87 protein-coding genes and 1 tRNA gene (2 of these 88 running past the window's edge) are annotated in these 115343 nt (G+C 61.7%); 26 read left to right on the top strand and 62 right to left on the bottom strand.

Annotated elements, in window-relative coordinates:
• The 17 genes from O3298_RS25865 to O3298_RS25945 form a co-directional block, all read right to left on the bottom strand.
• Positions 1-225, bottom strand: partial view of a hypothetical protein gene (locus tag O3298_RS25865; protein ID WP_305056923.1) — the 5' portion only. It extends 240 nt beyond the left edge of the window; only the first 225 of its 465 coding nucleotides appear in the window; its start codon is at positions 223-225; the stop codon falls past the left edge of the window.
• Positions 225-1220 (bottom strand): tRNA dihydrouridine(20/20a) synthase DusA, encoded by a 996-nt coding sequence (gene dusA / locus O3298_RS25870; protein WP_305060888.1) that lies wholly within the window; start codon positions 1218-1220, stop codon positions 225-227. The genes O3298_RS25865 and dusA overlap by 1 nt, the downstream gene beginning before the upstream one ends.
• 117 nt (positions 1221-1337) lie before the next feature.
• Positions 1338-3170, bottom strand: a complete 1833-nt coding sequence (typA, locus tag O3298_RS25875) for a translational GTPase TypA (RefSeq protein WP_076569139.1) — start codon at positions 3168-3170, stop codon at positions 1338-1340.
• Between the two features lie 207 nt (positions 3171-3377).
• On the bottom strand, positions 3378-4313 hold the full coding sequence (truB, locus tag O3298_RS25880) for a tRNA pseudouridine(55) synthase TruB (RefSeq protein ID WP_305060889.1): 936 nt from the start codon (positions 4311-4313) through the stop codon (positions 3378-3380).
• Between the two features lie 2 nt (positions 4314-4315).
• Positions 4316-4732 (bottom strand): 30S ribosome-binding factor RbfA, encoded by a 417-nt coding sequence (rbfA, locus tag O3298_RS25885; protein WP_099665290.1) that lies wholly within the window; start codon positions 4730-4732, stop codon positions 4316-4318.
• A gap of 114 nt (positions 4733-4846) precedes the next feature.
• Positions 4847-7705 carry a translation initiation factor IF-2 gene (infB, locus tag O3298_RS25890; protein WP_099665291.1) on the bottom strand — a complete coding sequence of 953 codons (2859 nt, stop codon included), beginning with the start codon at positions 7703-7705 and terminating at the stop codon, positions 4847-4849.
• Positions 7706-7751: 46 nt separating this feature from the next.
• Positions 7752-9317: a transcription termination factor NusA gene (nusA, locus tag O3298_RS25895; protein WP_077400312.1), complete on the bottom strand. Its 1566-nt coding sequence runs from the start codon at positions 9315-9317 to the stop codon at positions 7752-7754.
• Complete coding sequence (gene rimP / locus O3298_RS25900) at positions 9314-9802, bottom strand: ribosome maturation factor RimP (protein WP_035828693.1); 489 nt, start codon at positions 9800-9802, stop codon at positions 9314-9316. Before rimP ends, nusA begins: the two co-directional genes overlap by 4 nt.
• A gap of 344 nt (positions 9803-10146) precedes the next feature.
• Positions 10147-12216, bottom strand: coding sequence for a 23S rRNA pseudouridine(2605) synthase RluB (rluB, locus tag O3298_RS25905; RefSeq protein ID WP_305060890.1), 2070 nt, complete (start codon positions 12214-12216; stop codon positions 10147-10149).
• Positions 12209-13003 carry an SMC-Scp complex subunit ScpB gene (gene scpB / locus O3298_RS25910; protein ID WP_077400306.1) on the bottom strand — a complete coding sequence of 265 codons (795 nt, stop codon included), beginning with the start codon at positions 13001-13003 and terminating at the stop codon, positions 12209-12211. The genes rluB and scpB overlap by 8 nt, the downstream gene beginning before the upstream one ends.
• A gap of 204 nt (positions 13004-13207) precedes the next feature.
• On the bottom strand, positions 13208-13405 hold the full coding sequence (locus O3298_RS25915; protein WP_305060891.1) for a hypothetical protein: 198 nt from the start codon (positions 13403-13405) through the stop codon (positions 13208-13210).
• A complete protein-coding gene (locus O3298_RS25920; RefSeq protein WP_077400303.1) occupies positions 13402-14421 on the bottom strand; it encodes a glucokinase in 1020 nt (339 codons plus the stop codon). The genes O3298_RS25915 and O3298_RS25920 overlap by 4 nt, the downstream gene beginning before the upstream one ends.
• Before the next feature lie 389 nt (positions 14422-14810).
• Positions 14811-15773 (bottom strand): VTT domain-containing protein, encoded by a 963-nt coding sequence (locus O3298_RS25925; protein ID WP_251349817.1) that lies wholly within the window; start codon positions 15771-15773, stop codon positions 14811-14813.
• Positions 15774-15923: 150 nt separating this feature from the next.
• Positions 15924-17615: an ABC transporter ATP-binding protein gene (locus tag O3298_RS25930; protein ID WP_305060892.1), complete on the bottom strand. Its 1692-nt coding sequence runs from the start codon at positions 17613-17615 to the stop codon at positions 15924-15926.
• 9 nt (positions 17616-17624) lie between these two features.
• Positions 17625-18734 carry an ABC transporter permease gene (locus O3298_RS25935; RefSeq protein WP_305060893.1) on the bottom strand — a complete coding sequence of 370 codons (1110 nt, stop codon included), beginning with the start codon at positions 18732-18734 and terminating at the stop codon, positions 17625-17627.
• A 9-nt stretch (positions 18735-18743) separates the two neighbouring features.
• Positions 18744-19682: an ABC transporter permease gene (locus tag O3298_RS25940; protein WP_034782513.1), complete on the bottom strand. Its 939-nt coding sequence runs from the start codon at positions 19680-19682 to the stop codon at positions 18744-18746.
• 28 nt (positions 19683-19710) lie between these two features.
• Positions 19711-21549 carry an ABC transporter substrate-binding protein gene (locus O3298_RS25945; RefSeq protein ID WP_081345921.1) on the bottom strand — a complete coding sequence of 613 codons (1839 nt, stop codon included), beginning with the start codon at positions 21547-21549 and terminating at the stop codon, positions 19711-19713.
• A gap of 621 nt (positions 21550-22170) precedes the next feature.
• On the opposite strand from O3298_RS25945, the gene O3298_RS25950 reads away from it, so the two are divergent.
• From O3298_RS25950 to O3298_RS25960, 3 genes are all read left to right on the top strand, one after another.
• The gene (locus O3298_RS25950) at positions 22171-24957 is read left to right on the top strand and encodes a TonB-dependent receptor (protein ID WP_305060894.1); all 2787 of its coding nucleotides are present in this window, start codon (positions 22171-22173) and stop codon (positions 24955-24957) included.
• A gap of 360 nt (positions 24958-25317) precedes the next feature.
• On the top strand, positions 25318-27987 hold the full coding sequence (locus tag O3298_RS25955; RefSeq protein WP_305060895.1) for a TonB-dependent receptor: 2670 nt from the start codon (positions 25318-25320) through the stop codon (positions 27985-27987).
• A gap of 357 nt (positions 27988-28344) precedes the next feature.
• The gene (locus tag O3298_RS25960) at positions 28345-31191 is read left to right on the top strand and encodes a TonB-dependent receptor (protein WP_305060896.1); all 2847 of its coding nucleotides are present in this window, start codon (positions 28345-28347) and stop codon (positions 31189-31191) included.
• A 77-nt stretch (positions 31192-31268) separates the two neighbouring features.
• Here the strand turns inward: O3298_RS25960 and aroG are convergent, their stop codons facing one another.
• On the bottom strand, positions 31269-32333 hold the full coding sequence (gene aroG, locus O3298_RS25965; RefSeq protein ID WP_099665300.1) for a 3-deoxy-7-phosphoheptulonate synthase AroG: 1065 nt from the start codon (positions 32331-32333) through the stop codon (positions 31269-31271).
• Positions 32334-32842: 509 nt separating this feature from the next.
• Between aroG and O3298_RS25970 the strand changes: the two genes are divergently transcribed.
• Positions 32843-35689, top strand: a complete 2847-nt coding sequence (locus tag O3298_RS25970; protein ID WP_305060897.1) for a TonB-dependent receptor — start codon at positions 32843-32845, stop codon at positions 35687-35689.
• A gap of 147 nt (positions 35690-35836) precedes the next feature.
• On the opposite strand, the gene tldD is transcribed toward O3298_RS25970, so the two are convergent.
• From tldD to O3298_RS25985, 3 genes are all read right to left on the bottom strand, one after another.
• Positions 35837-37297, bottom strand: coding sequence for a metalloprotease TldD (gene tldD / locus O3298_RS25975; protein ID WP_305060898.1), 1461 nt, complete (start codon positions 37295-37297; stop codon positions 35837-35839).
• Between the two features lie 157 nt (positions 37298-37454).
• On the bottom strand, positions 37455-38255 hold the full coding sequence (locus O3298_RS25980) for a carbon-nitrogen hydrolase family protein (protein ID WP_285817117.1): 801 nt from the start codon (positions 38253-38255) through the stop codon (positions 37455-37457).
• A gap of 30 nt (positions 38256-38285) precedes the next feature.
• Complete coding sequence (locus tag O3298_RS25985; protein ID WP_369811630.1) at positions 38286-42446, bottom strand: YhdP family protein; 4161 nt, start codon at positions 42444-42446, stop codon at positions 38286-38288.
• Positions 42447-42705: 259 nt separating this feature from the next.
• Here O3298_RS25985 and glnE point away from each other — a divergent pair, with 259 nt between their 5' ends.
• From glnE to O3298_RS26000, 3 genes are all read left to right on the top strand, one after another.
• Positions 42706-45459 carry a bifunctional [glutamate--ammonia ligase]-adenylyl-L-tyrosine phosphorylase/[glutamate--ammonia-ligase] adenylyltransferase gene (gene glnE / locus O3298_RS25990; RefSeq protein WP_305060900.1) on the top strand — a complete coding sequence of 918 codons (2754 nt, stop codon included), beginning with the start codon at positions 42706-42708 and terminating at the stop codon, positions 45457-45459.
• Positions 45460-45472: 13 nt separating this feature from the next.
• Positions 45473-46252 carry a YoaK family protein gene (locus O3298_RS25995; protein ID WP_305060901.1) on the top strand — a complete coding sequence of 260 codons (780 nt, stop codon included), beginning with the start codon at positions 45473-45475 and terminating at the stop codon, positions 46250-46252.
• A gap of 135 nt (positions 46253-46387) precedes the next feature.
• Complete coding sequence (locus O3298_RS26000) at positions 46388-46576, top strand: hypothetical protein (protein WP_152281604.1); 189 nt, start codon at positions 46388-46390, stop codon at positions 46574-46576.
• A 59-nt stretch (positions 46577-46635) separates the two neighbouring features.
• On the opposite strand, the gene gap is transcribed toward O3298_RS26000, so the two are convergent.
• The 3 genes from gap to O3298_RS26015 form a co-directional block, all read right to left on the bottom strand.
• On the bottom strand, positions 46636-47646 hold the full coding sequence (gene gap / locus O3298_RS26005) for a type I glyceraldehyde-3-phosphate dehydrogenase (RefSeq protein WP_046685413.1): 1011 nt from the start codon (positions 47644-47646) through the stop codon (positions 46636-46638).
• Between the two features lie 79 nt (positions 47647-47725).
• Positions 47726-49723 (bottom strand): transketolase, encoded by a 1998-nt coding sequence (gene tkt, locus O3298_RS26010; protein ID WP_289918071.1) that lies wholly within the window; start codon positions 49721-49723, stop codon positions 47726-47728.
• A 242-nt stretch (positions 49724-49965) separates the two neighbouring features.
• Positions 49966-52710: a TonB-dependent receptor gene (locus O3298_RS26015; protein ID WP_289913313.1), complete on the bottom strand. Its 2745-nt coding sequence runs from the start codon at positions 52708-52710 to the stop codon at positions 49966-49968.
• A 529-nt stretch (positions 52711-53239) separates the two neighbouring features.
• On the opposite strand from O3298_RS26015, the gene O3298_RS26020 reads away from it, so the two are divergent.
• The gene (locus O3298_RS26020) at positions 53240-53965 is read left to right on the top strand and encodes a 16S rRNA (uracil(1498)-N(3))-methyltransferase (RefSeq protein ID WP_305060902.1); all 726 of its coding nucleotides are present in this window, start codon (positions 53240-53242) and stop codon (positions 53963-53965) included.
• Between the two features lie 317 nt (positions 53966-54282).
• On the opposite strand, the gene O3298_RS26025 is transcribed toward O3298_RS26020, so the two are convergent.
• Positions 54283-54660 (bottom strand): hypothetical protein, encoded by a 378-nt coding sequence (locus O3298_RS26025; protein WP_305060903.1) that lies wholly within the window; start codon positions 54658-54660, stop codon positions 54283-54285.
• A 211-nt stretch (positions 54661-54871) separates the two neighbouring features.
• Here O3298_RS26025 and O3298_RS26030 point away from each other — a divergent pair, with 211 nt between their 5' ends.
• Together O3298_RS26030 and O3298_RS26035 are read left to right on the top strand one after the other, a co-directional pair.
• A complete protein-coding gene (locus O3298_RS26030; protein ID WP_289918066.1) occupies positions 54872-57514 on the top strand; it encodes a TonB-dependent receptor in 2643 nt (880 codons plus the stop codon).
• Between the two features lie 241 nt (positions 57515-57755).
• The gene (locus tag O3298_RS26035) at positions 57756-59387 is read left to right on the top strand and encodes an NAD(P)/FAD-dependent oxidoreductase (RefSeq protein WP_305060904.1); all 1632 of its coding nucleotides are present in this window, start codon (positions 57756-57758) and stop codon (positions 59385-59387) included.
• Positions 59388-59466: 79 nt separating this feature from the next.
• Here O3298_RS26035 and O3298_RS26040 read toward each other — a convergent pair whose 3' ends face one another.
• The 7 genes from O3298_RS26040 to glnA form a co-directional block, all read right to left on the bottom strand.
• The gene (locus tag O3298_RS26040) at positions 59467-62184 is read right to left on the bottom strand and encodes a TonB-dependent siderophore receptor (RefSeq protein ID WP_305060905.1); all 2718 of its coding nucleotides are present in this window, start codon (positions 62182-62184) and stop codon (positions 59467-59469) included.
• Between the two features lie 411 nt (positions 62185-62595).
• Positions 62596-63969 carry a GAF domain-containing sensor histidine kinase gene (locus tag O3298_RS26045; protein WP_099665309.1) on the bottom strand — a complete coding sequence of 458 codons (1374 nt, stop codon included), beginning with the start codon at positions 63967-63969 and terminating at the stop codon, positions 62596-62598.
• Positions 63970-64103: 134 nt separating this feature from the next.
• Positions 64104-65069 carry a magnesium/cobalt transporter CorA gene (gene corA, locus O3298_RS26050; RefSeq protein ID WP_034760218.1) on the bottom strand — a complete coding sequence of 322 codons (966 nt, stop codon included), beginning with the start codon at positions 65067-65069 and terminating at the stop codon, positions 64104-64106.
• Positions 65070-65208: 139 nt separating this feature from the next.
• Positions 65209-66696 carry a nitrogen regulation protein NR(I) gene (gene ntrC, locus O3298_RS26055; RefSeq protein WP_305060906.1) on the bottom strand — a complete coding sequence of 496 codons (1488 nt, stop codon included), beginning with the start codon at positions 66694-66696 and terminating at the stop codon, positions 65209-65211.
• A 48-nt stretch (positions 66697-66744) separates the two neighbouring features.
• Positions 66745-67833 carry a nitrogen regulation protein NR(II) gene (gene glnL, locus O3298_RS26060; protein WP_289918055.1) on the bottom strand — a complete coding sequence of 363 codons (1089 nt, stop codon included), beginning with the start codon at positions 67831-67833 and terminating at the stop codon, positions 66745-66747.
• A gap of 5 nt (positions 67834-67838) precedes the next feature.
• The gene (locus O3298_RS26065) at positions 67839-68321 is read right to left on the bottom strand and encodes a DUF4124 domain-containing protein (protein ID WP_305060959.1); all 483 of its coding nucleotides are present in this window, start codon (positions 68319-68321) and stop codon (positions 67839-67841) included.
• 183 nt (positions 68322-68504) lie between these two features.
• Positions 68505-69920, bottom strand: a complete 1416-nt coding sequence (gene glnA, locus O3298_RS26070) for a type I glutamate--ammonia ligase (protein WP_070219258.1) — start codon at positions 69918-69920, stop codon at positions 68505-68507.
• A gap of 386 nt (positions 69921-70306) precedes the next feature.
• Between glnA and O3298_RS26075 the strand changes: the two genes are divergently transcribed.
• Together O3298_RS26075 and O3298_RS26080 are read left to right on the top strand one after the other, a co-directional pair.
• The gene (locus O3298_RS26075; RefSeq protein ID WP_077400239.1) at positions 70307-70768 is read left to right on the top strand and encodes a rhodanese-like domain-containing protein; all 462 of its coding nucleotides are present in this window, start codon (positions 70307-70309) and stop codon (positions 70766-70768) included.
• 145 nt (positions 70769-70913) lie between these two features.
• Positions 70914-71198: a Fis family transcriptional regulator gene (locus O3298_RS26080; protein WP_305060907.1), complete on the top strand. Its 285-nt coding sequence runs from the start codon at positions 70914-70916 to the stop codon at positions 71196-71198.
• 13 nt (positions 71199-71211) lie between these two features.
• On the opposite strand, the gene O3298_RS26085 is transcribed toward O3298_RS26080, so the two are convergent.
• Positions 71212-72564, bottom strand: coding sequence for a TAXI family TRAP transporter solute-binding subunit (locus tag O3298_RS26085; RefSeq protein WP_289906351.1), 1353 nt, complete (start codon positions 72562-72564; stop codon positions 71212-71214).
• Between the two features lie 131 nt (positions 72565-72695).
• Here O3298_RS26085 and O3298_RS26090 point away from each other — a divergent pair, with 131 nt between their 5' ends.
• Positions 72696-73301, top strand: coding sequence for a glutathione S-transferase family protein (locus tag O3298_RS26090; protein ID WP_305060908.1), 606 nt, complete (start codon positions 72696-72698; stop codon positions 73299-73301).
• Here the strand turns inward: O3298_RS26090 and O3298_RS26095 are convergent.
• The 7 genes from O3298_RS26095 to O3298_RS26125 all read right to left on the bottom strand — a co-directional run bounded on the left by O3298_RS26095 (position 73298) and on the right by O3298_RS26125 (position 81752).
• The gene (locus O3298_RS26095) at positions 73298-73678 is read right to left on the bottom strand and encodes a hypothetical protein (RefSeq protein WP_305060909.1); all 381 of its coding nucleotides are present in this window, start codon (positions 73676-73678) and stop codon (positions 73298-73300) included. The two genes, O3298_RS26090 and O3298_RS26095, sit on opposite strands and share 4 nt — an antisense overlap.
• Before the next feature lie 63 nt (positions 73679-73741).
• Positions 73742-76858 carry a transglycosylase domain-containing protein gene (locus O3298_RS26100; protein ID WP_305060910.1) on the bottom strand — a complete coding sequence of 1039 codons (3117 nt, stop codon included), beginning with the start codon at positions 76856-76858 and terminating at the stop codon, positions 73742-73744.
• Between the two features lie 364 nt (positions 76859-77222).
• Positions 77223-78008, bottom strand: coding sequence for a molybdopterin-binding protein (locus O3298_RS26105; RefSeq protein ID WP_305060911.1), 786 nt, complete (start codon positions 78006-78008; stop codon positions 77223-77225).
• A 31-nt stretch (positions 78009-78039) separates the two neighbouring features.
• Positions 78040-78867, bottom strand: coding sequence for an EI24 domain-containing protein (locus O3298_RS26110; protein ID WP_305060912.1), 828 nt, complete (start codon positions 78865-78867; stop codon positions 78040-78042).
• A complete protein-coding gene (locus O3298_RS26115; RefSeq protein ID WP_305060913.1) occupies positions 78867-79907 on the bottom strand; it encodes a sterol desaturase family protein in 1041 nt (346 codons plus the stop codon). Before O3298_RS26115 ends, O3298_RS26110 begins: the two co-directional genes overlap by 1 nt.
• Positions 79904-80710, bottom strand: a complete 807-nt coding sequence (locus O3298_RS26120) for a polysaccharide deacetylase family protein (RefSeq protein ID WP_305060960.1) — start codon at positions 80708-80710, stop codon at positions 79904-79906. Before O3298_RS26120 ends, O3298_RS26115 begins: the two co-directional genes overlap by 4 nt.
• A 70-nt stretch (positions 80711-80780) precedes the next feature.
• Positions 80781-81752: a beta-propeller fold lactonase family protein gene (locus O3298_RS26125; RefSeq protein ID WP_034760259.1), complete on the bottom strand. Its 972-nt coding sequence runs from the start codon at positions 81750-81752 to the stop codon at positions 80781-80783.
• Positions 81753-81949: 197 nt separating this feature from the next.
• Here O3298_RS26125 and O3298_RS26130 point away from each other — a divergent pair, with 197 nt between their 5' ends.
• Positions 81950-82306, top strand: coding sequence for an FKBP-type peptidyl-prolyl cis-trans isomerase (locus tag O3298_RS26130; protein ID WP_034782471.1), 357 nt, complete (start codon positions 81950-81952; stop codon positions 82304-82306).
• A gap of 199 nt (positions 82307-82505) precedes the next feature.
• Positions 82506-82760, top strand: coding sequence for an acyl-CoA-binding protein (locus tag O3298_RS26135; protein WP_034782468.1), 255 nt, complete (start codon positions 82506-82508; stop codon positions 82758-82760).
• Positions 82761-82898: 138 nt separating this feature from the next.
• Here O3298_RS26135 and proX read toward each other — a convergent pair whose 3' ends face one another.
• The 4 genes from proX to O3298_RS26155 form a co-directional block, all read right to left on the bottom strand.
• Positions 82899-83957, bottom strand: a complete 1059-nt coding sequence (gene proX / locus O3298_RS26140) for a glycine betaine/L-proline ABC transporter substrate-binding protein ProX (protein ID WP_305060914.1) — start codon at positions 83955-83957, stop codon at positions 82899-82901.
• A 9-nt stretch (positions 83958-83966) separates the two neighbouring features.
• On the bottom strand, positions 83967-85070 hold the full coding sequence (proW, locus tag O3298_RS26145; protein ID WP_289906358.1) for a glycine betaine/L-proline ABC transporter permease ProW: 1104 nt from the start codon (positions 85068-85070) through the stop codon (positions 83967-83969).
• The gene (gene proV, locus O3298_RS26150) at positions 85067-86299 is read right to left on the bottom strand and encodes a glycine betaine/L-proline ABC transporter ATP-binding protein ProV (protein WP_099668215.1); all 1233 of its coding nucleotides are present in this window, start codon (positions 86297-86299) and stop codon (positions 85067-85069) included. The genes proW and proV overlap by 4 nt, the downstream gene beginning before the upstream one ends.
• Positions 86300-86871: 572 nt before the next feature.
• Positions 86872-87156, bottom strand: a complete 285-nt coding sequence (locus O3298_RS26155) for a polyhydroxyalkanoic acid system family protein (RefSeq protein WP_077400202.1) — start codon at positions 87154-87156, stop codon at positions 86872-86874.
• A 200-nt stretch (positions 87157-87356) separates the two neighbouring features.
• Between O3298_RS26155 and O3298_RS26160 the strand changes: the two genes are divergently transcribed.
• The 4 genes from O3298_RS26160 (at position 87357) to O3298_RS26175 (ending at position 91283) form a co-directional block, all read left to right on the top strand.
• On the top strand, positions 87357-88754 hold the full coding sequence (locus O3298_RS26160; protein ID WP_289899840.1) for a hypothetical protein: 1398 nt from the start codon (positions 87357-87359) through the stop codon (positions 88752-88754).
• An 89-nt stretch (positions 88755-88843) separates the two neighbouring features.
• The gene (locus O3298_RS26165; RefSeq protein ID WP_077400196.1) at positions 88844-89131 is read left to right on the top strand and encodes a protealysin inhibitor emfourin; all 288 of its coding nucleotides are present in this window, start codon (positions 88844-88846) and stop codon (positions 89129-89131) included.
• Between the two features lie 332 nt (positions 89132-89463).
• The gene (gene fdxA / locus O3298_RS26170; RefSeq protein WP_010395176.1) at positions 89464-89787 is read left to right on the top strand and encodes a ferredoxin FdxA; all 324 of its coding nucleotides are present in this window, start codon (positions 89464-89466) and stop codon (positions 89785-89787) included.
• A 275-nt stretch (positions 89788-90062) separates the two neighbouring features.
• The gene (locus O3298_RS26175; RefSeq protein WP_077400193.1) at positions 90063-91283 is read left to right on the top strand and encodes a polyhydroxyalkanoate depolymerase; all 1221 of its coding nucleotides are present in this window, start codon (positions 90063-90065) and stop codon (positions 91281-91283) included.
• Between the two features lie 65 nt (positions 91284-91348).
• Here O3298_RS26175 and O3298_RS26180 read toward each other — a convergent pair whose 3' ends face one another.
• The 3 genes from O3298_RS26180 to O3298_RS26190 form a co-directional block, all read right to left on the bottom strand.
• Positions 91349-92032, bottom strand: coding sequence for a DOPA 4,5-dioxygenase family protein (locus O3298_RS26180; protein ID WP_305060915.1), 684 nt, complete (start codon positions 92030-92032; stop codon positions 91349-91351).
• A gap of 42 nt (positions 92033-92074) precedes the next feature.
• Entirely contained in the window at positions 92075-94639 is a 2565-nt protein-coding gene (locus O3298_RS26185) for a TonB-dependent siderophore receptor (protein WP_305060916.1), read from the bottom strand.
• A gap of 129 nt (positions 94640-94768) precedes the next feature.
• Complete coding sequence (locus O3298_RS26190) at positions 94769-95509, bottom strand: ABC transporter substrate-binding protein (RefSeq protein ID WP_305060917.1); 741 nt, start codon at positions 95507-95509, stop codon at positions 94769-94771.
• 363 nt (positions 95510-95872) lie between these two features.
• Here O3298_RS26190 and rsxB point away from each other — a divergent pair, with 363 nt between their 5' ends.
• Together rsxB and nth are read left to right on the top strand one after the other, a co-directional pair.
• A complete protein-coding gene (rsxB, locus tag O3298_RS26195; protein ID WP_305060918.1) occupies positions 95873-96604 on the top strand; it encodes an electron transport complex subunit RsxB in 732 nt (243 codons plus the stop codon).
• Positions 96601-97248 carry an endonuclease III gene (gene nth / locus O3298_RS26200; RefSeq protein WP_034782448.1) on the top strand — a complete coding sequence of 216 codons (648 nt, stop codon included), beginning with the start codon at positions 96601-96603 and terminating at the stop codon, positions 97246-97248. Before rsxB ends, nth begins: the two co-directional genes overlap by 4 nt.
• 54 nt (positions 97249-97302) lie before the next feature.
• Here the strand turns inward: nth and proB are convergent, their stop codons facing one another.
• From proB to rplU, 5 genes are all read right to left on the bottom strand, one after another.
• Positions 97303-98421, bottom strand: a complete 1119-nt coding sequence (gene proB, locus O3298_RS26205) for a glutamate 5-kinase (RefSeq protein ID WP_251349774.1) — start codon at positions 98419-98421, stop codon at positions 97303-97305.
• Positions 98422-98448: 27 nt separating this feature from the next.
• On the bottom strand, positions 98449-98859 hold the full coding sequence (locus O3298_RS26210; protein ID WP_099379357.1) for a hypothetical protein: 411 nt from the start codon (positions 98857-98859) through the stop codon (positions 98449-98451).
• 12 nt (positions 98860-98871) lie between these two features.
• Positions 98872-99981, bottom strand: coding sequence for a GTPase ObgE (gene obgE / locus O3298_RS26215; RefSeq protein ID WP_077400162.1), 1110 nt, complete (start codon positions 99979-99981; stop codon positions 98872-98874).
• A 113-nt stretch (positions 99982-100094) separates the two neighbouring features.
• Complete coding sequence (rpmA, locus tag O3298_RS26220; RefSeq protein WP_070219281.1) at positions 100095-100367, bottom strand: 50S ribosomal protein L27; 273 nt, start codon at positions 100365-100367, stop codon at positions 100095-100097.
• A gap of 40 nt (positions 100368-100407) precedes the next feature.
• Positions 100408-100719, bottom strand: coding sequence for a 50S ribosomal protein L21 (gene rplU / locus O3298_RS26225; RefSeq protein WP_305060919.1), 312 nt, complete (start codon positions 100717-100719; stop codon positions 100408-100410).
• 304 nt (positions 100720-101023) lie between these two features.
• Here rplU and ispB point away from each other — a divergent pair, with 304 nt between their 5' ends.
• Positions 101024-102013: an octaprenyl diphosphate synthase gene (gene ispB / locus O3298_RS26230; protein ID WP_099395339.1), complete on the top strand. Its 990-nt coding sequence runs from the start codon at positions 101024-101026 to the stop codon at positions 102011-102013.
• A gap of 66 nt (positions 102014-102079) precedes the next feature.
• Here ispB and arsH read toward each other — a convergent pair whose 3' ends face one another.
• Genes arsH through O3298_RS26245 form a run of 3 tightly spaced genes read right to left on the bottom strand, consistent with a single transcriptional unit; the run spans position 102080 to position 103609 of the window.
• Positions 102080-102817 (bottom strand): arsenical resistance protein ArsH, encoded by a 738-nt coding sequence (gene arsH / locus O3298_RS26235; RefSeq protein ID WP_305056953.1) that lies wholly within the window; start codon positions 102815-102817, stop codon positions 102080-102082.
• Between the two features lies 1 nt (position 102818).
• Entirely contained in the window at positions 102819-103241 is a 423-nt protein-coding gene (gene arsC / locus O3298_RS26240) for an arsenate reductase (glutaredoxin) (RefSeq protein WP_289899830.1), read from the bottom strand.
• Entirely contained in the window at positions 103238-103609 is a 372-nt protein-coding gene (locus tag O3298_RS26245) for a helix-turn-helix transcriptional regulator (protein ID WP_305060920.1), read from the bottom strand. Before O3298_RS26245 ends, arsC begins: the two co-directional genes overlap by 4 nt.
• Before the next feature lie 132 nt (positions 103610-103741).
• Between O3298_RS26245 and O3298_RS26250 the strand changes: the two genes are divergently transcribed.
• The 3 genes from O3298_RS26250 (at position 103742) to O3298_RS26260 (ending at position 107490) form a co-directional block, all read left to right on the top strand.
• Positions 103742-105835, top strand: a complete 2094-nt coding sequence (locus tag O3298_RS26250; protein ID WP_305060921.1) for an AsmA family protein — start codon at positions 103742-103744, stop codon at positions 105833-105835.
• Between the two features lie 54 nt (positions 105836-105889).
• A tRNA-Pro gene (locus tag O3298_RS26255) sits at positions 105890-105966 on the top strand.
• Positions 105967-106095: 129 nt separating this feature from the next.
• The gene (locus O3298_RS26260; RefSeq protein WP_305060922.1) at positions 106096-107490 is read left to right on the top strand and encodes a GntP family permease; all 1395 of its coding nucleotides are present in this window, start codon (positions 106096-106098) and stop codon (positions 107488-107490) included.
• A gap of 1 nt (position 107491) precedes the next feature.
• Here the strand turns inward: O3298_RS26260 and O3298_RS26265 are convergent, their stop codons facing one another.
• The 4 genes from O3298_RS26265 to O3298_RS26280 form a co-directional block, all read right to left on the bottom strand.
• Positions 107492-108895 (bottom strand): sodium:solute symporter family protein, encoded by a 1404-nt coding sequence (locus O3298_RS26265; protein ID WP_251349768.1) that lies wholly within the window; start codon positions 108893-108895, stop codon positions 107492-107494.
• A 105-nt stretch (positions 108896-109000) separates the two neighbouring features.
• Positions 109001-109816, bottom strand: coding sequence for a 3-oxoadipate enol-lactonase (gene pcaD / locus O3298_RS26270; RefSeq protein ID WP_305060923.1), 816 nt, complete (start codon positions 109814-109816; stop codon positions 109001-109003).
• A 24-nt stretch (positions 109817-109840) separates the two neighbouring features.
• Positions 109841-110131, bottom strand: a complete 291-nt coding sequence (gene catC, locus O3298_RS26275) for a muconolactone Delta-isomerase (protein ID WP_251349767.1) — start codon at positions 110129-110131, stop codon at positions 109841-109843.
• A 153-nt stretch (positions 110132-110284) separates the two neighbouring features.
• Entirely contained in the window at positions 110285-111394 is a 1110-nt protein-coding gene (locus O3298_RS26280; RefSeq protein WP_289906374.1) for a muconate/chloromuconate family cycloisomerase, read from the bottom strand.
• 102 nt (positions 111395-111496) lie between these two features.
• On the opposite strand from O3298_RS26280, the gene O3298_RS26285 reads away from it, so the two are divergent.
• Positions 111497-112411 carry a LysR family transcriptional regulator gene (locus O3298_RS26285; RefSeq protein ID WP_289913288.1) on the top strand — a complete coding sequence of 305 codons (915 nt, stop codon included), beginning with the start codon at positions 111497-111499 and terminating at the stop codon, positions 112409-112411.
• Between the two features lie 3 nt (positions 112412-112414).
• Here O3298_RS26285 and O3298_RS26290 read toward each other — a convergent pair whose 3' ends face one another.
• The 3 genes in view from O3298_RS26290 to O3298_RS26300 are tightly spaced (at most 56 nt apart) and all read right to left on the bottom strand, a layout consistent with a single transcriptional unit that may run on beyond the window.
• Complete coding sequence (locus O3298_RS26290) at positions 112415-112807, bottom strand: hypothetical protein (protein ID WP_305060924.1); 393 nt, start codon at positions 112805-112807, stop codon at positions 112415-112417.
• 56 nt (positions 112808-112863) lie between these two features.
• Positions 112864-114213 carry a PepSY domain-containing protein gene (locus O3298_RS26295; RefSeq protein ID WP_305060925.1) on the bottom strand — a complete coding sequence of 450 codons (1350 nt, stop codon included), beginning with the start codon at positions 114211-114213 and terminating at the stop codon, positions 112864-112866.
• 8 nt (positions 114214-114221) lie between these two features.
• A protein-coding gene (locus O3298_RS26300) for a TonB-dependent receptor domain-containing protein (protein WP_305060926.1) crosses the window boundary here: on the bottom strand, positions 114222-115343 show its 3' portion. 993 nt of this gene lie beyond the right edge of the window; only the last 1122 of its 2115 coding nucleotides appear in the window; the start codon falls outside the window, past its right edge; the stop codon is at positions 114222-114224.

The following is a 115343-nucleotide window of genomic DNA, read 5'->3' on the forward strand; positions in this document are numbered from 1 at the left end:
GCGCGGCGTGCACAGGACGCCGCTGCACACCACGCTCTCGATCGGCTGCAGGCGCATGCCGTCCGGCGCGATCTCCAGCGCGCGGCACAGCGCGTCGAACGCCGCCTGCGGTGCGATGGGACCCAGACAGGAGCATGCGAAAAGGCTGCCATCGTCCTTCAGCGCGCTGACGGCTTGCAGGTAGCCGTCAATCTGGCGCGCAAGGCCTTGGCAATCGCCGCTCATCAGGCAGGCAACGACAGGCGCGCCGCCGCTTCCAGCAGCAAACGCGGGTCGCCCGAGGCCAGCTTCTTCGAATCGGACAAGGTCTGGCGGAAGCCGCGCGCGCCGGGCAGGTTTTGCATCAGGCCCAGCATGTGGCGCGTGACGCTGTTCAGTTTCAAGCGCCCCGCTTCTTTCTCCAGCTGCGCACTAATATAAGGAATCATCGCTTCGAGCACCTGTTCGCGCGTCTTGACGGGGGCGTCGTCGCCGTAATAGCGCTGGTCGAACTGCGCCATCACGTACGGATTGTGATACGCCTCGCGGCCCAGCATCACGCCGTCGAGGTGCTGCAGGTGCAGGTCGATTTCCTCGAGCGTCTTGATGCCGCCGTTGATAATGAACTCGAATTGCGGAAAATCACGCTTCAAACGGTAGGCATAGTCATACTTGAGGGGCGGCACTTCACGGTTTTCCTTCGGACTCAGCCCTTTCAGGATGGCGTTACGCGCATGCACGATAAACGTCTTGCAGCCGGCGTCGGCCACGGTGCCGACGAAATCGCGCACGAAGTCGTACGACTCGCTGTCGTCGATGCCGATGCGGTGTTTCACCGTGACGTCGATATCGACCACGTCGCGCATGGCTTTCACGCAATCGGCCACCAGTTGCGGCTCGGCCATCAGGCAGGCGCCAAACGCGCCCTTTTGCACGCGCTCGGACGGGCAGCCGCAGTTCAGGTTGACTTCATCGTAGCCCCACTGCTGGCCCAGCTTGGCGCTGGTGGCCAGGTCCTTCGGGTCGCTGCCGCCCAGCTGCAGCGCCACCGGATGCTCTTCCTCGTTGAAGCGCAGATGGCGCTCCACGTCGCCGTACACGAGCGCGCCCGTCGTCACCATCTCGGTGTACAGCCAGGTGTGGCGCGTGATTTCGCGGTGGAACTTGCGGCAATGGCGGTCGGTCCAGTCCATCATGGGGGCAACGGACAGGCGGCGGGAAGGCAAAGAAGAGGAAGTCATGGTGTCTACAAAAAACAGGAGCTGCAAATGACAAACCCGCTGCGCGCCTCACCAGTGACGGTGACGCGGCGCAGCGGGCCGGAGCGGCATGGCCCGCAGGCCATGCTCTACAACAGATTACGAATCACGCGACGCTTTTTTACGCTCGTGCTCTTTCAGGAAGCGCTTGCGCAGACGGATCGATTTAGGGGTGATTTCCACCAGTTCGTCGTCCTCGATGAATTCGACTGCGTATTCCAGCGACATCTGAATTGGCGGTACCAGGCGCACCGCTTCGTCGGTACCCGACGAACGCACGTTGGTCAGCTGCTTGCCCTTGATCGGGTTGACGACCAGATCGTTGTCGCGCGAGTGGATACCGATGACCATGCCTTCGTAGACCGGGTCATTGTGCGACACGAACATGCGGCCGCGGTCTTGCAGTTTCCAGATGGCGTAGGCAACAGCGGCGCCGTCGTCTTGCGAGATCAGCACGCCGTTGCGACGGCCAGCCATTTCGCCACGGGTGTTGTCGACTGGTGCGTATTCATGGAATACGTGGCTCATCAGGCCGGTGCCGCGGGTCAGGGTCATGAATTCGCCCTGGAAGCCGATCAGGCCACGTGCCGGGATCAGGTACTCGAGACGCACGCGGCCCTTGCCATCCGATTCCATGTTTTGCAGGTCGCCACGACGACGGCCCAGTTCTTCCATGACGCCGCCCTGGTTGGCTTCTTCCACGTCGACCGACAGGTTTTCAAACGGCTCGTGGCGCACGCCATCGACCATTTTGAAGACCACGCGTGGACGCGAAACGGCCAGCTCGAAGCCTTCGCGACGCATGTTTTCGATCAAAATCGTCAGGTGCAGCTCGCCGCGGCCCGATACTTCGAAGATCGTGTCGTCGTCGGTTGGTGCCACGCGCAGAGCAACGTTGGCTTTCAATTCTTTTTCCAGACGGTCACGCAGTTGACGCGAGGTAACGAACTTGCCTTCGCGGCCAGCCAGTGGCGAGTTGTTGACCATGAAGTTCATGGTCAGGGTCGGCTCGTCGACGGTCAGCATAGGCAGCGCTTCTGGCGTGTCCACTGCGCACAGGGTCGAACCGATGCCGATTTCGTCGATACCGTTGATCAGGCAGATGTCGCCGGCGACGGCTTCGTCCACCAGCACGCGCTCCAGGCCCTTGAAGTTCAGCACCTGGTTGATGCGGCCCTTGATCGGGGTCGCGCCTGGGCCATTGATGACCAACACGTCTTGACCGACCTTGACGGTACCGCGGTTGACGCGGCCAATGCCGATCTTGCCGACGTACGACGAGTAGTCCAGCGAGGTGATCTGCATTTGCAGCGGGCCTTCCGGATTGTCGTCACGTACTGGAACGTGTTCCAGGATGGCGTCGAACATCGGCTTCATGTCGCCGCCGCGCACGTCTTCGGTCAGGCCGGCATAGCCGTTCAAGCCCGAAGCGTAAACGATAGGGAAGTCCAGTTGTTCGTCGGTAGCGCCCAGCTTGTCGAACAGTTCGAACGTCTGGTTGATGGCCCAGTCCGGACGTGCGCCTGGACGGTCGATCTTGTTGACGATAACGATAGGCTTCAGACCCAGTGCCAGCGCCTTGCGCGTGACGAAACGGGTTTGCGGCATCGGGCCTTCTTGTGCATCGATCAGCAGCAGAACCGAGTCCACCATCGACAGAACACGTTCCACTTCGCCGCCGAAGTCGGCGTGGCCTGGGGTGTCGACGATGTTGATGTGGGTGCCTTCGTACTCAACGGCGCAGTTCTTCGACAGAATCGTAATGCCGCGCTCCTTTTCCAGGTCGTTCGAGTCCATGACTCGGGTGTCGACCGCTTGGTTTTCACGGAAGGTGCCGGACTGGCGCAGCAGCTGATCCACCAGCGTGGTTTTGCCGTGGTCAACGTGGGCGATAATGGCGATATTACGAATTGCGCGTTTTGTATTTGACATGGTCGTAGTAGTTACTGAAAAACTGCGGAGTGCGTACAAGATGTACGAGATACCCGAATGCTAATCTATTTCCGGAACCGCGTAGTATAGCATGTTGCGTTGCAACGCTATCTAAAAATGCTGGCGGCTCCCGCAGTCGGGGACGGTTTGTTTAAAAAAGCGACACTGTTTAACGAGTGTCGCTGGGTAATATGACGTTGCTGTGACTTATTGATGCGCCGTGGCAATGAGACGCTCCGGGGCCAGGATGCTGTATTCCTGCAACTGGCCCGTGCCCAGCAGCTTGCTGTCGTGATACACGCGCACCCTGCCCGGCTCGGCCGGCACGGTGACGTCTTCCTTGCCCAGCGCGATGCGCTGACCGTGCAGGAAACGCTTGGCCAATTCTTCCGTCAGCTGGACGGCGGGGAAACTCGACAATAATGCATCGACGGGCGCCAACAAGCTCAACGGCGCAGCGTGCGCCGTCAATTCATCGAGCGTGACGACGCCGTCAAGGGTCAGGTTGCCCACCTGCGTGCGGCGCAAGGCGTTCAAATGGCCGCCGCAACCCAAGGCATGGCCGATGTCTTCGCCCAGCACGCGGATATACGTGCCCTTGCTGCACATCACGGACAATTTCAGGAACGGGGCTTCGTAGCCGAGGAACTCGAGCTTGTGGATGGTCACCGGGCGCGCTTCGCGCTCCAGGGTGATGCCTGCCCTTGCATACTCATATAAGGGCTTGCCGTCTCTTTTCAAGGCCGAGTACATGGGCGGCGTCTGCAGGATAGGCCCGCGGAACTGCGCCAGCACGGCTTCGATCTGCTCTTCGGTGACGTTGACGTCGCGCGTTTCCAGCACTTCGCCCTCGGTATCGCCCGTATCCGTCGTCTGCCCAAGGTGCACCAGGGTTTCGTAGGTTTTATCGGCTTCCAGCAAGTCCTGCGAGAACTTCGTCGCCTCGCCAAAGCACAGCGGCAGCAAGCCCGTGGCGAACGGATCCAGCGTGCCCGTATGGCCCGCCTTCTTCGCGTTCAAGACGCGCTTGGCCTTGATCAGGGCATCGTTGCTGGACCAGCCGACAGGCTTATCCAACAGCAAGACGCCATCGACCAGGTCGCGCACCCGCTTGATGCCCGGTGGTTTCTTCGGACCCGCCACTGTTATTGCTCGTCCGTCTCGGGTTTCGCGTCCGGCTCGGCGTCAGCCGCGCGCGTGGCGTTGGCCTTGTCGATCAGCAAGGACATTTCCATGCCGCGCGAGGTCGAGCTGTCGTGCACGAAATGCAACATCGGCAAGGTGTGGATGTGCAGGCGCTTGCCCAGCAAGCCACGGATGAAGCCGGCCGCGGCCATCAAGCCTTCGGTGGTGTTCTTGATGGCTTCCTTGCTGTCTTTCAACATCGTGAAAAACACCTTGGCGTGCGCGTAATCGGGCGTGATCTGCACTTCGGTGATGGTGATCATCGTGCCGACGCGCGGGTCCTTCAATTCGTAGGCGACGATTTCTGCCAGATCGCGCTGGATCTGGTCGGCCACGCGCAAGCCGCGCGCTGGCATGGTTTTGCTATGTTTAGCCATGATTTTATGCTGTCCTAAGTGCCGCAGGGCGCATGGGTCAAACGGTTGCCCGTTGACCAATGCGCCCCACGTGTTTGCGCGGACAAAGATATGTCCGCGCCATTACTGCTGTGATTACAGGGTACGAGCGATTTCCTGGACTTCGAACACTTCCAGCGTGTCGCCAACCTGAATGTCGTTGTAGTTCTTCAGCGACAGGCCGCACTCCAGACCGGCGCGAACTTCTTTCGCATCGTCCTTGAAGCGTTTCAGGGAGTCGATCTCGCCGCTCCACACCACGATGTTGTTGCGCAACAGGCGGACGGAAGAAGCACGCTTGACCACACCATCGGTGACCAGGCAACCGGCAATCGCGCCCACTTTCGAGACCAGGATAACCTGGCGGATCTCGACCTGGCCGATGACCGTTTCGCGTTTCTCTGGTGCCAACATGCCCGACAACGCCGATTTGATCTCGTCGATCGCATCGTAAATGATGTTGTAGTAGCGAATGTCCACGCCATTCGACTCGGCCAGCTTGCGTGCCTGGGCATCAGCACGGGCGTTGAAGCCGATGATGACCGCTTTCGAGGCGACTGCCAGGTTGACGTCCGATTCCGTGATGCCGCCGACGGCAGCATGGACCACTTGTACGCGCACTTCGGAGGTCGACAGTTTCTGCAGCGAACCAACCAGCGCTTCTTGCGAACCTTGCACGTCGGTTTTGATGATCAGTGGCAAGTTTTTCACTTCGCCTTCGGCCATCTGGTCGAACATGTTTTCAAGTTTCGCAGCTTGCTGTTTCGCCAGTTTCACGTCGCGGAACTTACCTTGACGGAACAGACCGATTTCACGCGCCTTGCGCTCGTCAGCCATGACGACGACTTCTTCACCGGCAACCGGCACTTCCGTCAGGCCCTGGATTTCGACCGGAATCGAAGGACCCGCTTCAGCGATGGCTTTGCCGTTCTCGTCCAGCATGGCGCGAACACGGCCATACGAAGAGCCAGCCAGGATCACGTCGCCGCGGCGCAAGGTACCGGACTGCACCAGGATCGTCGCGACAGGACCACGGCCCTTGTCCAGACGCGCCTCGACTACCAGGCCGCGCGCAGGCGCTTCGACCGGTGCCGTCAGTTCCAACACTTCGGCTTGCAACAGCACTTGTTCCAGCAGGTCGTCGATACCTTGACCCGTTTTTGCCGACACCGGCACGAATGGCGATTCGCCACCGTATTCTTCCGGCACGACTTGTTCGGCGACCAGTTCCTGCGTCACGCGGTCAACGTTACCGCCTGGTTTGTCGACCTTGTTGATCGCCACCACCAGCGGTACGCCGGCTGCTTTCGCATGGGCAATCGCTTCTTTCGTTTGCGGCATCACGCCATCGTCGGCGGCAACCACCAGAATGACGATGTCGGTTGCCTTGGCGCCACGGGCACGCATCGCGGTAAACGCTTCGTGACCCGGGGTGTCGAGGAAGGTGATCATGCCGCGTGGCGTATCGACGTGGTAAGCGCCGATATGCTGCGTAATGCCACCCGCTTCGCCGGAAGCAACCTTGGCGCGACGAATATAGTCCAGCAGCGAGGTCTTGCCGTGGTCGACGTGACCCATGACGGTGACCACCGGTGCGCGTGGCTTGGTTTCGAAGTGCGCGTGTTCGCCCACATCGGCCAGCAGCGCTTCCGGATCGTCCAGTTCGGCGGCGAACGCCTTGTGGCCCATTTCTTCCACCAGAATCATGGCGGTTTCCTGGTCCAGCACCTGGTTGATCGTGCACATCTGGCCCAATTTCATCAAATGCTTGATGACTTCGGATGCCTTGACGGACATTTTGTGCGCCAGTTCGGCCACGGTGATCGTTTCCGGTACGTGCACGTCCTTGACGACGGCTTCCGTAGGGGCCTGGAAGTTCGATTCACGGTCGTCATGGTGCGTCGGGCGACGGCCCTTCGCGCCACCGCGCCAGCTGTCACGGCCGCCTGGGCCGCTGTTGCCGCGTGGCTTGGGACCACCGGTGGTGCCGCGTTTTTTCGCGTCATCGGACCAGGTGGACGACACATTCGCCGACTTGATGGATTTCTTGTCTGCAACAGCAGGCTTCTTGTCGCCCGGCTTGTCGCCAGGTTTTTTGTCCGCAGGCTTGTGCAGCGTGCCTTCCGGCGCCTTCGGCTTGACCGGTACCGGCGCAGGCTCGGGAGCCTTGATGGCGCGGCGTGGCGCGTTCATCATGGCCTTGATCTGGGCGACTTCGTCGGCCACGGCCTTGCGTGCACGCTCGGTGGCTTCCGCTTTGTCAGCGGCTTCCTTGGCGGCAACAGCAGCGGCGGCGGCTTTCTTCTTCGCTTCTTCAGCGGCAGCAGCTTTTTTCGCTTCGGCGGCGGCGTCGTCAACGACAGGCGCGGCGGCGCTGGCGGCAGGAGCGGCGGCAGCCTTGGCGGCCGCTTTCTTCGCTTCCGCTTCAGCTTCTTTCTTCGCAGCCAATTCAGCCTGTTGCGTGGCTTTCGCCTGGGCTTCTTTTTCCGCGTCGAGCTTGGCCAGACGTTCTTGCTTTTCGCGCAGATCGGCTTCCTGGCGGGCGATCAGTTCAGCCTGTTTACGGGCTTCTTCTTCACGGCGCGCCACGTCGGCGGGATCGATTACCGGTGCGGCAGGCGCGACCGGTTCTGCTGCGACCGGCGCAGCTTCGTCACGCTGGACGAAAGTGCGTTTCTTGCGCACTTCCACCTGGATGGTGCGCGATTTGCCGGTGGCGTCAGCTTGCTTGATTTCAGTCGTTTCCTTGCGGGTCACGGTGATTTTCTTCTTTTCTGTGTCAGCCGCTGCGCCGTGTGTGCGGCGCAGATGATCCAAAAGCTTGTCCTTATCATCTTTCGACAATGGATCTGACGTCGAACTTTTCTCGACGCCGGCAGAACGCAGCTGCGTCAGCAGCAAATCTGCAGGCATCTTCAGTTCGGTGGCAAATTGGGCTACGTTGTTACTCGCCATTCAGTCCTCTTTTCTATGTGTCGCGGAGATGATAAAGATACTCAAATTAAGCCTTTGCGGATTCGGCCAGACTCCATGCCTTGGCTTGCAACGCCTTGGCACGATCGTCGTATTTCGAGTCAACCAACTTCATCTCATCGTCGGTCACATCTTTAAATTCACTTGTAATCAGTTCACGCGCACGGTCCGCAGACAAGGCCAGGATTGCGCCAAATTCGTCGTATGCCAGTGCTGCAAATGCTTCAACGGTCTTGATACCAGCCAGACCCAGCTTGCCGGCGGTAATGCGGTCCATGCCTTCCAGACCGACCAACGCCTCGTCCATGCCTTCCAGACCCTCTTCCGAAGCAATCGCTTCGGTCACGAGCGCATCACGCGCACGGGTACGGAGTTCATTGACGGTATCTTCGTCAAACGATTCGATTTCCAGCATTTCGGAAATTGGCACGTAAGCGATTTCTTCCAGACTGGCGAAACCTTCTTCCACCAGAATATCGGCCACTTCCTGGTCGACATCGAGCTTTTCCATGAACAGGATGCGCACGGCAGCCGTTTCCTGGGCAGCTTTGTCAGCCGATTCTTCGGCCGTCATGATGTTGATCTTCCAGCCGGTCAGGTCCGAGGCCAGGCGCACGTTCTGGCCGGAACGGCCGATCGCGATTGCCAGGTTTTCTTCGTCCACGACGACATCCATCGCGTGTTTTTCTTCATCGACCATGATCGACGACACGTTCGCCGGCGCCAGGGCGCCGATGACGAACTGCGCCGGATCTTCCGACCACAGCACGATGTCGACACGTTCGCCGCCGAGTTCGCCGGTCACAGCCTGCACGCGCGAACCGCGCATGCCGACGCAAGTACCGATCGGGTCGATGCGCTTGTCGGCCGTGTAGACGGCGATCTTGGCGCGGACGCCGGCATCGCGGGCTGCGGATTTGATTTCCAGCATGCCTTGCTCGATTTCCGGCACTTCCAGTTCAAACAGCTTCATGATGAAGTCTGGCGCGGTACGCGACAAAATCACTTGCGGGCCGCGCATATTGCGGTCGATGCGCAAGATGAAAGCACGCACGCGGTCGCCGATACGCAGATTCTCTTTCGGGATCATCTGGTCGCGTGGCAGACGCGCTTCGATCTTGCCCGATTCGACGATGGCGTCGCCGCGTTCCATGCGCTTGATGGTGCCGGTGACGAGCGAGTCGCCGCGTTCCAGGAAGTCGACCAGGATCTGTTCGCGCTCGGCGTCACGCACGCGCTGCAGGACGACCTGTTTGGTATCCTGGGCGAAACGGCGGCCGAATTCGACGGATTCGATCGGTTCTTCGATGTGATCATCGACTTCGATATCCGGAATCTGTTCTTTTGCCTCGAAATGCAGAATCTCCTGATCCGGCAATTGCAGGCCCGCTTCATCGGGCACCACGTGCCAGCGGCGGAACGATTCGAATTCGCCCGTTTCGCGGTCGATCGAAACGCGGATGTCTACCTCACCCTCATACCGTTTCTTCGTGGCTTGCGCCAACGCGAATTCGAGGGCGCCGAAGACGACATCTTTATCGACGTTTTTTTCGCGCGCCAGCGCGTCAACCAATAATAAAACTTCGCGGCTCATGCTTTGCGTCCCTTAAAAACCACCTGCGGCACCAAGCGTGCCTTATCCACATCCGCGAGCGTAAACTCCAACATCGCCGGACCATCCTTACCTTCAAATTCCAACGACAATTTATCGCCCACGGGTTCTTGCAAGATCCCCTGGAACGATTTCCGGTTGTTCGTACCCGGCATCGCCACCATCAGCTTGACGATGATTTCCTGACCTGCGAAACGGACAAAGTCTTCCAGCTTGCGCACCGGACGATCCAGACCCGGGGAAGAAATCTCGAGGCGTTCGTAAGGAACGTTCTCTACCGTCAACACATGCGATAACTGGTGACTCACCGTGGCACAGTCTTCGACCGTGATCGGACCTTTTTCAGCGGCATCGGCGGCGCTGAAATCAATAAAGACGCGCAGCAGTCCGCGCTCGGCACGTTCGACATCAACGAGCTCATAGCCCAGACCTGTAACTGTCTTTTCAATTAATCCCAACTGCTGCAAGAAATTCTCCAGAAATAAGGCCCGTTTTCGGCATGACAGCGCCACATCGGGCGCCTACAACATGCAAAAACACGCATTCAAGTCATATATGGCCCCTTGCGGAGCCATTACAAACGGTTCAACAAAAAAAAAATGGGCATCTGCCCATCTTCTTGTATTTCCCCAACCAGATGAAAGCACTCCCCACCAAACAACCCTGCGGAGAACTTTTATTAGGCTGCAGATTATAACCTCTTATTAACTTCGCCGCAATGCCGCACACGCGGAGCGGCCCGGCTTACAACAGTTACAAGAGCGCGCACCCGCGGCAGATCGGCGGGCGCGCAAGAAGAAACTCTTCCCGATTAACCTTTGCTGCGGCGGCGCGGCATGCCATCCATGCCGCCACGATCCATGCCGCCACGCGGCTGGCCACCGGAACGTTGCCCACCAGCACCACCGCCACCCGTATTGCGGCGCGGACCCGTGTTGGCGAAACCGAAGGCCGTTTGCAGCGGATCGGGCTGGCGCGGACCGCGCTGCGGCGCGCGGCCTTCGCCACCCGGACGGCCTTGACCCTGGCCTGCCGCACGCGGCGGACGACCCTGGCCTTGCGGCGCGCCTTCGAACGATGCCGACGAGCGGGGCTGACCACCCTGGAACGGACCTTGCGGCTGGCCACGGCCAGGACCACGCGCGTCGCCTGGACGGCCGGCGCCGCCTGGGCGACCCTGGCCTTGCGGACGGGCAAACTGGCCTTGCGGCTGGCCACGGCGCGGCACGACCGGGAAAGGATCGGCGTTGCGGTTGCTCACATCGATGCGGTTGCCATTCGGCTCGTCATCGCGGCTGACCTTGCGCGCTTCGCGGCCCTTGGCGGCGCCAGCGGCACGGGGGTCGCCCGATGCCGGCATTTTCTTTTCGATGCCGTAGGCCGTCAGCAGGTCGCGCACGGTGTTTTCATCCATCTCTTCCCAGCGGCCGCGTTTCAGGCCGCTCGGCAGGGTCATGGCGCCGTAGCGGGTACGGATCAGGCGCGAAACGGTCAGGCCGATGGCTTCGAACATGCGGCGCACTTCGCGGTTACGGCCTTCGCCGATCACCACGCGGTACCACTTGTTGATGCCCTCGCCGCCGCCATCGGCGATCTTCGAGAACTGCGCCAGGCCGTCTTCCAGCTCGACGCCGGCCAGCAGCTTCTGGCGCATGCCCTCTTCCAGCTCGCCCAGGGTACGCACGGCGTACTCGCGGTCGATGCCGTAGCGCGGGTGCATCAGGCGGTTTGCCAGGTCACCGGAAGTGGTAAACAGCAGCAAGCCTTCCGTGTTGAAGTCGAGGCGGCCAACGGCCAGCCACTTGCCGGCTTTCATGGTCGGCAAGCGGTCGAATACGGATGGACGGCCGTCCGGGTCATTATGGCTGACGATTTCGCCGGCCGGCTTGTGGTAGACCAATACGCGTGGCGGCTTCTTGCTGACGCGGCGCTGGATCAACTTGCCATTGATGCGCACGTGATCGCTCGGCAGGATGCGCTGGCCGATGTGGGCTGGCTCGCCATTGACGGACACGCGGCCCGAAATGATCAGGTCTTCCATGTCGCGGCGCGAACCGAGACCGGCTTCGGCCAGCACCTTGTGCAGCTTCGGCGCATCGTCGTCGGACGTCAGGTCGCGGCGCACGACGGCTTTCTGTACGCGGCCCGTGCCGCCTTCTTCGCTGTCGAACGCGTCGGAGGTGACGAACGAGAAGACAGCATCAGCGTCGCTGAGCTTGCCCGGCGCAGCCTGGCGGCCCTTGCCCTTCTTGCGGCTCTTGCCGGCATTCTTGCCGGCGCCCGGCACGTCGTTGCGCGGACCGCGCGGCAGGCGCGGGCCGGAGACGAGGTTGCCTTCGGCATCGAACACATCGGCGACAGGCGCGGCAGCTTGCTCGGCGGCAGGGGCGGCCTCGGCTGCCTGCGGCGCTTCGGCGCGCGGCGGCTGGCGCAGGGCGCGCTCCGCCTGCACGCCACGCATCTGGCGCGGACCGCGCGTCGGACGCGCTTCGGCCGGCTTGTCGGCGACGGCTTCCGGCGCCGTTTCAGCGACGGCGGCAGCGGCCTTGGCGGCGGCGCGGGCGCGCGGCGGACGCGGTGCCGGAGCGGCAACCGCCTCGGCAGCCGCTTCGGCGGCGTCGGCCACGGCCTTCAGGGCTGGCTTGGCGCGGGTTTTCTTGGCGGCCGGCGCCGCTTCAGTCTCAGCAGCGGCGACGACGACGGGCGCATCGGCAGCCACGTCGGCTTTCGTGCGGCGCTTCGGCTTGGCAGCGGCGGTGTCGCCTGCAGCGGCGGCAGCGGCCGTATCGGCTTCGATCTGGGCCTTGGTGCGGCGCTTGGGCTTGGCAACGATGGCTTCGTCGCTGGCGGTTACTGTCTCGGGTGTGTTCGGATTATTCATTCTTCGTTTCTTGGCTGTGCTGACCTGGCGCAGCGTCAACCGTTAGTTCTGGCGCAGGGTCGTGAGTGTAGGCTTCGTCCGTGGGCGAAGCATCGGGGCCGGCATCAAGGCTTGCTGTCACATCTACATCTGTCACAGCCGTATTGCTACCTGCACCAAGCTGGGGGACAAGCTCATTGCTTGCCTTGTCAAAATTCTCTTGCAGGGCCGCTTCCAGGGCTTCCAGCCCATTGCCCTGCATTTCACTGATTTGCTGCAACGGCGGCAGCTGGGACAGCGAATGCAAACCCAGGTCATCCAAAAACTGCTTGGTGGTGGCCAGCAAGGCCGGCCGTCCCACCACGTCGCGGTAACCGATGGCATCGACCCAGCCACGGTCTTCCAGCATCTTGATCGTCTGCGAATTGACGGCAACGCCGCGAATCTCCTCGATATCGCCGCGCGTCACCGGCTGGCGATAGGCGATGATGGCCAGGGTTTCCAGGGTCGCCCGCGAATACTTGGGCGGCCGCTCGGGCGTCAGGCGGTCGAGATACATCTTCATTTCCGGGCGGCTTTGAAAGCGCCAACCCGAAGCGAGACTGACGATCTCGATGCCGCGCCCTTCCCACTCATCGCGCAACTCTTCCAGCAATTGCTTGATCGTGTCGGCACCGACGCCGACGCCACGCACGCGACCATTCTCGTCCGCATCGACGAACAGCTTCTTCAAGCTGTGGATCGTCAGCGATTCACGAGCGCACAGCAACGCGGTTTCGAGGACTTTTTTAGCCTCAATTGTATTCATAGCAATTCTGTGCGGATGTGTGTTGCAATTCGTATGCAGAGAAAGAAATCAAAAACGTTCATTTCAACGTAACAGAGGGCAGACATCGATGATGACGCCGTGCTGGGTTACTAGTTGAGGCTGTTTTTCCGACGCCTTGGCCGATGCGCGCAAAGCGGGACTAAAGCGGATGCAGTGAAAGTCCTGCCATCCATGGTGCTGGCCTTAAATAACCAGCAATGAAACGAACTCCGGAGCAGCTGCTTTTCCCGTGGCGACGATGCAGCCAGACGGGAAAGCGACAGTCGTCGTTTCATCCAACGATGCCAATTGTACCTGATAAAAAGCGGAAAAGCGCAAAACCGGGTAAAACACGCGTTTTACCCGGCTCTGGCGCGACATCCCGCCCGCTGCCAACATCACAGGGAGGCGAGTTTCTCCGAGAGAATGGCCGATGCGCCCAGGAAAGCTGGGTACTGCGCCGTGATGACGAAGGTCGGCACTTGCGAGACATAATTGGCGAAGCGGCCCTTGCGCTCGAAGCGGGCGCGGAAGCCGGAGCGGTCGAAACGCGCGCCCAGGCGCGGCACGATGCCGCCGCCGATATAGATGCCGCCCAGCGCACCCAGGGTGACGGCGACGTTGCCCGCCACGGTGCCCAGCATGCAGCAGAACGCTTCGATGACGTCGTCGCACAGCTGGGATTCGCCAGCCAGCGCGCGGCGCGTGATTTCCGCCGCCGGCAAGTCTTCCGCCGGCACGCCCGCGCGGTCGGCCAGGGCGCGGTAGATCAATTCCAGGCCATCGCCGGAAATCAGGCGCTCGGCCGAGACATGCTCGTATTCGCGCCAGGCGAATTGCAGAATGCTCACTTCCGTTTCATTGAACGGCGCGAAGCTGACGTGGCCGCCTTCGCTTTGCAGGGCGATCCAGCCGCCATGCGAAGGAATCAGGCCCGATACGCCCAGGCCCGTGCCGGCGCCGATCAGGCCGATGGCCGTGTTCGGACGGGCCGTGCCCGCGCCCACCTGGTGCTTTTGCTCGTTGGACAACTGCGGCAAGGCGCGCGCCAGGGCCGTGAAATCGTTGACCACGTCCAGGGTCGTGAAACCGCACTCTTCGCGCATGGCGCGGATCGAGAACGACCAGTGGTGGTTCGTCATGCTGAGGAAATCGCCGTCGACCGGATTGGCGATGGCGATCACGGCATGGCGCACGGCTTGCCCGCCGGCCGCGGCAATGTGCGGCAGGGCCAGGTAGGCTTGCAGGGCGGCGGACAGGCTCGGGTAATCGGCACAGGGCAACACTTCCACCAGGGTGATGTGGCCGGCGGCCACTTCCAGGGCGAAACGGGCATTGGTGCCGCCCACGTCGGCCAGCAGGCGCGGTCCATCGGCGAAGGCGGAAGTCGGCAGTACGGGAGAAGACGAAGCGCTCATGATTTTAAATGATGAAGTGGGACGCATGGGACGCCAAGCTTAAAGGATGAATGCGCCCGGAGGCAAGCAAAGTTTGTAGTTTAAGTACATCAAAACAAGCCTTTATTGGTAGTTCCACTCCAAATGCAACAGGCAGCGCCAAAATTGCTTAGAAACAATGATTTATAGTAAGTACTTGCACTCGTCAGGCACGCGAAAAGCATGCTGCACAGCAGCAGGAATCGGCTTGAAAACAGAGTATGCCGGAGTTTGCGCAAAGCCGCTTGGTACGCGACGCCGCTGGTGCGGCGCTACCGTCCTGGCCGCGCCGCAAAGGTGTTTTCGTATTATTACTACCGGTTTTTACTGCGGGCTTTATTGCCAGCCTGGCGTGCCGGCGGCAACCCGGATCAGGAGGGCAAGCCTTCGCCCAGCAGGCTGGCGGGCGCCGGCTGGTCCGAGCGGTAGGCGGCATTCCACGCATCGAGGCCGCCATGCAGGGGCTTGGCCCGGTGGAAGCCGTGCTGGTGCAGCAGCTTGGCCACTTGCGCGGCCGTCACGTCGTTGGGGCAGCTGCAATACACGATGATGTGGCGGTCCTTGTCCATGGCGATCATGGCGGGCACCGGTTCCTTGCCATTGAAGAACAAGGCGCCCGGCACGGCCGGTTCCAGCGCCTGCGCCGTGGCGCTGCGCGCGTCGACCATCAGCGGCTCTTCGCCCTGCTCTATGAGTTCAAGCAATTCATCGATGCCGATGCGCTCGATCTGCAAGGCCTGGCGGAAACGCCGGCGTTCGAGGAATTTGTACAGCAGGAACAAGCCCAGCAAGGTGGCCAGCATCAGCAAGGCCGTGCTGCCCATGGTGCTGAGCAAGTCGAGCACCTGCTGCACGCTGGCATGGAAAATCACGCCGACGACGATGCCCGTGCCGGTCCACAGCAAGGCGCCCAGGCCCGCGTACAGGAAAAACAGGCCCGGCGGCGTGCCCAGCGCGCCCGACATGGGCGCGGCCACGGTATTGAATCCCGGCACGAACTTGGAGACGATCAGGGCCTTCGGGCCCCAGCGCTTGAATTTGTCTTCCGTCTGGCTCACGCAGTAATCGGGCGACAGCGAGATGCGGCACAGCAACCGCAGGATGCGCTTGCCGAAATGGCGGCCCGCGCGGAACCACGTGAAGTCGCTGATCAGGCAAGCGCTGAGCGCGGCGGCCAGCACTAGTCCCCCATTCATGTCGCCATCGACGGCCAGCGCCCCCGCCACCACGAGGATGGGAAAGGCGGGAATCGGCAGGCCGAGCTGCTCCACCAGCACGATGCCAAAGACAATCAGGACACCGTAATGTTCGAGCAGGTAAATGAGGTTGGGCATGGCCGCTATCTTACCGTAAAAAGCCCGACCTAAACGTCGGACATAACCGTAGCGAGCGGCAGTGATTTGTGGCTAAGAAGCGCAACCGTGCTTGAGCACGGCGAGCATCGCAGGCCGCAAAGCGCGACGCGCAGCAGGTTTTGACAGACGTTATATTTGCACGCCCTTCGGTATGGCGCTTAGTAACGTGCGCGTGTACGGATGCACGGGATTGCGGTACAGCTCATCCGAATCGGCCAGTTCCACCACTTGCCCCTTGTGCATCACCATCACCTGGTCGGCGATGTATTTGACGACGGACAAATCGTGCGAGATGAAGATGTACGACAATCCGAATTCATCCTGCAAATCCTGCAGCAAGTTCAATACCTGCGCCTGCACCGACACGTCCAGCGCCGACACGGATTCGTCGCAGACGAGAATTTCCGGCTGCATCGTCAGGCAGCGGGCAATGGCGATGCGCTGGCGTTGTCCACCGGAAAACTCGTGCGGATAGCGGTGGAAAGCCTGCTCCGGCAAGCCGACTTTATCGAGCAGCCAGTAGGCCTTGGCGATGCGTTCCTGGTCCGTCGCGCCGATCTTGTGGATGCGCATGGGTTCCAGCAGGATCTGTCCCACCGTGAAGCGGGGGTTCAGGGAGGCATATGGATTCTGGAAGATGATCTGGATGCGGCGTTTATACGGCAAATACTCCTTGTTCGGCATGGCGATCAGGTCCTTGCCGTGGAACATGGCCGTGCCGCCCGTCGCCTGGTGCAGGCGCAGCAAGGTCAAGCCCACCGTCGTCTTGCCGGAACCGGACTCGCCCACCACGCCCAGCGTTTTTCCGCGTGGCAAGGTGAACGACACGTCCTTGACGGCCTGGAATTCGCGCTTGCCGAACAAGCCCTCGCGCGTATAAAAGCTTTTGCTCAGATTATTTACCACCAGCACGGGTTCGTCGCCCGGCGTGTAGCCGCGCGTGCGCTGCTTCACCTCGATGCCGGGACCCGCCTTGCCATCCATATAATCGGCGATGACGGGCAGGCGCCAAGGGCGCTCGTCCAGGGACGGACGGCAATGCAGCAGCGCTTTCGTATAACTGTCTTGCGGCGCTTCAAACACTTGCCGCACGTCCCCCGTCTCGCGCACTTCGCCGTGGCGCATGACGATCACCTGGTCGGCAATCTCTCCCACCAGGCCCAGGTCATGGGTAATGAAGAGCACGGACATCTGGTGTTTCTTTTGCAACGCCGCGATGAGGTCCATGATCTGCTTCTGGATCGTCACGTCCAGCGCCGTCGTCGGTTCATCCGCGATCAAGAGCTTCGGTTCGCAGGCGATGGCCATGGCGATCATCACGCGCTGCTGCTGGCCGCCCGACATCTGGCTCGGGTAGGCGTCGATTTTCGTGGCAGGGTCGGGTATGCCCACTTCCTCGAGCAGCGCCAGGGTGCGCGCCCGCGCCTGCTTGCGGTTCATGCCCATGTGCTGGCGCAACACTTCGGCGATCTGGAAACCCACAGTAAACACGGGGTTCAGGGACGACATCGGCTCCTGGAAGATCATCGAGATATCCTTGCCGCACATAGTGCGCCGCTCGGCGATCGACAGTTGCAGCAAGTCGAGCCCGCCGAAGTGGATGCTGGATCCGGGGTCGATGATGGTGTTATCCGGCGGCAACAAGCCCATCACGGCCAGGGAGCTGACGGACTTGCCGCTGCCCGATTCGCCCACCAGCGCGACGGTGCTGTTGCGCGGCACGTTGAACGAGATGCCCTTGACGGCTTCGAACGTGGTCTTCTTGTCCAGGCGGAAGGTGACGCGCAGGTCGCGCACTTCCAACAGGTTATTCTGGTCCATGAGCAACTCCTATTTCACTTTGGGGTCGAGCGCATCGCGCAAGGCATCGGTAAACAGCGAGAACGCCGTCACCAGCACGGCCATCGCCGTGGCGGCGGCGGTCAGCTGCCACCATTTGCCCAGGATCAGTTCATTTTGTGCCTCGTTGAGCATGCTGCCCCACGAGACGGTGCCCACCGGCACGCCAAAGCCGAGGAAACTCAGGATCACTTCCGCCTTGATGAAGCCCACCACGAGGATGGACATTTGCACCAAGGCAACGTGGCTGACGTTCGGGAAGATGTGGGAAAACATCTTGCGCCAGTGCGAGGCGCCGATGGCGTCGGCCGCCATCACGTATTCGCGCGCCTTGTGCTTGATGTATTCGGCGCGGATCAAGCGGTACGGCCCCGTCCAGCCCGTCAAGCCCAGGATCAGCACGATGGTCAGCACGCCCTTCTGTTGCAGCACCGCCGCCACCGTCAAAATCATCAGGATGGAAGGAATCGACGTGAAGATGCTGTAGAACCAGTTGAAGAAGTCATCGACGATGCCGCCGAAGTAGCCGGACACGGCGCCAAAGAGCGTGCCCAGCACGACGGCCAGCAAGGCCGCCACCAGGCCCACGACGATCGACGTCTCGCCGCCCTTGACGGTTTTCTGCAGGATATCGTGGCCCCACTTGTCGGCGCCGAACGGCAAGGTTGCCGCCTTGTGCGTGACGAGTTTCTTGGCCTTGCCCATGCCGGCACGCAAGGCCGTCAAGTCGTCGGCCAGCGGGTCCGCGACGCCGTACATTTCCACGCCAGCCGATGGGTTGCTGCCCATCTGGGCACGCAGTTCGGCGATATCGTCGGCCAGCGGGTCGAGCACGTTGACGGGTGTCGGCGCGCTGCGCTCGTCCGTCACGGGCATGGCGCCATCGGCGGCGACGTCCTTGTCGGCGCCGACAAACGTGGGCGGCGCGTAGCTGACGGCCACTTCGTCTTCCCAGTTCGAAGCCACCAAGCCGCTGGCGGAAGCCAGCACCAGCAGGAAAAAGGCGCCGACCACGGCCAGCGATACCATTGCAATCTTGTCGCCGCGCAAACGGCGCCACGCCAGGGCCCACAGGCCGGGCGATGTATGAGGTTTCGACATCGTCTCTTTCTACTTCAGTTGTACGCGAGGATCGACCGCCTGGTACAGCAGGTCGGTGAGCAGGTTGAAGAGCATGGTGGCGGCGGCGACATACACGGTGATCGCCTTGATCACCGGAAAGTCGCTGCGCTCGACAGCCAAAATCACTTCACGCCCGATGCCGGGGATGCCGAAGAAGCGCTCGAGCAGGAAAGCGCCGATCAGCAGGGCCGGCAAGTTCGACATCACATAGGTAATGATGGGGATGCCGGCGTTGCGCAGCACGTGGACCCACATGATGCGGCCTTCCTTCAAGCCCTTGGCGCGCGCCGTGCGCACGTAATCCTGGTTGGCCTCGTCCAGCACGAAAGTGCGGAACAGGCGCAGGGTCGGCGCAATCGATACGGCCAGGCCGATCAGGATAGGCAAGGTCGAATAGCGCAGCAGGTTTTCCCAGAAGCTGTCGCCCCAGCCCTGCACGGGGAACAGGCCCAGCTTGTAGGCAAAGCCGTACTGGAAGACGATGATGTAGACGAGGATGGAAATCGACATGCCCACCGTGCAGGCGATCATGACGGCGCGGTCCGTCAGCGAACCGCGCACAAACGCGATGGCCAGCGCCAGCGCCACGCCAAAAAACGTTTCCAGCACGGTCAGCGGGATCAGCACCATCATCGACGGCCCCAGGCGCGAGGTGATGATGTGCGACACGGATTCCCCCGTCGCCCAGCTCTGGCCGAAGTCGAACGTGACGATCTGCTTGATGAAGATCCACAGTTGCACGTAGTACGGCTGGTCGACGCCCAGCTGGCGGCGGATGTTGGCGATGCTTTCCGCACTCGACATCTTGCCGGCCAGGATGTAGGCGGGGTCGCCGCCCACCCAGTTGAACAGGATAAACACCAGCAGGACGACGCCCAGCATGGTGGGCAGCATCTGCCACAAGCGGCGCAGGATATAAGCAAACATAATGATTCCTTGTTGTTATAAGCTGCGCTTATTTTTTAGCGGAATCGGCAACGGGCGCCACCGGCGTGCCCGTGCTGTCGATATCCATGTACGCCCATTCCTGGAACAGGATCGGGTGCTTCTTGTAGCCCTGCACCGACTTTTGCGCCAGCATGTTGCGGTAGCGCGCGTAGCCGATCAGGGCGCCCGCATTGACTTCCAGGCGGCGCGCCATCTTGTGGAACAGCTCGTCGCGCTCGGGGCTGGCCGGCATGGCCTGGCTGGCGGCGTACCATTTATCGTACTCGGGGTCCTGGTAGCAGCCATTGTTGTTCTGGTGGGTGTTCGGGCCATAGAACAGCTGCATGAAGTTGTCGCCGTCCGGATAATCGGCCAACCAGGGCGCCGTGCGCGTCTGCATCTTGCACTGCTTTTCCGTCTTCAAAATGTCGGAAAAGATCATGCGGTCGTTTTCCATGCGGATGCCCAGCGAGTTGTAGGTCTTGCGCCACATTTCCGCCTGCAGCACGCCATTGGCTTCGTTGCGCGAAGCATAGCGGATCAGGAGCGGCTTGCCGTCCGGTAAAGTGCGCCAGCCGTCGGCGCCCTTCTTGTAGCCAAATTTATCCAGCAATTTATTGGCCAGCACGGGATCGTATTGCAGCAGGCTCTTGTAGTGGGGATCGTAGCCGACGACGCCAGGCGGAATCGGATAGTCGAGGCGCTTGGCCTGGCCATTCCAGATGATGCGGATTTCTTCATCGATATTGTGCGCCATGGCAATGGCACGGCGCAGCGCGATCTTTTCCTTGCTGAAGCCGCCGAGGGTGGGGTCTTCCATGTTCCAGTAGTAATAGCTGATCTCCGGGTCCAGCAAGCGCGACAGTTGCACGCCCTTCTCAGCCAGTTCGGGACGCAGCTTGCCGTTCAGCAATGCTTTCGGCGCCAGCGGGCCGTCGAGCCAAAACACGTCCGTGCCGCCGCTCTGGAAGGACAGCCAGCGCGACTGGTCTTCGATCATCACGGAAATTTCGATGCGGTCGATAGCGGGAATGCGTTTCCCCTGCATCTGGCGCACGATGCGCTGGTCGTCCGGATCGTCGCCAGCCATGAAATTCCACGTTTCCGGCAAGTGCTGCGGGTTGCGGTTGAGGACGATGCGGTTGCCGCGCGTCCATTCACCGAGCGTGTAGTAACCGGTGCCGACGGGATTCGAACCCACTTCGCCCTTCACGTCGCCGTACTTGTCCACCACTTCGCGCGCCACGGCGGCCGTCGGCACGTAGGCGAGGATCATGGGGAAGTTGAAATCCGTCTTGGTCAGCGTGATGCGCAAGGTGTACGGATCGAGAATTTCCAGGCCGGCCACCTTCTTGTTGAAGTCCAGCTTGTTCGCCTTGGCCGCTTCCTTGGCCAGGTCGTCCAGCCCCACTACCTTGCCTTCGAACAGCCAGCTGTGCGGCGAAGCGAGGCGCGGGTCGAACAAGCGTTTCCACGAATACACGTAATCGGCCATCGTCAGTTCGCGGCGCTTGCCGCCGAACGCGGCGTCCGGCGTGAACAGGATGCCTTTTTTCAGGCGGATGGTGTAGGTCTTGCCGTCGGCGGACACTTCCGGCATGGCGGCGGCCGCGCCGGGCACCACCTTGACGGGGCGCGCCAGGTAATCATAGGTGTACAGGGTGTCGAAGACGGCCTGCGTGATGTGGTTCGAATACAGGTCGCGCGCGGTGGCCGGATCGAAGCCCGTCTCGGCGGCCGGCAAGATATAGCGCAAGGTTTTGACCGGCGCGGCCGCGGCGCTGGGGGCATCGGCGGCAACGGCCGCCAGCGGCAGGGTGGCCAGGCAGGCGAGCAGCGCCACGCGCCGCATCCATGGTGACTTCATGTAATACCCTTCATCTCGATTATCTGTCGCACCGTATTGGTGCGCTTGTACTGGCTTCCCCCTGGGATACAGGATTCCACCGCCAAAACCAGTCCATCCTCGCAAGATCTATGCCTTGTTTTCCGCCAGTCGCGCCGCTGTCCTGGCGAGCTGGAAAAAGGCGTAACGATAACGCATATTCTGTTCGCCGGGCAAAAAGCCGCAGCATGCGTGCAACGCGCGGCAAGGTCCGCTCGCGGCGTTGCGAACATTTTCCGCAACGCAACATAGCCGGATCGGCGCCACAAAAAAACGTATTGGTAGAAACCCTTACGTCCACGAATGAGCGCCATTTCAATACGCCGGCGGAAAGCATATATCGCAGCGCAGCATTAAAAAAATGCCATTTTAAAAACATCGCAATATTGGAAAAAACACTGTTGTTTCCATGCTGAAAGGTCACATCCCAACGTTGACAAGCTTTCTCGGCAAGTGGTCTTATCAATCACGGCAACTCACAGTCTGCCGTTTGACCCACAGCGATTGCCGACGCAGCAATCTTTTTTAGCTTAGCGAGGTTGTGTCGCAAACCGACCAGCCGAACTTACTTTCGGAGTTTTGAGAATGATGATGGAAACAGTTATGTCCCGCTCCGTACGCCTGATCTTTTCAGGTAGCGTAGCAGCGGTCAGCCTTGGCATGATGGCTGTGCCGGCAATGGCGCAAGATGCCAATGTACAACGTGTGGAAATTACCGGATCGAGCATCAAACGGGCCACGGCCGAGACCGCGTCACCGGTACAGGTCATCAGCCGTGACGACCTGATGAAGTCGGGCAAGGCCACCGTGGCCGAATACCTGCAAACCCTGACCGCCGATGGCGCGGGTTCCTTGCCGACGGGTTTCGGCAACGGCTTTGCCGCCGGTTCCACGGCCATCTCGCTGCGCGGCCTGGGCGCCACCTCGACCCTGGTCTTGCTGAACGGCCGCCGCATGGCGCCGTTCGCGCGTGCCGATGACGGCCAGAAAAGCTTCACCGACCTGTCGACGGTGCCGATGCAGATCGTCGAACGCATCGAGATCCTCAAGGACGGCGCCTCGTCCACCTACGGCGCGGACGCCATCGCCGGCGTCGTCAACATCATCCTGCGCAAGGACTTCGAAGGCCTGACCCTGAAAGGCGACACGGGCATTTCCGGCGACAGCGACGCCAAACAGCACCGCGCCTCGCTGACCTTCGGCAAGGGCAACCTGGACACGGATAAATACAACTTTGTCGTCAATGCCGAATACACCAAATCGGACATGCTGATGAACAATGAGCGCTCCGGCCGCAAATGGATAGGCAAGGCCGACCTGCGTCCGTATGGCTACGCGATCAACACCCAGTTCGCCGGCGGCTACATCAACGGCACCAACGATGCGAATGCCTCGCCCACGGGCCTGATCCGCGATCCCGTCACCAACAACTATGTGTCGCTGCCAGGCTGCTCCTCCTTGTCCGTATCTTCGCCGCAAGATCCGAAAGGCGGCTGTTTGTGGCACCATGACCAGTTCCGCTCGATGCAGCCGAAGATCGAATCGGTCAACCTGTACACGCGCGGCACCTGGCAAGTCAATGCCGACACCCAGGTGTATGCGGAAGCGGGCTACTCGAAGCGCGACACGGCGTTTACGCTGATACCGCCATCGGTCACGCCCACCGTTGCCTTCCCGCCCAACGCCGGCAACAAGGCGGGCGTCATCAACTACGGTACCGGCGCCGGCACCAGCATCATGTTGGCCGCCAACCATCCGCAAAACCCATATGGCGTGCCGGTGCGCGTGCGCTACCAGGCTTTCGACGTGGGCGCCAGCACGCGCCAGGCGAATAACGAGTTCAACCGCATCGTGCTTGGCGTCAAGGGCAATGCCATGGGCTGGGATTACGATGCCGGCTACACGCATTCGGAATCGAAACTGCACCTCGATTACAGCAACATGCTGAACATGGCCGTCGTCAAGGCAGCCCTGGGCGATTCCAGCCCCAAAAACCCGTATTTCCCATACTACATCGGTGCGCAGGCAAACAAGAATCCGGCCTCGCTGTACGCGGCCATGGTGACCAACGCCACCTCCGATTCCACGACCAAGCTCGACATCATCGACTTCAAGGCATCGCGCGAGCTGATGCAGTTGCCGGGCGGCGCCCTGGGCCTGGCCGTGGGTGCGGAGCACCGCCGCGACAAGCTCGACAATCCCTCCCTGACGGGCACGGAAGACGGTTCCATCAACGCCAGCTATGTGGCCGCCAAGGGCGACAGCAAGGTGTCGGCCGTGTTCCTGGAAGTGCTGGCGCCCGTGATCAAGACGGTCGAACTGTCCGGCGCCTTGCGTTACGACAAATACGACCGTTTCTCGTCGACGACGCCGAAACTGGGCGCCAAGTGGACGCCGGTCAAAACCTTCGCCGTGCGCGGCACGTATTCGGAAGGCTTCCGCGCACCGGGTCCGGCCGAAAGCAACGCCGATTCGCAATCGACGGGCACCTCGACAGTGACCGATCCCGTGCGCTGCCCAGGCGGCAACCGCCTGCCGGGTGCCAATGCCAGCGACTGCGAATTGCAAGTGGCGGCCGTCAAGGTCGGCGACCCGAACCTGAAGCCGGAAAAGTCCAAGGGCTATACGCTGGGCATCGTGTGGGATCCGTTCAACGATACCAGCCTGTCGCTCGATGGCTGGAAGATCAAGCGTGAAAACGAAATCAATCCGCTGCCGTACAACGAAGCGGCCGCCCTGCCGACGGCCATCCGTTCCGACAACAACCTGACCATCAACGGCGTCGTCACGCCAAACACGGGCACCTTGCTGATCACCAAGGCGCCGTACCGCAACTCCAGCTACACGGAGATCAAGGGTATCGACCTGGACATCAAGCAGCGCGTGCGCCTGGGCGACTACGGCCGCGCCACGTTCGGCCTGACCTGGACCCACATCGCATCGTGGGTGCGGGCCGAGTCGGCCACCGTGCGCTACCAGTTCGCCGGCACGCACGGCAACTGCGATACGTCCAACTGCGCCGGCACGCCGAAGGACAAGATCAACCTCACCGGCTCGTGGGACCTGGGCAACTGGAACGTCAGCGGCGTGCTGAACTACCGTTCGGATATGAAAAATATCAAGTTCGAAGGCGACCCTTGCGCCTCCAAACTGGCGAACGGCACGCCGGCGCCGAACGGTTGCAAGCTCGCCTCGTTCACCACGCTCGACCTGTCCTCCCGCTGGAACGTCAACAAACAGTTGCAATTGTTTGCTTCGATCAACAACGTGACCGACAAGATCGCGCCGCTCGACCCGCTGACCTATGGCGGCATGAGCTACAACCCGATGGACGCCAGCGGCGCCATCGGCCGTTACTTCAAACTGGGCGCCAGCTACAAGTTCTTCTAAGCGTCCGCTCAGGCTGCCACGCACAGCCTGAACATCCGGCAGGCACAAGTCACTATCGCCATGCCATCCACACCAACGCCCGCTGCACTGCAGCGAGCGTTTTTTTATTTTGCGCACGAGGGGGATGGCAGCCTCGTCAAAAATGCGGCACAAAATGCACCTTCTTTGTTCTAAATCAGTACCTCTGATGCACTGCGTTGTTTAGGCACACAAACCTGTTTGCCACGTTGACAAAAACTTTTGCAGCTCATTACAGTGAATCTCTTGAAAAGATATAAATACTTTTCAATGTTCTCGGTGCGCCAACCAGCGCGGCCGTTCTTGCCCTTCTAGCCAACCGCTTTTCCAGGAGTCTTGAACATGATCAGAGAAACACGCTTGTCCCGTTCCATCCGTTTGATCTGCGCCAGCGGCCTTGCCGCCGGCCTGCTCAGCCAGCAGGTGCTGGCGCAAGAAGTCAGCGATACCAGCAGCATGCAACGCGTCGAAGTCACCGGTTCCTCCATCAAACGCCTCGTCTCGGAAACGGCGACGCCCTTGTCCATCTTCAAGGCCGAGGATTTTGCCAAACAGGGCTTGACGACGGCCCAGGAAGTGCTCAGCAAGATCCCCTCGAATGCATCGAGCATGGGCAGCGGCAATGCCGTCGGCGGCAATACCAGCGGCTTGCCCACGGGCGGCCAGGCCAGTGCCGACTTGCGCGGCCTGGGCGGCGACAAGACCCTGGTCCTGCTCAACGGCCGGCGCATCGCCAACCATCCGTATGACGGCGCCAGCGTCGACCTGAACATCATCCCCATCGCCGCCCTGGAACGGGTCGAAGTGCTGCGCGACGGCGCCTCGGCCATCTACGGCACGGACGCCATCGGCGGCGTCATCAACTTCATCACGAAGCGCTCCGTCAACGTCACGAATATCACCGCCGAGGTCGTCGCGCCAGAACACAAGGGCGCAGGCGAGCACCGCATCAACCTGTCGACGGGTTTCGGCAAGCTCGACACGGACGGCTACAATATTTTCGGCGTGGTCGACTACCACAAGCAAAATGTGCTCACGTCGCAGGACCGCGATTTTTCCAAGACCGGCATCATTCCCGAGCGGGGCCTGTCGCTCACCAGCGGCACCACCTTCCCCGGCAACTACTTCGATGCGGCGGCCAACGGCGGCAAGGGCCTGGCCGGCAATCCGTACGCGGCCAGCGGCTGTCTGCCGCCGCTGTCGGTGGCGGCCGCCAACGGCACTTGCCGCCAGGATTACACGCGCCAGATCGACGATCTGCCCGCGCAGGAGCAAGTGGCCTTCTTCGGCAAGGGCGCCTTCAAGCTCAGTGGCGGCCACCTGGCCACGGTGGAATATCTGCATTCGGAAAACAAGGTGAAGGCACGCACGGCGCCGCCGCCGCAAACGGGCTTGATCTTGCCCATTAGCAGCAAATATTATCCGGGCAATGCGGGCGGCGTGCCGGCGCAGCCGGGCTTGTCGGGCCAGCCGCTGAGCGTCAACTGGCGCCCCGTGGAAGCGGGCCAGCGGCAGATCGATTCGGACGGCAAGGCGGACCGCCTGGTGCTGGCTCTCGAAGGCGAACTGGCCGGCTGGGATTACAAGACGGGGCTGAGCCACGCGATCAGCAAATCGTCGGAGAAATTTACGGGTGGCTATGTGCAGGATGCCTCGTTCGCCGCCGGCGTGCTCAATGGCATCCTGAACCCGTTTGGCGTGCAGGATGCGGCCGGCAAGGCTTATCTGGACAGCACCGCCCTGCGCGGCGAAGTGCAGAACGCCAAGGTCACCACCACGGGCTTCGACCTCAAGGGCAGCCGCGACCTGATGCAACTGGCCGGCGGCCCGCTGGCGATCGCGCTCGGCGGCGAAGTACGGCGCGAAAAGGCCGACTTCAACGTGAACCGCGACATCGCCGGCCAGGCCACCAGTTCAGGCCTGTCCGGCTCGCTGTCGAAGAGCGGTTCACGCACGATCCAGGCCGTCTTCGGCGAAGTTAACTTGCCGCTGATCAAGGACCTGGAAGTGCAGCTGGCCGCCCGCTTCGACCATTACAGCGACGTGGGCAGCACCACCAATCCGAAGCTGGCCCTGCGCTACCAGGCCAGCAGCGCGCTGGTGCTGCGCGGCTCGGCCAGCACGGGTTTCCGCGCGCCCACGCTGTTTGAAAAGAATGCGCCGCCGTCGAAGAACGATACCAACGACTCCTACGACGACCCGATCCTGTGCCCCGGAGGCGTGCCGCAGCCGGGGGCCAATCCCCTGCGCGATTGCGACTTGCAGCAATTCAAGCTGCAGGGCGGCAATGAAAAGCTGAAACCGGAAAAATCCACCACCTTCGCCTTTGGCCTGGTGCTCGAACCCATCAAGGAAGTCACCGTCGCCGTCGATTACTGGAACATCCATTTGAAGGACAAGATTTCGTCCCTGCCCGAACAATCGATCTACGGCAACTATGAAAAATACAAGGCCTTGTTCCTGCGCAATCCCGACGGTTCGCCCTACGCCATCCTCGACCTGAACGACAACCTCGGTGAAGTGAAGACCGACGGCATCGACGTCAGCCTGAATGCGCGCCTGGGACGCGGCGCGTATGGCGATTTCAGCGTGTCGGTCGACGGCACCTGGACCCACAAGTATGACTACCAGAACGAGCGCGGCGGCGAATTCATCGCCAACGTGGGCCGCTACGCGGACAACAATCCCGTCTTCCGCTGGAAGCATACGGCCGCGCTGAACTGGCGCATGGGCAACTGGGGCGCCACCCTGTCGCAATCGTTCAAGTCCGGCTACACGGATCAGAACCAGGTGGATCCGCAGTACCGCCACGATGTGCCGTCCTACAGCCTGCTGGGACTGTCGGGCAGCTATGCGTGGAAGGGCTTGCTGCTGACTGCCGGCGTGAAAAACCTGCTGGACAAGGAACCGCCGTTCTCGAACCAGGGCACCCTGTTCCAGAAAGGCTATGACCCGCGTTACACGGACCCGGTCGGGCGCGCCTGGTACTTGCGCGGCAGCTATACGTTTTAAGGGGAAATGGCGGGAAACGCGATCAGACGGGCAGCGCTGGCAAGCATTTGCCAGCGGGAGCAAAGACGGCGCCATCAGCGATGATGTGCGCCGTTTTATTTTACGCATCTGAGCACGCCTGACAAGGGTTCACGATACTTTATTGCTGAAGGATTATAAAAAAAACAGGAAAATGTTGCATTTCATCCAAAAAGTCCGCACGAAATTGACAATCTGAATCGTGAATGTTTTGATGAGGCCCAAGAAAATTTACAGAATTTTCGTTGGTCAATTTTGAAATAAGCAAATAAATTGTCAGCAAGCAACATGTTATTTCAAAATAAATGCCATCTTTATCACAATAACAAGGAATTTCAGATGATGATAGAAAATGTAATATCGCGGTCGCTGCGCCTGATGTTTGCAGGCGGCATGGCCCTGAGCATGCATGCAGCGTATGCACAGGAAACAACAGATGGCACCATGCAGCGCGTGGAAGTCACGGGTTCGAGCATCAAGCGCATCGCTTCCGAAGCGTCGCTGCCGGTTCAGTCGTTCAACCAGAAAGACATCAAGAAAACCGGCGTTACCACGGTTACCGATTTCATCCAGCAAATTCCTGCGATGCAGGGCTTCTCCGTGGCCGCCGATTCGGTGGGCGGCGGCGGCGGTGGCGTCACCACGGCCTCGATCCACGATATCGGCGCAGCCTACACGCTGGTGCTGCTGAACGGCCGCCGCTTGGCGCCATCCAATTCCGGCACCACCATCGACCTGAATTCGATCCCCCTGTCGGCCATCGAGCGCGTGGAAGTGCTGACGGACGGCGCCTCGGCCCTGTATGGCGCCGACGCCATCGCCGGCGTGGTCAACTTCATCTTGAAAAAAGGCACATCGCCGCTGGAAATCAATGCCAAGTACTCGCGCCCTGAAGAAAAAGGCGGCGCCAGCAATTCGATTTCGATCAGCAAGGGTTTCGGCGATATCGACGAAGACGGCTACAGCATCTTCGTGTCGGCCAGCCACGACGAACAAAAATCGCTGAAAGCATCGCAGCGCAGCTTCGCGAAAAGCGGCATCATCAATTTCAACGATCCGAAGACCGGCAAGGCGCTGCAATTCATCAACGGTTCCTCGCGTTCGTCGGCAGCCAATGCCGCTGCCACCTACAACCGTACCGATGCAAACGGCAATGTGGTGATCAACCCGGAAACCAACAAACCGTTCGTCGATACCGTCAACCTGGCCAATCCGTATGCACTGGCCCATGGCGGCAAGTGCGCGCCTGGCAATATGGACTTCTACGGCGATGGCAACTGCTATTTCGACTCGCCGTCGACCATTGAAATCAATCCCGAATCGAAGCGCGACTCGCTGTTCAGTTCGGGTACCGTGAAGCTGGGCAAAACCGGCTGGCAAGGTTTCTACGACTTTGCTTACACCGAAGCGAGCATCAAGGCCAGCATCGCGCCGTACCCGGCCGATTTCTCCATTTCCCCGAACTCGCCCCTGTTCAGCAAGTACCTGGCTTCGCAGTTGAGCCCGTCGCAACTGGCCAATGCCGTGAGCGGCGTCGCCAAGTACCGCCTGTCCGAAATGGGTAACCGCGTGTACGACTACGGCAACAAGGCGACCCACCTCGTCGGTGGCGTGGAAGGCAGTGCATTCGGCTGGGATATCAACACGGCCGTGACGTACTCGAAAAACAAGCAGACGCAGGACTACGTCAGCGGCTTCCCGCTGTCCGACAAGTTCAACGCCCTGCTCGACGCCGGCACTATCGACCCGTTCGCCTACCCCGTGGGCGCCATGCCGGACGCCATGCGCCAGGCCCTGCTCGGCACTGGCTTCAGCGGCACCTACAACACGCAAACCGTGGAAATGAAGGGCGTCGACGGCCGCGCTTCGCGCCCTGTGTTCTCGCTGCCGGGCGGCACCGCCATGCTGGGCGTGGGCGCCGATTACCGCAACACCTCGTTCAAGATGCAACAGGCGGATGTCGCCAAGCAGGCGCAAATCCTGTTTGACAATGCGCAAGTCGACAGCGAATACGCACGCGACAACGCGGGCGCCTATGCCGAGCTGATGCTGCCGATTTCGAAAAAACTGGAAGTGACCGGCTCGGTGCGTTATGACCAGATCGGCGCCATCGACGACAAGCTGACGGGCAAGACGGTAGGCAAGAAAGAAAACGCCACCACCTGGAAAATCAGCGGCAAGTATTCCGCGACCAAGAGCCTGATGTTCCGCGCCGCTGCCGGCACCGGATTCCGCGCCGCCAGCATGCAGGAAATCGCCGGACCGCTGGAAGACTGGGGCGTCACGGGCGGTACCTACCAATGCCCATTGACGGCGGCAAACGGCATGGGCGGTCACCCGCTGGCCAGCTATTGCAGTGGCGTTGGACGCCAGCAATTCGAAGCCTTCCAGGGCGGCAATCCTGAGCTGAAGCCGGAAACGTCGAAGCAATGGAGCATCGGTACCGTGTTCGAGCCGATCGACAGCCTGTCGATGTCGTTCGACCTGTGGAACGTGGAAATCCGCGACCAGGTCACGGCAGTCTCCGAAGGCTTGATCTTCAACAATCCAGCCAAGTACGCCAACCTGTTCACCACCAAGCACATCACCTCGACAGGCCTCGACGTGCTGGCCATCAAACTGCTGCCGATTAACATCGGCAAGGTGGAAAACCGCGGTATCGACTACGACTTCACCCACAAGATGAAGTTGCTGGACGGCCGCCTGACGAGCCGCCTGATGGGTACCTACCTGCTGCGTTCGCGCTACACGACGCCGGGCACCGATGATCAGTGGGAAACCAGCCTGAATCGCTACGGTTCGAACGACAAGGTCAGCTTCCGCAACATCATCCGCGCCACCACCTCGTATGAGACGGCCAAGTTCACGCATACGCTGAGCGCCAGCTACCGCAATGGCTACACGGACAAGGAACAGACGGTCGACGATTGCGCCGTGATCGTCGCCGGCAGCCCTGGCGAATGCTATGGCATCCAGCTGGAAGTGCCGAGCTACACCACCTTCGACTTCCAGACGGCTTACCGTCCTATGAAGAACGTGGAAATCACGGGCGGCATCCTGAACCTGTTCGACCGCAATCCGCCGTTCACCCTGCGCAACACGGGTTCGCATCAAATTGGCTACAACCCATCGTACTCGAGCGCCCTGGGTCGCCAGTTTTACCTGAGCGGTTCCTACAAGTTCTAAGCTGATTGCATCGGCTGAAAACTGAAAAAGCCCGGAAAGCTTAGCTTTCCGGGCTTTTTTTCATGCTGCGCGCCACCTTATTCCGCGTCGCCCTGCAGGCGGCGCTGCCTGACGGCCGCCGCCAGGTTTTCCAGCACGGCCACGCTGGCGCTCCAGTCGATACAGCCATCCGTGACGGACTGGCCATAGATCAATTCCTTGCCCGGGATCAAATCCTGGCGGCCCGCCACCAGGTGCGATTCCACCATCACGCCGACGATGCGGCCATCGCCGCCGGCCACCTGGCTGGCGATATCAGCACACACGGGAATCTGGTTTTCCGGTTTTTTCGAGCTGTTCGCATGCGAGGCGTCGATCATCAGGCGCGCCGCCAGGCCTTGCGCGGCGATCGCCTTGCACGCCTCGTCCACGCTGGCCGCGTCATAGTTCGGGGTTTTTCCGCCGCGCAAGATGATGTGGCAATCCTCGTTGCCGTTGGTCGAAACGATGGCCGAGTGGCCGCCTTTCGTGACGGACAGGAAATGGTGCGGCTGCGAGGCGGCCTTGATGGCTTCCACAGCGATTTTCACATTGCCGTCCGTGCCATTCTTGAAGCCGACCGGACAGGACAATCCCGACGCCAGCTCACGGTGCACCTGCGATTCCGTCGTGCGCGCGCCGATGGCGCCCCAGCTGATCAGGTCGGCGATGTATTGCGGGCTGATGACGTCAAGGAACTCCGTGCCGGCCGGCAAGCCCAGCTCATTGATATCGCGCAACAGTTCGCGCGCCATGCGCAAGCCGTCGTTGATGCGGAAGCTGTTGTCCATGTACGGGTCGTTGATCAGGCCCTTCCAGCCCACCGTGGTGCGCGGCTTCTCGAAATAGACGCGCATGACGATTTCCAGTTCGCCCGCGAAACGCGCGCGCTCCTTGACCAGCAGGCGCGCATATTCCATCGCCGCCTTGGTGTCGTGGATGGAGCAAGGCCCGATCACCACCATCAGGCGGTCGTCCTGGCCATGCAGGATACGGTGCAGGGCAATGCGGGCGCTGGCGGCAGTCTGTTCGGCTTGCTCCGAGCAGGCAAATTCGCGGATCAGGTGGGACGGCGGGGTCAGTTCCTTCATTTCGCGAATGCGCAAATCATCGGTGCGGGGCATCATTTTCTCCAAAATTTAAGGAAGGGTAAAACATCTGGGTAAAAAAAAAACCGCCATCGGTGGCGGTTTTTTAGAATTTGCTGGGATCTCGTTTTGCTGCTACGTGAACCGACCGCTACTCCACCGCCTTTGGGTTGGAATTGCTAAAGTAAAAATAAGCGGTAAAAAAGTGGCGAGCGAACATGCGAGTCATCCGTAAGTGATGAACGACTATAAACCTAAATTGCAAGGGTTGGCAAGCATATTTGTCGGCAAAGCCGCATGCCGCTGCCGTTTTACACTGCATAACCCGCAAAAAAGCATAAAAAGTTGCGCGCTGTGAATCTCACCGCGACTCTGCATCCCCGGCGCCACCGTTGTGCCCGTCGTGGCAACCACGCCACGCCAGCCATTCTATCGACGACAAGCGGTGCACTCCTTGATCCAGGTCTAGTCCCGGCGTCGCCGCACGGACAAAACTCAAGGACGTATCGACGACCTTTGACTGCCTGACCTTTCCGGAGAACCGCATGATCCCTACACCATCCTTGCATTCCGCTGCCTTTTCACCACCCAGACTGGGCCTGGCACTGGCCAGTGCACTGCTGAGCCTACCCGTCCTGGCGCAGGACGCCGCGCCGATTGCGCGCGTGGAAATCACCGGCTCGAACATCCGCCGCGCGCAGGCGGAAACGGCGTCGGCCGTGCAAACCCTGAGCGCGGCCGACATTGAAAAATCGGGCAAGTCCAGCGTGGCCGAACTGCTGCAGACCCTGGCCGTCGACAACCAGGGCTCCGTCCCCACCACTTTCGGCAACGGCTTTGCCGCCGGCGCCTCCGGCGTGTCGCTGCGGGGCCTGGGCACGGCCTCGACCCTGGTGCTGCTGAATGGCCGCCGCGTCGCGCCGTATGGCCTGGCCGACGACGGGCAGAAAGTGTTTGCCGACCTGAACATCATTCCCCTGGAAGCCGTGGAACGGGTGGAAATCCTCAAGGATGGCGCCTCGGCCATCTATGGTTCGGACGCCATCGCCGGCGTCGTCAACGTGATCCTGCGGCGCGACTACCAGGGCACGGCCATCAAGGGCAATTACGGCAAGACGAAGGAATGGGACGGGCGCGACGCGCGCGCCGCCATCACGCACGGCTTCGGCGACATCGACACGGACCGCTACAACGTGCTGCTGAATCTCGAGTACAGCGAAAAGGCCGCCATCTGGAACCGCGACCGGGCCGGTCGGGGCGCCGTCGGCCGCAGCGACTTGCGCGACCTGGGTTTCAGCGCCCAGGAAGCACTGGGCGGCACGGGCGCCATCACCACCAACAATGCGGCCGGCAGCGCCGTCAACGGCAATGTGCGCAATCCCGACACGCTCGACTACTACAACCGCGGCAACCTCGCTGGCGCGGGCTTTACGCGCACCTTCCCCGGCGCCGCCTGCGGCAACTTCACGACTCACCCGCAGGGCGATCCGGGCGGCGGCTGCCTGACTGATGCCGCGCAGCAATATGGCCAGATCCAGCCCAAGCAAAAGAACATCAATTTCTTCGGCCGCGGCGCCTGGCAATTGACGCCGGAGCTGCAAACGTATGCCGAGCTGAATCTGTATCACAGCGAATCGCACTCGGCCACCACGCCCTCGACGGTCAGCGGCTCGGTCGGCTATCCGGGCGGCCCCGTCAGCAATGCGGGCGTGTCGCTGGGCGCCGCCCACCCGGACAATCCGTATTTCGGCACGGCGGCGCGGCTGCGCTACCTGGCGGCCGACGTGGGGCCGCGCCTGTCGGAAGTCACATCCACCTTCATGCGCTTTGTCGCCGGCATCAAGGGCAGCGTGGCGGGCTGGGATATCGACAGCGCCCTGCTGTACTCGCAGAACAAGGTGTCGAACGACCTGGACGGCTACCTGCAGCGCGACGTCGCCTTCGCCCTGCTCAACCCGAGCGCCGCCAATGTGGAGCGGGCCAGCCTGAACCCCGCGTACGCGGCCCTGCCGGCCGGCAGCCTGTGGCGCATCGCGGAAAACGCGGGCCTCAATTCGCGCGAGCTGTACGCGGCCCTGTCGCCGCGCATCTCGAACGACGCCAAGACGCATATCGCGCAGATCGACTTCAAGGCCAGCCGCGAGGTGGCCAAGCTCGACGGCGGCGCCCTGGGCGTGGCCGTGGGCGCGGAATTCCGCCACGAATCGACGGAACTCAAGCCCACCACGGGCACGGAACGGGGCAATATCATTGGCCTCGGCTATTCCGCCTACAAGGGCAGCCGCAACGCGTCTGCCATCTATGCCGAGGTGCTGGCGCCCGTGCTGAAGAGCGTGGAACTGTCGGGCGCCCTGCGCGCCGACCATTTCACCGACGTGGGCAATTCCTATACGCCGAAAGTGGGCGTGAAATGGACGCCCGTGCGCGAACTGGCCCTGCGCGGCACCTTCGCCAAGGGCTTCCGCGCCCCCAGCGCGGCGGAAAACGGTGTCGGCGGCCTGGCCGCGTTCTCCACCGCCAGCGATCCGCTGCGCTGCGCACTGGGCGTGGAAGCGGCCTGCGATCCGGCTTCCATCGCCGTCATCACCTCGCCCAATCCCAAGCTGTCGCCCGAACGTTCGCGCAGCTATTCCGTGGGCGCCGTGTGGGACCCGCTGCCGCGCACCAGCATTTCCGTCGACCTGTGGCAAATCCGCCGCAAGAATGAAATCAACCAGGAGCAAACGGACACGGCCATCGCCGAAGGCCATGTGGCGCGCGACCCGTCGACGGCCACCGGCATCGCCGGCGATCCGGGCGCCATCACGGCCGTGCTGGCCAATTATGTGAATTCGGCGCAAACGACGGTGCGCGGCATCGATATCGACGCGCGCCAGCGCTTCAGCCTGGGCAACGACTATGGCAACCTGACCTTCGACTTGAAGTGGACGCATCTGTACAAATGGCTGCGCACGGAACAGGACGGCACGCAGCGCGATTTTGCCGGCACGCATGGCAATTGCGACGTGTCCAACTGCATGGGCACGCCGGACGACCGCATCAACCTGGGCGCCACCTGGGAACGCCAGAACTGGCGCGTCACGGCCAACGTCAACTACCGCGCGCCGCTCGATAACCTGCTGTTCAAGAATGACCCGGACGGCTGCGCCACGCACTTCGCCGACGGCACGGACGCGCCGCGCGGCTGCCGCATCGCCTCGTTCACCACGGTGGACCTGACGACCCGCTGGCTGGCCACGCCCAAGCTGGAAGTGTTTGCCACAATACAAAACCTGTTCGACAAGATCGCCCCGCTCGATCCGCTCACGTATGGCGCCACGGGCTACAACCCGCTCGACTACGCGGGCGCGGCGGGACGCTTCATCAGTGCGGGGGTGAAGTACAAGTTCTGAATTTCGTCATATTTTCAACGTATCAGGCGTTTCAGGAACCGTAGCGAGCAAGCCCAATATTGGGTTGAGTAGCGCAGCTGTACTTCAGGTACAGCGAGCAACGCAAACTCAAGAGTGGGCTGCGCAGTAGGTTCCTGAAATGGCGATCTAAGCCGTGCCGCCGACGGTAATGCCGTCCAGGCGCAAGGTCGGCTGTCCCACGCCCACGGGCACGCTCTGCCCTTCCTTGCCGCACACGCCCACGCCCGAGTCCAGGCGCATGTCGTTGCCGATCATGGAAACTCGGTTGAGCACGTCCGGGCCGTTGCCGATCAGGGTCGCACCCTTCACCGGGTAGCTGAGCTTGCCGTTTTCAATCATGTACGCTTCGCTGGCCGAAAAGACGAACTTGCCATTCGTGATGTCGACCTGGCCGCCGCCGAAGTTGACGGCATATAAACCGTTTTTGACGGAGGCGAGGATCTCGCCCGGTTCCTTGTCGCCGCCCAGCATATACGTATTCGTCATACGCGGCATGGGCAGGTGGGCGAACGATTCGCGGCGCGCATTGCCCGTCACGGGCATCTTCATCAGGCGCGCATTCATGGTGTCCTGGATGTAACCCTTCAGGATGCCATCCTCGATCAGGGTCGTGCACTGTGTGGGGTTGCCCTCGTCATCGATATTCAGGGAGCCGCGCCGGCCAGCCAGGGTGCCGTCGTCGACCACGGTGACGCCCTTGGCGGCCACGCGCTCGCCGATGCACCCGGAAAACGCAGACGAACCCTTGCGATTGAAATCGCCTTCCAGGCCATGGCCGATGGCTTCGTGCAACAGGATACCGGGCCAGCCAGGGCCCAGCACGATGGTCATGGGGCCGGCCGGCGCCGGGCGCGCTTCCAGGTTCACCAGGGCCGAATTGACGGCGTCCGCCGCGTATTGTTCCAGTACGGCATCGCTGAAATAGTCATAGCTGTAACGTCCGCCGCCACCTGCCGAGCCCGTTTCGCGGCGGCCATTCTGTTCCGCGATCACCGTCAGCGAGACGCGCACCAACGGGCGGATGTCGGCCGCCAGCACGCCGTCGCTGCGCAGCACCAGCACCACGTCATATTCGCCGGCCAGGCCCGCCATCACTTGCACGACCCTGGGATCTTTCGCCCGCGCCATCTTTTCCACGCGTTCGAGCAATTGCACCTTGGCCGTGGCGTCCAGCGAGGCGAGCGGATCGTTGGGCAGGTACAAGGAGCGTCCGCCCTGCGGCTGCATCTGGCCCGCGATCTTGATCCTGCCGGCGCCGGCGCGCGCAATCGTGCGCGTGGCCGCAGCCGCTTCCAGCAGGGCACGCTCGGAAATGTCGTCGGAATACGCAAACGCCGTCCTGTCGCCGGACACGGCGCGCACGCCCACGCCTTGGTCGATGGAAAAACTCCCCGTCTTGACGATGCCCTCTTCCAGGCTCCAGCCTTCGCTCTTGGTCGACTGGAAATACAGGTCGGCATAGTCGACCTTGTGCGTAAACATCGTGCCCAGGGCTTTCAACAGCTTGTCTTCATCCAGGCCGAACGGCGTCAACAGGATCTCGCGCGCCACGGCCAGGCTGGACAGATTGGGTTCAAATGGCTTCATAACTTTGCACTCGCTAATTATATTCAACTCATTCTCAGTACCTGACAGAAGCGTAGCGAGCGGCAGTGATTTGTGGCCGAGAAGCGCAGCCGTGCTTGAGCACGGTGAGCATCGCAGGCCGCAAAGCGCGACGCGCAGTAGCTTATGTCAGGTACCCTCACATAGTGCGGTGCGCCAGGGCTGGCAAGGATTCGCGCACGCCGGCCAAAAACACCAGGTCGATCTCGCCGCTCACCACGCCCTCGCCTTCGGGCAACACGGCTTTCACTTCGCCCCACGGGTCGATCAGCATGCTGTGGCCCCACGTGCGACGGCCGTTCGGATGCAGGCCGCCCTGCGCCGAGGCCAGCACATAGCACTGGTTTTCGATGGCGCGCGCGCGCAGCAGCACTTCCCAGTGGGCGCTGCCCGTCGTATGGGTAAACGCGGCCGGCACGACGATCAGCGCGCAATCGCCCATGGCGCGGTAGAGTTCGGGAAAGCGCAAGTCATAGCAAATGGACAGGCCGACCCGTCCGAATGGGGTCTCGATCGAGCGCACCTGCGCACCCGGCACGATGGTGCGCGATTCATTGTACGACTCGGCGCCGCGCGTAAAACCGAACAGGTGGATCTTGTCGTAGCGGCCGGCCGGTTCGCCTTGCGGGTCATACACCAGCGTGGTGTTGAGTACCTTGCCCTCCTCGCCGGAAATCAGGGGCAAGGTACCGCCGATCAGCCAGATGCCGTGCTGGCGCGCCATCTGCGCCATGCCATCCTGGATGGGTCCGCTGCCGGGCTGTTCCGCGTGGGCCAGCTTGTCCGTTTCCTGCTTGCCCATGATGGCCCAGTACTCGGGCAGCACCACCAGTTGCGCGCCACCGGCGGCGGCCTGCGCCACCAGGCGGCGTGCCGTGGCCAGGTTGTCTTCCACGGAAGGCGAGGAAATCATTTGTACTGCTGCGACTGTATGCATCATTGCCACCTCTTCTCCATTCGAACGCCGCGCCTATTTCGCCACGGCCTCCGCCGCTGCGGCGGCAGGCACGGCGACAGGGTCCAATTTACCACCATCGAGCTTGGTCACGACGGGCGCTTTCCACGGCCCGGCGATCTGCATATGGTAAGTGAGCGCCTTCATCACGGGCGCGCGCAGGAACAATTGCGCCAGGAAACTGCCCAGGCCGATGACGGGGTTGACGGCCAGCGCGTACACGAGCGGCCCCGTGCCCAGGTTGAATTCCGGGATCACCACCACGTGCAAATTCGTCGTTTCATTGGCGATATCGGCCGTGCCATCCATCAGTACGGTTGCCGCCACGCCATGCATCTTGAGGTTATCGGTGCTCACCACGCCGCGCTTGATGCTGGCGTTGGCCGTGATGCCGTCGAAGGCCAGGCCTTCGGAAAACACGTCGTGGAAATCGAGTTTCAGCAAGCGGGGCAAGGCTTGCAGGCTGAGCACGCCCAACAGCTTGGCCGCGCCCGGATCCTGCTTGAGGAACTGGCCCGATTCCACGTTCATCTCGATCTGCCCCGACAAGGTGGGGATGTCGAGCGAATACGGCAAGCCGTTCCAGGCGATGTCGCCGCTCAGGCGGCCCTTGCCGCGGCGCACCGTGTCGGCAAAGCCGAAGCGGTCGAGCAACTTGCCCGCATCGACGATATCGAGGCCGAAACGCAGGCTGGTCGTGCTTTGCCCATCCTTGATGACCCATTTGCCATTGCCGCTCAGGGCGCCATCGGGATTCGACAGTTGCAGCTTGCCCACGCGCCATTCGCGCCCGCCCGCCGCCATGGTGTTATAGGCCTGCAACTCCAGCCGGCCGATCTTCTTGTTGAACAGTTCAAATTGCTCGGCGACGATATCGAGCGAAGGAATCGACTGGGCGCCGTTCTTTCCCTCCAGCAAATTCTTCACGTCGTTGGCGGCCGACTCCGGAATGATCAGCGACGACAGGCGCGCCGTCATCTTGCCCAGGCCGGACGGCGTTTCCAGCCAGGTCACATAGCCTGACACTTGTTTTGCATCAATATTGGCTTGCCACACATCCTTCTGGTGCGTGGCGCCCACGACCACGTTTTCCAGCTTGCGCTCGCCCAGCATCAGTTCGCTGGCACGGGCGGCCATCATGTCCGGCACCACGTATTGCGCGATATCGGGGGCATCGTCGGCGGCGCCGCTGTCGGCGGATGCCGAGCCGCTGCCGGCGATCTCGCTGCCGGCGGCGATCCAGCTGTCCACGTCCAGGGTTTTCATGTTGACGTTGAACATCATGCCGCTGTCCGGTTCCGGCGCCGGCACGTTCACGCCGATGCCGCCACGCACCAGGCGCCAGGCGTCCTTGCCCTGCTTCTGGCGCTGGTAACGCGCGGCAATGCCGGATCCCAGCGCGATGCGGATATCGTCCGTGCGCAGGCCCGCGCCGTTGGCCGCATTGCCCGTCAAGGTGAATTTCACGGGCAGGCTGTCGCCGGCCGGCTTTTTCAGGGGGGCGGGGAAATCCAGGCCCAGGCCCGTCAACGGCGATTCGACATTGACCACCACCTGGTGGTCGCGCGCCGTGATCAAGCCGCTGTAGCGCGCGCCGCCGTTCAAATGTTTCGCCAGGCGCTGCAGCACGGGCGCCGGATACGTCTTGCGCAAGCCGTCGATGGTCATGTTGCCGGCAATCTTGACCTGGATGGAACTGTCCGCCTGCGTGCCGCCCGAGATGGCCAGCGGCCCGCCAAGCAGGCTGCCGTTCAAGCCGTTCAGGTTGACGCCCTTTTCATTGAATTCGATCTTGCCCTGCGTGCCCAATACGGGCGGCATGTCGTGGAACAGCACCACGTCGTTGCCCGCCAGCTGCAAGCTGCCCTGCACGGTCGATTCGAGCATGCGCTCGATCGGCAAGTGCAATTTGAGGGCCAGCCTGGCGTTGCCCGTCGCCGTCGTTTCATCCGTGAAATGCTCGATCCAGCCCAGCACGGGGCTGGCCGTCACGTACTTGAGAAATTCCTGCATGGGGCCGGCCGCGTTGCCTTCAATGTCGAGCAAGGTGTCGAACACGGTCAGGTCGGGGATCACGGCTTTGACATTCGTCAAGGCCACGCCGCCCGTGATGGCCGTGTCGCCGCGGATTTCCATGCGCGCCCGTTCAAACACGAAACTGCCCTTGATCTTGTCCGCCTGCGGCCACAGGGGAGCCTTGCCGGCCAGCGGGCCGCTTTCCGCAAATTCGCCGGGCGCGTAGTTCAGGGTGCCATTTTCGAGCTTGCCGGCCACGCGGAATTCGCCCCGGGTGCGCTGGGCGGGCGTGTCGGCCTTGAAGGGGAAATGCTCGAGTTCGCCGCGCAGGCGCAGGCTGACATCGCGCGCCACGCCGCCTTCCAGCGCCCCCGTCAGCCAGTGGCGCAGGTGCTCGGGCGTTTGCAGCGGCAGGTAGCGGCCGATTGTGTTGATCTGGAAATTGTCTATCGTGCCCGTCAAGTCGACCTGGCCCAGGTTCTTGCCGTCGAGCGGCATGCGGTGCGTGCCTTGCAAGGCGACGCGCAAGCCTTGCTGATTGAAGTCGAGCTTGTCCAGCTCGACTTGCAGCATATTCTCCGCTTCAAACGTCCAGCGCGCCTGCATGGCGAATTGTTCGAACGGCATGGCCGGTTCGCTCAGGTACGATGGAAACTGCAGCACCAGATCCTGCGCATCGATAGCGATGCTGCCGCCCTTGTCGTTGGCGTCGATGGTGCCGCTGAGTTTGTCGAAGCCGGGAATGGCCGGTGCGGCCGCCTGCGCGGGGCTGCTCGCCGTCTTCGCCACGGCCAGGCGCGCCGGCTGCGCATTCAGGCCCAGGTCGATGAGCTTGCCGCGCAAACGGTAGCTGGCCGGTGTCGCCATCTCGCCTTCCCATTGCGCCGAGAAATCCTGCAAACGCCCGCGCGGCGCCAGGGCGTCGAGGCGCTGGCGCTGCTGTTCGCCCAGCGGCAGCTTGTCGGCCAGCGCGGCCAGGGTTTGCAAATCGAGCGACTTGGCCGTGATTTCCGTGCGCGCCGGCTTTCGCTTCGTGGCGGCAATGAAACGTTCGGACAGGGTCGTGGGCGGCAGGCTGAGGCCGTCGCGTGTTTCCACCGCGAAATTCGTCAACTCCACCTGATGGCCATTCGCGCCAAAGGTGGGCTTGCCGTCCGGCACCTGCGCCGACAGCTCTTCTTTTGCCGAAATGCGCCCGCTGACCGACAGCAAGTCGAGCGGGGCGATATGCTCGCCCAGCTGCGCCTGCACATCCGTCAAGCCCACGTCGGCCGTGAAGCCGGCCAGGCGCGCGTGATCCAGGCTCAACCAGGCGCGCAAGGCGCCCTTGCCCTGGCTCAGCTCGAACGGGTAATCGAGGTAGCGGCGCCAGGCGGCCAAGTCGGCGTTTTTCAGGTCCGCATACAGCTCGCCCTTCCACATCGATACATCCGAGATGCGCGTGCTGAAAGGCGGATGCGTGAAGTGAGCACGCACATCGATGGGCGCGGCCAGGCTGGCGGGCGGCGTGGCCTGCAAGCCCAGCCGGTGGGTGCGCCAGCGGTTGCGCAGCAGCAAGTTGACCTGGGTTAAAGCCAGCTCCGGCGTGCCGCGCGCTTCGTCCGTCCAGCGCACCTTGCCGTCGCGAATGATGATGTCATGCTGCGACAGCAGCCAGTCGGCGCCCTTGCCGTCGCTGCCCTGGCTGCTGTCGACGAGCACGCCGGCCACATACAGCTTGCCATCCATGCTGCGCCGCACGTCCAGGTCGGGCCGCGTGATTTCCAGAGTAGTGAAGCGCACGGAACCGAGCACACTCCACCACGACACAGTCGCCGAAATGCTCGGCAGGCTCAGCGCCTGGCGCCCCGCCTGGTCGCGCAGGGTCACGTCGCCGAGGAAGAGATTCGGCCGCACGCCATGCCAGGAAGCATAAATGCGCGCGATGCTGACAGGGTTGCCCAGCGCGCGGCTGGCCGCCCGCTCGATATCGCCTTTGTAATAGTCGATATTCGGCAAGATAGCGTAGCGCAGGAATAAAAACAGCACGGCGAAGGCGAAATACGCCAGCAGCACCAGTTTGATGGTAAAACCCAATACATGGTGGGTGGCCAGGTTGGCCATGCGATAGGCGGCACGCAGCCTCTGCCAGCGCAGGGCCAATGGCACATGTTCTGTCACGCTTGCTTCTGGCGGTTTTTGCATCAATAAGCTAATAAACTGGCCCGGCGTCAAATAATGGCAAAAATCGTCTGCATTCGTGGTGCGCGCCTGCATCCTTGCGCTTGCGTCTGAGCAAAGCCTCCCTTACCATCGTCCGGAAGAGCACGCACTACCGGCGGTATACGGCCAGCGGCACAATTTTACCGCATCCCCCGCCGTTCGCAGCCAAGTTAAACTAGAACATGCACGCAGCATCCACGAGACCCTTCCCGATACCATGAGCACACAGCCTTTGATTTCCGCCTCCCGTTTCTACCAGCGCTGGCTGGACGCCGCCCCCGAGCGCGCCGCGCAGGTGGCGCAACTGGTGCGCGCGCCGCTGGACGGGCTCGACTTTGCCGCCGAGCTGGCCGCCCAGGCGAACGCCGCCACGCCGCCGCTGCCGCCCGAACGGGCCATGCGCCGCCTGCGCAACCTGCTCGTCTGCGGCCTGATCGCGCGCGATCTTGGCGGCCAGGCCGACTTGAACGAAGTCGTGACCGCCATGACGGGTTTTGCCGATTTTGCCATCCGCACGCATGTGGACGCCATCATGGCCGAGATGGTGGCCCTGCACGGCATGCCCGTCGGCGAGGAATCGGGCGAGGAACAAGCCTTGATGGTGCTGGCGATGGGCAAGCAGGGCGGCGGCGAACTCAATGTGTCGTCGGATATCGACCTGATCTTTGTCTACCCGGAAGATGGCGATACGCAAGCGACCTTGCCGGGCCAGCGCAGCCTGTCCAACCACGAGTTTTTCATTCGCATGGGCAAGAAACTGATCGCCGCCCTGGCCGAGATCACGCAAGACGGTTTTACTTTCCGTGTGGATATGGCCCTGCGTCCGAACGGCAATTCCGGCCCGCTGGCCGCCAGCCTGGGCATGGTGGAACAGTACCTGATCGTGCAAGGGCGCGAATGGGAGCGCTACGCCTGGGTCAAGGCGCGCGCCGTGACGGGCAAGCCGGAAGACATCGCCTCGCTCGACGCCATCGTGCGCCCCTTCGTCTTCCGCCGCTATCTCGATTTCGGCGTCATCGATGCCATCCGCACCATGCACGGCCAGATCCGCGCCGAGGTCAACCGCCAGGAGCGGCTGCACCCGGACCGCAGCAACAACGTCAAGCTGGGCCGTGGCGGCATCCGCGAAATCGAATTCCTCGCGCAAGTGTTTCAATTGATACGGGGCGGGCGCGACGCCGAGCTGCGCGAACGTTCCACGCGCGCCACCCTGCGCACGGTGGCGGACAAGGGGCTATTGGAACCGGCCATCGTGGAACAATTGCTGGGTTCTTACACTTTCCTGCGCAACCTGGAACACCGGCTGCAGTATCTTGACGATGCGCAAACCCATACCTTGCCCGCGAACGAGGCCGACCGCCTCACCGTGGCGCAGATGATGGGTTTACCCGACACACCCACCCTGCTGGCCCAGCTGGAAGCGCACCGCGTGTTTGTCGCCGGTCAATTTGACGAAATGTTCAGCGACAAGAGCAGCGGCGCGCCGCCGGTCGACACGGGCATCGACCCGCAAACGTCGAACGACTGCGCCGCCTCGGACCAGCAGGAAGCCATCGAAGCGCGCTTCGCCGCCCTGGGTTTCCATGAACCGGCCGCCTGCGCGCGCCGCCTGCTGGCCACGTGGCAGGCGCCCCGTTTGCAATCCTTGCCAGAGGCGAGCCGCACGCGTTTGGTGGCCCTCGTCAATTCCGCCCTGCCCCTGATCACCGATTGCTCCGTGTCCAACGGCAACGCCAGCCAGCTGGCCACCCTGGGCCGCCTGCTCGATTTCCTGGAGGCCATCGCGCGCCGTTCGGCCTATCTGTCGCTGCTGACGGAATACCCGCATACGCTCGAGCGCGTCGTGCGCATGGTGTGCGCCAGCGGCTGGGCCGCCACCTTCCTCACGCAGCATCCGATCCTGCTCGACGAGCTGCTGGACGAGCGCATCCGCAATACGGTGCCTGACCCGGCCGCGCTGGCGCTGGACTTGCAACGCCAGCTCGACGACGCGCCCGGCGACACGGAGCGGCAGATGGATATCTTGCGCGAAACACACCACGCGCAGCTGTTCCAGTGCCTGGCGCAAGACCTGGCGGGCGACCTCAGCGTGGAAAAGCTGGCCGATTACCTGTCCCAGCTGGCCGACATCATCGTCGCCGCCACCGTGCAAGCCGTCTGGCAAACCTTGCCTACGCGCCACCGCGAGGTGCCGAAATTCGCCGTCATCGCGTACGGCAAGCTGGGTGGCAAGGAGCTGGGCTATGTCTCCGACCTCGACGTCATCTTCCTGTTCGACGACGACGACCAGGAAGCGCCCGGCCTGTACGCCAAGCTGGCGCAGCGCTTCATTACCTGGATGACCTCGCACACTTCGGCCGGCATTTTGTTCGATATCGACATCGCCCTGCGTCCCGACGGCGCCTCGGGCATGCTGGTTTCCAGCGTGCAAGCGTTCGAGCGCTACCAGGGCAGCGCGGCCTGGGTGTGGGAACACCAGGCGCTCACGCGCGCGCGCTTCTGCGCCGGTGATGTCGGCATCGGCAAGCACTTCGAACGTATCCGCGACACGATCCTGCGCAAGGAAAGGCCGGAAAACGGCCCGCTCAAGGGCGAAGTGGTGGCCATGCGCAAGAAGATGCTGGACGCCCACCCGCCCCGCCCCGGCAACTTTGATTTGAAACAAGATCCGGGCGGCATGATCGACATCGAGTTCATGGTGCAATACCTGGTGCTCCAACATGCGGCGCAATACCCGCAGCTGACGGCCAACTCGGGCAATATCGCCCTGCTGCGCCTGTGCGGCGAACTGGGGCTGATCGACGCCCAGCTGGCCGCCCTGGTGGCCGACGCCTACCGCGCGCTGCGCAAGCTGCAGCACCAGCTGCGCCTGCAGGGGCAAGACCTGGCCCGCGTGGAACCGGAACGAGTGCGTGTGCATGCGGACAACGTCATGCGCCTGTGGCAAGCCATCTTCGGCGCCACCACCTGAGGCCGGCCCAGGCATGCCGCTTCATTACCTGTCCCGCCTGAGCGGATCGGCGCGCGATACGCAAGCCAATCTGCAGCTGGGCTGCGTGCTGGCGCTGGTGGCCGGCGCCGTGAATGCGGGCGGTTTTCTTGCCATTGGCGGCTATACCTCACACATGACGGGCATCGTCTCGGGCATGGCGGATGACTTGGCACTGGGCAATATCACGCTGGCCCTGGCGGCGCTGGGCGCATGGCTGGCTTTTGTCAGCGGCGCGGCCGTGACGGCCATCATGGTGAACTGGGGCAAGCGACGCCGGCTGCACAGCCAGTTTGCCGCCAGCCTGCTGCTGGAAGCGGCATTATTGCTGCTGTTCGGCTTGTCGGGCAATTACCTGGCCACCATGCCCGACGTGCTGGGCCCCGTCACCATCTTGCTGCTGTGCTTTGTGATGGGTTTGCAAAACGCCATCATCACCAAGATTTCGGGCGCCGTCATCCGCACCACGCACGTGACGGGCCTGTCGACCGATATCGGCATCGAACTGGGCAAGATGGCGTATTACAACCGGCGCGCCTTGCCGGACCGCGTGGTCAAGGTGAACCGGGGCAAGCTCAGGACGCACAGCCTGCTGATCGCCTGCTTCTTCATCGGCGGCGTCAGCGGCGCCCTGGCCTTCAAGCACATCGGCTTTCCTGCCGCCACCATCCTGCTCGCCGGCGTGCTGACCCTGCTGTCGGGCGTGCCCGTGCTGCGCGACTTGCGCCTGCTGTGGCGCTTCTACCGGCGCCGCCTGCGCGCCTTGCGTCAGTAGAAATATTTTTCTTTATGGCAATTATTAGCTGGTTTTAATGCTAATATTTTTCCGCATCCGGCGGGCTGATCAAGCCTGGCTGGATGGTCTTTTGATTCGACACCCTACCGTTGTCCAATGATGAAAGCGAGAAAAATGATTTCCATTAAAAAAGCCCTGTTTGTCTTTGCCATCGCCGCCGGCGCCGCCGCTTCGTTCTCCAGCACGGCCGCCGTGCGCGCATGGATTCCGTCGGAAAACTGCGACTACATCCTCAATATGTGCTACCAGGGTGTCGAGGCATCGTGCGAACAGTGGCGCAATCAGTGCGAACCGAAGGAATAAGCGGGCAACAGACGAAAAAAAACGCCCCGAAGGGCGTTTTTGCTTATGCGGTCAAAAGATTACTTGGCCGACATCAGTGCAACGGTGGTGTCGAGCATGCGGTTCGAGAAACCCCACTCGTTGTCATACCACGACGACACTTTTACCAGGCGGCCCGACACTTTGGTCAGGGTCGAGTCGAAGTTCGACGACGCCGGGTTGTGGTTGAAGTCGATCGACACCAGCGGTTCGGTCTGGTACGTCAGGATGCCTTCCAGGGCGCCTTCCGAAGCGGACTTCATCAGGGCGTTGACTTCTTCCACGGTGGTGTCGCGCTTGGCGATGAAGGACAGGTCGACCAGCGACACGTTGATGGTCGGCACGCGGATGGCGAAACCGTCCAGCTTGCCATTCAGCTCAGGCAGCACCAGGCCCACAGCGGCAGCAGCGCCCGTCTTGGTCGGGATCATGCTCATGGTGGCCGAACGGGCGCGACGCAGGTCTTCATGCATCACGTCGGACAGCACCTGGTCGTTGGTGTAGGCGTGCACGGTGGTCATCAGGCCCGTTTCGATGCCGATGGCGTCGTTCAGCGGCTTGACCAGCGGTGCCAGGCAGTTGGTGGTGCACGAAGCGTTCGAGATGACGGTGTCCGTCGATTTCAGCACGGAGTGGTTCACGCCGAACACGACGGTAGCATCGACGTCCTTGCCGCCTGGTGCCGAGATGATGACTTTTTTCGCGCCGCCCTTCAAGTGAGCCGAAGCTTTCTCTTTGGTGGTGAAGAAGCCCGTGCATTCCAGCACGACGTCCACGCCCAGCTCGCCCCATGGGATTTCAGCCGGGTTGCGCTGTGCGAATACGCGGATCGGATCGCCATTGACGATCATGTTGTCGCCTTCGACGGTGACCGTGCCAGGGAACTTGCCGTGCGCGGTATCGTAGCGGGTCAGGTGGGCGTTCGATTTGGCATCGCCCAGGTCGTTGATGGCAACGATCTGGATATCCTGTTTCTTGCCGCCTTCGTAGAAAGCGCGCAATACATTACGGCCGATGCGGCCGTAGCCGTTGATTGCAACTTTGATCGTCATACTCTGCTCCTGATTAAAAAAAAAGGTATCAGCACAGCACCCCGGCCAGCACATGGCCAGGGTCTGCTCAAAATCAATATTAGCCAGCGATAACGGCTTTAACCTTGGCTACGACATTCTCGACCGTGAAGCCGAAGTGCTTGAACAGCACGCCGGCCGGAGCCGATTCGCCAAACGTGTCGATACCGACCACGGCGCCTTCCAGGCCCACGTATTTGTACCAGAAGCTGGTCACGCCCGCTTCGATGGCCACGCGCGGCACGCCTTTCGTCAGCACGCTGGCCTTGTAGGCGGCGTCCTGGCGGTCGTACACGTCGGTCGACGGCATCGACACCACGCGCACGGCGATGCCTTCGGCCGCCAGCGCGCTGGCGGCGGCGACGGCCAGTTCCACTTCGGAACCGGTGGCGATCAGGATCGCCTTGGCGTCGGCCACGTCGTTCAGCACATAGCCGCCGCGGTAGATGTTCTCGATCTGTTCGGCGCTACGTTCCTGGTATGGCAGGTTCTGGCGCGAGAAGATCAGGGTCGACGGACCGTCCTTGCGGCGCACGGCGGCGCCCCAGGCAGCAGCCGACTCGACGGTGTCGCACGGACGCCAGTTGTCCAGGTTCGGGATCAAACGCATCGACGAGACGTGCTCGACCGATTGGTGCGTCGGGCCATCTTCGCCCAGGCCGATCGAATCGTGGGTGAACACGAAGATCGAACGCAGTTTCATCAGGGCAGCCATGCGCAGCGCATTGCGGCTGTAGTCGGAGAACGTCAGGAACGTGGCGCCGAACGGAATGTAGCCGCCGTGCAAGGTAATGCCGTTCATGATGGCGCTCATGCCGAATTCGCGCACGCCGTAATTGATGTGGTTGCCAGGCTGGCCCGAACGCACGGCTACGCACTCTTTCCAGTTGGTCAGGTTCGAACCGGTCAGGTCGGCCGAGCCGCCCAGGAATTCCGGCAGGGACGACGCCAGTGCCTGGATGGCGTTCTGGCTGGCCTTGCGGGTGGCAATGTTTTCTTTCTTCTCGACGCAGGAAGCGATGGCGGCCGACAGCGCCGTTTCAAACGCGGCGGGCAAGTCGCCCTGCATGCGGCGGCTCAGTTCAGCGGCTTGCTGCGGGAATTCGCGGCCATAAGCGACGAAACGCTCGTTCCAGTCCGCTTCCAGCAGGGCGCCTTGCTTCTTGGCATCCCAGGCTGCGTACACGTCGGCCGGCATCTCGAACGGGGCGGCATCCCAGCCGATGTATTCGCGCACGGCGGCGATTTCCTTGTCGCCCAGCGCAGCGCCGTGGACCTTGTCGCCGCCTTGCAGGTTCGGCGAACCCTTGCCGATGATGGTCTTGCAGCAGATCAAGGTTGGCTTGCTGGCCTTCTTGGCGGCGGCGATGGCGGCAGCCACGGCGGCAACATCGTGGCCGTCGACGGCGCGGATGACGTTCCAGCCGTACGCTTCGAAGCGGGCCGGGGTGTCGTCCGTGAACCAGCCTTCGACTTTGCCGTCGATGGAAATGCCGTTGTCATCGTACAGGGCGATCAGTTTGTTCAAGCCCAGGGTGCCGGCCAGCGCGCACACTTCGTGCGAAATACCTTCCATCAGGCAACCATCGCCCACAAACGCGTAGGTGTAGTGGTTGACGATATCGTAGCCAGGCTTGTTGAATTCAGCGGCCAGCAATTGCTCCGACAGGGCCATGCCGACGGCGTTGGCGATACCCTGGCCCAGCGGGCCGGTGGTCGTTTCCACGCCTGGCGTGACATCGACTTCCGGGTGGCCCGGGGTTTTCGAATGCATCTGGCGGAACGCCTTGATGTCATCCATCGACAGCTCGTAACCGGTCAGGTGCAGCAGCGCGTAGTGCAGCATCGAGCCGTGGCCGTTCGACAACAGGAAACGGTCGCGGTTCTGCCATTTTGGATTCGCGGGATTGTGGCGATAGTGACCGCTCCACAGGGCAACTGCGATCTCGGCCATGCCCATCGGCATGCCTGGATGGCCGGAATTGGCCTTTTGTACAGCGTCCATTGCCAGTGCGCGGATCGCATTGGCCATTTTGGTAGTCGGGAGCGTAGTTGTCATGATGGTATGGGTCAGTCGCGAGTTTAAATTCGTTTGCTGCGCAGCTGGGCGCAGTCAGAGCTGTGTATTTTACCAGACCAACAAGGGGAAAAATCAAACCGCGCAACGCCGCCGCCGCGGGTTGCGCCCCTTGCGCCCAGCAGGGGCGAAAAAAAACCGGGCCAGGCCCGGTTTTTCGCGACTTACGCCGCTGCGGAGCGCGCCGCAAATCGACCCGCCCCGCCCGTCAGTCTATCCTCACGTCATTTGAAGGAGTATGACGCCGACATATAGATGTAACGGCCACGCGGATTGCCGTAGGCGGTGTCGTAGCCGATGTTCGACGATGGATCGAACGCTGGCGCACGATCGAACACGTTATTGACGCCACCGCGCAGCACCAGGTTCTTGAAGCCGCTGTAGGACAGCGAGGCGTCAACCAGGGTCGCGCTCGGGATCATCAGGCCGTTCGCGTACTCGTCGTAGTAAAGGTTGATCGTCGCCGACGGTGTCCGGTCCACGTGGTAATGCGAGGTGAAGTTGGCGCTTGTCGTCGCCGCCCAAGCACCGCGATCCCAGTTGACACCCAGCTTGGCCAGCAGCTTAGGATAGCCGTATTCACCGGCCTCGCAGGCCGTGTTGTTGGCGCAATTGATCGCCGGATCGTCAGGCAACAGCGCGCGGTCATAGGACAGTGTGTAGGTCGCCTCGCCGAACACCTTGAAACGCCCCATCTCGGCTGTGCGCAGCGTGTACGACGCTTCGACATCCAAACCGTCGGTGGTGACCTTGCTGCGGTTGATCAAACCAACCTGCAGCTGCTTCAGGCGACCTACCAACGGACCCAGCGTCGCGCGCTGGGCGGCGCTCAGCGCATTATACTTCTCCTGGTCTTCCGCCGTCACGGCGTAGCGCGTAACGGCATTCTTGTACTGACCATCCTCGCCCGCCAACACGGTTTCGTTGTCAAGATTCTCGACCCGATCGTTCCACTTGATATTCCAGTAGGTTAAACCCAGCGTCAGGTTCTTGATCGGCTCGGCAACCACGCCCAGGTTGAACTGCTTCGATTTTTCGGGCTTCAAATCCTTCGTGCCAGACAGCAGAGACAGCGCCGAACCGCTACAAGCGGTGTCAAAATACGCGTCACCCACGATGCAACGCTTCGGATCCTTGGTTGCGACGAAACCGCCGCGGCCTTCGTTAAAGCGCTGCGACAGCGTCGGCGCGCGGAAACCGGTGCTGTAGCTGGTGCGGAACATCAAGGTCGGCAAGGCGGTCCAGCGCAGGCCAAGCTTCGGGTTGGTGGTACCGCCAGCCAACTGGTAGCGGTCATAGCGGACGGCCGCCTGCGCTTCCAAATTTTTCAGCAGCGGCAGGGCCAACTCGCCGAACACGGCGCCGAGCGACTCGGAGCCGTCGATGCCGCGCAGGGTCGAATAGATGCCGATCGCGCCATCGCGCCAAGCCTGCGACGGATCGTAGCTGAGCTTCTCGCGCTTATACTCGGCACCGACGGCCACACCGATCTTGCCGCCGGGCAGTTGGCCAAATTCGCTGGAAGCAGTCACCTTGGCAAAATCCGTCGAGGACTTGGTCTTGGTGTACTGGTCGGCTGTCAGTTCGTTGATGACCTGCTCCGAATTGTGGTTGCCGCCGAAGGGGTTAAACTTGCCCTGCGCCAGGTAACTCTGCAATTTATCGTGCAGGAAGGAGCCGTAGACGCGCGTTTCGCCCTTCTCTTGGCTGTGGCCCACAGACACGGTCCAGTCCCAGTTGGCTGCACGGCCGGTAGCGCCGCCGACCAGCCAGGTGGTGTCAACATTGGTGCCCGTACCACCCTCGGCGGCGGGGAAGTAGCGGCGGATGTTGACCGGCACGCCGTAGATGTTGAAGGGGTTGTCCGCCGCCACACGCAGCACGTTGGAACGGTCGGCGTTTTGGATCCAGGCCGGCGAGCCTTGGATGCGGGTGTCGAAGTGGTTGTAGAACAGATTGGCGAACAGCGACACATCCGGCGTCAAATCCCAGTTCGCCGTGACCGCCCCGCCGTAGCGTGTGGACGGGCGCACCAGGTCTATCGACTCGGCGGTGGAGTACAAGCAGGCGTTGCGGTTCGGCGCAGCCACCCATTCCGGCGCGTCAGGATAGGGCTTGCGGTGGGCCGCGTCGCACTCCGGATCGGCCATGCGCTGCGAACCGCCCAGCGAAATGGTGCCAGGATCGCGGCCCTTGGCGCCGTACGTGCTACCCTGATACAGGCCGCCCTTGTGACCGGTGAAATCGGTACTGTTCGCCCAATCGCGGTCGACACCATGGATGGCCTTGGTTTTTTCGTACGAAGCCGAATAAGTCACGTTAAATTTCTGTGCGTCACGGTCACCGAAACCGCCGGACACGGACACCTTATGGTTTTGCCCGTCGCCATAGGTGGTCGAACCGGTGCTGGCGTCCAGGGTCAAGCCCTGGTAATCCTTGCGCAGGATGAAGTTAATGACGCCGCCGACGGCATCGGTGCCGTAGATGGCCGAGGCGCCGTCCTTGAGGACATCGATGCGCTCGATGGCCGCCAGCGGAATGGCGTTCAGATCGACCGAGGTCTGGCCGCTGTAATCGTCCGAACCGGACGCCGGCAGGCGATAGCCGTTCAACAGGATGAGGGTCGGCAGACCGCGCAGCGAGACGCTGGTGGCGCCGTTGCGGAAGGAACTCGACGTCGCCAGCTCACCGCCGTTACCGCCCGCAGCAGTCAAGTTGCGCATCAGGTCCAGCACCGACGTCGCGCCCGAGCGGGCGATCGATTCGCGCGTCATCACGGTGATCGGGGAAATACCTTCGGCTTCGATACGTTTGATACTCGAACCGGTGATTTCGACGCGCTGCACCTTAGGCACCGGCGCATCGATCGCTTCCTGCGCGTGCACGCTCATCGTTGCGACGCCGGCGAACGCGGCCAACGCCAATCTCACCACCTGCACACTCTTTTTTTCGCGAAACATCAACATCATAACTGATTCCTTTTCTTGATCCCTGATATCACTTGATAAGCGATTAGTTTGTATTTTTATAATCGCTTAAATCTCTCATGGTCTTGCGAAAAACGGCAAGGCCCTCCCGCTACAGTTACAGTGTCATGCTTTCCAACCAATTTAAGCTGGCCGCAACGCGCCCAGGGCCATAGGCCCAAGCATTGAAACGTGCGGCGTCTCCCCATACCATACCGAATCACATCACGGACGACATTGCTGGAAACAATTGATGTCGTTCAACACAACTTGTATAGTCATCAAACCACGCCAAAAGCTTCACTGTCAATAATGCAATGGTTTATGAAATCAAAAAACAACATTTCGTTTTTGATCAGCTTGTTATAGCCGCGCAATTTCCCGCCCCGGATGCGCCGTGCGCAGGCCGGCGGCAAGAATTTCACCCGGCCGCGCGCAGCGGTACTAAAATTGCACCCTCGAGTCGCAGCCGCGCGCGCCCTACCCGCGCGCGGCGCGGCACCTCCCATTGTTTCTCTCCGCAGGATGTTGCATGCCGCGTTTTTTCTGTCCCCAGCCACTCGCCATAGGCGCCACCATCGCTCTGCCCGACGCCGTCGCCCACCACGTCCATGTGGTGCGGCTTGTGCCGGGCGAGGCCATCACCGTCTTCAACGGCGAGGGCGGCGAGTACACGGCTGTCTTGTGCAACGTCGAGAAAAAACGCGCCAGCGCCGAACTGAAGTCCCACACTGCGCGCGAGGCGGAACTGCCGTACGCCGTGACCCTGGCGCAAGCGCTGCCGGAAGCGTCCAAAATGGACTGGATCATCGAAAAAGCCATCGAACTGGGCGCGGCCGGCATCGTGCCGCTGGCGGCGCAGCGCTGCGTCGTGCGCTTGTCCAGCGAGCGGGCCGAGAAAAAGCTCGCGCATTGGCAAGCGATCATCGTGTCCGCATCGGAACAATGCGGGCGCAACCGCCTGGCGCAGCTGGCGCCATTGCAGGATTTTAATAGCTGGAGCAGCCAGCAAGATTTACATAAACGCATCATTTTGACGCCGCGCGCCGAGCAGTCGCTGGCCGACTGGGCGCGTCATCAGCCGCCGCAGGCGATCACCGTGATGGTGGGGCCGGAAGGGGGCTTTTCGGAAGCGGAAGAAAAGGCGGCGCTGGCCGCCGGCGCCATCGGCCTGGCCATGGGTCCGCGCATCCTGCGCACGGAAACGGCGGGCCTGACGGCATTGGCGACGCTGAGTGCATTGTGGGGCGGGATGTAAATATGCGCGCATGACAGCACAGCGCGCCCGTGCTGCCGTCATATCCGCAACTGCCAGTGTAAGCTCTTGTCCACAGGCGACCCGGGAAGCAGTCTCGGGTCGCCGCCAACGCCAGCACAGGCCAGCGCATACGCAGCCGCATGCCAATTCCATCGCTTGCATTTTCCGGCCCGTTACAGCGCGCATCCATTCGGCGCCGGCAATACCGGCCTTGCCGCAATACGAATTTCTTTTATTGCGTGAATGCCGAAAAAATCCAAAAAAACAAACGAAGATAATCCGCGCATTCATGAAATGACGGACCAATTATTATCTTTTTAAATATTTAAATAAATAAAATTCTTTAGCACCCTGCGATTAAGCACCAGAATGATGCGGGCTTGCACACTTTTGATACACAAACCCAATATTGCACCATGATGGCGCTCACGTCTATCGTTCTGCGTGTTAGTACAAAAAAACAACGCTTCCACCATCGCCTTCCCTCCCGCACCGCAGCATTCAGAGCCTGCAAAAATGCGGCCCGCACCCCGTATATGGCAACATCGCTCAGGCAAGAAAAAATAACCGAGCTCTGCCGTGTGTTGTTTTTTCATATGTGTCCGGGCTATAAAAATTGACAGGCAAGCAGCTACGATGGTTTCATTAACATCTTGAAACTTTGAATACTCAAAGATTTCAAAGATACCGTCCATGAGACGATCGATAAAATAATAGATACATATATGGTTAGCGTTTCCAATACAAGGAGATGTCGTGCCGCATATTCATAAAGTGAGGAGTTTTGCAATGATGGTGGAAACAGGATTATCGCGGTCTATCCGTTTGATGTTTATCGGCAGCCTTGCGTTTGGCATGCATGTAGCCAACGCACAGACTACTGGCCAAAACATTCAAAAGGTTGAAGTGACAGGTTCGAGCATCAAACGCGCGGAAGCCGAGACCATTTCGGTCATTCAAACACTGACCCGCAAAGACATCGAACAGACCGGTAAAGCATCGATCGCCGACGTCGTGCGCAGCATCTCCGCCGACAACAACGGCAGTATCAGCGGCTCCTTCACCAGCGGTTTCGCCGGCAGCGCCTCTGGCGTGTCGCTGCGCGGTCTGAGCGTCAGCTCGACTCTGGTGCTGATCAATGGCCGCCGCACGGCGCCGTACGGCTTCGGCGATGACGGCCAACGCAGCTTCGTCGACTTGAATTCGATTCCCCTCGACGCCGTGGACCGCATCGATATCCTGAAAGACGGCGCTTCCGCCATTTACGGTTCCGACGCGATCGCCGGCGTGGTCAACATCATCTTGCGCCAGAACTATGTCGGCAAGACCATCTCCGCCAACGTCGGCCAGAGCGGCCACGGCGACGGCACCGTCACCAGCATCTCCGGCGCCATCGGCTTCGGCGACATGGACACCGACAAATTCAACGTCTTCGCCACCATCGATGCGAAAAAATCGGGCGAAATCAAACAATCCAACCGCGACAAGTGGATCGGCCAAGCCGATGCCCGTCCATGGGGTGGGCGCGACCAGCGCGGTGGCGCCACGACCAGCGGCAACGGCGGCGGCAGCTCCTTCCTGGGCACCCTGCGTCCAATCTCGCCAAAGCTGGGCAATGTCACCAACTTGCCGGGCTCGTGCGATCCGATCAACCTCGATCCGACCGGCGGCACTGCGGGCGACAACCGCGGCGGCGGCTGCCTGTGGGATCCGGTCCAGTTCGCGACCGTCCAGCCAAAGACCGAAAACGTCAACCTGTTCATGCGCGGCACCCTGGCACTGGGCGCCGATGCGCAAGGCTACACGGAAGTGGGCATCTTCAAGTCGAAGGCCGACACCTACACCACCCCATCCGGCCTGACCGGCGCTGGCTTCGACCTTGTCAATGCCCGCGTCAACAACACCAACAGTGGCCCGGACCAACTGCTGATGCCAGCGGGACACCCGGACAACATCCTGGGCGTCGCCGCCCGTCCGCGCTGGGTCGATGCATCGCGTCCACGCGTATCGAACCTCGAAACGACCGTCACCCGTGTCCTGGCCGGCGTCAAGGGTACCTACGCCAACTGGGATTACGATACTGGCTTGATGTATGCAGAAAGCAAAACCGACCGCACGCAAACGGGCTACTACCGTACCAGCGCCTTGCGCCAGGCGCTGAACAACGGCACTTTCCGTATCGGCAAGGGCGTCATCAACAGCCCTGAAGTACTGGCGCTGGTATCGCCTACGCTGAACAACTCGGGCACGACGAAGAGCACCTCGCTGGACTTCAAGGCGACGCGCGAACTGTTCCAATTGCCAGGCGGCATGATGGGCCTCGCAGTGGGTGCCGAATACCGCAAGGAAGAAACGAACAGCCAATCGACGCCATACACCGACATCAACGATATCGTTGGCCTGGGCTATTCCGCTTCGCAAGGTTCGCGCAACGTCAAGGCCCTGTACGCCGAGGTCGCCGCGCCAGTCATGAAAGAACTGGAACTGCAATTTGCGCTGCGCAGCGATGATTACTCGGACTATGGTCGCTCGACCACGCCAAAAGTTGGCTTCAAGTTCACGCCAGCATCGGCCGTGGCTTTCCGCGGTACGTATGCGGAAGGTTTCCGCGCGCCTAGCGCCGCGGAAAACGGCAACAGCGCCGTGGCGGCGTTCACCAACATCGCCAGCGACCCAGTGCGCTGCGCCGTGACGCACTTGACGATCGATTGCTCGTCGCAACAAGTTGGCGCGATCACCATCGGCAACAAGAACATCAAGCCAGAAACGTCGAAGAGCTACAGCCTGGGCATGGTGCTCGAGCCGATCAAGAACATCAGCCTGTCGATCGACTGGTGGAAGATCGTCCGTGACGGCGAGATCAACGGCTCCGATCCTGGCGCAGTGGTCGCCAACCCGGCTGGCTACCCGGATGCGGTCATCGTACGTGGCGAACCGACGAGCAACTTCCCAGGCTTGGCTGGTCCTATCCTGATGGTCAAAGCACCTTACCTGAACGCAGGCAAAACCAAGACCTCGGGTATCGACCTGGATTTGCGCGGCAAGTACAACGCCGGCGAATACGGCCGCTTTAACTCGGGCGTAACGGTCACGTACATGAAGGAATTCACCCGTACCAATGCCGACGGCACGGTACTGGAGTTTGCCGGCACCCACGGCGACACCAACCTGTCCGGCAACGGCGGTACGCCGAAGACCAAAGTCCGCCTGACCCTGGGCTGGGATCAAGGTCCGGTCAACATCACGGCCAACATGAACTACGTCAGCAGCATCAGCAACAAGAACGATGTCAAGGGCGATTGCCTGGACATCGATGCCAACGACGTGCCATACAAAAACTGCCGTATCGCTTCGTTCACCACCACGGATCTGTTTGCCAAGTGGAATGTCACGAAACAATGGGAACTCACCGCGTCGATCTCCAACCTGTTCGACAAGATGGCACCACTGGACGTGCAAACCTACGGCCGTATCAACTACAACCCATCGCTGCATCAATCGGGCGCAGTGGGCCGTTACTTCACGCTGGGCGGTCGTTACACGTTCTAATCGCCAGGCAAGATATAACAGTTAGTTAGCAAGACAAATCCGGCGGCCACGCACTGGCCGCCGGATTTTTTCTTTTTTGCAACACCTTTCTTTCCTGCCGCGCCAAGGCGCCGCCACCCGCGCAGATGGCCGGCAAATGGCCCGCAGCCGGACATGCGGGTAAAATAGCGCCCTGATGCCCTCACTCGGCACCGCACACTCTCCGCTAGATACGGAGCCCTGCAATTTTTAAAAACACACCATGTTGCGACTCAACGAAGTAAAACTCCCCCTCGAACACGACGAAGCGGCCCTGCCCGCCGCCATCCTGGCGCGCCTGGGCATCGCTGCGGCCGATTTTCTCGGCTTTACCGTCTTCAAACGCAGCTATGACGCGCGCAAGCGCAGCGCCGTGGTGTTGATTTACTCGCTGCATGTGGACGTCAAGAATGAAGCGGCCGTGCTGGCGCGCCTGAGCCACGACATCCACCTGATGCCCGCGCCCGACACCGACTACAAATTCGTCGCCGGCGGCGAACAGCTGGCCGGCCACAGCACTGAACCGCGCCCCATCGTCATCGGCACGGGCCCGTGCGGCCTGTTCGTGGCGCTGATCCTGGCGCAGATGGGCTTGCGCCCCCTCATCCTGGAACGGGGCAAGCAGGTGCGCGAACGCACGGTCGACACCTTCGGCTTCTGGCGCAAGCGCGAGCTCAATCCCGAGTCGAACGTGCAGTTCGGCGAAGGCGGCGCCGGCACGTTCTCGGACGGCAAGCTGTACAGCCAGATCAAGGATCCCAAGCACTACGGCCGCAAGGTCTTGACGGAATTCGTCAAGGCGGGCGCGCCCGAGGAAATCATGTATGTGAGCAAGCCGCACATCGGCACCTTCCGCCTGGTCAAGATGGTGGAAGAAATGCGCGCCAATATCGAGCGGCTGGGCGGCGAATACCGTTTCAGCAGCAAAGTGGTCGATCTCGACATCGTGCCAGGCGCCGACGGCGGTCAGGTGCGCGGCGTGGTGCTGGACAATGGCGAAACCATCGCCAGCAACCACGTCGTGCTGGCCATCGGCCACAGCGCGCGCGACACCTTTGAAATGCTGCACAAGCGCGGCGTGTACATCGAAGCGAAACCGTTCTCGATAGGCTTCCGCGTGGAACACCCGCAATCCCTGATCGACAGCTGCCGCTTCGGCCCCAGCGCCGGCCACCCGATCCTGGGCGCGGCCGACTACAAGCTGGTGCACCACGCCAGCAATGGCCGTTCCGTCTACAGCTTCTGCATGTGCCCGGGCGGCACGGTGGTGGCGGCCGCCTCGGAACCGGGCCGCCTGGTGACGAACGGCATGAGCCAGTATTCGCGCAACGAGCGCAACGCCAACAGCGCCATCGTGGTCGGCATCACGCCGGCCGACTATCCGGGCGACCCGCTGGCCGGCATCGCCCTGCAGCGCGAACTGGAAGAGCGCGCATTTGCCCTGGGTGGCGGCAACTACGATGCTCCAGGGCAATTGGTCGGCGATTTCGTCGCTGGCCGCGCCTCGACGGAATTTGGCAGCGTGGTGCCGTCGTACAAGCCGGCCGTGCACCTGACGGACCTGGCGCCCTCGCTGCCTGAATACGCGATCACGGCGCTGCGTGAAGCGTTTCCTGCGTTCAACAAGCAAATCAAGGGTTATTACAAGGCCGACGCCGTGCTGACGGGCGTGGAAACGCGCACTTCGTCGCCGATCCGCATCAAGCGCCGCGACGACGACCTGCAAAGCCTGAACACGCGCGGCCTGTTCCCCGCCGGCGAAGGCGCCGGCTATGCGGGCGGCATCCTGTCGGCGGCCGTCGACGGCATCAAGGTGGCCGAAGCGGTGGCCCTGTCGATGGCGGCACGCGGCTAGGCCACACCGTCCCCGCCCTGCGGCGGGACGAAAAAAAACCGGCACCATATGCCGGTTTTTTTATACCTGTACCTGACGATTAAAACTTGTACGAGGCATTCAGGTAGCCGGTACGGCCGCGCGGATCGTAGTAGCGGTCGTCATAGCCGAATTGCTGGCCGCGGTTCGCGCCGGACGTCGATGGCACGAATGGCGGGCTCTTGTCGGTCAGGTTCAGCACGCCTGCGGTGAAAACCCAGCTCTTGCTGGGTGTCCAGACCGTCTGCCAGTCGAGCGTCGAATAGAACCCGACCCGCATCCGGATATCTTCCTGGCCCGTCACGGCGCCGGAAGCGTCGAGCACATCGACCGTCGTTTCCTGATCCTTGTAGCCGGACAGGAAGTTAACCGTCAGCGAATTGGCCCAGTTGCCTGTTTTCAAAGTATTCGTCCACTGGCCGCGCGTGCGGAAGGTGACAGTACCGAGCTCGGCGAAGTTACCCAGCGCAGAATAATACTGACCACCGCGTTCCAGCTGTATATCTTCGCGCAACATCTGCGTCGCATTCAACTGCGAGGTAAACAGGCCGATACCCGAGCGGTATCGAGCGCTGATATCGATATCGACGCCAGTGGCGAACGATTTACCGAGGTTCTGGTTATCGGCCAGGAAGGCCAGGTAGGTCTTGCCCGTACCGACGTCCGTATTCACGCCCCACGATTTCGGAAATGCTGCGGGATTGGCGAACACCAGCTGCTCGGTCAACTGGCCGAAGGAATCGCGGATCTGCACATGCCACAGGTCGGCTCCCAGGGTAATGGCGCTGATCGGCTCGTAGCGGAAGCCCAGGGTGGCCTGTTTCGACTTCTCTGGCTGCAAGTTGCGGTTACCGCCGGCCAACTGATCGTACTGGTGGTTGCCTGGCTGGCATTGGGCATTGAGGCGCGTGGCAATCGCTTGCAGGGCCGGCGTACACGTGTAATTGTCGCTGGTGACGCCATAGCCGCGCTGCAGGGCGTTGACTTGTGGCACTGTCGGCGCATGGAAACCATTGCCAACGGAACCACGGATCAGCAAGGTGGGCGCCGGCGTCCACTTGAAGCTGGCCTTGGCCGTGGTGGCGCCGCCGAAGTCCGAGAATTCATCGAAACGCAGGGCCGCGCCCAGTTCCAGTTCCTTCAGCACGGGTGCGATCAGTTCGCCAAACACGCCCTTCGAGGTGCGGCTGGCACTGTACGGATTGCTGCTGGCCGCGTCGCCGAAACGCTGGTCGCACTCCAGTCCCGTCGTGCCGCCGCACAAGGTACCCTTCACTGGGTCGGCCAGGATGCCCTGCGCAAACGGACTCGGTTTGGAGGAAAACTCCTCGCGATTGATGTTGGCGCCCACGCCCAGCATCATGGCGCCGCCCGGCAGGCGTCGTATTTCCGTCGAACCACTCAAATTGATGGTTTGCAAGCGCGACGTGCCGCCATCCCAGTAGCCGGTGAAGGCGGCCGCCTTGATGGCTTCCTGCGCTGCGGCCGACTGCTTGCCCGGACCGACGAAGGGATCGAGCAAGCCGCTCGATGTCAGGTTGCTGACGGCAATCGCGCCAGGATAACCGGAAATACTGCCTTTTACGCGGCTTTCCGAGAAGTTGTAGGAGGCATTGTAATCCCAGCCGGCGGCCACGCCGCGCGTGCCCACCACCACGCTGGCGAAATCCGCCGTATCCTTCGAGGTGCGCTGTCCCATGTCGAACAGGCGATAGGCCGCCACGCTGTCACCGGTTATACCGACTGGCAACAAATACTTGTCATGCAACGGCGTCCCTTTATCGATGGAAATCTCGCCCGGCACGGGGGCGATACGCGAGGTCTGCTTGGTGCGCGACAAGAGTACGTCGGCATACACTTCGTGACCGGCGACTTTGAACGTGCCCGAAGCCATGAAATTGTCGCGTTTGCGTTCCGGATAGATCTCCAGGTCCTTAACAAAATCATAACCGCAGTAGTCATTCAAGCGCGGGGTGCCATCCGGGTCTGCATACGGTTCAAGCACGCGGAAAGTCCTGGCGGGGCAGGAGCCGTTCAGCTTTTGGTAAGGACTGATCAACTGGCCATTGTCATCAACGGCGTTGGCGGGAATCGGGCTGACCGAAGACTGCTGCTTCTGATAGCGTTTGCCATTGGCCGAGAATTGCACCTGGCCTGTGTTGGCGAACGAGCGGTCGACCGAGGTCAACTTGTCGCGTTCATCATGGCCAAAGGTCAGCACCACGTTGTAGCCATCTTCGTCCAGATTGCCGAAACCTTTGGTGGCGCTGATACGTTTCTCACGCGCACCATTTTTGGGCGCGGAATAGCCGATGCTCACATCGCCCATCGTCGTATCGTGCTTGGTAATGAAGTTGACCACGCCGGCGATGGCGTCGGCGCCATACAGCGCGGAGGCGCCGTCGGTCAGCAGTTCCACACGTTCGATTGCCGAGATGGGGATGGAATTCAAGTCGAAGCCGGCCGCAAAGCCGGTCAGGGTCTGGCCGCCGAACTGGGCCAGGCGCTTGCCATTCAGCAAGACGAGCGTACGCGTCTCACCCACGTTATGCACGGAAATGCCGGAGAAACCGAAGGTGCTGCCCCCGACCGAAGAACTTTCCGTCGTCGCCCCCTGGGCGGAAGAGAGTTTCTTGACCAGGTCTGTGACCGAGGTGGCGCCCGAGGTGCGGATGGCTTCGGCGGTCAACACGGTGACGGGCAAGGCACCTTCGGCGGCGATGCGCTTGATCGACGAGCCAGTGACTTCCACGCGCTGCATCTGCGCATCTTGAGCCACCGCAGACTGCGAGGCAAGGGACAAAGCCGCTGCCATGCCACCGGCACAGACAATGCGAACGGCACGGGAGATGACGGTTTCTTTAAGCATGACGAACCCTTTTCATTTTTGCATTATGTAAGCAACAAAGCTGCTATCCGGACTGCATCCACTCTCCTAAAGGTACTATTCCTGCACCGCGCGTTCGACAGTGTGCCAGCCCCGCTCCCGCATGAGGGAAGGCGAACCACGATGTCGGCGCAACAGCCGAGGCCAGCCAACTGAAAGTTAGCTAGACAACTACATAGAATCACGGCGATATTCTTGGTGTCAACAGAACTCACGTCGCGTATAGCATACATACAACATTGTGAAAAAAAATAGAAGTCAGGCAGGTATGCCACCCAAAGATAGCGTACAGCGCAGCCGTGGTCAGCTGGCCAGCGGCAGCCTGATCTGTATATGACAGCCGGGCGTGCTGTCGATGGCGCACACCTGGCCACCCAGTTGCTGCACGATGGTGTAGACGATGTGCATGCCCAGGCCGGAGCCGCCCTGGCCCCGCTTGGTAGTGAAAAACGGTTCAAACATGTGTTCGCGCACGGCCGGCGCCAGGCCGATGCCGTCGTCGGAAAAATCGAGCAGCAGCCAGCGCGCAGCCGCGTCGGTGTCGTCCTCCTCGATGCGCGCGCGTATCGTGATGCGCCCCGGCCCGCCCTGCGGATAGCCATGGCGGGCGCTGTTCATCAGCAGGTTCGAGAGGATTTGCGACAGCTTGCCGGCCGCCAGGCGCACCTGGCAATCGGGGGCGATATCGAGTTCCACGCCCAGCGCCGCCTTGCGCAATTCCGGACTGTGGGCCGACACCAGGCCGTGCACATAGTCGTGCAGCGCCAGGTCGGCCACGTATTCGCTGACCTGGTCCACGGCCAGTTGCTTGAAATTGCCGATCAGGTCGGCGGCGCGCGCCAGGTTGCGTTCGATCAAGGCGGCCGCTCCCTTGAGCGACTCGGCAATGTCGATCAGTTCGGCACGGCTGACCTTGGCGCCGCCCAGCAGCTGCACCAGCTGGTCGGCATAGCTGCCCATGCTCGACGCGGCCGTCAGCGCCACGCCGATGGGCGTGTTGACTTCATGCGAGACACCGGCCACCAGCGAGCCGAGGGCCGCCATCTGCTCTTGCTCGATCAGGTTGGCCTGCGCCGCCAGCAGCGATTCGGTGCGCACGCGCACGATTTCTTCCAGCTGCTGGGTGCGCTCCTGGTGCTGCAGCTCGGCCGCGCCGCGGGCCGAGAAGATCGACAGCAGCAGCAAGGCCAGCAAACGCTTGTTTTCATCGATGGGACGCGTGTCGATGGCCGACAGGATGCCCAGGGTCTTGCCATCGGTGTCGATCAGCGGCATGCCGACATAGCTTTCCGCCTGCATGTCGACGAGGAGGGTATCGAATGGAAAGCGACGCTGGATATCGCTGCCATGAAAACACATGCTCTGGCACGTCACGTCCTGGCATGGCGTGTGCTGCAGGCTGTATTCGATATTCGGCTGGTAACCGTCGCCGCCCCACAGGGCGAGGGTGCGGATGCCTTCGCTGCCATCTTCCAGGCGCACCAGGCGTCCGGCGATCACATAATGCACGTCGAGCGCTTCGGCCAGGTCCTTGACGAGGATGCGCAGGAAGTCGTCGCCCCGGGCGTGCGCCGTCGAGGCGGTAATCGAGCGCAGAGCCGCTTCCGCCAGGGTGCGCCGCTGCTCGGCATCGAACAGGGGTTCTTGCGAATTCACATCAAACAACGGAATACTCATGAATGCTCCTGCACGGCACCGGAAGCGCAGGCACACCTGCCGGCGCGGCGATTCTCAGCCATGGCCCACCCCAGCGGACCTGCCGCGATTGTACCCCTGGCTATTGCTTAATAATACAGATACACAGGAATTTTTTACAGCCAGCCGGAACGCTTGAACAAGTAATACATATAACCGCAGACACAGCTCATCACTGCCACGGCGGCCGGATAGCCATAATGCCAGTCCAGCTCCGGCATGAACTTGAAGTTCATGCCCCAGATGCCGGCAAACGCCGTAAACACGGCGAAGATGGCCGCCCAGGCCGCCAATTGCTTGTTCACTTCGCTCTCGTCGATGGCCACCATCGACAGATTCACCTGGATCGCCGTGCTGATGGTGTCGCGGATGGTGTCGAGCGTGCCATTGATGCGCGCCAGGTGGTCGTGCACGTCGCGGAAATACTCCTGGGTATCGTGGCACAGGGGCGGCACGCGCCCGCCGTGCAGCTTGCCCACGGCTTCCATCAGGGGCGCCACCACATGGCGCAGGACCATGACCTTGCGTTTCAGCTGGTACAGCCGTTCGATATTGTCGCGCTCGGTGCCACGGTCGAAGATGCGGTCCTCGATCAGTTCCAGTTCCGATTCCAGCGCGTCGAGCACGGGAAAGTAGCGGTCGACGACGGCATCCATCAGCGCGTACAGCACGAAGGCCGAGCCCTGGCGCAGCAGATGCGGTTCGCGCTCGGCGCGCGCGCGCACGCCGAGGAAACCTTGCGAACTGTTGCTGCGCGACGAAAGCACGTAATTGGCGCCGACAAAAATGTCGACTTCGCCCAGCACCAGTTCGTTCTCGACCATTTCCACGGTTTTCACGACGGCAAACAGGGAATCGCCATATTCCTCGATCTTCGGGCGCTGGTGGCCCCGCTGCGCGTCTTCCACCGCCAGTTCGTGCAGGCAAAACTCGTGCTGCATCTGTTTCAGCTCGTCCGGCGTGGCGTCGAGCAGGGCGACCCAGACGAAACAATCGGGGCGCTCGACGTAATCGCTGATGTCGTCGATCGGCAAGTCGGCCAGTTTTTTGCCATCCTGGTAGGCCACGCAGTTTATGAGCATGCTATTCCACAGTTCAAGTTAACACCGGACGAAACAGTCCGGCAGGCGCCAGCTTACCTTATCGCCTGCAGTGCGTGTTGTGGCGTGCGAGGGACGCCGCGTGGAAAAGCGGACGGGGGAGCCCCCGTCCTGACCTGCATCAATCGTCCTTGGCGCCGTCGATGCCCAGTTCCGAGATCTTGCGGGTGATGGTGTTGCGGCCGATGCCCAGGCGCACGGCGGCATCGTTCTTGCGCCCATGCGTATGCTTGAGCGCCGTCTTGATCAGGGCCGACTCGAACTGGCGTCCCAGCACGGCCATGACTTCCTGCTGTCCCGCGCCCAGCATGCCGGCCGCCTGCAATTCCAGTAAACCAATCCAGCCCGGTGGCGCGCCGTTGGCGGGCGCGGCCGCCTCGAAGACCTGGCCGCCATGCACATGGGCAACGACCACCGGCGCAGGCTCGCCTGCCGCCGTGGCGGCGCCATCGCCCTGCCCCTGCGTCAATTCCAGCGGCAAGTCCTTGATTTCCACCGTCTGGCCCGGCGCCATCACGGTGATCCAGTTGCACAGGTTTTCCAGCTGGCGCACATTGCCGGGCAAATCGAGGCTGCTGAGGAACTGCATCGTCGGCTCGCTCATGCGTTTGGCTTCCACGCCCAGCTGGCGTGCGCTTTGCACCAGGAAGTGGCGCACCAGGATGGGGATATCCTCGCGCCGCTCCCGCAAACTGGGCAGGCGCAAGCGGATCACGTTCAGGCGGTGATACAAGTCTTCGCGGAACAGGCCGTCGCGCACGCGCTGTTCGAGGTTCTGGTGCGTGGCCGTAATGACACGCACGTTCGCCTTCATGGGCTGATGGCCGCCGACGCGGTAGAAATGGCCGTCGGACAACACGCGCAAGAGGCGCGTCTGCAGGTCGAACGGCATGTCGCCGATCTCGTCGAGGAACAGGGTACCGTTCTCCGCTTGCTCGAAGCGGCCCCGGCGCGTCGTCTGGGCGCCCGTAAACGCCCCCCGTTCATGGCCGAACAGTTCCGATTCCAGCAAATCCTTGGGTATTGCCGCCGTGTTGAGGGCAATGAACGGCTGCGCCGCGCGCGGGCTGTGCTTGTGCAGCGCGCGCGCCACGAGTTCCTTGCCGGAACCGGATTCGCCCGTGATGAGCACCGTCACGTTCGATTGCGACAGGCGGCCGATGGCGCGGAAGACTTCCTGCATGGCCGGCGCCTGGCCGAGGATTTCCGGCGTTTCCGACGGGCCCGACTCGACGCTCGTTTCGCGCAGGCTTTCTTCCAGCGCGCGGCGGATCAGCTCGACAGCCTTGTCGATATCGAAGGGCTTGGCCAGGTATTCGAAGGCGCCGCCCTGGAAGGCTGCGACGGCCGAATCGAGGTCGGAAAAGGCCGTGATGATGATGACAGGCAAGCCGGGAAAGCGCGACTTGACCGTCTGCAACAATTCCAGGCCGGAGGCGCCCGGCATGCGGATATCGGACACGAGCACTTGCGGCGTGTCAAATTCCAGTGCGGCGATGGCGTCGCGCGCATTGGCAAAACTCTTGGTGGCGAGATTTTCCCGCGCCAGGGCTTTTTCCAGCACCCAGCGGATTGATTCGTCGTCGTCAACTATCCAGATTGGCTTCATTAGTGTGTGCGTCCCGCAATGGATTTCATGGGTGGGATACCTCCTCGCTTATGGCAAGGGTAGAACGATCCTGAAATCGGTGTATCCAGGCCGGCTTTCGCACTCGATCACGCCCAGGTGCTGTTGCACGAAGGTTTGCGCCAAGGTCAGTCCCAGCCCGCTGCCGCCTTCCCTGCCCGACACCAGCGGGTAGAAAATCCGGTCGCGGATCTGGGGTGCGATGCCCGGTCCATTGTCAATGATATGCAAGTCTAATGCCAGGCCGTAACGGACCTTGGCCAGGGTCACCTGGCGCGCCACGCGCGTCTTGAAAATCAGCTCCGCATCGCCCGCCTCGATGCGCTCGGCCAAGGCCTGCGCCGCGTTGTGCGCGATATTGAGCACGGTCTGTATCAATTGCTCCTTGTCGCCGCGAAACTCGGGAATCGAGGCGTCGTAATCGCGCGCAATGGTCAGGCCGCTGGGGAATTCGGCCAGGATCAGGCTGCGGACCCTTTCGCACACTTCGTGGATATTCACGTCGCCCACGATGTGCGGACGGCGGTGCGGCGCCAGCAGGCGGTCGACCAGGGTTTGCAGGCGGTCCGCTTCCTTGATGATGACTTGCGTGTATTCGCGCAGTTCGCTCAGGTGCAGGGCCGGCAATTCCAGTTCCAGCAGCTGGGCCGCGCCGCGGATGCCGCCCAGCGGGTTCTTGATTTCATGCGCCAGGTTGCGGATCAGCTCCTTGTTGACCTGGCTCTGGTCGAGGATGCGCTCCTCGCGGTCGAGCTTTAACTGCTGCACGTTCTCGCGCAGCTCGATCAGCACGCCGTCGCTCGGCGCGTCGAGCGCGCTGACGATGCTGTGCACGCGCAGCGGCTCGCGCCCCAGGCGCTCCAGGCTCAGGTCCTGGCGCAGGTCGGAAAACTTGTGTTCGAGCGCCTGCGCGCAAATGCCGGCCAGCTCGTCGGGATTGAGGAACAGCGCCGTCAGTTTTTGCCGCGACAGGGCCTTCAAGGAACTTTCCAGCAGGTTTTCCGCCGCCGCGTTGGCATAGCTGATGCGGCCGTCGCCATCGAGCAGGATCACGGCCGAGGCCAGCAAATCAAGGCCGGCCAGGTGGGCGGGACGGCTGGAATGGTTGTCTAGTGTCATGTGCTTTACCGGATATTCGCAATCTCGCGTTTCAGGGCCTCGACGTTTTGCTGTGTCCGGCTAATGTTGTCCTTCAACTGCGCCACTCTTTCCTGGTATTTCGCGTAGTTGCGCTCATTGCCCTGGCGCTCGGGCTGGCCGCCGTTAAATTCCAGGCGCTGCGCCGCCAGTTTCTGCTCTTCGCTGCGCAATTCGTCCTGCAGGATCTGGCGCCGGTCCAGGTCGCGCGCGCGCTGCTCGGCGCCATCGACCTTGGGAAACGCGCCGGCGGCAGGCGCCGCCGTGGCCGCCGCCTGCAGGGCGGGCCGTACCGGCGCACCGGCCAGCGGCGCCGGCCTGCGTGGCGGCTCCGTCATGGCGCCCGGCAAATCGAGCAGCTGGCAATGTTTGCCAGCACTCCTGTCCGTGTACGTCTTGTGTCCTTGCGCATCGGCGCACACATACAGCTGCCCGTGCGCCTGTGCCGCCGCGCCCAGCAATCCTGCCATCAGCGCCATTCTGTAATGCTTGGTCAATCTTCACTCCTGTCGGCTCGTGCCGCATCGTTCCTGGGCCGACTATACAACACCGCACTGTCACCGCCTTGGCGCCTTGCATAAAAAAACGCGGGCAAGACCATCGCCTCACCCGCGTTTTTTATTCACTACCGGCACATTGCCGGCGTGGCGCCATTACAGCGAGTAGTACATGTCGAACTCGGCAGGATGCGTGGTCATGCGCATGCGCTGTACGTCCTGCATTTTCAGCTCCAGGTACGCGTCGATCATGGAATCGCTGAACACGCCGCCGCGGGTCAGGAACTCGCGGTCCTTGTCCAGGGCTTCCAGTGCTTCTTCCAGCGAAGCGCACACGGTCGGGATCAGTGCATCTTCTTCCGGCGGCAGATGGTACAGATCTTTCGAGGCGGCTTCGCCCGGATGGATCTTGTTGGCAACGCCGTCCAGGCCGGCCATCAGCAGTGCGGCGAAGCACAGGTACGGGTTCGCCAGCGGATCCGGGAAGCGCGCTTCGACGCGGCGGCCTTTTGGATTGGCCACGTGCGGGATACGGATCGAGGCGGAACGGTTTTTCGCCGAGTACGCCAGTTTCACTGGCGCTTCGTAGCCTGGTACCAGACGCTTGTACGAGTTGGTGCCCGGATTCGTGATCGCGTTCAGTGCCTTGGCGTGCTTGATGATGCCGCCGATGTAGTACAGGGCGAAATCGGACAGGCCGGCATAGCCGTCGCCGGCGAACAGGTTTTTGCCATCTTTCCATACGGATTGATGCACGTGCATGCCCGAACCGTTGTCGCCAACGATAGGTTTCGGCATGAAGGTGGCGGTCTTGCCATAGCTGTGCGCCACGTTCCACACCACGTATTTCAGGTTTTGCGTCCAGTCGGCGCGCTCGACCAGGGTCGAGAACTTGGTGCCGATTTCATTTTGACCGGCGCCGGCCACTTCGTGATGATGTACCTCAACCGGGATGCCCAGCGATTCCAAAATCAGGCACATTTCCGAACGCATGTCCTGGAAGCTGTCCACTGGTGGCACTGGGAAATAGCCGCCCTTGACGGTAGGACGGTGGCCGCTGTTGCCGCCTTCAATGTCCTTGCCGGTCGACCACGAACCTTCGTCCGAACCGATCTTGACGAAGCAGCCCGACATGTCGATCTTCCAGCGCACGCTGTCGAAGATGAAGAATTCCGGCTCAGGGCCGAAGTAGGCGGTGTCGCCCATGCCCGACGATTTCAGGTAGGCTTCGGCGCGTTTCGCGATCGAGCGCGGGTCGCGGTCGTAGCCCTTGCCGTCCGACGGTTCGATCACGTCGCACTGCATGAACAGGGTCGTTTCTTCCATGAACGGATCGATATTGGCCGTGTTTGGATCCGGCAACAAGATCATGTCGGACGCTTCAATGCCTTTCCAGCCAGCGATCGAAGAACCGTCAAAGGCGTGGCCCGACTCGAATTTGTCCATGTCGAAGTGCGACACGGGAACCGTCACGTGCTGCTCTTTACCACGGGTATCGGCAAAGCGGAAATCAACGAATTTGACTTCGTTTTCTTCTACCATCTTCAAGACTTCTGCGGCTGTCATTGCCATGCGTATCTCCTAAATGAATGTGGGGTGAGCCGACCTTAGTGCGTCTGGGCTGATGAAGCGAAGCAAACATTGCGTGCCACCAAAACTCATAAGGATCATAGCAGATTCCATGCCAGCTCCCGGAGCCCCCTGGTGCCGGCGACAAAATTACTGCCATCCCAGTGAAAGTTTTCCTGCCCGCGATTTTGACACGCGTTTGCGTCAAATCAAGAATGCACTAAGCAAGTGCAAAAAACGAATAACGCACCATTATCGTGCATTTTGTGCGAATTACCGAAAAATGCCTCCTTGTGGTGCATGCGCCGTGCACCATGGATTCCCGTTTGCGGGGCGCGGACGGCGCACTATAATCGTACACACACCTGCCCACTTTCATCGAGGACGCCATGACCACCGCCGCCGACATCCTGACCACCGCCCGCAGCCGGGCCAATGAAGGTACGCCGTATGCCGGCGCCGTCACGCCGCAGGAAGCGTATGACTTGCTGCAAGGCGATGCCGCCGTCAAGCTCATCGATGTGCGCACGACTGCCGAGCGCGACTGGGTGGGCCGGGTCGACATCGCCGATACCCAGCATGGTGCGGTGCAGTGGGCCACCTACCCGGGCGGCGTGCCGAATCCCGACTTCCTCGCGCAGCTGGCGGCCCAGGCCGGCAAGGACGAGGTGCTGCTGTTCCTGTGCCGCTCCGGCGTGCGTTCGCGCCACGCAGCCAAGCTGGCGACCGAACACGGCTATAGCAACTGCTTCGATATCCTCGAAGGCTTCGAGGGCGACAAGGACGCCGACGGCCACCGCAAGCAGATCGGCGGCTGGTGCAAGGCGGGCTTGCCGTGGCTGGGCGCCTGACGCTGGCCGCCGAATTATCTGAACAGTGTTTGATCTGGCGGGCCACCATGCGGTCCGCCATCGGCTACAACCATCCATGTGCGCCCGCTTTTGCCACGCCGGACGACGACCTGGCGCTGGCCCGCAAACGCCACAAGGAATTGACATGAACGCCACCGCTCCCCACCTCGGCAGCAGTCTCGACGACTTCCTCAAGGAAGAAGGCATCTTTGAGCAAACGCAAACCCGCGCCATCAAGGAAGTGATCGCCTGGCAACTGACGCAGGCCATGCATGAACAATCGCTGTCGAAGACGCGCATGGCGGCGCTGCTGCAGACGAGCCGTTCGCAACTCGACCGCCTGCTCGACCCCAGCAGCGACGTGACCCTCTCCACCCTGGAGCGGGCCGCCGCGCTGCTCGGGCGCAAGCTGTCGATCACCCTCGTTTAAGCGGGCTAAGCGCTTAGGCCGGCTCGCCCGCCTCCGCGGCCGGATGCTCGCCCATCAGGGTCAATATGCGCTTGCGCACGAAATTGATGTGGCTGCGCAAGCCATACAAGCCATCGGCAAACGACAGGGGAATCGAGATCTGGTTGACCATTTCCTCGATCTGGTCGAGCCGTTTCAATTGTTCCGCATACACGTGCGCGCGCTGCCCTTCCGGCACATCTTCCAGCGCCTGCTCGACCGTGCGCAGCTGGCCATACCAGCGGTACACGCGCGAACGGATGCGCCACACGTACAGGGGCGGCACGACGCGCGACAGGGGCAGGATCAGGGCGCCCAGCGCCACCACCAGCACCCACATGCGGTCGAAGAAATTGGCCAGCCAAAAACTCATGTAACGCTGCAACACGGGCGCGCCATCCTTGTAGAACTTCAACGCTTCCGGCGCCACGGGAATTTCCGTGTAGCGCGCGGACGGGAACTGCCCCTGCTGCTGGAACCAGCCCGTGCCGCCATGGATGCCGGCCGCCGCCTGCACGAACAGGTCGACCAGGGCCGGATGCAAGTCTTCGCGCGCGACCAGGGTGGCCGTCGGCGCGATCAGGTGATAATCCTGCGCGGGAATGTTTTGCCCCAGGTCGACGATGCCACGCGGCAAGACGACATGCGTGAGGAAAGGCAGGCGCCGCGTGTACGCCTCCGCTTGCGAAAAATCAAACAGCTTGATGCCCGGCGTTTGCAGCAGCATCTGGATCAGCGGCGCTTCCGGCGCCGAGCTGAACACGAGACCGTCGATGCGCCCTTCCAGCAACTCCACCGTGGCGGGCGTGTTCTGCAAGTCGCTGACCGTCAGCTCTTTCGCTTCCACGCCATTCACGGACAGCAACTGCCGGAACAGGCCGGGCACGCCCGTGCCTTCCGGCCCCAGGTTGATCTTCATGCCCTTCAATTGCGTCAGTTCCGTCACCGCCTTGTCTTCGCGCATGAACAGCCAGACGGGTTCCGTAAACAAGCTGCCCAGGGAAATGAGGCCGTGGCGCTCGGCATCTTCGTGTTCCGTCGAGCCGCTTTGCACGAAGGCGATATCGGTCTTGCCCGCGTTCAAGCGCTGCAGGTTTTCCTGCGAGCCCAGCGACGGCTGCAAGGTCACCTTGATGCCGTGCCTGGCCAGGGTGGCCGCGTACTTCTTGCCGAACTCTTCGTAGGCACTATTGTCCTGCCCTGTCGACAGGGTTACCTTGCGCGGCGGCGCCGGGTCGACCAGCCAGTAAGCGAGCGCGCAAAACGCGCCGACCAGCAGCAAGGTGGGGCCGGCGGTGGCGAGGAAATCGCGCACGGAAAAGCGGCTGAACGCGAGGATTTTGGACATGTGGTGGCGCATAGGTTTCATGGGTGGCTACGATGCCAAGAAAAGCGCAACTATGCAAGGCACTTTCACATGCGCGGCGTGGTCATTTCCGCTACAGTAGCAGATCACTCATTCGCCCTTCGGAGCCCTGCATGCTGAAAATTCTTGGAAAAGCCGCCTCGATCAATGTCCGCAAAGTCTTGTGGACGTGCGAGGAACTCGACTTGCCGTACGAACGCGAAGACTGGGGCAGCGGCTTTCGCGCCACGGACGACCCGGCCTTCCTGGCCCTGAACCCGAACGCCATGGTGCCCGTGCTGCTCGACGGCGACCTGGTGCTGTGGGAATCGAACACGATTTGCCGCTACCTGTGCGCCCAGGCGGGCCGCGACGACTTGCTGCCAAGTAATCCCCGCGCCCGCGCGGAAGTGGAAAAATGGATGGACTGGCAAATGGGCGACCTCAACAACAGCTGGCGCTACGCCTTCATGTCGCTGGTGCGCCACAGCCCGGCACACCAGGATGCGGCCCAGCTGGCCGCAGGTATTGCCGGATGGAACAAGATGATGGGCGTGCTGGAACAGCAGCTGCAGCGCACGGGCGCGTATGTGTGCGGCGAGCAATTTACCTTGGCGGATATCGTGCTGGGCCTGTCCGTCAAGCGCTGGCTGATGGCGCCCATGCAGCGCCCCGAGTATCCGGCCATCGCCGCGTATCATGCGCGCCTGGAAGGTAAAACGGCCGTGTTTGCCGGTTAATCCAGTTCGATTGCCTCGACCGTGCCGCCGATGACGTAGCAATCGCCATCGCGGCGCACTTCCTCCAGGGTCGCCGGGTCGTCGTGCGCATACGTGCCGTCGATATCGACGCACCACATGTCGCCAAAGCGCAGCAGCTTCACGCCGCAGCAGATACGGTTGATGAAGTTGCCCGGCGTCTTCATCATCAATTCCCGCACCTCTCCCACCGTGATGGCGACTTTACGCCAGATGTTGCCCTCCAGTTCATGATTCCTCGCGTACAACACGATGCGCACGCTCTGCACGCCCCGGGGTCCATATGCTTGCTCGAATGATACGAGCGCGCCATCGTCAAAACGGTGATATTGCGCAAAGATCTGCTGTGTTCTTTCCATGGATTCTTTCTCCTCCATAAAAAAACCGGCCCATTCAGGCCGGCTTTTAATTGCAGCAACGATTTAATTCGCGCACTGCTTAGCCACGCCTTCGGCTGGCGCAGGCGGCTCGATCAGCGGCATCAGGCTCGGCGCCAGGGACACAAGCAGTTGCACGGGCAAGGCGCTGGTGAAATCGTAGTTCTTCGATTCCGGCCCCCGCACATACGCCGTCATGCTGCCATAGAAGCGCTCGCCGATATTGAAGACGAACGTGGCCGAACGGTTCACGTAGCGCGACTCGATCAGGCGGCCGCCGGCCCCATACACGTCGAAGCGCTGGTCGCCCGTGCCCGTCTTGCCGCCCATCGGGATCGGCACGCCGTCGGCGCCGACGAATGCCGTCTTCGCCCGTTTCGCCGTGCCGTCCGACACCACTTCGCGGATGGCCTTGGCGACAGCTTTCGCCACGTCCGGCGACAACACCTGCTCCGCCTCCACCTTGCTGCCCCGCTTGACCATGGTGTCATACGGCGTATTGGCGGCGAAATGCATGGAATCGATGCGCACGCTGGGTTTGCGCACGCCATCGTTGATGATGATGCCCATCAACTCGGCCAGCGCGGCGGGACGGTCGGCCGAAGCGCCCAGGGTGGTCGCATACGAGGGCACGAGCGAGTCGAACGGGTAACCCATCTTCTTCCACTGGCGGTGGATTTCCAGGAAACCTTCCACTTCCAGCAAGTTGGCGATGCGGCGGTCCTGCGCGTGCTTGCGGTGCGTATTGAATAGCCATTTATACACTTCCTGGCGTTCCTTTTCGCTGGCCGCCACCATCTGCGACAGGGTCGAACCTTCGTGCTGGCGCAGATACGCCACCATCCACAGTTCCAGCGGATGCACATTGGCAAGGTAGCCCCGGTCGGCCAGCGACCAGTTTTCCATCGCATACTGCTGGTACATCTTGGCCACGCGCTCGGGCGGCACTTCGTTTTGCGACGGTAGATTGGCGTTGAGGAAATCGCCGAATTCCGCGACGGTGCCCTTCGGATTGACGGTGCGGAAGATATTCGCCAGGCGCACGGGGGTCGGGCGGATACTGGCCAATAAAATCTTTTCCTGCTCGTCGACGCTCTTGCCGCGGTACTTCTGATAGAAGCGGTGCAGGAATTCGCGCCCTTCCTTGTCGGCAAAACGGCTCAGGTACTGGGCCCGGCGCGGGTCGTCCGCGTCCGCCAGCAGCGAGGCCGAGGAATCGGGACGCGAAAACATGTAGTAGCGGGCCACGTCGCGCATCAGGCGCACGAACACCAGGTTGGTCGACTGGCGCAGCGCCTGCTGCACCGTCATGATGCGGCTGTCGTCGAGCTTGGAGAAGTTGCCGAAATGGTGCAAGCCGCCGCCCGTGAAGAAGCCTTCGCCTGGGTTGCCCGAATATTTGCGTTCCATGGCGGCCGCCAGCATGGCGGGCAGATTGCGCGCCTCGCCCAGCGGCAAAGGTTTCAGATAGGCAATTGCCCACTGCGACAGCATATCCTTCGGATCGACGGCAATCTTGCCCAGCTCGGCGGCGCCCATGCCGCTGTAGCGCTGGTGCAGCTGGTCGATGATGTCCAGATACGTCACCAGGGTGCGCAGCTTGGCCGTGGAACCGAGGTCCAGCTTGGCGCCTTCGTTGATGTCCAGCGGCTGGTCGTAGTTATCCGTCTGCACACGCAGCAAGTTGGCTTGCTCGCCCTTTTGCAGCAAGGTAAAACTGTAGACCACGTTGGCGGGGTCGCCATTGCCCAGCATGCCCTTGCCCGTCAAGCCGGCCGCTTTCGCCACTTCCGGGTCGCGCAGCTCGCGCAAGACCTTGGTGACGGCGTTTTGCGCCTGCGCGTCGAGCGTGCTGACCACTTTCAGGTCGAGACGGTCGAGGTTGTACAAACGCGGGTCGCCCAGCATGCTGGCCAGGTGGTTGCGCACGGCATTCGAGGCCTTGCGCGTGACGAACGAGGTGGATGCTTCCGATTGCACGCCAGAGGCCGTCGATGGGCGCAGCTTCTCGGCGATGGCCGCATTGCGCAGCTGCGGCGAGATCACGCCCGCTTGCGCCAGCAGGCGCAGATGGCTGTTGGTCAATTCTTCCAGGTCGGCGCCGCCTGCCACCAGGTAATGCGAGGGACGGCGCTGCGCGATCAGCAAGCTCAGCGCCTGCTTGTAGGCCAGCGCACTGCCCGGCTGGTCCATATTGCCCTTGAGCAAAGTTTTCACTTCGGCAAATGGACGGCCATACCAGACCCACATGCCGTCGCCGATCCCGTTGACTTCGCCAAAACCGCTCTTTGCCGACAGCGGCACGGTATTGAGGTAATTGACGACGATCTTGCGCCGCGCTTCCATGGTGTTTTCGCCATCCTGGTACGAGCGCAGGCTGGCCGACAGCATCTGCAGCAGCTTGTCCTGCATGGAACTGGTGCGGCCATCTTCCGAATGGCGGTATTTTTCGATTTGCGTGGCCAGGGTGCTGCCGCCGCCGCCCCGGTGGCCGCCGAACAGGTTCAGCGCCTTGTCCAGGATCGCCTTGCTCAGGCGGTCCCATTCCACGGCCGGGTTGCGCATCGGCGTGCCAGGGTCGAGCAATTCGCGGTTTTCGATGAACAGCAGGCTTTGCACGAGCGCCTGCGGTGCATCGGCGAAGCCGTCGAACATGCGCTCGGGATAGCTGGCCGCGAACAGGGGCGCGGCGCGGCAATCGAGGATGCTCAGTCCGGCGCGGTTTTTCTCGTGATACGTGGCAAAGATACCCCGGTCGACCAGTTGCACCATTTTCGGCGACATGCGCGCCTGCGCCGTGACGGCATAGTCGCGCGCATTCAGCTTGGAAATGAAGTCAGGCAGGCTGGCATAGCCGAGCCGCTCGTCATACGGGCCGTGCTGCGGATAGCGGATGGCGCCCGCCGGTGCAGGGCCGGGCTCGACCTTGAAAGTCAGCTGGCGGTCCAGGCGCGTGAAAAATTCCGCCTGCAGGGCCGAGGTGCGCACTTCGCGCATGACGAACCAGGCCACGCCGGCGATCAGCGCCAGCAGGATGATGGCAAAGATGGGCCAGATGCGCGAACGGCGCTTCTTCGGCGGGCTCGCCGGCGGCGGCGCCTCGGCAGCTGGATCAGAGGGGGGCCGCTCTTGCGCGGCCAGATTGACGCCTGTGTCTTTCATGGGATGCTGGGGTAAGGTTGGGTTTGGACGGCGCGGGAAATGCGGCAGCGATACCGCTCCGCGCGGGATAAGACGAGAGCCAGCCAGGGCCGGTCACAACAAAGCTTGCTTAACATGATGTCCATACCGGTAAATCGAAAAAACACGCTACTGCACAGGCAGGCGACCCCGCGTTTGACACGCAAGGCCCCTGTTCACCATTCCACCACATCGGCATGAAAACGACTGACGAGCGCGCACAAAAATCTTGCTTCATTGAAGATTTTCGCAAAAAAACAACGTCTTGGAATGTACGCTTGCGTACATAGATGCACGGCGGGCTGGACGCCGGCAAAAAAGCCGCCGGCGCCGGGCTGGCTGCATGTCAGATGGTGGTGTATTCCGCCTGCAAGGTATCGAGTGCGGCGCACATCTGCGCGAAGGCGGCCGCCGCTTGCGCCGGCTCGCCCTTGACGCCCAGTTCGATATGCCGGCGCGTCTGCGCATCGCCCACGCTGGGCAAGCTGAAAACCTTAATCAACGGAAACTCCGCTTCCAGCCGCACCATCAGCGGCGTCAGCAGGGATTCGGCCGTTTCGTACACGAGCAAGGCATGTTCCGCGTGCGGCACCTGGTTGAACAAATGGGGGTAATGCGTGTCCAGCACCCATTCGATCATGGGCCAGGACATGATGGGAAAGCCGGGCACGAAGTAATGCTCGCGCACGGCAAAGCCGGCAATCTTGTTGTACGGGTTCGGAATCAGCTCGGCGCCTTCGACAAATTCCGCCATTTTCAGGCGGTGCAGGTTTTCCGGCGAGTGCAAATCGGCCGGCACGCCCGCCTCTACGCCCATTTCCGTGATGCGCTGCTGGATATTGATCTTGCCCTGCGGATGCAGCACCAGCGGCAAGCCCAGCGCATCGGCGGCCGCCTGGCGCGTATGGTCGTCCGGCGTGGCGCCGATGCCGCCAAAGCTGAAGACGATGTCGCCGCTGGCAAAGCTGCGCTTGAGCAAGGCGACCAGGCGGGCCGGTTCGTCGCCCACGTATTCCGCCCAGCTCAGCTGTAAGCCGCGCTGCTTGAGCATTTGCACCACTTTCGGGAAATGCTGGTCCGTGCGCTTGCCCGACAGGATTTCGTCGCCGATGATGATCAATCCGATAGCCATGAAGCTTCCTCGTAGAATTCGATAAAAATACTCAAGCGTCCGCCGGCGCCACGTCGGTCATGCCGCGTACGCCCCGCAACCGCGACAGTGCTTCCAGGCAGTAATACTGGAACCACAGCCCCGTAAAGATGAAGATCAGCACATACAGCCAGATGGCGAACGCCGCCAGGAAGGGGAAAAATACCACCGCCATCACGCCGCCCATCCACAGCAGGCCCGGCACGGCGCCGGCCGCGCCGGACACCATGCCGATGGCCAGCAGGGGCCAGCGCTGCGTGCGCATGATGGCGTGGCGCTCGTCCACGCTGGCGTAGTCGGCCATGGCGTCGTACGCCATCACGCGGTAGGTCAGCCAGCCCCACAGCACGGCTTGCCCCGCCAGGGCGGCCGGCGGAAACGCGTACAGGGGCAGCAGGATGACCCAGGCGACGATAAAGAGTAAAAACGTGGCCAGCGAGGTACCGACGCTGCCGAGCAGGCTGCCGCCATGCTTCTTTTCCAGTTGCGGAAAGTGCCGCCCGCCGATATGGCGGCCGATGGCCGGCATGGCGAACAGGCCCATGAAGATCAGCGCCGTCAGGATCATCAGCGGCAGCAGCATGAACATGGCGATCAGCGGCACGATCACGGTTTTCAGCTTATCCAGGCCGAAGGTGGACAGCACCTGGCCGCTGGTGCGGAAGAAATCATATTCTGTGAACTGCGCATGCAGGCTGTCGATCAGCGGCTGCAGGCCAAACTTCAACAACACCCCCCACAGGATCAGCGACAGGATGAACGGCGCCACGCTCAGCAGCAGTATCCTGCCATGCAATTGCGACAGGAAAGCACGGCCATACGAATTCAACACATTACGCATCAACGGCGTCCTTTTCGTTTAATTCTTGCAAATTCGACCATGCGACGCAGGCCCAGCCATTGCTGCTGCCAGAAACCGCGGCCATAGTTGCGCCCCGGCCGGCCGACACCGTTGCTGTCGATGCGGGCCAGCTGGTCGCGCACGCCCGTGCGCGCATAGCCCGCCGAGAAATTCGCGGTGCCCAGCAGCATATCCCAAATCGGCAAGACCACGCCGAAGTTGCAACCACCCATGCTGCCCTTGCCTTTCGACTCGTGCCCCACGCCGATCGCGTGATGCGTGCGGTGGAAACGGGGCGAGATCAAGAGCCGCTCGCCGATGCGACCGAAGTGTATCCTCACATTTGCGTGCTGCAAGCTTTGCAGGATGCGCGAAATCGACACCAGCAGCACGTACTGGCCCGGCGGCACGCCGATACCGAGCGCCACCAGCGCCATCACCACGTCGCGCAGGAAGTCATCGAGCAAGTGGTTGCGGTCATCGCTCCACAAATTCATGTTTTGCTGGCTGTGATGCAGGCTGTGCAAGCCCCACCACCAGCCGAAATGGTGCGAGGCCCGGTGGTAGCAATAGTCGACGAAGTCCAGTATCACAAAATAAATGATAAAACTGAGCAAGGGGCTGATGCCGGGCAACAGCGATTCCAGATTCAATGGATGGATATTGTCGAAGCGCAAGGCACCCGCCAATGCATCCATCAGCGGATCGAGCGTAAAGAAGACCACGACGGAAAACAGGCCGACGCGGTGCAGCACCGTATAGAGAAAATCGTTCCAGCGGGCTCGCGGGTCCGTCATCTTTTGTGCGGGAATCAAGGCTTCGAGCGGACGCAGCACGAGAAACAGCAGCACCAGTTCGCACAGGCCGATCAGCAGCCACTCCGTGCCCTCGAACGCTTCTTCCGTGAATTCGCCAAAGCCCAGGTGATACACGAGCGGGTTCACGATGGTCTGGAACAGCCAGCCTTGCGCCGCGCCAAAGGCGTCGACCACGGCATCGATGACGGGTGTGACGTGGCCGAGGATGTCGGCGGCGATCATGGCTGGCCCTTCTTCCGCGCGTAGGCAGGATGCTCGCGCAGGGTGGCAAAGCAAAAACCCTTGTCTTGCAGGCCGGAAATCAAAGCGTCCAGGTTGGCTGGCGCCCACGGCTCCTTGCGCGACCAGATGCCCATGTGTGCAATGAAAATATCGCCGCTGCGCAAGTTCGTCAGGGCTTTTTTCAGCAGCGTGGCGTTCGGATACTTATCGCTGGGCAGCTCATCGCCCGAATAGCCGGCCGGCGCCCAGCCCGCGTGCTGATAGCCGCAGGCGCTGCCGGCCGCCAGGGTGCGCGGCGACGTGTAGCCGCCCGGTGCGCGCCAGAACGGGTCGAGCTTGCGCCCGGTCAGCTCCTGGAAGCGCGTATCGACGCGGCGCAATTCTTCGCAGAATTGCTGATCCGTGAACGACGCCAGCTTACCGCCATCCTTGCCGAACTGGGGCTTGACCTGGATCAAGCCGTTGGCCAGATCCTTCTTCCAGTACACGTGGTCAAACGTATGCGTGCCGAACGCATGGCCTTCAGCCACGCGGGCTTTCCAGTACGGCGCCCACGAGGCATCGAGCGAATAGTCGCCGCGCGTCGTCTTTTCATTGGCCAGGAAGAAGGTTGCCTTCACATGACGCTTGTTCAGCACGTCGGCGATCAGCTGCGCTTGCGACTGGCTACCCGTGTCGAAGGTCATGTAGATGGTGCCCTTGCAGGCGGCTGGCGCTGAAGATGCAGTTGGAGATGCGGCTGGGGCAGCAGATACGGCGGCAGGTACGGCAGCAGGTACGGCGGCATGCGCGGGCGACAGCATGGCGCTGGCGCACAGCAGCATGGCGGGCCCGTGGCCCGCGAAAATGAAGCGTTTCATCATCACCGGCTCATCACATGCGCGGCGAGTGGGTGGCGAAATACACGCCATGGGGCGAGCGGCCCACCGGGATGGTCTTGATCACCTTGCGCGTGGTCAAGTCGATCACGGCCACTTTCTTGATCCAGCGCAACGTTACCCACATGGTCTTGCCGTCCGGCGTGATTTCCATGCAATCGGGGCCGCCTGGCACATTGATGGTGCCCACGTTTTCCAGGGTTTGCTGGTCGATGATGTTGATGGTGTTCGACACGCGGTTCGAGACGAACGTCATGCGGTTGTCGCCCAGCGCGCGGAAATTGTGCGTGCCGGCGCCCGCCTTGATGCGCTTGACGGTCTTTTGCGTGCGCCAGTCGATCACTTCCACGTAATCGCTGCCCATGATGCCCACCAGCAAATGCTTGCCATCGGGCGTCATCGTGATGCCGGCCGGCGCGGGGCCGACGGGCATGGTCCATTTCACGGTTTGCGTGGCCAGGTCGATGGCGCTGACCTGGTTGCTGCCCTGTTGCGTAATGAAAGCCATGGTGCTGTCGGCCGTGAACGCCATATGGCTGGGCAATTTTGGCAGCGGGATGCGCTTGGCCAGGGTCAGGTTCTTGCCGTCGTAGCGGTACAGGTCGATGCGGTCCAGGCGCAAGGAGTTCGAAATGAACCATTTCTGGTCCGGCGAAAAGCCGATCTGGTACGGGTCGAGGATGTTGCTGATGCGGCGCTGGATCTGGCCCGACACGGGGTCGAGGAAGATCAGCTCGTTGCCGACGGAACTGGCGACGATCAGCGACTTGCCGTCCGGCGTTTCCATCAGATGGTGCGGTTCCTTGCCGACGGCAAAGGTGGACAGGGGAGCATAGGTTTTCTGGTCCAGCAGTTGCACCGTAGCATCACGGGAATTGAGCACCACCACCACTTCGGCTTGCGCCGTCGATATTGCGGAAACCAGGCACAGCGAGGAAAAAACAAGGCGGCGTAGACTGCGGAACATGGCAAAAATCACTGTTAAATACAAAACATGCATTTTACGTGGAACACTGTATTTATTGTGTGAAATCCCCCCTTAAATGCTGCCGGCAGCCACACATCGCCGTAATTTCCGTTTTTTCCCCGTCCCAGGCCTGGAATGGCGCTTTGCAACTCATTGCTCTACAATCTGAAGCTTTCATCGCCTACACAAGGATAATCATGACCACCACCACTACCGCTTCCGGCCTGCAATACATCGACACCACCGTTGGCGAAGGCGCTGAAGCGCAAGCCGGCAACAATGTTGTCGTGCATTACACGGGCTGGCTGCAAAACGACGACGGCAGCGCCGGCGCGAAATTTGACTCGAGCAAGGACCGCAACGATCCATTCGAATTCCCGCTGGGCGCCGGCCGCGTCATTCAAGGCTGGGACGAAGGCGTACAAGGCATGAAAGTGGGCGGCAAGCGCCAGCTGATCATCCCGGCAGCACTGGGCTATGGCGCACGCGGCGCCGGCGGCGTGATTCCACCGAACGCCACCCTGATTTTCGACGTCGAACTGCTGGGCGTATAAGCACCGACTCCGCAGCGCTCAAGCGACTGTACCGACGCCGCCCCTGTTCACGCAGCGGCGGCGTTTTTGTTTTGAGTGTGTCCTCTAATGCACGGCGCGCTTTTTTCACTATGATGTCAGGCACTGCAGCACGCACGGTGGCCACTCCGCCGGGCCTGCCGCACTTTTCCAGCGATTCCATCAGCACACAGGAGCCATCATGAGTTTACAAGAGCAATTCGAACAAGCGCAGCTCGATTCCAAGACCCTGTCCGAGCGTCCGGACAATATGACCTTGTTGAAAATCTACGCCTTGTTCAAGCAAGCGTCGAGCGGCGACGCCACGGGCGAGCGTCCTGGCATGACCGACTTCGTCAACCGCGCCAAGTTCGACGCCTGGGCGGCCCTGGCCGGCACCTCGAAGGAAGAGGCGCAACAGCAATACATCGATCTGATCGAAGACTTGAAGGATTAAACCTGAAAACGTCTGTTTTGCAGAGAAACAGGCCGAAAACGGCTGAAAACTCACAAAAAACCACAAAAACAGGCTGAAAATGCAAAAGTGGCTACCGATTTGGTAGCCACTTTTTTTACGCCTGTCTCAGCCGCAAACTTACTTTTTCGCCGCCGCCAGCGCTTGCGCGATCCAGCCGTCAAACGTCTGCTGGTGGTACTTGATCCAGCCGGCCGTATGACGCGCGATATCGGCTTGCGTGTTTTCGCCGCGGCGCATGCGCTCGTTCTGCGCATTGATGTCCGCCACGGGCAATTGCATCACTTCGAACAGCTTGGCCGCGGCCGGATTCTTCTCCGCCCAGGCCTTGTTGGACACGATGCGCGCCGTGTTGACGGCAAAGCCGTAGTCGCTGCCATCGTCGAGACGGGTATTCACCTTGTCCGGATTGGCCGAGAACGGCACTTTCAGCCAGACCACGTCCTTGCCCGGCACCAGCACGCCGCTGACCCAGTACGGCGTCCACGTGTAGTACAAAATCGGTTCGCCGCGCTTGTAGCGGCCCAGGGTGTCGGCGATCAGGGCCGCATAGCTGCCCTGCACGTGCGTCACCGTCTTGCGCAATTTATACGCATCCATGTGGTTCTCGATCAGCGCTTCGCAGCCCCAGCCTGGGTTGCAACCGGTCAAGTCGGCCTTGCCATCGCCATCATGGTCGAACAGCTTGGCCAGGTTGGGATCGCGCAACTGGTCGATATTCGTGATGTTGTACTTTTCCGCCGTCGCCTTGTCGATCAGATAACCTTGCGCGGCAGGGCCCGCATACTGGCCCGTGCGCGACAGCTTGGCGTCGCCGCCCGCATTGTTATAGAAATCCTTGTGCATCGGGTCCCAGTGCACGGCCATGAAGGTGGCGTCACCGTTGGCAATGGCGATATGCGCCGTCGGGTATTCCACTTCCTTGATCGGCTGCACTTCGTAGCCCAGCTTTTCCAGGGCCTTGTCGACCAGCATGGTCTGGAAGGTTTCTTCCGCGATCGAGCTTTGCAGCGGCTGCACCTTGACTCCCTTGCCGGGCAACGCATCGGCAGCGGCGGCCGGCGTCTGCGCCATGGCCAGGCTGGTGGTCAGGGCCATGGCGGCGATCGCCAGGGCGGAAAACAGCTGGAACTTGCGTTGCGATTTTTGCGTCACTTTGAAATTGTCGATTTGATGCATGTGTATCCTTTATTGTGCGTTGGCCAGCGTTACTTGCTGTTCAACATTATTTTTCTCCGCATTGCCGCGCACCAGGCGCAGCACGAAACCGGCTGGACCCGTCTGGTACCAGTGGCGCACGCCGCGGCGTGGCTGGCCCATCGCTTGCGTCAAGCGGTCCAGGGTGATGGCCAGCAGCACGATGCCCAGGCCGCCCACGGTGGCCAGGCCCATGTCCAGGCGGCCGATGCCGCGCAATACCATCTGGCCCAGGCCGCCCACGGCGATCATCGAGGCGATCACGACCATCGACAGCGACAGCATCAGCGACTGGTTGATACCGGCCATGATCGATGGCATGGCCAGCGGAAATTGCACGCGGGTCAGCAACTGCCACGGCGAGGCGCCATAGGCGCGGGCCGCTTCGATCAGGTCGGGACGCACCTGGCGGATGCCGAGGTTGGTCAAACGCACCAGCGGCGGCAGGGCAAAGATGATCGTCACGATCACGCCAGGCGCATTACCGATACCAAACAGCATCACCACGGGCACCAGGTAGACAAACGCGGGCGTCGTCTGCATGGCGTCCAGCAGGGGGCGCAGGATATTCTGCGCGCGGTCGCTGCTGGCAAGGAAGATGCCCAACGGCAAGCCGATGGCCAGGCAGAACGCCAGCGACGTCAAGACCAGCGACAGGGTCGTCATGGCTTCCGGCCAGATGCCCAGCATGGACACCACCAGCAGCGCCAGCACGGTGCCGATGGCCAGGGTGCGGCTGGTAAATTGCCATGCCAGCAAGCCGATGATGGCGATCACCGTCAGCGACGGAGCGGCCAGCAGCACGCCTTCCACGCCGGACAGCACGCTGTCGATCGGCGCGCGCACGGCCTGGAAGAAGGGACGGAAATGCGCGACGACCCAGCCCAGGCCCTGGTTGATCCAGCTTTCCAGCGGCAGCGAGCCGTCGAAAATCTGCGTCAGGTGAAAGCCGGACGCATGTTCCGGCTGCACGGCAGGCGCGGCGGCGTCCAGCCAGGCAGTGCTGGCGTCGGTAGGCGGCGTCAGCGCCCAGGGATTGATTTGGGCGGCCTGTTCAACAACAGGTTCTACTGCGGAAACGGTGCTTGGGTTCATGCTTGTCCTTTCTGTTGTTGTTCGGCTATGGCTGGCGTGTCGCGGTCGAGGAACTTCAGCAAGGTTGTCTTGCTGATGGCGCCGCGGAAGCTGCCGTCATTGGCCACCACAGGGACGGCGTAAGGCAGTTGCGCCACTTGGCCGAACAGGCCGGCGACTGGCTCATCTGCATTGATGGTCTGCACGTCGGGCAGATAGGCATGTGCCAGGCCCAGCGGTCCGACATGGCCGTCGAGCGCACTGCGCAGCGAATCGGCCGAGACGACGCCGAGAAACTTGCGCTGCGGATTGACGACGTAGGCAAACGCGCGATCCTGCTCTTCCAGCATCGACAGCGCGGCGCGCGAGCCGCGGCTCGGCGACTCGGACACGACGATCTGGCTCTTGCGGGCAATATCGCTGGCCTTGAAGACGGCCGCCGCATCGACGCCGCGCACGAAGTTGCGCACGTAATCGTTGGCAGGTTTACGCAGGATTTCTTCCGGCGTACCCACTTGCACCACGTGGCCGTCTTTCATGATGGCAACGCGGTCGCCGATGCGCATGGCTTCGTCGAGGTCATGCGAAATGAAGACGATGGTGCGGCGCTTGATTTGCTGCAAGCGCAGCAGTTCCGATTGCATTTCCGTACGGATAATCGGATCGAGCGCGGAAAACGCTTCATCCATCAGCAGAATCGACGGATCGCATGCCAGCGCACGGGCCAGGCCCACGCGCTGCTGCATGCCGCCCGACAATTCGTCGGGATAGCTGGCGCCGTAGCCGTCCAGGCCGACTTGTTCCAGAGCTTGCTGGGCCAGCGCATGGCGCTCGGCCTTGGGCATGCCGGCCAGTTCCATGCCGAAGGCAGTGTTGTCGAGCACGGTAATTTGCGGCAGCAGCGCGAACGACTGGAACACCATGCTGATGTCCTTGCGGCGCAGGGCGCGCAGCTGGGCGTCCGGCAAGGTATTGATGTCGTTGCCGTCGATCAGGATGCGGCCGGCGGTCGGCTCGATCAGGCGGTTCAGCATGCGCACCAGGGTCGACTTGCCCGAACCGGACAGGCCCATGATGACGAAGATCTCGCCCGCTTCAATGGTAAAGGTGGCGTCGAAAACGCCGATGGTGCAGTCGGTCTGGGCCAGGATATCCTGCTTGCTGGCGCCCTGATGGACGAGTTCAAGTGCTTCTTCTGGCTTGTCGCCGAACACTTTGAACACATGGTCGATAATGATTTGTTTTGCCACGATGTGGTTCTCCCTCGATTTGACGAATGGAATGAAACCCAGCAAGCTGCCAGCTTGCGGCGGGAATCAGCAAACCCTGTTGCGTCGGCTACGCCACGGCGCAAAAGCGCACGGGAGCGACAGGAAACAGGGGGTGACACGCATGTGACCAGCGGATGGCCAAAGCCGGTGCCGGGGTGCCGTGTGCGTGCTAAAAGAGGCTGTGGTTCAGGACTTTTAACAACGCTAGCGCCATGCAAATACATGGCACCAAATGTATTTGACCGAAAAAAAATCGACCAAGCTACTTTTAACTGGATGCGGGTGTAAAACCCAATGAATTATTCACCACTCAGCGAGTGGGGAGTACTGCGAAGCAGATGGTGAAACGCGGTGTAGCTGTTGTAAATATGACTCAAGTATAACGCAAAAAGCCGCCAAAGTCCAATGGCTTTCCAAATAGAAATGTGCTAGCAATGTTCGCCAGCGTACAGTCAGACGTGAAAAAGGCGAAAAGCGACGTGTTTTCATCGTCTTTTCGCCCATCGCTGCGACACGTTTTCTAGCACCAAACATGGTGCCAGACAAGCGGATCAAACTGGCTCGGCAAACACCTTGCGCATCTTTTCGGCGATCTTGCCTTCAATCGTGGACGCGAAGGCGCTGAGCATGAAGCCCAGCTTGATTTGCAGTTGCGCCTGCTCTTTTTCCAGGGTCAGCGAACCATCGACGCCGCTGCGCTCGAAGCGCAGCACATCGCCATCCCAGGCGCACGCCAGGTCATACTCCTGGGCCAGCTTGTCGGCCACTTGCTGCGCCGCTTCGCGCGCCTTTGCTGCTGTCAGCTTATGTTGCTGAACTATATTTATATCCGCCATCAAACGATCCTTTTATTATAAAAACGGGTGCCATACGGCCAGCATCATACCAGCCGCCACGCGGCAGCCGCAGCCATGGGGAACGCCGGCACCCGGAAAAAACCGCGCTTTCTTGCGCCGCACTTGCGCCGCATCAAACCGCAACCACCGAAGCAGGCCGACTATCTCCATTCCAGTTGCGAGTGTCTTGGAGAGCTACCATGGACCAGAAAGTCATCGTGCCGGTCGAAGCCGTGCTGACCAAATGCGTGTCCTTGCCTGTCGGCTATGTCCCTACCCCCTCGGCGCCCTACCGCCTGCACCGCAAGAATGCGCAACTGACCCTGCAGCCGGGTCCGCCCCGGCTGACGGACGCCACGGTCCGCAACCTGGCCGCCGTGCCCGTCGGTTCGCGCGTGCTGATCTGGAAGCAAGACCCGTCCGTGAGCGAGCTGGGCACGCGCAAGTCCTTCCTGCCCGGCCTGATACTGCAAGGCCCGCGCGACGCGCGCATCACCTTTGGCGAGCCGGGCATCGCCCAGGTCAGCCCGAATGCCTTTGGCGACTTCATCGTCTCGCCCAACACCGACCAGTTCGACGCCGTGCACACCTTTGCCATCGTGCGCATGACGCTGACCATGTACCAGCGCGCGATGGCCAGCAACAATACGGCGCCGCCCCTGCCCTGGCAATGGAATAGCGCCAGCAACACGGCACCGCTGCGCGTGTTCCCGCACGGCTTGCCCAATGTCATGAACGCCTATTACAGCCGCAGCGACAAGGCCCTCAAGTTCGGCGACTTCATTCCCAGCGGCGCCACCGAGCGCGTCTACACTTGCCGCTCGCTCGACATCGTCTCGCATGAAACCGGGCACGCCATCCTCGATGGCCTCAAGCCGAATTGGCTGCTCAACAATAATCCACCGCAGACGGGCGGCTTGCACGAATCGTTCGGCGACCTGACGGCCATCTTCCTGGCCCTGTCGCAGCTGGACCAGGTCGAAGCCGTGATCGCGCAAACCAAGTCCGACCTGCACGACAAAACCTTCCTGGCCGACCTGGCGGAACAGTTCGGCCTGGCACTGGGCCGGCCGAACGGCTTGCGCAATGCCGATAACGACATCAAATTGTCGGAGGCCGGCACGGAAGTGCACGCCATCTCGCAAGTGTTTACAGGCGCTATCTACGACATCCTGGCCGACATCTTTGCCCACGAACGCCAGCCCCAGCTGGAAGATGACGCAGCCGTGCTGCACCGTTGCGGCGACTACCTGCGCAGCCTGGTCTTGCGCGCCCTGGTAGCGTCCCCCGACCAGGCGGCCACGTACGCCGACGTGGCCGGCCACATGCTGACCCTGGCGCAAGCCGACGGCTTTACCAGCTACCTCGATTTCATCCGCAACAGCTTTACCGTGCGCGAAGTGCTCAAGGACAATGCCATGACGGAGGATGGACAAATGACCTTTGCCCCCGATGTCATCGACGAAGCGGGCGCCGTGCAAGACAGGCGCGCCTGCTGCGGTACCATGAACCATGCGGAATACAGCGAATCGGATCAATTGCTGGAAGCGGAGCGCGAAGCGCTGGCGGCCTGGTGCCGCAGTTACGCCCCCCGGTAAACGCCCTGCGCCGCAAGCCCGCCAGCGGTCAGCCGCAGGCGAAGGCATGCCGCATCATTTCCCCACCACCGTCCCCAAGAAGGAGCAGCATGAAAATTTCAGCCCGCAGCAGCGGCGGCTTTGCCGGCCTGAGCGAACAGTACGACATCGATACGCAAGCCCACCCGGCCGGCCCCGGGCTGGAAGCGGCACTGGCCAGCAGCGGTTTTTTCACGCACCCGCAGGGCACGGGCGAACAGGTGGGCGCCGATATCCCCCATTGGCAGATCACCGTCGAGGCACCGGCCGCGCGCCGCACCATCACGTTTGCCGAAGATGGCAGTGCTGAAAATGCACGTTGGCAACAGTTGCTGACGCAAATACGCGCCAGCGCCTGATTGTTCCGGCACTTATTTTTACCGATCTTGATTTGGGTAAAACAAAAACACCACACGGCGAGCTACCGCCTCGCCCGTCCTGCTCCCTGCAGCATCGGGCGACTGTCGCTTTCTTGCCGCGTTCTTCATGGTAACGTCCCGGATAGTCGCTGAATTGCACGCTCTGCGCGGCAACGGCGCTGCCAAAAAATGAATTTGCTTATATGTATTGTATATAAGCGGGATTTGTGAGAAATAGCGAATTGCCTTAAAATACAATGCTTTGCTTTAGTATGCGCCGCCGAGGTTCCTGCAGGCGCTACAGCACCTCCCCCCAAATTGATAGGACTGTTATGACCCACGTTGTCACCGAATCCTGCATCGCCTGTCGCTATACCGACTGCGTCGATGTCTGCCCGGTAGATTGTTTCCGGGAAGGCCCGAACTTCCTGGCAATCGATCCGGACGAATGTATTGACTGCGCAGTCTGCGTGGCAGAGTGCCCGGTGAACGCGATTTTCGCGGAAGAAGACGTGCCGGGCGACCAGCAAGCCTTCATCAAGATCAACGTCGACCTGGCCCGTAACTGGCCTTCGATCACCAAGACGAAGGCTGCCTTGCCGGAAGCCGAGCAATACAAGGACGTCAAGGACAAACTCGACATGCTGGTGCGCTAAGCGCACGGCACTTGCCGCGGCGTTTCCGGCGGAGACACTGTTCTCCGCAGGGGCGTGGCGGCGAAAAAATGTACAAAAAGCAGCGGAAACGCTGCTTTTTTTGCTTTTAGAGCATCGTTGCAGGTCTATCCACGCAAGTGTGGCGCGCTGTCACACCAAAGCGCAAACTGTGGACCTATGCGCGGTAATGCACATTTTGTCCTCAACAAATATCGTAAAATTGGATTATGATATTTGAGCCGATATTGGCGCTTGGAATTAAACAAGGACTATATATGCTTTACCAACTGCACGAACTGCAACGCTCCTTCCTCACTCCGGTGATGCAATGGGCAGACATGTCCTCCAAGTTATTTACCAACCCGGTTTCTCCACTGGCCCACACCCCGTTTTCGCAACGCATCGCAGCCGGCTACGAGCTGATGTACCGCCTTGGCAAAGACTACGAAAAACCACAATTTGACATCAAATCCGTTCTCGTCCAAGGCGAGAACGTCGACATCCGCGAACACGTTGTCGTGACAAAACCGTTTTGCCGCCTGATTCACTTCAAAAAAGAAGCCACTGGCTTGCAACAGCCCAAAGTTTTGCTGGTTGCCCCCCTGTCCGGTCACCACTCGACCCTGCTGCGCGATACCGTGCGCGGCTTGCTGGCCGAGCACGATGTCTACATCACCGACTGGACGGACGCGCGCATGGTACCGCTGACGGAAGGCCCGTTCCACCTGGACGACTACATTTATTATGTGCAGGAATTCATCCGCCTGCTGGCGCCTGACTTGCACGTCATTTCCGTCTGTCAACCGACCGTGCCCGTGCTGGCTGCCATCTCGCTGATGGCGACGGCCAAAGATCCGCACATGCCGAAAACCATGACGATGATGGGCGGCCCGATCGACCCGCGCCGTTCACCCACGCAAGTGAACAACCTGGCGACGGAAAAGAAATTCTCGTGGTTTGAAAACACCGTGATCTACGCGGTGCCGCCGAACTACCCGGGCTTTGGCCGCAAGGTATATCCGGGCTTCCTGCAGCACGCCGGCTTCATCGCCATGAACCCGGGCCGTCACGCGCAAAGCCATCGCGAGTTCTACATGCACCTGGTGACGGGCGACGACGAGCCGGCGGAAGGCCATCGCCAGTTCTACAACGAGTACAACGCCGTGCTGGACATGCCGGCCGAGTACTACCTGGAAACCATTAAAACGGTTTTCCAGGAATTCAGCCTGCCGATGGGCACGTGGAAAGTGGGCGGCCAGCTGGTGCGTCCGCAAGACATCACGAATGTGGCGCTGTTCACCGTAGAAGGCGAGCTGGACGACATTTCCGGCGCCGGCCAGACGCAGGCGGCGCATGACCTGTGTTCCGGCATCCCTGCCGAGATGCAGCAGGATTTCGTGGCGCCAAAATGTGGCCATTATGGCATTTTCTCGGGCCGCCGCTGGCGCGAAATCATTTGCCCGAAAATCGGCGAATTCATCCAGAAACATTCCTGATCCGCAGTATTTCAGGCAAAACGGCACGCCAGGCTACCCTGGCGTGCCGTTTTTTTATGCCCGGCTCATGCGCGTGACGTTTCGATCTTCACCGTCGGGCGCGTATTGACAAAGATTTGCTCGACTCGCGGCTCGCCCGGCCCCGGTTTCTTCATCGCATAGCCATTCACGGGCTGCGAGCGGTTCACCCACAGCGCGTAATACAAATGGTCGGCGCGGGGATCTTCCGTGTTCGGGTGAATCAGTATCGTCAGGCCCAGGCTATTGAGCTGCAGCCACGGCACGATGACGGGCAGCAAGTCATTCGTGAAGCCAAAGTAAAACGACGGCGTCACGTGCGGGCCGCGCGGCTCCAGGTTCCAGTCGCCCAGTTCGATCTGGAAACGCTCGGCCGCCCACTTGCGTATCAGCGCCGCCTTTTGGTAACTGTCTTCGTCAAAATAGATATGCGCGTGATAACTCTCGATATCCGTGTAAGCACGCGGCTTCGCCGGCAAGGCTTCCTCGCCGGGCCGCACGCTGACGGGGCGCGGCGTGGGCGCCGTGTCCGTATGCTCGCCCCACGGGCTCTTGCCCGGTGCTGGTTTGGCGCGCTTGACGGCGCCATCCTGGGCCAAGGCCGTGCCGGCCAGGCCCGAAGCGGCCAGCGCCGCCACCAGGCCGCCGCCGCGCAAGACCGTGCGGCGCTGCGGTGAGAGGAGATTGGCCCATTCCAGGTCGATGGCCGCGTGTTGAGTGTTGTCAGACATAGGATTTCCTGTTCTTGATTATGAGTATGGAGAGAAGGCAGATCAAAAGTGAACGGTGGCGCGGGCGTAGTAATAACCGCCCAGTACGCCCAACGGTCCCGAGTTGTCATACGCGCCCGTGTACTGCGCCAGATTCGCGGCGCTGCGCGCTTCCCGCGGCACCTGGCCCGGTTTCTGGTCGAAGACATTGTTGGCGCCCACCGTCACGCTGATGCGCTTGCTGATGTCGTAGCCGACGCTGACATCCGTCACGAAGGCGGCTTTCAGCTGGTAATCGCCGCCCGTGATGGCGTTCAGGCGCTTGAGCTTGCCGTAGCGCGTCTCGCGCACGTTGAACGTCCAGCCCGCCTTTTCATACGCCAGGGTGACGATTTCCTTGTCGCGCGGCGCCCGGTACAGCAAGTCGTACTCGGCCGATTTACTCAGGGTGCCGATATTCGGCAAGCCTTGCAGCACCGTCGGCAAGGCCGCCTTGCCGACCAGGCTCGTGTGGTTGATATTCGCGGCCGCCGTCCAGCGCAGCTTGCCATCGGCCACGCGCAGCACATCCTCGGCCGTCAAGTCGATGCCGCGCGTGCGCGTGTCGCCCACGTTGGCAAAGTAATGCGCGACGAGGCCATTGCCTACCGTCAAACCCGCCGAGCGCAGCAGGTTTTCGATCACGCTTGCTTGCGCGGCCGTCAGTGGCCGGCCACTGCCGTCGAGCGCCACGCCCGAGCTGCGGTCGATGCCGATGTTCGACGACACGCCCAGGCGGTCGCTGACCTTGATTTGATACGCGTCAACGCCCAGGCGCAGGGTGGGCGTAGGATTGAAGGTCAGCCCGGCCGACAGATTCGTCGATTTTTCCGGTTTCAGCGCTTGCGCGCCCAGGGCCCGCGCTGCGGCCGAGTTCGGCTGCGCCAGGGTATACGGCACGCCAGCATGGTCGGAGGTGTTCGAATACGATTGCGTCACCAGGCTCGGCGCATGGAAACCATTGCTGACGGTGCCGCGTACGGCGACCGTGGGCGTGACGTCATAGCGGGCGGACAAACGGCCCGTCGTCTTGCTGCCGAAATCGGAATATTTCTCAGCACGCAGCGCCGTGTCGAGCAACAATTGCGGCGTCAGTTTCGCGCCCAGGCCGATATACGCCGCATAGCTGTGGCGCGCCGTGTCCGAGGCGTCGACGGGCAGGTAGCCGGCCAGCGCCGATGAGCCGCTGCCCTGCCAGGAAGCGGGCTCACCCGGGCTGCGTTGCTGCGTTTCATGCGAATACTCGAGACCGACGCTCAGGTCGGCTGGCTCGCTCAAGCCCAGCGGCACGGGACGGCGCGCGTCGGCGTTGGTGGTCGAGCGGCTGTAGCGCTGATTGCCGATGGTGAAATCCGTCTTGCCACCTGGATAGCTCAACGAATAATTGGCCGAGTGTTCCACGCCCACGTCGATATCGTCGCGTCCGTAAGTACTGCTGATATCCCAGTTCCAGCCGGCCATCTCGCCCTTGACGCCGCCCGTCAGGGAAAAATCGTTTTCGCTCGTCGTTTCATACGGCGTGAAGCCGTCGGGATATACGGAAAGCAAGCCTTTGTTGTTATTGAAAATGGTATTGGGCAGACGGAAATTCTGCGCCGAGCGGGCATTGCGGTGCGCATACGTGCCGAAGCCATACAGTTGCACCTGGTTCGACACGTCATAGCCGAAGTTGGCGCTGAGCGAAGCGGTCGTGCTTTGCGGCACGCCCGTATTGCGCCACGGATTGCTGTTGCGGCTTGCTTCTGCCGGGTTCGGCGAGGCGCCGGCCGGCAAGCTGTTGTTCGGTCCCAATTTCACCAGCTGGCCATCGCTGTTGCGCACGGCCGGATACGACAGGTAGCCGGGATTCAGGCCGAAATTGCGCACGGCGATGCCCTGGCGCTGGACTTCGGCGCCGAAGTGGGCAAAGCCGTGTTCGCCCAGGCGCGTGCCGCCATCGATGCGCACGGAACCGTTCGTGCCGTCGCCGTCGTAGGTGGAACCGAGTTGCGTGCTGAAGCTGCCCTTGTCATCCGCTTTCAGGATGATGTTGATGACGCCGGCAATGGCGTCGGAACCGTAGATGGCCGAGGCGCCGTCGCGCAGGATTTCCACGCGGGCAATGGCGCCCGTGGGTATCAGGGCCAGGTCGGTGGCGACGGAACCGGGAAAACCATCCTCGTTGACGATGGCCGTCGTATGCCGGCGCTTGCCATTGACCAATACCAGGGTATGCGACGGGTCGAGGTTGCGCAATTGACCGGCACGCACGATGCTGCCCAGATCCGGCTGCACACGGGCCGGCAAGTTGAACGACGGCAAGGCCGTATCCAGCGCATCGAGCAAGTTCAGCTTGCCCGTGGCTTGCAATTGCTGCGCGCTGATCACGTCGATGGGGGCGGCGCTGTTGGCCACCGTGCGGCCCGTGCCGCGCGCCCCCGTGACGATGACGGTGTCATACGGCGCGGCGGCCAGTGCGCCAGCGCCGTCCGGCGCGGCCTGCGCGTGGACCACGCCAGGCGCCCCCAGCAGCAGTACGGCGGCGGAGACGGCGTGCGCCAGTTGCCGCAAACGCGGGGCGGGGTCATGCTTGTGAATCGGTTCCAGCATACGAAAACATCCTTTCAAAGTCGTCAACACAGTGGCTGCAGACTAAAGGATGGACAAACAAACAAGAACGAATGGTTTCGTATTTAGATATTTCGTTTTGGCAACTAACAACAGCGGCGGTGCGCCGTGTCAGGGAGTCGCCGGGGCGGTCGCCAGGCTCTGGTCGAGCCGCTTCCAGTAATCGCGTTCCAGCCGGGCCGTATCGATATCGCGCGCCGCCTCGCTGAAGCGTTTTTGCCACGCCGCCCCCCCGGCATCGCGCTGGAAGCACACATGCACGGGACGCTCCTTGAAGACGGTATCGATGACGGCGATGCGTTCGCGCTCGGCCTTGCTGAAGTTGCGCCCCATCAACAAGTGCTGCAGGACATGGCGCTCGATGACGATCACGCGGTAACGCTTGATGAACAGTTTCTTCAGATTCGTCGCGTCGTTCAAGCCTTCTTCCGTCTTCAGCTCGCCGCGCGCCACCATGCCGTCGAACTGTTCCCCATTCGAGTAGCCGGCCACGGTGCCGATGCGCAGCTTGCCCAGGTCGGCCAGGCTGGCGCCGGGCACGCCGTCCTCCTTCAGGTAGGCCAGCACACCCTGCGTGTTACCAACCGGAACAGAAAAGTGGCAGAGTTTTTCCCGTTCCGGCGTGCGCCACACGGCCAGAAACCCGGCATAGCGGGAACTGGCCAGGCCAAACTGCATGGCGCGCTTCCAGGGAAAATAGTCATATTTGACCGTATAGCCGAGACGCTCGAAAACGGCGCTGACCATGGTGCCCGACATGCCATCGGCCGGCAGGCTACGGGAAATAAAGGGCGGCCAGTCTTCCGCCGCGAAGCGGACGATGCGCGAACTGGCAGCGCCCGGCGCCGCCATGGGGGAGCTAGCCTGCCCGTGTGCAAGGGCAAGTGCAGAGTGCATGAACAAACAGAAGGGCAAACCAACTGTCCGGAGGAAACGCATGTTTGGCTCCTATGGCCTGGCGCACCTTGCAATGCAGGCGCGGCAACAGGACTGGCGGTCGGCTTTTTTTGATCACTGGCTTGATAAAAATCATGCTCCCACAAAAAAAAGAAATTGCAAAGTTGTTTATTTGCACTTTGACATTCCCACGGGAAATAAAATACGATTGCGGCGCGCCTGCAACAGGCTGTCATGGCGCCGGCTATCCCCTCTCGCGCAACAGGTTTTTACTTGTGCGCGCGCCGGATGGCCGATAATGGCGTTTTGCCGTGGAAGATGACCGTGCCGCACCCTGCCCCTCCCTCACTTGCCGACCAGATCGAAGACTTGCTGCCGCAAACGCAATGCACCAAATGCGGCTACAACGGCTGCCGCCCGTATGCGGAAGCGATTGCCGCCGGCAGCGCCGACATCAACCAGTGCCCGCCGGGCGGCGCGCAAGGCATCGTGCGCCTGGCCGGCTTGCTGGGCAAAAAAGTCATCCCGCTCAATCCCGTCAACGGCCTCGAACGTCCGCGATCTGTCGCCTACATCGACGAATCGCTGTGTATCGGCTGTACCCTGTGCATCCAGGCTTGCCCGGTGGACGCCATCGTCGGCGCCGCCAAGCAGATGCATACGGTGGTGACAAGCCTGTGCACGGGCTGCGACCTGTGCGTGGCGCCCTGCCCCGTCGACTGCATCGTCATGTACCCGGTCAGCGGCGACGCCACGGGCTGGGATGCCTGGAGCCAGGCAGAAGCAGACGACGCGCGCGCGCGCCACGATTTCCGCACGCAGCGCCTGCGCCGCGAAACGGAGGAAAACGAAGCGCGCCTGGCTGCCAAGGCCGTCGCCAAGATGCGCGAAGTGACGCAGGAAGTGCCCGTCACGCCCGACGAACAGGCGGAAAAGGAACGCAAGCGCGCCATCATCGCCGCCGCCATGGAGCGCGCGCGCGCCAAGGCCGCTGCCGCCAGCACGGATATCCCCCAGCCAGCCCCAATCACCCCGAAAAAAGACGCATGAACGCCGCCAAACGCCTGGAAATCTTTACGCGCTTTCGCGCCGCCAATCCTTCCCCGAAAACGGAACTCGACTACACGACGCCGTTCGAGCTGCTGATCGCCGTGCTGCTGTCGGCACAGGCGACGGACGTGTCCGTCAACAAGGCGACCCGCTTGCTGTATCCGGTCGCCAATACGCCAGCCACGATACTGGCGCTGGGCGTCGACGAGCTGGCCAGCTACATCCGCACCATCGGCCTGTTCCGCACCAAGGCGAAGAACGTCATCGCCACCTGCCAGATCCTGCTTGAGCAGCACGGCGGCGAAGTGCCGCGCGACCGCGCCTCGCTGGAAGCCTTGCCCGGCGTGGGCCGCAAGACGGCCAACGTGGTCATGAACACGGCGTTTGGCGAACCGACGATGGCCGTGGACACGCATATCTTCCGCGTCTCGAACCGCACCGGCATCGCGCCAGGCAAGAATGTCGATATCGTCGAGCAAAAACTGCTGAAATTCATCCCCAAGGAATTCCTGCACGACGCCCACCACTGGCTCATCCTGCACGGCCGCTACACATGTACGGCGCGCAAGCCCCAATGCTGGAATTGCATGATTGCCGACCTGTGCGACTACAAGGACAAGTCGCCGATGCCGGCCGTGGTGTAAGGCAAAAAAAACGGCCCGCGAGGGCCGTTTTTGTCATTCGCAGCAAGCGGACGCTTACAGCAACACCATATTGTCGCGGTGGATCAGCTCATGGCCTTCCATGTAGCCGAGAATCGCTTCGATCTCGGTGGACGGCTTGCGCATGATGCGGCGCGCTTCACCGCTCGTGTAGTTGGACAGGCCGCGCGCCACGGGCACGCCATCCACGTCGACGCAGGTGATGACGGCGCCGCGGCCGAATTCGCCGTTCACGCCCGTCACGCCGATCGGCAGCAGGGACTTGCCTTCCTGACGCAGCTTTTGCACGGCGCCAGCGTCCAGCACGACGGCGCCGGCCGTGTGCAGATGATCGGCCATCCACTGCTTACGCGCCGTCAATTGCCCCGTTTGTGCCAGTAACTCCGTGCCGATCGCTTCGCCCTGGGCCAGGCGGCTGAGCACGTCGCTGTCGCGGCCCCAGGCGATGATGGTGTGGGCGCCGGACTTGGCGGCGCGCTTGGCGGCGAGGATTTTCGTCAGCATGCCGCCACGGCCCAGGCTGCTGCCGGCGCCGCCGGCCATCGCTTCCAGGGCCGGATCGCCGGCGATGCCTTGCGTGATCAGGTAGGCGGTCGGGTCCTTGCGCGGGTCGGCCGAGAACAGGCCGTGCTGGTCCGTCAGGATGACGAGCGCATCGGCTTCGATCAGGTTCGCGACGAGGGCGCCCAGCGTATCGTTGTCGCCGAACTTGATTTCATCGGTGACGACCGTGTCGTTTTCATTGATGATCGGCACCACGCCCAGGCGCAGCAGGGTCGTCAGGGTGGAGCGGGCATTCAGGTAGCGTTCGCGGTCGGCCAGGTCGGCGTGCGTGAGCAGCACTTGCGCCGTGCCGAGGCTGTGGGCGCGGAAGCTGCTTTCATAGATTTGCGCTAGGCCCATCTGGCCGACGGCGGCGCAGGCCTGCAATTCGTGGATATCGGTGGGGCGCTGCTCGAAACCGAGGCGCAGCATGCCTTCGGCGATGGCGCCGGAACTGACGAGCACCACTTCCTTGCCCAGGGCGCGCAAGCCGGAAATCTGCGCAGCCCAGCGCGCGATGGCGGCATGGTCGAGCCCGCGGCCATCGTTGGTGACCAGCGAAGAGCCGACTTTGATGATGATACGGGTAGCTTTTTGAATCACGGAATCCATGGGGCGGCGCTCTTCACTTAATAGACGTCAGCGCGCAGGACGCAGCAGCAGCAAGGCCAGCCCCGCCGTCAGCTCCATTGCGCACATGAACAACACAAAACCCTGGGGCAAGCCGAAGCTGATGGCCGCGAACAGACGGCCGGCGGGCTGCGCCAGGAGCAACATTGCTGTGATATCGCCGAGGACAGGCGGTTCGCCCTGCCGTGCCGCGAACAGCGCCAGGAGCGCGGTAGCGCCCCAGACACCGACATGCGTGGCGTAGAACTGGCTGTAGCCATTGACGCCATTGAGGAAGATGCCCATGCCGGCCGCCATTTCATCGGCGAACAACAGGCAGGCGACCGCGCTCAGCCCGTAAGCATACGCGATCAGATGCAATACACGGCGCTGCCACGCTTGCTTGCGCGCTGGCGCGGCAGCGGCCGTCTGTACCGACATCAGGGTAAAGCCTTAGTCGAGGATCTTGAAACGCGGATCATCCGGGTCGATCGACGAGATACCGCGTGCTTCTTCGGTCATCTGCGTCTCTTCGGCACGGCTTTCGCTGTGTTTCTTCGCTTCCAGATGCTGGTAAATCGCATTCACCAGTTCCGGGCAACCTTGATGGTTCAGCGCGGAAATCTCGAAGACGGGACCTTTCCAGGCGAAACGCTTGAGGAAGTCCTTGACGATCTTCTTGCGCTCTTCTTCCGGCACCATGTCGAGCTTGTTCAACACCAGCCAGCGCGGCTTGTCGACCAGCGACTCGTCGTACTTCTTCAATTCCTTCACCAGCGCCTTGGCTTCCTTGACAGGATCGACGTTGGTTTCGAACGGCGCCAGGTCGACGATGTGCAACAGCAGACCCGTACGCTGCAAGTGACGCAGGAATTGATGGCCCAGGCCCGCGCCTTCGGAAGCGCCTTCGATCAAGCCGGGAATATCGGCGATCACAAAGCTCTTCTCGTGCGACACGCGCACTACGCCCAGGTTCGGGTGCAGGGTGGTAAATGGGTAATCGGCAATTTTCGGGCGCGCGTTCGAGACGGCCGAAATGAAGGTCGACTTGCCGGCGTTCGGCATGCCCAGCAGGCCCACGTCGGCCAGGACTTTCAGTTCCAGGCGCAGTTCGCGGCGTTCGCCTTCCTTGCCCTCGCCTTTTTGGCGTGGCGCGCGGTTGGTCGAGGACTTGAAGTGGATATTGCCCCAGCCGCCTTCGCCGCCCTTGGCCAGCAATTCGATCTGGCCGTGTTCGGTCAAATCGGCCAGGATTTCGCCGCTCGCGTTGTCGATGATCAAGGTGCCCACAGGCATGCGCAGGTGGATGTCATCCGCGCCCTTGCCATAGCAATCTGCGCCACGGCCAGGCTCGCCATTGCGAGCCTTGTGCATTTTGGAGAAACGGAAATCGACGAGCGTGTTGATATTGCGGTCGGCGACAGCCCAGATGGACCCGCCCTTGCCGCCATCGCCGCCATCGGGACCGCCGAAAGGCCGGAATTTTTCACGGCAGAAAGATGCGCAGCCGTTGCCGCCATCGCCCGCGATGACTTCGATTTTTGCTTCGTCGATAAACTTCATAATTTTGCCGCCATAAAACTAAAAAGGCTCTACCTTGGGCAGAGCCTTTCGATTGAAGGCTTGCGCCTTACATCATGCGATCATGGCGGAGCGAACTGGCGCTCCGCGATGAATTACGCTGGTACTGCTTCGTTTGGTACAACGGTCACGAATTGCTTCGAGCCAGCACCTTTGACAACGAACTTCACTTTGCCCGCGATCAGCGCGAACAACGTGTGGTCCTTGCCCATGCCTACGCCTTCGCCGGCGCGCACTGGGGTGCCGCGTTGACGAATGATGATGCCGCCAGCGTTGATAGCTTGGCCGCCGTAGACTTTAACGCCCAGACGTTTTGATTCTGAATCACGGCCGTTTCGCGTTGTGCCGCCGCCTTTTTTATGTGCCATTTAAGACTCCTTGATAGCTGATTAATTCAAACAGCGGCGATTAGCCGTTGATCGAAACGATTTGGATTTCGGTAAAATTCTGGCGATGGCCTTGATGCTTTTGGTAGTGCTTACGACGACGCATCTTGAAAATTTTGACCTTATCATGGCGACCATGCGCCACAACCGTAACCAGTACCGTTGCACCTTCGACCAATGGAGCACCAAACTTGATGCTGTCGCCCGCGCCTACTGCGAGCACTTGATCGATGGTGACTTCGGAACCAATGTCTGCCGGTATCTGTTCTACTTTAAGTTTTTCGCCAGCGACAACTTTGTATTGTTTGCCACCGGTTTTTATGACCGCGTACATGATTTGAAACCTCATCAAATGTTGAAAGAATTTGTCCCACTGCCATGAAAAGCAAGCCGTGCACAACAGGGGGAACCAGCGATTATACACGGACTGAGAAATTGCGTCAAAAAGTATTCACAAAGCTTGACGATCGTGGTATGTCGACAACCTGACCATCATGTCAGGCTTGCGCCAGGCGGACAGCAAAACGCGCGCCAGTGCCAAGCAGATCAATCAATTGCCCTACAGTCATAGGCAAACGTCACGCACGCGCAAGCCTTGTCGTATAATCGCGGCACCCACAATCTAATGCAGGTTCGCCTTGTCTGACGCTAACAAACACGTTAACCAAAACACCATCGTGCAAACGATTGCCGCCGATATGGACGCAGTCAATACGGTGATCCGCCAAAAGTTGCACTCCGATGTGATTCTGATCAACCAGATCGCTGAATACATCATCAGCGCAGGCGGCAAACGCATCCGTCCCGTGCTGATCTTGCTGGTGGCCAATGCCCACGCCTATCGCGGCACGGCGCACCATGAACTGGCCGCCGTGGTCGAATTCATCCATACCGCCACCCTGCTGCACGACGACGTCGTCGACGAATCGTCGATGCGCCGCGGACGCCAGACGGCCAACGCCCTGTTCGGCAATGCCGCCTCGGTGCTGGTGGGCGATTTCCTGCACTCGCGCTCGTTCCAGTTGATGGTGTCGCTGAATAATATGCGCGTCATGCAAATCCTGTCCGACGCCACCAACGTGATCGCCGAAGGCGAAGTGCTGCAGTTGCTGAACATGCACGATCCGGACGTGACGCAAGACAGCTACCTGAACGTCATCCGCTCGAAGACGGCCAAGCTGTTCGAAGCGTCGGCGCAACTGGGCGCCCTGATCGCCGGCGCCAGCGAAGACGATATCGAAGCGGCTGCCGAATACGGCCGCTCGCTGGGCACGGCTTTCCAGCTGATCGACGACGTGCTCGACTATGCAGGCGACGCTGCCGAAATCGGCAAGAACGTGGGCGACGACTTGCGCGAAGGCAAACCGACCATGCCGCTGATCTGGCTGATGGAAAACGGTACGCCAGAGCAACGCGAACTGGTGCGCAGCTGCATCGAGCAAGGCGACGAACAGCATTTCGACGCCGTCCTGACGGCCATCACCAGCAGCGGCGCCCTCGACTACACGCGCAAGCAGGCGGAAATCGCCGGCCAGCGCGCCGCCGATGCCATCGCCGGCTGGCCGGACAGCGTCTACAAGCAATCCATGCTGCAACTGTGCTCGTTTGCCGTGGACCGCAATCACTGATCGCGATTTGCGCTACAGCAAAGACAACGGCGCCGATGGCGCCGTTTTTTATGCACTGCCGAAAAGCTAGGTGCGCTCGTGTTCCATTGCCGCGCCCGCCAATGCCTGCACGATGGCCGGCGCCGCTTCCAGCCGTTCGCTGTAGCGGCTGCCCAGGTAATCGCGGCGGTCGCGCACCAGCAGAGTGAATTTGTACAATTCCTCCATCACATCGACCAGGCGCTCGTAATACGGCGACGGCTTCATGCGGCCGTCATCGTCGAATTCCTGGTACGCCTTGGCAACGGAAGACTGGTTCGGAATGGTGACCATGCGCATCCAGCGTCCCAGCACGCGCAAGCCGTTGACGGCATTGAACGATTGCGAGCCACCGGACACTTGCATCACAGCAAGAGTTCGCCCCTGCGTGGGCCGCACGCTGCCCGTTTCCAGCGGCAGCCAGTCGATCTGCGATTTGAACACGCCCGTGACGGCGCCGTGCCGCTCGGGGCTGCACCACACCTGCCCTTCCGACCACAGCGACAGCGCGCGCAACTCCTGCACTTTCGGATGCTCGGGCGACACGCTGTCGACCATGGGCAAGCCATGCGGGTCGAACACGCGCGTGTCGGCGCCGAAGTGGCGCAGGATGCGTTCCGCCTCCAGGGTCAGCAGCTTGCTGTACGAGCGCTCGCGCAAGGAACCGTACAGCAGCAAGATGCGCGGCGCGTGGGTGGACACGCTGGCCGGCGCCAGCTTGTCCAGGTCCGGCACGTCCAGGTGCGCGGCGCTGATGTTGGGCAACTCGTTGGCAAGGTCTGCCATCTCAGGCCACCGGCTTGCCGTCGGCGCCCACCACGGCCTGGCCGTCTTCCTTGGCAAACGCGCCCTGCTGCGGCAGCGGCAGGATTTCCAGCACTTTTTCCGACGGCCGGCACAGGCGCACGCCCAGTTCCGTGACAACGATGGGGCGGTTGATCAAGATAGGATGGGCTTGCATAGCGTCGAGCAGGGCCGCATCCGGCAAATCCGGATTGGCCAGGCCCAGCTCGTCGTACAGGGCGCCCTTGTCGCGCATGACGGCGCGCACGGTCAGGCCGGCGCGGGCGATCAGGTCGACCAATTCCTCGCGCGAAGGCGGATGCTTGACGTAATCGATGATGACGGGTTCAACGCCCGTGTTGCGGATCAGGGCCAGGGTATTGCGCGAGGTGCCGCACGCCGTGTTGTGGTAAATCGTGATCGTCATGTCGTGATGTCCTTCAGTAAATGTGGTTCGCTGACGCAGCAAGACGCGCCAGCGCAGCAGTTCTCGGTCAAAAAGGCCAGCAAGCCGTTCATGCCCGCGTAGTTGGCCGCATAGGTGATGGAACGGCCCGCCTTGCTTGCCGTTACCAGATTGGCGTGCGCCAGTTCTTTCAAGTGAAACGACAGCGACGAGGGCGCAATGGCCAGCGCTTCGGCGATTTTCGTCGCCGCCATGCCTTGCGGCCCCGCTTGCACCAGCAGGCGGAACACGGCCAGCCGCGATTCCTGTGCCAGCGCCGCCAGGGCAGCGATGGCGGCCGTGCTTGTCAGCGGTGTCGCTCCGCTCGCTATTTGCTGTGTATTTTCCATATTTCAATAATAGTCGAATTATTGAATCATTTCAAGCCATACGTCTTGGCTACCTATCTTACGTAACCTAGCGCACCGACTGTCATGGCCTATCGGTCTACCTTGATGAAAAATCACTGCGATCGGCATCCCATGACACGCTCGACACCCCTGAAAATCCTCGGCTGGAGCCTGGCCGCCCTGCTGGCCCTGGTCGCCATCGTGGTCATCTTTGTACTGACCTTCGACTGGAACCGCGCGCGCCCCTACATCAACGAGAAGGTGTCGGAAAGCACGGGCCGTACCTTCGTCATCGGCGGCGATTTGCAGGTGAAATGGAAGCAAGGGCTGAAAACGGAGCCCGGCTGGCGCCGCTACGTGCCGCGGCCCATCATCAGTGCGCAGGACGTGCGCATGAGCAACCCGGACTGGGCCACGGCCGGCTCGCAGCTGGCCAGCGCGAAACGCATCGACGTGGCCCTCCATCCATTGCCCTTGCTGCAGCACAAGGTAGTGTTGACGGACCTGGCGCTCGACGCGCCGAACATCGCCCTGCAGCGGCGTGCCGATGGCAGCAACAGCTGGACCTTCAAGGATAACGGCCCTTCGGCATGGGACGTGGAAATCCAGCGCATGGCCTTCGGCGACGGCGCCATCCGTTATCTGGACGAGGGCATCGCGCTGGACGTGCGCGCCAAGGTCAGCTCGACGGCGCCCGATGCGACGCCGGGCGACGCGCCAGGCAGCGCGCCCGTGCAGAAATACGGCATCGCATTCACCCTTGGCGGAACCTATCGCAAGGCGCCCGTGACGGGTGGCGGCAAGGCGGGCGCCGTGCTGTCCTTGACCGACAACAACACCGTTTATCCCGTGCAGGCACATGCCGTGCTGGGCAAGAACAAGGCCAGCATCGACGGCACCCTAACGGACCCGCGCTCCTTGTCCGGCATCGACTTGCAGCTGAGTCTGGCCGGCGCCAGCATGGCCGACCTGTATCCGCTGACGGGCGTGCTGCTGCCGGAAACGCCGGACTACGCCACCAAGGGACGCTTGCTGGGCAAGAAAGACGGCGCCACCTGGAACTGGACCTATCAAGACTTCAAGGGCACGGTGGGCCAGAGCGACTTGGCCGGCACCCTGCAATACTTGCCGCGCCAGCCGCGTCCCTTGCTGCGCGGTGAAGTGACGTCGCAGCAATTGCGCCTGGAAGACCTGGGCCCCACCATCGGCGCCGACAGCAATGCGCAGAAACAGGCGCGCGGCAAGGCGCCCGTGCAGCCCGACAACAAAGCCTTGCCCGTGGAACAGTTCAACACGGCCAAATGGAATGCGCTCGATGCCGACGTGAAATTCACGGGCAAGAAACTGGTGCGCACGCACGACATTCCGTTCAACGATATCGTCGCCCATATCCACATGAAAGACAAGGTGTTGAGTTTGACGCCGCTCAACTTCGGCATGGCCGGCGGCGACATCACCTCGAATATCACGCTCGACGGCCGTCAAAAGACCATCGCCACGCAAGCCAAGGTGGCGGCGCGCCACCTCAAAATTCGCGAACTGTTTCCCAAGCTGCAATCGATGCAAGCGAGTTTCGGCGAAGTGTATGGCGACGCGGCACTGACGGGCCACGGCAACTCCGTCTCGGCCATGCTGGCCAGCGCGAATGGCGAACTTGCGGCCACCGTCAGCGAAGGCTCCGTCAGCCAATTCATGCTGGAACTGGCCGGCCTGAACCTGGCCAACGCCGTCTTCGTCAAAATCTTTGGCGACAAGCAAGTGCACCTCAATTGCATGGCCAGCGACTTCGCCGTCACGAATGGCCAGGCCGACGTGCGCCGCTTCGTGCTCGATACGGACACGGCCGTCGTGAATGTCACGGGCAACGTCAACCTGGCCCACGAAACCCTGGACCTCGACGTGCGCCCGCGCACCAAGGGCGCGCGCATCATCACCCTGCGCACGCCGTTGTACGCGAAAGGCACGTTCAAGAACCCGGACGTGGGCCCACAAAAAGGCCCGCTGGCCCTGAAAGCGGGCGCCGCCGTGGCCCTGGCCACCGTCGTCACGCCCCTGGCCGCCCTGCTGCCGCTCGTCAACGTCGACAAGGCGCCCGACACGGACTGCGCCGCCGTCATGGCGCAAGCGAACGCCACCCGCAAGGCCCCTGCCTCGCCGGCGACGAACGCGCCAGCCAAGAAAGTGAGCGAAGCGGACATCAGGAAGGCGCAGCAGGAAAAGAAATAAGCTTTGATGCAAGCGCTTGAAAGCCACCCCGCCATCTGCTGTAATGAAGGAAAGCGGGGTGTGGCTCAGCCTGGTAGAGCGCTGCGTTCGGGACGCAGAGGCCGGAGGTTCGAATCCTCTCACCCCGACCAGCCCTTTCTTCCTTGCTGCGCCTGCATCAACTGCTTGCACCTTGACCTGCGCGTTGGTGTCTTGCTGAGAAGTATGATACTAATTACATCATTGGTATCCTGATCACTTTTCGCGCAAGGGCCTGACCGATGTCTTTCCTGATAGTTCTGGCCGCACTGGCCTTTCTCATGCTGGCCGCCTACCGCGGCTATAGCGTAATCCTGTTTGCGCCCGTCGCCGCGCTGGGCGCCGTGCTGCTGACAGATCCGTCGGCCGTGCCGGCCGTCTTCAGCGGCATCTTCATGGAAAAGATGGTGGGCTTCATCAAGTTGTATTTCCCCGTCTTTTTGCTCGGCGCCGTGTTCGGTAAACTCATCGAGCTGTCCGGCTTTTCCCAGTCCATCGTCGTGGCGGCCATTCGCTATATCGGCAGCTCGCGCGCGAATGCCGTCATCGTTGCCGTGTGCGCGGCCCTGACCTATGGCGGCGTGTCGCTGTTCGTCGTGGTGTTCGCCGTGTATCCGTTCGCGGCCGAGCTGTATCGCCAGAGCAATATCCCCAAGCGGCTGATGCCGGGCGCCATCGCCCTGGGCGCGTTCTCGTTCACCATGGATACCTTGCCCGGCACGCCACAGATCCAGAACATCATCCCCACCACCTTTTTCAATACGACGGGCTGGGCCGCACCGTGGCTGGGCACCATCGGCGCCGTGCTGACGGTAATCATGGGACTGGCCTTCCTCGAATGGCGCCGCCGTTCCGTCATGGCGACGGGCGAAGGCTATGGAGCCGAGGCCGAAAAGGCCACGGCCGACGTGGGCGACCTGCCCCATCCGCTGCTGTCGGTAGCGCCCCTGGTGCTGGTGGGGATGGCCAACTTTGCGCTGACCCGGTTGATTCCCCACTGGTACGGTGCCAGTTACGCGCTCACCGCCGAGGCGTTGCCAGGGCTGCATGCGCCCGTGACCACGTCGATCGCGTCCGTGACAGGTATCTGGGCCGTGGAAGGCGCCTTGTTGCTGGGTATCTTGCTGGTCTGCGTGACGGCTTTCGGGCGCATCCGCGCCGCCTTTGCGGAAGGCACCAAGGCGGCCGTGGGTGGCGCCTTGCTGGCGGCCATGAATACGGCCTCCGAATATGGCTTTGGCGGCGTCATTGCCGCCCTGCCCGGCTTTCTTGCCGTCAGCAACACCTTGCGCAGCGTACCCGATCCGCTCGTCAACGCGGCCGTGTCCGTGACGACCCTGGCCGGCATTACGGGATCGGCCTCGGGCGGCATGAGCATCGCGCTGGCCGCCATGTCGGACAGTTTTATCCAGGCCGCGCAGCAGGCACATATTCCGCTGGAAGTGATGCACCGCGTGGTGGCCATGGCCAGCGGCGGCATGGATACCTTGCCGCACAATGGCGCCGTAATCACCCTGCTGGCCGTCACGGGCCTCACGCACCGCCAATCCTACCGCGACATTTTCGGCATCACCGTCATCAAGACGATGGCCGTGTTCCTCGTCATTGCCCTGTATTACCTGACGGGGCTGGTCTGACCTAGAGCCTTGACGACGATGCCGGCTTCGCCACGGCTTGCGCCGGCTTGAACAGATGGCTGATACCCATGGTCAGCAGCGGACCGGCCAGCGCCAGGTAGGAACTGTCGACGCCGTAGGGATTGCCCGCCAGAAACCAGCCGATGGTGGCGATCACGGAGACAATCACGCCGACAAAGGCGCCGCGCGGCGTGCCGAATTTCGGCGCATAGAAAGCCATCAGCACCAGCACGGCCAGGGTGGCGCGCAGGGCCTTGCCGAGGAAGGCGATCATCAGCAGTTTTTCCGCATACAGCGCCAGCACCAGCGGCAGCAGGCCGGCCACGACGATGGCGATGCGCAGGAACATCAGCGATTTCGCATCGTTCTTCGCCTTGTTGTACCAGGGGTCATAAAAATCCTTCATGGCCAGGGTGGCCGATGCCAGGGTGGTGGCGGAAATGCCGCCGAACAGGGCGCCGGCCAGGCCGACGATCATGATGCTGGCGGAAAACGCCGGCATGTGGGCGATCAGGGTCGGGAAGGCGTCGATCGACTTCATGCCCGGATACAGGACGGCGCTGCACATGCCGATCAGGGCGGCCATCAGGCCGAACGGAATCATCAAGGACGACACGTAATAGCAGGCGCGCTTGGCCACGGCCGGGTTGTCCGTGCTGACGAGGGCCTGGATCACGTATTGCGTGGCGAAGATGGAACCGATACCGCCGATCATCCACGCGATGATCTGGCCCCAGCCGATCTCGACCCAGTTGAACATCTTGGCCGGCAGCTGCGCCTGCAGCGCGCCGATGCCGCCCGTTGCTTCCAGCGCGTACGCCAGCGCCAGGATCACGCCCAGGTACTTGACGATGGAGTGGGCGAAATTGGTGTACACCACCGAGCGCATGCCGCCCAGGCTGACATAGATCACGGTGATGGCGCCCACCAGCAGGATGGCCACGGTTTTATTGATGTGCAACACGGCCGCCAGCACGGCGCCGCCGCTCGCATACAGGGCCACGGCAACGATGCTCAGGGCGACGATGGTGAGGATGGATGCCGCATAGCGCACGGGTTCGCCGTACGTCTGCGCCAGGATGCCGGAAATCGTCGACTGTCCGCTTTCCTTGTATTTTTTCACCAGCACGATGGCCAGCAGCAAAAATCCCAGCGACAGCGCCACCAGGTTCCAGGCGGCGGAAATGCCCAGTTCATAGCCCTTCTGGGCCGTGCCGATGCTGACGGAACTGCCGATGAATTCCGACAATAGCAGCGCACCGATCAGGTAGGCGGGATAGTTGCGTCCGCCCGCCGTCATGCCCTCGGCACTGTTGGCATGCTTGCGCACGCTATACGTAATGTACGACATGAGGGCGAAATAGCCCACCGTGACCGCCGCGATGATGATCAATCTGTTTTCCATCTGTCTACTCCAAGTTTGCTTTTTTTCTTATTATTTTTTCAAAAAAGCTTCCCCTGCCGCGTGCCGGTCTTTGCCGGTGGCGGTGCTCAGGGGCAAAGCGAAATCTTACCCTGCCGACGACGATACAAAGGCGCGCAGCTGCGCCGTGAAGGTCGGCGCTGCCTCGACATTCGACAAATGCGACGCGGGCACCTGGGCCAGCTGCGCGCCTGCCACCTGCCGCTGCAGCCAGCGCGCATCGTCCACCGTGGTGACGGGATCGTGCTCACCGGCGATGACCAGGGTGGGCACCGCAATCGTGGCCACCTGCGCGCGCAAGTCCGCCTGCGCCAGCGCTGCGCAGCAGGCCGCGTAGCCTTCGGCATCCTGACCGCGCAGGGTGGCGATCATGCGCGCCACCGTGGCCGCTTCGCGCGCGATGAAGGCTGGCGTAAACCAGCGCGCGGCGGCGCCGTCGGCCACCGTGTCCATGCCGTCGCGGCGTACCTGCGCCGCGCGCGCCAGCCAGGCGTCGGCCGTGCCGATGCGCGCCGCCGTATTCGCCAGCACGAGCTTCGTCAAGCGCTGCGGCTGGTGAATGCCCAGCCACTGGCCCGTCAAGCCGCCCAGGGAAATGCCGCAGAACGCGGCACGGGCGATATCTAGGTGGTCGAGCAGCGCCACCACGTCCAGGCCCAGGCGCTCGATGTCGAACGGCGCGCCGCCGCTGGCCGACCGGCCATGGCCGCGCGTATCGTAGCGCACGACATAGAAGTCGCTGGCCAGGTCCGCCGCCTGGGCATCCCACATGGACAGGTCCGTGCCCAGGGAATTCGACAATACCAGGCACGGTTTGCAGCGCTCGCCGTCGGTGCGGTAATGCAGCAGCGTATCTTCCCCGTTCCAGGTGGTCACGACAATTCCCGTATCCGTGTGTTTCATGGCATGTCTCCTTTGCTCTGCGGGTCAGGCATCGCCGTCGCGCACCGACGATGGATGGCGGCACAGCGGCATCACGTCGATCTGCATGTAGGGGAACAGCGGCAAGGAGGTGAGCAAGTTGTGCAACTCGTCCACGCTGTCCACATCGAAGACGCTGATGTTGGCGTACTGGCCGGCGATACGCCACAGGTGGCGCCACTTGCCCTCGTGCTGCAGGCGCTGCGCCAGTTCCTTTTCCGTCTGTTTCAGTTGCGCCGCCTGCTCGGCAGGCATGCTTAATGGCAGGTTCACGTTCATGCGTACATGGAATAACATGGTGTCTCCTTAAGATTTTTATAGGCACTTACAACGCCTAACAAAACCGTAGCGAGCGGAAGAGAGTTGCGGTCGAGACGCGCAACTGTACGAAGGTACAGTGAGCATCGCAGACCGTAAATCACAACGCGCAGTAGGTTTTGATAGGCGTCTTCAGGCGCGCTGCATGGTGCGTAGTTTGTCCATATCGATATCGACGCCCAGGCCCGGCCCCGTCGGCACCTGTAACATGAAGTCGCGGTACACGAGCGGTTCGCGCAAGACTTCCTGCGTCAGCAGCAATGGCCCGAACAGCTCCGTGCCCCAGGCCAGTTCGGCAAAGGTCGAGCAGACGTGGGCCGTGGCGGCCGTGCCGACGCCGCCTTCGAGCATGGTGCCGCCGTACAGGCCGACGCCGGCCAGGCGCGCCACGGTGGCCACTTCCAGCGCCGGCAGCAAGCCGCCCGACTGGGTGATTTTCACCGCATACACGTCGGCCGCATCGGCCTGGGCCAGCGCCAGCGCGTCGGCGGGACCGTGCAAGGCTTCATCGGCCATGATGGCCACGTCGAAGCGCTGCGTCAGGCGCGCCAGCGCGGCGCGGTTGCCCGCCTTGACGGGCTGCTCGATCAAGTCGATGCCGCCCGCTTCCAGCGCGGCGATGCCGCGCACGGCGTCCGTCTCGCTCCAGGCCTGGTTGACGTCGACGCGCACGCTGGCCCGTTCGCCCAGCGCCCGCTTGATCTCCAGCACATGGGCCACGTCGTCCATCACGTCGCGCAAGCCGATCTTCAGCTTGAAGATGCGGTGGCGGCGCAATTCCAGCATTTTTTCCCCTTCGGCGATATCGCGCGCGGTATCGCCGCTGGCCAGCACCCAGGCCACGGGCAGCGCATCGCGCACGCGGCCGCCCAGCAATTCCGACAGCGGCACATTCAGGCGGCGCGCCTGCGCGTCCAGCAGCGCCGTCTCGATCGCACACTTGGCGAAGCGGTTGCCCTGGATGACCTTGCGCACCCTGGCCATGGCCTTGGCCACTTCGCTCGCTTCCATGCCGACCAGCAGCGGCGCGATGTAGGTATCGATATTCGTCTTGATGCTTTCCGGGCTTTCGCCGCCGTAGCTCAAGCCGCCGATGGTGGTCGCCTCGCCCCAGCCCGTGATGCCGTCGGCGCAGCGCAGCCGTACCAGCACCAGGGTTTGCGTATTCATGGTGGCGACGGACAGCTTGTGCGGACGGATGGTTGGCACATCGACCAGGTAGGTCTCGATATTTTGAATCATATTTATTCCGTATAATTCTGTAGAGTGGAGACACGATATTCCCCGAATGACCCCGCGTCCAACACCGAGTTGGTATCAAACCTATACCTGAAAGGTATGAAGATGGAATTACGGCACTTGCGCTACTTCGTGGCAGTGGCAGAGGAAAGGAACTTCACGCGGGCCGCCGCGCGCCTGCATATCGCGCAGCCGCCACTGAGCCGGCAGATGCAGCAGCTGGAAGAAACCCTGGGCGTGGCGCTGATCGAGAAAGGCTCGCGGCCCTTGCGGCTGACGGAAGCGGGCGAGTTTTTTCTCGCCCACGCGCGCCCGCTGCTCGACCAGGTGCGCGACCTGAAGGCGATGACCCAGCGCATCGGCAAGCTGGAACGCACCCTGTCGATCGGCTTCGTCGCCTCGACCCTGTACGGGGAATTGCCCGACGTCGTGCACCGCTATTGCGAGCGCCATCCCGAGGTCGACGTGACCCTGCATGAAATGACGACGGTGGAGCAAATCAAGGCCCTGAAGGAAGGCCGCATCGACGTGGGTTTCGGACGCCTGAAAAGCGAGGACCCCAGCATCCGCCGCATCCTGCTGCGCGAGGAACGGCTGGTGGTGGCCCTGCCACCCGGCCACCGGCTGGCCAAGGGAGAAGGCGGGTTGCGCCTGACGGACCTGATCCACGAAACCCTGCTCGTGTATCCGAAAGCGCCCCGCCCCAGCTTCGCCGACCAGGTGCTGGCCATGTTCAGCGAGGGCAATGTCACGCCCGGCCCCGTCACGGAAGTGCGCGAACTGCAGATTTCCATGGGACTGGTGGCGGCCGGCCAGGGCATCTCCATTGTGCCGGAAAGCGTGCAAGCCATGCATCACCGGAACGTCGTGTACCGCAAGCTGGACGACAAGCATGCGTTCTCGCCCATTTTATTCAGCATGCGGCACATGGACCGCTCGCCGGAGCTCGACAACCTCCTCGCTGCCGTGTACTCGATCTACGATGAACACGGCATCGCGCACGTCAAGGAAAGCCTGTAGCCATCAGGCAGACAGCGGCGCGTCGGCCAGCAATGCCGGGCACAGCGCGCGGATGCGCAGTTCCGTGAAATAACCGCCCGCCTCGTTGTAGCGCAAGTAGTGGCGGCCGCAATTGAGGCAGCGGGCTACCTGGCTCAGATTGGCGGGATAGTAGCGCGGCGCAATGGGCGCATCGACGCTGTCGTAGCGCGTGCCGTGCGGGTGGTACTCATCAAACGTCGGTTCCTCGTACGGGTCTTCGCGCAGGGTGCCGACTTCTTCAAAGCGGTCCAGCTCCAGCGAGGTGGGAAGGCGCTGCCAGGCATCCAGCGGAACGGCGCAGCAGCTGCATTTCTGGGTAATCGTGGCCGAAGCGGTGGCCAGCGCGGACAAGGCGGGAAAGTCGATGAATACCATGGTTCAGCCTATGCAAGGGGCGGCCCATGGCAACGAGCCTGGCCGCGCCCCTTATTCTAGCGCAGCCACATCCGGCCGACACGCGGCCCACATTTTGCCAGGCCCAGCTCAAGCAGCATCAGCAGGCCGCCGGAGATGAGCAGCAGCGGCATCAGCGCACACATGCCCGCCGCCGTCATCCAGGCCAGCGTGGAAGGCGAGGTCCAGGCGCCGGGCAGCAGCTTGGGTAAACCCAGCGAACCTGGAAGGCGCCGCTTGAAAAACATCACCCAGCCCGACACCAGCGAGAACAGCACGCTGGCGCCGAACAGCAGCAGCAAGGCCTGGTTCCACCAGCCGAATTCGCCGCGATGAAACGGGATGCCGATGGCGGTCGCCTTGCCGAACGCCGTCTGCGCCTCCCACCCCGCATAGTACAAAGGCTTGCCGCTGTAGGCGTCGAATTGCAGGTCGAAGCGCAAGGTGGGCTGACTGCGGTCGGCCATGGTGGCGCGCCACACATCGTCCTGGCTGGCCGGCGCCGTCAGCTGCACGGCGATGGCGGGCGCATGGCTGCGCGCCACCTGCCACGCATCCTGCCAGTCGAGCGGGGCGCCCTCCTCGTTTGAGTGCAGGCCGCGCGGCACGGGCGGCGGCGCCTGGCCGCTGATGTCGCGCAGCGCGCGGATGCGCCCACCCGCCTGCTGGCTCCACGTCAGCCCCGTCGTCAGAATGACGACACTGACGATGCCGAGCGCCACGCCGAGAAAAGCATGCCACTGGCGCCAGCCATTGCGCCCGCGCGCGCCCCGCTTCGGCAAGCCCGCTTGCGCGCTGCGCGGCCACCACAGGATCACGCCCGTTACCAGCATCACCATCAGCCAACTGGCAGCCAGCTCGATCATCCAGCGCCAGCCATCGTTTTGCAGCAGGCGCGAATGCAGCTTTTTCGCCCAGTTGCCGAAGCGCTCACTACTGGCCAGGCTACCCAGCACGCGCGCGTCATAGGGGTTCACATATACGACGACGGCTTGCACGGGCAGGCCGAACTTCGGCCTGGCGGGCGTGGCCGGCGCGGCATGTCCGCCATGGCCCGCATGCTCATCCTGCGCGCCGCCGGGCGGCGCGAACGCCACCTGCACCGCGTCGTCCTGCTGGAACGGCGGCACTACGTGCTGCACCGCCCAGCCACGCGGCGCCGCCCGTTCGGCAGCCGCCACCGCGGCATCCAGCGGCAGCACGGAGGCTTGCGGTGTCACGTGATCGAGATGTTGGTACAGCCTTGCCTCGATCTGCGGCGTGAATACATACAAAATACCCGTCAGGGTGGCCACCAGGGCAAACGGCGAGGCGATCAGCGCGGCCCAGAAGTGGATGCGCCAATACAGGCTTTTGCGCCGTGCGATGAGAAAAGTTGCGTCGTCCATGGTCATCCTCACAGTGCGTTGAAGGTATAGCCCAGGCCCAGCATCACGCTGCGCGGCGCGCCGGGCGTGTACTGGTTCTGGCTGTTCGGCACATAGCTGCCCGTGCCCGCATAGCTGCTGCTGGCCGAATCGGCATAGCGTTTATCGGCCAGGTTGCGCACCTGCGCCCACGCTTCCAGCCCGCGCGCGAGCTGGTAGCTGGCGCGCAGGTTCAGCAAGGCGTGCCCCTTGTACACCACCGTGTTGGCATTGTTCATCCAGTAGCGGCCCTGGTGCACGGCTTCGAGCGCGATACGCGCACCGGCCACGGGCTTGTAGCCGACCTCGATCGAAGTGATGTCGCGCGGCGCCTGCGGCATGGTGCGGTCGCTGTAATCGAGAGTGGAGGACACCTGGTAGCGCAGGTAGCGGTGGCGCGCGATGGCCGTGGCGAAGCGCGCGTCAAACGGGCCACTGTCGTAGTTCAGGCCCAGCTCCAGGCCTTCGCTGCGCGTGCGCCCCGCATTGCGATTTTCGCTGTTGCCCGGCGAAAGCGTGTAGCTGACGATGGTGTCACGTCCGTCGAGCCGGTACAACGCCATATCGAGTTTCAAACGGCCCTGCAAAAAGGCCCAGCGCAAGCCCAGTTCATAGTTGTTGTAGACGGACGGCTGCAAGTCGGCGATGCCCGTCTTGCCATATAGCTGGCTCACCTCGGGCGGCGTGAAGCCCTGGCTGACGTTCGCATACGCGCTGCCCGCATGGCCGAGGGCGTAGGTGGCGCCCAGCTTCGGGCTCACGTGCGAAAAGCTGCGCGACTCGTCGGGCGCGCCGTAATTGACGCTGCCGCCGGGCGCCAGCCTGTTATGGTAATCGTAGCGTATGGCGTCGGAACGGCCGCCCAGCACCACGCGCGTGCCCGCCAGCGGAGAAAATTCCCATTGCGCGAAGACGGCCGTGTTGAGGATATCCGTCTGGTAGTCGCGCACGCCCTGCGGATTGGATGCATTGGCCACGGTGTAGCGCAGGTAGCGGCCCGTGGCGGCATCGCGCACGATGGACAGGTTGTCGCTGACAAAGGGATTGTCGCTCTTGTCCACATACACGCCGGCGATCAAGCGCGAACGCAGCCAGGCGAATTCCTGCTGGTG

The organism is Janthinobacterium sp. SUN137, from assembly GCF_030587265.1.
Taxonomy (GTDB): Bacteria; Pseudomonadota; Gammaproteobacteria; order Burkholderiales; family Burkholderiaceae_D; genus Janthinobacterium; species Janthinobacterium kumbetense.

Bases quoted from the DNA above. Each gene is read 5' to 3' on its own strand.
- dusA (WP_305060888.1), bottom strand. From the start codon at position 1,220: ATGACTTCCTCTTCTTTGCCTTCCCGCCGCCTGTCCGTTGCCCCCATG.
- typA (WP_076569139.1), bottom strand. From the start codon at position 3,170: ATGTCAAATACAAAACGCGCAATTCGTAATATCGCCATTATCGCCCAC.
- rbfA (WP_099665290.1), bottom strand. From the start codon at position 4,732: ATGGCTAAACATAGCAAAACCATGCCAGCGCGCGGCTTGCGCGTGGCC.
- infB (WP_099665291.1), bottom strand. From the start codon at position 7,705: ATGGCGAGTAACAACGTAGCCCAATTTGCCACCGAACTGAAGATGCCT.
- nusA (WP_077400312.1), bottom strand. From the start codon at position 9,317: ATGAGCCGCGAAGTTTTATTATTGGTTGACGCGCTGGCGCGCGAAAAA.
- rluB (WP_305060890.1), bottom strand. From the start codon at position 12,216: ATGAATAATCCGAACACACCCGAGACAGTAACCGCCAGCGACGAAGCC.
- scpB (WP_077400306.1), bottom strand. From the start codon at position 13,003: ATGAATACAATTGAGGCTAAAAAAGTCCTCGAAACCGCGTTGCTGTGC.
- O3298_RS25920 (WP_077400303.1), bottom strand. From the start codon at position 14,421: ATGAGCGCTTCGTCTTCTCCCGTACTGCCGACTTCCGCCTTCGCCGAT.
- O3298_RS25925 (WP_251349817.1), bottom strand. From the start codon at position 15,773: ATGCCCAACCTCATTTACCTGCTCGAACATTACGGTGTCCTGATTGTC.
- O3298_RS25930 (WP_305060892.1), bottom strand. From the start codon at position 17,615: ATGGACCAGAATAACCTGTTGGAAGTGCGCGACCTGCGCGTCACCTTC.
- O3298_RS25935 (WP_305060893.1), bottom strand. From the start codon at position 18,734: ATGTCGAAACCTCATACATCGCCCGGCCTGTGGGCCCTGGCGTGGCGC.
- O3298_RS25940 (WP_034782513.1), bottom strand. From the start codon at position 19,682: ATGTTTGCTTATATCCTGCGCCGCTTGTGGCAGATGCTGCCCACCATG.
- O3298_RS25945 (WP_081345921.1), bottom strand. From the start codon at position 21,549: ATGAAGTCACCATGGATGCGGCGCGTGGCGCTGCTCGCCTGCCTGGCC.
- O3298_RS25950 (WP_305060894.1), top strand. From the start codon at position 22,171: ATGTCCCGCTCCGTACGCCTGATCTTTTCAGGTAGCGTAGCAGCGGTC.
- O3298_RS25955 (WP_305060895.1), top strand. From the start codon at position 25,318: ATGATCAGAGAAACACGCTTGTCCCGTTCCATCCGTTTGATCTGCGCC.
- O3298_RS25960 (WP_305060896.1), top strand. From the start codon at position 28,345: ATGATGATAGAAAATGTAATATCGCGGTCGCTGCGCCTGATGTTTGCA.
- aroG (WP_099665300.1), bottom strand. From the start codon at position 32,333: ATGCCCCGCACCGATGATTTGCGCATTCGCGAAATGAAGGAACTGACC.
- O3298_RS25970 (WP_305060897.1), top strand. From the start codon at position 32,843: ATGATCCCTACACCATCCTTGCATTCCGCTGCCTTTTCACCACCCAGA.
- tldD (WP_305060898.1), bottom strand. From the start codon at position 37,297: ATGAAGCCATTTGAACCCAATCTGTCCAGCCTGGCCGTGGCGCGCGAG.
- O3298_RS25980 (WP_285817117.1), bottom strand. From the start codon at position 38,255: ATGATGCATACAGTCGCAGCAGTACAAATGATTTCCTCGCCTTCCGTG.
- glnE (WP_305060900.1), top strand. From the start codon at position 42,706: ATGAGCACACAGCCTTTGATTTCCGCCTCCCGTTTCTACCAGCGCTGG.
- O3298_RS25995 (WP_305060901.1), top strand. From the start codon at position 45,473: ATGCCGCTTCATTACCTGTCCCGCCTGAGCGGATCGGCGCGCGATACG.
- O3298_RS26000 (WP_152281604.1), top strand. From the start codon at position 46,388: ATGATTTCCATTAAAAAAGCCCTGTTTGTCTTTGCCATCGCCGCCGGC.
- gap (WP_046685413.1), bottom strand. From the start codon at position 47,646: ATGACGATCAAAGTTGCAATCAACGGCTACGGCCGCATCGGCCGTAAT.
- tkt (WP_289918071.1), bottom strand. From the start codon at position 49,723: ATGACAACTACGCTCCCGACTACCAAAATGGCCAATGCGATCCGCGCA.
- O3298_RS26015 (WP_289913313.1), bottom strand. From the start codon at position 52,710: ATGATGTTGATGTTTCGCGAAAAAAAGAGTGTGCAGGTGGTGAGATTG.
- O3298_RS26020 (WP_305060902.1), top strand. From the start codon at position 53,240: ATGCCGCGTTTTTTCTGTCCCCAGCCACTCGCCATAGGCGCCACCATC.
- O3298_RS26025 (WP_305060903.1), bottom strand. From the start codon at position 54,660: ATGGACGGTATCTTTGAAATCTTTGAGTATTCAAAGTTTCAAGATGTT.
- O3298_RS26035 (WP_305060904.1), top strand. From the start codon at position 57,756: ATGTTGCGACTCAACGAAGTAAAACTCCCCCTCGAACACGACGAAGCG.
- O3298_RS26045 (WP_099665309.1), bottom strand. From the start codon at position 63,969: ATGAGTATTCCGTTGTTTGATGTGAATTCGCAAGAACCCCTGTTCGAT.
- corA (WP_034760218.1), bottom strand. From the start codon at position 65,069: ATGCTCATAAACTGCGTGGCCTACCAGGATGGCAAAAAACTGGCCGAC.
- ntrC (WP_305060906.1), bottom strand. From the start codon at position 66,696: ATGAAGCCAATCTGGATAGTTGACGACGACGAATCAATCCGCTGGGTG.
- glnL (WP_289918055.1), bottom strand. From the start codon at position 67,833: ATGACACTAGACAACCATTCCAGCCGTCCCGCCCACCTGGCCGGCCTT.
- O3298_RS26065 (WP_305060959.1), bottom strand. From the start codon at position 68,321: ATGGCAGGATTGCTGGGCGCGGCGGCACAGGCGCACGGGCAGCTGTAT.
- glnA (WP_070219258.1), bottom strand. From the start codon at position 69,920: ATGGCAATGACAGCCGCAGAAGTCTTGAAGATGGTAGAAGAAAACGAA.
- O3298_RS26075 (WP_077400239.1), top strand. From the start codon at position 70,307: ATGACCACCGCCGCCGACATCCTGACCACCGCCCGCAGCCGGGCCAAT.
- O3298_RS26080 (WP_305060907.1), top strand. From the start codon at position 70,914: ATGAACGCCACCGCTCCCCACCTCGGCAGCAGTCTCGACGACTTCCTC.
- O3298_RS26085 (WP_289906351.1), bottom strand. From the start codon at position 72,564: ATGTCCAAAATCCTCGCGTTCAGCCGCTTTTCCGTGCGCGATTTCCTC.
- O3298_RS26090 (WP_305060908.1), top strand. From the start codon at position 72,696: ATGCTGAAAATTCTTGGAAAAGCCGCCTCGATCAATGTCCGCAAAGTC.
- O3298_RS26095 (WP_305060909.1), bottom strand. From the start codon at position 73,678: ATGGAAAGAACACAGCAGATCTTTGCGCAATATCACCGTTTTGACGAT.
- O3298_RS26100 (WP_305060910.1), bottom strand. From the start codon at position 76,858: ATGAAAGACACAGGCGTCAATCTGGCCGCGCAAGAGCGGCCCCCCTCT.
- O3298_RS26105 (WP_305060911.1), bottom strand. From the start codon at position 78,008: ATGGCTATCGGATTGATCATCATCGGCGACGAAATCCTGTCGGGCAAG.
- O3298_RS26110 (WP_305060912.1), bottom strand. From the start codon at position 78,867: ATGCGTAATGTGTTGAATTCGTATGGCCGTGCTTTCCTGTCGCAATTG.
- O3298_RS26115 (WP_305060913.1), bottom strand. From the start codon at position 79,907: ATGATCGCCGCCGACATCCTCGGCCACGTCACACCCGTCATCGATGCC.
- O3298_RS26120 (WP_305060960.1), bottom strand. From the start codon at position 80,710: ATGCTGTCGCCCGCGCATGCCGCCGTACCTGCTGCCGTACCTGCCGCC.
- O3298_RS26125 (WP_034760259.1), bottom strand. From the start codon at position 81,752: ATGTTCCGCAGTCTACGCCGCCTTGTTTTTTCCTCGCTGTGCCTGGTT.
- O3298_RS26130 (WP_034782471.1), top strand. From the start codon at position 81,950: ATGACCACCACCACTACCGCTTCCGGCCTGCAATACATCGACACCACC.
- O3298_RS26135 (WP_034782468.1), top strand. From the start codon at position 82,506: ATGAGTTTACAAGAGCAATTCGAACAAGCGCAGCTCGATTCCAAGACC.
- proX (WP_305060914.1), bottom strand. From the start codon at position 83,957: ATGCATCAAATCGACAATTTCAAAGTGACGCAAAAATCGCAACGCAAG.
- proW (WP_289906358.1), bottom strand. From the start codon at position 85,070: ATGAACCCAAGCACCGTTTCCGCAGTAGAACCTGTTGTTGAACAGGCC.
- O3298_RS26155 (WP_077400202.1), bottom strand. From the start codon at position 87,156: ATGGCGGATATAAATATAGTTCAGCAACATAAGCTGACAGCAGCAAAG.
- O3298_RS26160 (WP_289899840.1), top strand. From the start codon at position 87,357: ATGGACCAGAAAGTCATCGTGCCGGTCGAAGCCGTGCTGACCAAATGC.
- O3298_RS26165 (WP_077400196.1), top strand. From the start codon at position 88,844: ATGAAAATTTCAGCCCGCAGCAGCGGCGGCTTTGCCGGCCTGAGCGAA.
- fdxA (WP_010395176.1), top strand. From the start codon at position 89,464: ATGACCCACGTTGTCACCGAATCCTGCATCGCCTGTCGCTATACCGAC.
- O3298_RS26175 (WP_077400193.1), top strand. From the start codon at position 90,063: ATGCTTTACCAACTGCACGAACTGCAACGCTCCTTCCTCACTCCGGTG.
- O3298_RS26180 (WP_305060915.1), bottom strand. From the start codon at position 92,032: ATGTCTGACAACACTCAACACGCGGCCATCGACCTGGAATGGGCCAAT.
- O3298_RS26185 (WP_305060916.1), bottom strand. From the start codon at position 94,639: ATGCTGGAACCGATTCACAAGCATGACCCCGCCCCGCGTTTGCGGCAA.
- O3298_RS26190 (WP_305060917.1), bottom strand. From the start codon at position 95,509: ATGGCGGCGCCGGGCGCTGCCAGTTCGCGCATCGTCCGCTTCGCGGCG.
- rsxB (WP_305060918.1), top strand. From the start codon at position 95,873: ATGACCGTGCCGCACCCTGCCCCTCCCTCACTTGCCGACCAGATCGAA.
- nth (WP_034782448.1), top strand. From the start codon at position 96,601: ATGAACGCCGCCAAACGCCTGGAAATCTTTACGCGCTTTCGCGCCGCC.
- proB (WP_251349774.1), bottom strand. From the start codon at position 98,421: ATGGATTCCGTGATTCAAAAAGCTACCCGTATCATCATCAAAGTCGGC.
- O3298_RS26210 (WP_099379357.1), bottom strand. From the start codon at position 98,859: ATGTCGGTACAGACGGCCGCTGCCGCGCCAGCGCGCAAGCAAGCGTGG.
- obgE (WP_077400162.1), bottom strand. From the start codon at position 99,981: ATGAAGTTTATCGACGAAGCAAAAATCGAAGTCATCGCGGGCGATGGC.
- rpmA (WP_070219281.1), bottom strand. From the start codon at position 100,367: ATGGCACATAAAAAAGGCGGCGGCACAACGCGAAACGGCCGTGATTCA.
- rplU (WP_305060919.1), bottom strand. From the start codon at position 100,719: ATGTACGCGGTCATAAAAACCGGTGGCAAACAATACAAAGTTGTCGCT.
- arsH (WP_305056953.1), bottom strand. From the start codon at position 102,817: ATGGCAGACCTTGCCAACGAGTTGCCCAACATCAGCGCCGCGCACCTG.
- arsC (WP_289899830.1), bottom strand. From the start codon at position 103,241: ATGACGATCACGATTTACCACAACACGGCGTGCGGCACCTCGCGCAAT.
- O3298_RS26245 (WP_305060920.1), bottom strand. From the start codon at position 103,609: ATGGAAAATACACAGCAAATAGCGAGCGGAGCGACACCGCTGACAAGC.
- O3298_RS26250 (WP_305060921.1), top strand. From the start codon at position 103,742: ATGACACGCTCGACACCCCTGAAAATCCTCGGCTGGAGCCTGGCCGCC.
- O3298_RS26260 (WP_305060922.1), top strand. From the start codon at position 106,096: ATGTCTTTCCTGATAGTTCTGGCCGCACTGGCCTTTCTCATGCTGGCC.
- O3298_RS26265 (WP_251349768.1), bottom strand. From the start codon at position 108,895: ATGGAAAACAGATTGATCATCATCGCGGCGGTCACGGTGGGCTATTTC.
- pcaD (WP_305060923.1), bottom strand. From the start codon at position 109,816: ATGAAACACACGGATACGGGAATTGTCGTGACCACCTGGAACGGGGAA.
- catC (WP_251349767.1), bottom strand. From the start codon at position 110,131: ATGTTATTCCATGTACGCATGAACGTGAACCTGCCATTAAGCATGCCT.
- O3298_RS26280 (WP_289906374.1), bottom strand. From the start codon at position 111,394: ATGATTCAAAATATCGAGACCTACCTGGTCGATGTGCCAACCATCCGT.
- O3298_RS26285 (WP_289913288.1), top strand. From the start codon at position 111,497: ATGGAATTACGGCACTTGCGCTACTTCGTGGCAGTGGCAGAGGAAAGG.
- O3298_RS26290 (WP_305060924.1), bottom strand. From the start codon at position 112,807: ATGGTATTCATCGACTTTCCCGCCTTGTCCGCGCTGGCCACCGCTTCG.
- O3298_RS26295 (WP_305060925.1), bottom strand. From the start codon at position 114,213: ATGGACGACGCAACTTTTCTCATCGCACGGCGCAAAAGCCTGTATTGG.